Annotated in this window: 98 protein-coding genes, 3 pseudogenes and 1 riboswitch (2 of these 102 running past the window's edge); of the genes and pseudogenes, 51 read left to right on the forward strand and 50 right to left on the reverse strand. The window is 71.7% G+C overall.

Annotated elements, in window-relative coordinates:
- Together FB467_RS07445 and FB467_RS07450 are read right to left on the reverse strand one after the other, a co-directional pair.
- Nucleotides 1-459 carry the beginning of a cell wall-binding repeat-containing protein gene (locus tag FB467_RS07445; protein WP_141784535.1) on the reverse strand. It extends 1,953 nt beyond the left edge of the window, so 459 of the gene's 2,412 nt are visible here — the first part of the coding sequence; its start codon is at nt 457-459; the stop codon falls past the left edge of the window.
- A 176-nt stretch (nt 460-635) separates the two neighbouring features.
- Nucleotides 636-1,571, reverse strand: a complete 936-nt coding sequence (locus FB467_RS07450) for a LysR family transcriptional regulator (RefSeq protein ID WP_141784536.1) — start codon at nt 1,569-1,571, stop codon at nt 636-638.
- Nucleotides 1,572-1,673: 102 nt separating this feature from the next.
- On the opposite strand from FB467_RS07450, the gene FB467_RS07455 reads away from it, so the two are divergent.
- The 5 genes from FB467_RS07455 (at nt 1,674) to FB467_RS07475 (ending at nt 6,516) form a co-directional block, all read left to right on the forward strand.
- A complete protein-coding gene (locus FB467_RS07455; RefSeq protein ID WP_141784537.1) occupies nt 1,674-2,399 on the forward strand; it encodes an AIM24 family protein in 726 nt (241 codons plus the stop codon).
- Nucleotides 2,400-2,510: 111 nt separating this feature from the next.
- Complete coding sequence (locus tag FB467_RS07460; protein ID WP_141784538.1) at nt 2,511-3,608, forward strand: aminotransferase class V-fold PLP-dependent enzyme; 1,098 nt, start codon at nt 2,511-2,513, stop codon at nt 3,606-3,608.
- A gap of 91 nt (nt 3,609-3,699) precedes the next feature.
- Nucleotides 3,700-5,040 (forward strand): patatin-like phospholipase family protein, encoded by a 1,341-nt coding sequence (locus tag FB467_RS07465; protein WP_141784539.1) that lies wholly within the window; start codon nt 3,700-3,702, stop codon nt 5,038-5,040.
- Nucleotides 5,041-5,079: 39 nt separating this feature from the next.
- Nucleotides 5,080-5,940: a Sir2 family NAD-dependent protein deacetylase gene (locus tag FB467_RS07470; RefSeq protein ID WP_228393336.1), complete on the forward strand. Its 861-nt coding sequence runs from the start codon at nt 5,080-5,082 to the stop codon at nt 5,938-5,940.
- Nucleotides 5,941-6,045: 105 nt separating this feature from the next.
- Complete coding sequence (locus tag FB467_RS07475) at nt 6,046-6,516, forward strand: hypothetical protein (protein ID WP_141784541.1); 471 nt, start codon at nt 6,046-6,048, stop codon at nt 6,514-6,516.
- Between the two features lie 157 nt (nt 6,517-6,673).
- Here the strand turns inward: FB467_RS07475 and lexA are convergent, their stop codons facing one another.
- A complete protein-coding gene (lexA, locus tag FB467_RS07480; protein ID WP_141784542.1) occupies nt 6,674-7,423 on the reverse strand; it encodes a transcriptional repressor LexA in 750 nt (249 codons plus the stop codon).
- A 232-nt stretch (nt 7,424-7,655) separates the two neighbouring features.
- Between lexA and FB467_RS07485 the strand changes: the two genes are divergently transcribed.
- Entirely contained in the window at nt 7,656-8,171 is a 516-nt protein-coding gene (locus FB467_RS07485) for a LysM peptidoglycan-binding domain-containing protein (protein ID WP_141784543.1), read from the forward strand.
- Between the two features lie 155 nt (nt 8,172-8,326).
- Here FB467_RS07485 and FB467_RS07490 read toward each other — a convergent pair whose 3' ends face one another.
- The 7 genes from FB467_RS07490 to FB467_RS07520 all read right to left on the reverse strand — a co-directional run bounded on the left by FB467_RS07490 (nt 8,327) and on the right by FB467_RS07520 (nt 18,316).
- Nucleotides 8,327-8,857: a hypothetical protein gene (locus FB467_RS07490; RefSeq protein ID WP_141784544.1), complete on the reverse strand. Its 531-nt coding sequence runs from the start codon at nt 8,855-8,857 to the stop codon at nt 8,327-8,329.
- 106 nt (nt 8,858-8,963) lie between these two features.
- Entirely contained in the window at nt 8,964-11,399 is a 2,436-nt protein-coding gene (locus tag FB467_RS07495) for a glycoside hydrolase family 65 protein (protein ID WP_141784545.1), read from the reverse strand.
- Nucleotides 11,396-12,160 (reverse strand): HAD family hydrolase, encoded by a 765-nt coding sequence (locus tag FB467_RS07500; RefSeq protein ID WP_141784546.1) that lies wholly within the window; start codon nt 12,158-12,160, stop codon nt 11,396-11,398. Before FB467_RS07500 ends, FB467_RS07495 begins: the two co-directional genes overlap by 4 nt.
- 56 nt (nt 12,161-12,216) lie before the next feature.
- Nucleotides 12,217-13,881, reverse strand: coding sequence for a S1C family serine protease (locus FB467_RS07505; RefSeq protein WP_141784547.1), 1,665 nt, complete (start codon nt 13,879-13,881; stop codon nt 12,217-12,219).
- A 251-nt stretch (nt 13,882-14,132) separates the two neighbouring features.
- Nucleotides 14,133-15,827 carry a S1C family serine protease gene (locus tag FB467_RS07510; protein WP_141784548.1) on the reverse strand — a complete coding sequence of 565 codons (1,695 nt, stop codon included), beginning with the start codon at nt 15,825-15,827 and terminating at the stop codon, nt 14,133-14,135.
- Between the two features lie 140 nt (nt 15,828-15,967).
- Complete coding sequence (locus tag FB467_RS07515; RefSeq protein ID WP_141784549.1) at nt 15,968-16,849, reverse strand: universal stress protein; 882 nt, start codon at nt 16,847-16,849, stop codon at nt 15,968-15,970.
- A 3-nt stretch (nt 16,850-16,852) separates the two neighbouring features.
- Entirely contained in the window at nt 16,853-18,316 is a 1,464-nt protein-coding gene (locus tag FB467_RS07520) for an APC family permease (RefSeq protein WP_141784550.1), read from the reverse strand.
- Between the two features lie 126 nt (nt 18,317-18,442).
- On the opposite strand from FB467_RS07520, the gene FB467_RS07525 reads away from it, so the two are divergent.
- The 3 genes from FB467_RS07525 (at nt 18,443) to FB467_RS07535 (ending at nt 22,300) form a co-directional block, all read left to right on the forward strand.
- Nucleotides 18,443-20,563, forward strand: a complete 2,121-nt coding sequence (locus FB467_RS07525) for a RecQ family ATP-dependent DNA helicase (protein ID WP_141784551.1) — start codon at nt 18,443-18,445, stop codon at nt 20,561-20,563.
- A 425-nt stretch (nt 20,564-20,988) separates the two neighbouring features.
- Complete coding sequence (locus FB467_RS07530) at nt 20,989-21,840, forward strand: AraC family transcriptional regulator (protein WP_211350571.1); 852 nt, start codon at nt 20,989-20,991, stop codon at nt 21,838-21,840.
- A 4-nt stretch (nt 21,841-21,844) separates the two neighbouring features.
- A complete protein-coding gene (locus FB467_RS07535; RefSeq protein ID WP_141784553.1) occupies nt 21,845-22,300 on the forward strand; it encodes a VOC family protein in 456 nt (151 codons plus the stop codon).
- On the opposite strand, the gene FB467_RS07540 is transcribed toward FB467_RS07535, so the two are convergent.
- Nucleotides 22,267-23,928 (reverse strand): hypothetical protein, encoded by a 1,662-nt coding sequence (locus FB467_RS07540; RefSeq protein WP_141784554.1) that lies wholly within the window; start codon nt 23,926-23,928, stop codon nt 22,267-22,269. The two genes, FB467_RS07535 and FB467_RS07540, sit on opposite strands and share 34 nt — an antisense overlap.
- A 180-nt stretch (nt 23,929-24,108) precedes the next feature.
- On the opposite strand from FB467_RS07540, the gene FB467_RS07545 reads away from it, so the two are divergent.
- Nucleotides 24,109-24,486 (forward strand): hypothetical protein, encoded by a 378-nt coding sequence (locus tag FB467_RS07545; RefSeq protein ID WP_141784555.1) that lies wholly within the window; start codon nt 24,109-24,111, stop codon nt 24,484-24,486.
- Between the two features lie 18 nt (nt 24,487-24,504).
- Here FB467_RS07545 and FB467_RS07550 read toward each other — a convergent pair whose 3' ends face one another.
- Entirely contained in the window at nt 24,505-24,876 is a 372-nt protein-coding gene (locus tag FB467_RS07550) for an AtuA-related protein (protein ID WP_228393335.1), read from the reverse strand.
- Between the two features lie 11 nt (nt 24,877-24,887).
- Here FB467_RS07550 and FB467_RS07555 point away from each other — a divergent pair, with 11 nt between their 5' ends.
- Nucleotides 24,888-25,556, forward strand: a complete 669-nt coding sequence (locus tag FB467_RS07555) for a LysR substrate-binding domain-containing protein (RefSeq protein ID WP_141784556.1) — start codon at nt 24,888-24,890, stop codon at nt 25,554-25,556.
- A 10-nt stretch (nt 25,557-25,566) separates the two neighbouring features.
- Here FB467_RS07555 and FB467_RS07560 read toward each other — a convergent pair whose 3' ends face one another.
- The 5 genes from FB467_RS07560 to FB467_RS07580 are packed head-to-tail and all read right to left on the reverse strand — an operon-like array spanning nt 25,567 to nt 30,239.
- Nucleotides 25,567-26,016: an SRPBCC family protein gene (locus tag FB467_RS07560; protein ID WP_141784557.1), complete on the reverse strand. Its 450-nt coding sequence runs from the start codon at nt 26,014-26,016 to the stop codon at nt 25,567-25,569.
- Nucleotides 26,013-26,789, reverse strand: a complete 777-nt coding sequence (locus tag FB467_RS07565) for an SDR family NAD(P)-dependent oxidoreductase (RefSeq protein WP_141784558.1) — start codon at nt 26,787-26,789, stop codon at nt 26,013-26,015. The genes FB467_RS07560 and FB467_RS07565 overlap by 4 nt, the downstream gene beginning before the upstream one ends.
- Nucleotides 26,786-28,171 (reverse strand): SAM-dependent methyltransferase, encoded by a 1,386-nt coding sequence (locus tag FB467_RS07570; protein ID WP_141784559.1) that lies wholly within the window; start codon nt 28,169-28,171, stop codon nt 26,786-26,788. Before FB467_RS07570 ends, FB467_RS07565 begins: the two co-directional genes overlap by 4 nt.
- On the reverse strand, nt 28,168-28,932 hold the full coding sequence (locus FB467_RS07575) for a DUF1365 domain-containing protein (RefSeq protein WP_228393334.1): 765 nt from the start codon (nt 28,930-28,932) through the stop codon (nt 28,168-28,170). The genes FB467_RS07570 and FB467_RS07575 overlap by 4 nt, the downstream gene beginning before the upstream one ends.
- Nucleotides 28,929-30,239 (reverse strand): NAD(P)/FAD-dependent oxidoreductase, encoded by a 1,311-nt coding sequence (locus FB467_RS07580; protein WP_141784560.1) that lies wholly within the window; start codon nt 30,237-30,239, stop codon nt 28,929-28,931. Before FB467_RS07580 ends, FB467_RS07575 begins: the two co-directional genes overlap by 4 nt.
- A gap of 125 nt (nt 30,240-30,364) precedes the next feature.
- Between FB467_RS07580 and FB467_RS07585 the strand changes: the two genes are divergently transcribed.
- Entirely contained in the window at nt 30,365-31,303 is a 939-nt protein-coding gene (locus FB467_RS07585; RefSeq protein WP_141784561.1) for a MerR family transcriptional regulator, read from the forward strand.
- On the opposite strand, the gene FB467_RS07590 is transcribed toward FB467_RS07585, so the two are convergent.
- Nucleotides 31,287-32,051 (reverse strand): fasciclin domain-containing protein, encoded by a 765-nt coding sequence (locus FB467_RS07590; protein WP_425325827.1) that lies wholly within the window; start codon nt 32,049-32,051, stop codon nt 31,287-31,289. The two genes, FB467_RS07585 and FB467_RS07590, sit on opposite strands and share 17 nt — an antisense overlap.
- Nucleotides 32,051-33,304 (reverse strand): molybdopterin-dependent oxidoreductase, encoded by a 1,254-nt coding sequence (locus FB467_RS07595; RefSeq protein ID WP_228393337.1) that lies wholly within the window; start codon nt 33,302-33,304, stop codon nt 32,051-32,053. The genes FB467_RS07590 and FB467_RS07595 overlap by 1 nt, the downstream gene beginning before the upstream one ends.
- 339 nt (nt 33,305-33,643) lie before the next feature.
- Here FB467_RS07595 and FB467_RS07600 point away from each other — a divergent pair, with 339 nt between their 5' ends.
- A complete protein-coding gene (locus FB467_RS07600) occupies nt 33,644-34,159 on the forward strand; it encodes a hypothetical protein (protein WP_141784562.1) in 516 nt (171 codons plus the stop codon).
- A 31-nt stretch (nt 34,160-34,190) separates the two neighbouring features.
- On the opposite strand, the gene FB467_RS07605 is transcribed toward FB467_RS07600, so the two are convergent.
- From FB467_RS07605 to FB467_RS07645, 8 genes are all read right to left on the reverse strand, one after another.
- On the reverse strand, nt 34,191-35,657 hold the full coding sequence (locus FB467_RS07605) for an HNH endonuclease signature motif containing protein (protein ID WP_153390285.1): 1,467 nt from the start codon (nt 35,655-35,657) through the stop codon (nt 34,191-34,193).
- 412 nt (nt 35,658-36,069) lie between these two features.
- The gene (locus FB467_RS07615) at nt 36,070-37,095 is read right to left on the reverse strand and encodes an LLM class flavin-dependent oxidoreductase (protein WP_141784565.1); all 1,026 of its coding nucleotides are present in this window, start codon (nt 37,093-37,095) and stop codon (nt 36,070-36,072) included.
- Between the two features lie 48 nt (nt 37,096-37,143).
- Nucleotides 37,144-37,620 carry an OsmC family protein gene (locus FB467_RS07620; protein ID WP_141784566.1) on the reverse strand — a complete coding sequence of 159 codons (477 nt, stop codon included), beginning with the start codon at nt 37,618-37,620 and terminating at the stop codon, nt 37,144-37,146.
- Between the two features lie 58 nt (nt 37,621-37,678).
- Nucleotides 37,679-38,779: a hypothetical protein gene (locus FB467_RS07625; protein ID WP_141784567.1), complete on the reverse strand. Its 1,101-nt coding sequence runs from the start codon at nt 38,777-38,779 to the stop codon at nt 37,679-37,681.
- Nucleotides 38,772-39,008: a hypothetical protein gene (locus FB467_RS07630; RefSeq protein ID WP_141784568.1), complete on the reverse strand. Its 237-nt coding sequence runs from the start codon at nt 39,006-39,008 to the stop codon at nt 38,772-38,774. The genes FB467_RS07625 and FB467_RS07630 overlap by 8 nt, the downstream gene beginning before the upstream one ends.
- Before the next feature lie 70 nt (nt 39,009-39,078).
- Nucleotides 39,079-40,080: a hypothetical protein gene (locus FB467_RS07635; protein ID WP_141784569.1), complete on the reverse strand. Its 1,002-nt coding sequence runs from the start codon at nt 40,078-40,080 to the stop codon at nt 39,079-39,081.
- Nucleotides 40,081-40,143: 63 nt separating this feature from the next.
- Nucleotides 40,144-41,046, reverse strand: a complete 903-nt coding sequence (locus tag FB467_RS07640) for an alpha/beta hydrolase (RefSeq protein ID WP_141784570.1) — start codon at nt 41,044-41,046, stop codon at nt 40,144-40,146.
- Nucleotides 41,047-41,078: 32 nt separating this feature from the next.
- Complete coding sequence (locus tag FB467_RS07645) at nt 41,079-42,380, reverse strand: alpha-amylase family protein (RefSeq protein ID WP_170230623.1); 1,302 nt, start codon at nt 42,378-42,380, stop codon at nt 41,079-41,081.
- A gap of 247 nt (nt 42,381-42,627) precedes the next feature.
- Between FB467_RS07645 and FB467_RS07650 the strand changes: the two genes are divergently transcribed.
- Complete coding sequence (locus FB467_RS07650) at nt 42,628-44,022, forward strand: class I SAM-dependent methyltransferase (RefSeq protein WP_141784571.1); 1,395 nt, start codon at nt 42,628-42,630, stop codon at nt 44,020-44,022.
- A 21-nt stretch (nt 44,023-44,043) separates the two neighbouring features.
- On the opposite strand, the gene FB467_RS07655 is transcribed toward FB467_RS07650, so the two are convergent.
- From FB467_RS07655 to FB467_RS07665, 3 genes are all read right to left on the reverse strand, one after another.
- Entirely contained in the window at nt 44,044-45,003 is a 960-nt protein-coding gene (locus tag FB467_RS07655) for a DMT family transporter (protein WP_141784572.1), read from the reverse strand.
- 253 nt (nt 45,004-45,256) lie between these two features.
- The gene (locus FB467_RS07660) at nt 45,257-45,991 is read right to left on the reverse strand and encodes a hypothetical protein (protein WP_141784573.1); all 735 of its coding nucleotides are present in this window, start codon (nt 45,989-45,991) and stop codon (nt 45,257-45,259) included.
- A 155-nt stretch (nt 45,992-46,146) separates the two neighbouring features.
- A complete protein-coding gene (locus tag FB467_RS07665; protein ID WP_141784574.1) occupies nt 46,147-46,752 on the reverse strand; it encodes a hypothetical protein in 606 nt (201 codons plus the stop codon).
- A gap of 239 nt (nt 46,753-46,991) precedes the next feature.
- Nucleotides 46,992-47,122, forward strand: a riboswitch (FMN riboswitch).
- A gap of 141 nt (nt 47,123-47,263) precedes the next feature.
- On the opposite strand from FB467_RS07665, the gene ribD reads away from it, so the two are divergent.
- Genes ribD through ribH form a run of 4 tightly spaced genes read left to right on the forward strand, consistent with a single transcriptional unit; the run spans nt 47,264 to nt 50,705 of the window.
- Nucleotides 47,264-48,310 carry a bifunctional diaminohydroxyphosphoribosylaminopyrimidine deaminase/5-amino-6-(5-phosphoribosylamino)uracil reductase RibD gene (gene ribD, locus FB467_RS07670; protein WP_141784575.1) on the forward strand — a complete coding sequence of 349 codons (1,047 nt, stop codon included), beginning with the start codon at nt 47,264-47,266 and terminating at the stop codon, nt 48,308-48,310.
- Nucleotides 48,311-48,928, forward strand: coding sequence for a riboflavin synthase (locus tag FB467_RS07675; RefSeq protein WP_141784576.1), 618 nt, complete (start codon nt 48,311-48,313; stop codon nt 48,926-48,928).
- Nucleotides 48,925-50,241 (forward strand): 3,4-dihydroxy-2-butanone-4-phosphate synthase, encoded by a 1,317-nt coding sequence (gene ribB / locus FB467_RS07680; RefSeq protein ID WP_228393118.1) that lies wholly within the window; start codon nt 48,925-48,927, stop codon nt 50,239-50,241. Before FB467_RS07675 ends, ribB begins: the two co-directional genes overlap by 4 nt.
- Nucleotides 50,238-50,705, forward strand: coding sequence for a 6,7-dimethyl-8-ribityllumazine synthase (gene ribH, locus FB467_RS07685; protein WP_141784577.1), 468 nt, complete (start codon nt 50,238-50,240; stop codon nt 50,703-50,705). The genes ribB and ribH overlap by 4 nt, the downstream gene beginning before the upstream one ends.
- Nucleotides 50,706-50,726: 21 nt before the next feature.
- On the opposite strand, the gene FB467_RS07690 is transcribed toward ribH, so the two are convergent.
- Nucleotides 50,727-50,972, reverse strand: a complete 246-nt coding sequence (locus tag FB467_RS07690; RefSeq protein ID WP_141784578.1) for a hypothetical protein — start codon at nt 50,970-50,972, stop codon at nt 50,727-50,729.
- 20 nt (nt 50,973-50,992) lie between these two features.
- Nucleotides 50,993-51,679 (reverse strand): hypothetical protein, encoded by a 687-nt coding sequence (locus tag FB467_RS07695; RefSeq protein WP_141784579.1) that lies wholly within the window; start codon nt 51,677-51,679, stop codon nt 50,993-50,995.
- A 334-nt stretch (nt 51,680-52,013) separates the two neighbouring features.
- Here FB467_RS07695 and nrdR point away from each other — a divergent pair, with 334 nt between their 5' ends.
- The 3 genes from nrdR to FB467_RS18950 all read left to right on the forward strand — a co-directional run bounded on the left by nrdR (nt 52,014) and on the right by FB467_RS18950 (nt 57,034).
- Nucleotides 52,014-52,487: a transcriptional regulator NrdR gene (nrdR, locus tag FB467_RS07700; protein WP_141784580.1), complete on the forward strand. Its 474-nt coding sequence runs from the start codon at nt 52,014-52,016 to the stop codon at nt 52,485-52,487.
- A 120-nt stretch (nt 52,488-52,607) separates the two neighbouring features.
- On the forward strand, nt 52,608-55,499 hold the full coding sequence (locus FB467_RS07705; RefSeq protein ID WP_141784581.1) for a vitamin B12-dependent ribonucleotide reductase: 2,892 nt from the start codon (nt 52,608-52,610) through the stop codon (nt 55,497-55,499).
- 110 nt (nt 55,500-55,609) lie between these two features.
- Entirely contained in the window at nt 55,610-57,034 is a 1,425-nt protein-coding gene (locus tag FB467_RS18950) for an HNH endonuclease (RefSeq protein ID WP_228393117.1), read from the forward strand.
- A gap of 168 nt (nt 57,035-57,202) precedes the next feature.
- Here the strand turns inward: FB467_RS18950 and FB467_RS07715 are convergent, their stop codons facing one another.
- Nucleotides 57,203-57,622, reverse strand: coding sequence for a hypothetical protein (locus tag FB467_RS07715; protein ID WP_141784582.1), 420 nt, complete (start codon nt 57,620-57,622; stop codon nt 57,203-57,205).
- A 251-nt stretch (nt 57,623-57,873) separates the two neighbouring features.
- Here FB467_RS07715 and rraA point away from each other — a divergent pair, with 251 nt between their 5' ends.
- Nucleotides 57,874-58,392, forward strand: coding sequence for a ribonuclease E activity regulator RraA (rraA, locus tag FB467_RS07720; protein WP_228393115.1), 519 nt, complete (start codon nt 57,874-57,876; stop codon nt 58,390-58,392).
- Nucleotides 58,393-58,408: 16 nt separating this feature from the next.
- On the opposite strand, the gene FB467_RS07725 is transcribed toward rraA, so the two are convergent.
- Nucleotides 58,409-59,452, reverse strand: coding sequence for an alcohol dehydrogenase catalytic domain-containing protein (locus FB467_RS07725; RefSeq protein WP_141784583.1), 1,044 nt, complete (start codon nt 59,450-59,452; stop codon nt 58,409-58,411).
- A 53-nt stretch (nt 59,453-59,505) separates the two neighbouring features.
- On the opposite strand from FB467_RS07725, the gene FB467_RS07730 reads away from it, so the two are divergent.
- A complete protein-coding gene (locus tag FB467_RS07730; protein WP_141784584.1) occupies nt 59,506-60,291 on the forward strand; it encodes a hypothetical protein in 786 nt (261 codons plus the stop codon).
- A 359-nt stretch (nt 60,292-60,650) separates the two neighbouring features.
- The gene (locus FB467_RS07735; RefSeq protein ID WP_141784585.1) at nt 60,651-61,514 is read left to right on the forward strand and encodes a hypothetical protein; all 864 of its coding nucleotides are present in this window, start codon (nt 60,651-60,653) and stop codon (nt 61,512-61,514) included.
- A gap of 4 nt (nt 61,515-61,518) precedes the next feature.
- On the opposite strand, the gene FB467_RS07740 is transcribed toward FB467_RS07735, so the two are convergent.
- The 3 genes from FB467_RS07740 to FB467_RS07750 form a co-directional block, all read right to left on the reverse strand.
- Nucleotides 61,519-62,922, reverse strand: a complete 1,404-nt coding sequence (locus tag FB467_RS07740) for an amidase (RefSeq protein ID WP_141784586.1) — start codon at nt 62,920-62,922, stop codon at nt 61,519-61,521.
- 163 nt (nt 62,923-63,085) lie between these two features.
- Nucleotides 63,086-65,767: a M14 family zinc carboxypeptidase gene (locus FB467_RS07745; protein WP_141784587.1), complete on the reverse strand. Its 2,682-nt coding sequence runs from the start codon at nt 65,765-65,767 to the stop codon at nt 63,086-63,088.
- 223 nt (nt 65,768-65,990) lie between these two features.
- Nucleotides 65,991-67,937, reverse strand: a complete 1,947-nt coding sequence (locus FB467_RS07750) for a 3-oxoacyl-[acyl-carrier-protein] synthase III C-terminal domain-containing protein (protein WP_141784588.1) — start codon at nt 67,935-67,937, stop codon at nt 65,991-65,993.
- Between the two features lie 183 nt (nt 67,938-68,120).
- Here FB467_RS07750 and FB467_RS07755 point away from each other — a divergent pair, with 183 nt between their 5' ends.
- The 4 genes and pseudogenes from FB467_RS07755 to FB467_RS19530 all read left to right on the forward strand — a co-directional run.
- Nucleotides 68,121-69,749, forward strand: coding sequence for a nuclease-related domain-containing DEAD/DEAH box helicase (locus tag FB467_RS07755; RefSeq protein WP_141784589.1), 1,629 nt, complete (start codon nt 68,121-68,123; stop codon nt 69,747-69,749).
- 7 nt (nt 69,750-69,756) lie between these two features.
- Nucleotides 69,757-70,739: pseudogene (locus FB467_RS07765) on the forward strand (YihY/virulence factor BrkB family protein).
- Between the two features lie 318 nt (nt 70,740-71,057).
- Nucleotides 71,058-73,742 carry a M14 family zinc carboxypeptidase gene (locus tag FB467_RS07770; protein WP_170230626.1) on the forward strand — a complete coding sequence of 895 codons (2,685 nt, stop codon included), beginning with the start codon at nt 71,058-71,060 and terminating at the stop codon, nt 73,740-73,742.
- Between the two features lie 55 nt (nt 73,743-73,797).
- Nucleotides 73,798-75,015 (forward strand): annotated as a pseudogene (locus FB467_RS19530) (AfsR/SARP family transcriptional regulator); the annotation flags it as partial.
- Nucleotides 75,016-76,848: 1,833 nt separating this feature from the next.
- Here the strand turns inward: FB467_RS19530 and FB467_RS07780 are convergent.
- Both FB467_RS07780 and FB467_RS18465 read right to left on the reverse strand, forming a co-directional pair.
- Nucleotides 76,849-78,030, reverse strand: coding sequence for a S1 family peptidase (locus FB467_RS07780; protein WP_141784594.1), 1,182 nt, complete (start codon nt 78,028-78,030; stop codon nt 76,849-76,851).
- A gap of 183 nt (nt 78,031-78,213) precedes the next feature.
- A complete protein-coding gene (locus FB467_RS18465) occupies nt 78,214-78,369 on the reverse strand; it encodes a hypothetical protein (RefSeq protein WP_153390196.1) in 156 nt (51 codons plus the stop codon).
- Nucleotides 78,370-78,507: 138 nt separating this feature from the next.
- On the opposite strand from FB467_RS18465, the gene FB467_RS07785 reads away from it, so the two are divergent.
- A complete protein-coding gene (locus tag FB467_RS07785) occupies nt 78,508-79,038 on the forward strand; it encodes a hypothetical protein (protein WP_141784595.1) in 531 nt (176 codons plus the stop codon).
- 31 nt (nt 79,039-79,069) lie between these two features.
- Here the strand turns inward: FB467_RS07785 and FB467_RS07790 are convergent, their stop codons facing one another.
- Together FB467_RS07790 and FB467_RS07795 are read right to left on the reverse strand one after the other, a co-directional pair.
- A complete protein-coding gene (locus FB467_RS07790) occupies nt 79,070-79,924 on the reverse strand; it encodes a patatin-like phospholipase family protein (RefSeq protein ID WP_141784596.1) in 855 nt (284 codons plus the stop codon).
- A 24-nt stretch (nt 79,925-79,948) separates the two neighbouring features.
- The gene (locus FB467_RS07795; protein WP_141784597.1) at nt 79,949-82,474 is read right to left on the reverse strand and encodes a LuxR C-terminal-related transcriptional regulator; all 2,526 of its coding nucleotides are present in this window, start codon (nt 82,472-82,474) and stop codon (nt 79,949-79,951) included.
- Nucleotides 82,475-82,913: 439 nt separating this feature from the next.
- Here FB467_RS07795 and FB467_RS07800 point away from each other — a divergent pair, with 439 nt between their 5' ends.
- Complete coding sequence (locus tag FB467_RS07800; protein WP_211350572.1) at nt 82,914-84,047, forward strand: 2-keto-4-pentenoate hydratase; 1,134 nt, start codon at nt 82,914-82,916, stop codon at nt 84,045-84,047.
- Nucleotides 84,048-84,072: 25 nt separating this feature from the next.
- Here the strand turns inward: FB467_RS07800 and FB467_RS07805 are convergent, their stop codons facing one another.
- Both FB467_RS07805 and FB467_RS07810 read right to left on the reverse strand, forming a co-directional pair.
- Nucleotides 84,073-84,606: a pyridoxamine 5'-phosphate oxidase family protein gene (locus FB467_RS07805; RefSeq protein ID WP_141784598.1), complete on the reverse strand. Its 534-nt coding sequence runs from the start codon at nt 84,604-84,606 to the stop codon at nt 84,073-84,075.
- Nucleotides 84,603-85,985, reverse strand: a complete 1,383-nt coding sequence (locus FB467_RS07810) for a hypothetical protein (RefSeq protein ID WP_141784599.1) — start codon at nt 85,983-85,985, stop codon at nt 84,603-84,605. The genes FB467_RS07805 and FB467_RS07810 overlap by 4 nt, the downstream gene beginning before the upstream one ends.
- Nucleotides 85,986-86,098: 113 nt before the next feature.
- On the opposite strand from FB467_RS07810, the gene FB467_RS07815 reads away from it, so the two are divergent.
- The 8 genes from FB467_RS07815 to FB467_RS07850 all read left to right on the forward strand — a co-directional run bounded on the left by FB467_RS07815 (nt 86,099) and on the right by FB467_RS07850 (nt 95,215).
- Complete coding sequence (locus FB467_RS07815) at nt 86,099-86,992, forward strand: GNAT family N-acetyltransferase (RefSeq protein WP_141784600.1); 894 nt, start codon at nt 86,099-86,101, stop codon at nt 86,990-86,992.
- Nucleotides 86,989-88,110, forward strand: a complete 1,122-nt coding sequence (gene menC, locus FB467_RS07820) for an o-succinylbenzoate synthase (RefSeq protein WP_141784601.1) — start codon at nt 86,989-86,991, stop codon at nt 88,108-88,110. Before FB467_RS07815 ends, menC begins: the two co-directional genes overlap by 4 nt.
- A 13-nt stretch (nt 88,111-88,123) precedes the next feature.
- A complete protein-coding gene (locus tag FB467_RS07825) occupies nt 88,124-89,668 on the forward strand; it encodes a glycosyltransferase family 39 protein (RefSeq protein ID WP_141784602.1) in 1,545 nt (514 codons plus the stop codon).
- 461 nt (nt 89,669-90,129) lie between these two features.
- Nucleotides 90,130-91,125, forward strand: a complete 996-nt coding sequence (locus FB467_RS07830) for a methionine ABC transporter ATP-binding protein (protein ID WP_141784603.1) — start codon at nt 90,130-90,132, stop codon at nt 91,123-91,125.
- The gene (locus FB467_RS07835) at nt 91,122-91,781 is read left to right on the forward strand and encodes a methionine ABC transporter permease (RefSeq protein ID WP_141784604.1); all 660 of its coding nucleotides are present in this window, start codon (nt 91,122-91,124) and stop codon (nt 91,779-91,781) included. The genes FB467_RS07830 and FB467_RS07835 overlap by 4 nt, the downstream gene beginning before the upstream one ends.
- Nucleotides 91,782-91,822: 41 nt before the next feature.
- A complete protein-coding gene (locus FB467_RS07840) occupies nt 91,823-92,656 on the forward strand; it encodes a MetQ/NlpA family ABC transporter substrate-binding protein (protein WP_141784605.1) in 834 nt (277 codons plus the stop codon).
- Between the two features lie 120 nt (nt 92,657-92,776).
- Complete coding sequence (locus tag FB467_RS07845) at nt 92,777-93,598, forward strand: MetQ/NlpA family ABC transporter substrate-binding protein (protein ID WP_141784606.1); 822 nt, start codon at nt 92,777-92,779, stop codon at nt 93,596-93,598.
- A gap of 168 nt (nt 93,599-93,766) precedes the next feature.
- Entirely contained in the window at nt 93,767-95,215 is a 1,449-nt protein-coding gene (locus tag FB467_RS07850) for a hypothetical protein (RefSeq protein ID WP_141784607.1), read from the forward strand.
- 30 nt (nt 95,216-95,245) lie between these two features.
- Here FB467_RS07850 and FB467_RS07855 read toward each other — a convergent pair whose 3' ends face one another.
- Nucleotides 95,246-95,626 carry a DUF1304 domain-containing protein gene (locus tag FB467_RS07855; RefSeq protein ID WP_141784608.1) on the reverse strand — a complete coding sequence of 127 codons (381 nt, stop codon included), beginning with the start codon at nt 95,624-95,626 and terminating at the stop codon, nt 95,246-95,248.
- 82 nt (nt 95,627-95,708) lie between these two features.
- On the opposite strand from FB467_RS07855, the gene FB467_RS07860 reads away from it, so the two are divergent.
- Nucleotides 95,709-96,842: an AI-2E family transporter gene (locus FB467_RS07860; RefSeq protein ID WP_141784609.1), complete on the forward strand. Its 1,134-nt coding sequence runs from the start codon at nt 95,709-95,711 to the stop codon at nt 96,840-96,842.
- 120 nt (nt 96,843-96,962) lie between these two features.
- Here FB467_RS07860 and FB467_RS07865 read toward each other — a convergent pair whose 3' ends face one another.
- Nucleotides 96,963-98,258, reverse strand: coding sequence for a class I SAM-dependent methyltransferase (locus FB467_RS07865; protein WP_141784610.1), 1,296 nt, complete (start codon nt 98,256-98,258; stop codon nt 96,963-96,965).
- Nucleotides 98,259-98,338: 80 nt separating this feature from the next.
- On the opposite strand from FB467_RS07865, the gene FB467_RS07870 reads away from it, so the two are divergent.
- Nucleotides 98,339-99,352: a hypothetical protein gene (locus tag FB467_RS07870; RefSeq protein ID WP_141784611.1), complete on the forward strand. Its 1,014-nt coding sequence runs from the start codon at nt 98,339-98,341 to the stop codon at nt 99,350-99,352.
- Between the two features lie 13 nt (nt 99,353-99,365).
- Here FB467_RS07870 and FB467_RS07875 read toward each other — a convergent pair whose 3' ends face one another.
- On the reverse strand, nt 99,366-100,817 hold the full coding sequence (locus FB467_RS07875) for an FAD-binding oxidoreductase (protein WP_228393113.1): 1,452 nt from the start codon (nt 100,815-100,817) through the stop codon (nt 99,366-99,368).
- A 153-nt stretch (nt 100,818-100,970) separates the two neighbouring features.
- Here FB467_RS07875 and FB467_RS19295 point away from each other — a divergent pair.
- Both FB467_RS19295 and FB467_RS18960 read left to right on the forward strand, forming a co-directional pair.
- Nucleotides 100,971-101,294 (forward strand): annotated as a pseudogene (locus FB467_RS19295) (SAM-dependent methyltransferase); the annotation flags it as partial.
- Between the two features lie 77 nt (nt 101,295-101,371).
- A complete protein-coding gene (locus tag FB467_RS18960; RefSeq protein ID WP_244932787.1) occupies nt 101,372-101,716 on the forward strand; it encodes a hypothetical protein in 345 nt (114 codons plus the stop codon).
- On the opposite strand, the gene FB467_RS07885 is transcribed toward FB467_RS18960, so the two are convergent.
- On the reverse strand, nt 101,668-102,669 hold the full coding sequence (locus tag FB467_RS07885; protein WP_141784612.1) for a DMT family transporter: 1,002 nt from the start codon (nt 102,667-102,669) through the stop codon (nt 101,668-101,670). The two genes, FB467_RS18960 and FB467_RS07885, sit on opposite strands and share 49 nt — an antisense overlap.
- Nucleotides 102,670-102,750: 81 nt before the next feature.
- On the opposite strand from FB467_RS07885, the gene FB467_RS07890 reads away from it, so the two are divergent.
- Both FB467_RS07890 and FB467_RS07895 read left to right on the forward strand, forming a co-directional pair.
- A complete protein-coding gene (locus tag FB467_RS07890; RefSeq protein ID WP_141784613.1) occupies nt 102,751-103,638 on the forward strand; it encodes a LysR family transcriptional regulator in 888 nt (295 codons plus the stop codon).
- A gap of 95 nt (nt 103,639-103,733) precedes the next feature.
- Nucleotides 103,734-104,327: a biotin transporter BioY gene (locus FB467_RS07895; RefSeq protein ID WP_228393111.1), complete on the forward strand. Its 594-nt coding sequence runs from the start codon at nt 103,734-103,736 to the stop codon at nt 104,325-104,327.
- On the opposite strand, the gene FB467_RS07900 is transcribed toward FB467_RS07895, so the two are convergent.
- Nucleotides 104,275-105,135 carry an IclR family transcriptional regulator gene (locus FB467_RS07900; protein ID WP_170230630.1) on the reverse strand — a complete coding sequence of 287 codons (861 nt, stop codon included), beginning with the start codon at nt 105,133-105,135 and terminating at the stop codon, nt 104,275-104,277. The two genes, FB467_RS07895 and FB467_RS07900, sit on opposite strands and share 53 nt — an antisense overlap.
- A 48-nt stretch (nt 105,136-105,183) precedes the next feature.
- On the opposite strand from FB467_RS07900, the gene FB467_RS07905 reads away from it, so the two are divergent.
- Nucleotides 105,184-106,434, forward strand: coding sequence for an MFS transporter (locus tag FB467_RS07905; RefSeq protein WP_141784615.1), 1,251 nt, complete (start codon nt 105,184-105,186; stop codon nt 106,432-106,434).
- Nucleotides 106,435-106,455: 21 nt separating this feature from the next.
- Here the strand turns inward: FB467_RS07905 and FB467_RS07910 are convergent, their stop codons facing one another.
- The gene (locus FB467_RS07910; protein WP_141784616.1) at nt 106,456-107,553 is read right to left on the reverse strand and encodes a mandelate racemase/muconate lactonizing enzyme family protein; all 1,098 of its coding nucleotides are present in this window, start codon (nt 107,551-107,553) and stop codon (nt 106,456-106,458) included.
- A 25-nt stretch (nt 107,554-107,578) separates the two neighbouring features.
- Nucleotides 107,579-108,397: an IclR family transcriptional regulator gene (locus tag FB467_RS07915; RefSeq protein ID WP_141784617.1), complete on the reverse strand. Its 819-nt coding sequence runs from the start codon at nt 108,395-108,397 to the stop codon at nt 107,579-107,581.
- A gap of 127 nt (nt 108,398-108,524) precedes the next feature.
- Between FB467_RS07915 and FB467_RS07920 the strand changes: the two genes are divergently transcribed.
- The 6 genes in view from FB467_RS07920 to FB467_RS07945 are tightly spaced (at most 21 nt apart) and all read left to right on the forward strand, a layout consistent with a single transcriptional unit that may run on beyond the window.
- Complete coding sequence (locus FB467_RS07920; protein WP_228393109.1) at nt 108,525-109,796, forward strand: CaiB/BaiF CoA transferase family protein; 1,272 nt, start codon at nt 108,525-108,527, stop codon at nt 109,794-109,796.
- A gap of 3 nt (nt 109,797-109,799) precedes the next feature.
- Nucleotides 109,800-110,639 (forward strand): enoyl-CoA hydratase-related protein, encoded by an 840-nt coding sequence (locus FB467_RS07925; protein ID WP_141784619.1) that lies wholly within the window; start codon nt 109,800-109,802, stop codon nt 110,637-110,639.
- On the forward strand, nt 110,632-111,171 hold the full coding sequence (locus FB467_RS07930) for a PaaI family thioesterase (RefSeq protein WP_141784620.1): 540 nt from the start codon (nt 110,632-110,634) through the stop codon (nt 111,169-111,171). The genes FB467_RS07925 and FB467_RS07930 overlap by 8 nt, the downstream gene beginning before the upstream one ends.
- 2 nt (nt 111,172-111,173) lie before the next feature.
- Nucleotides 111,174-112,154 carry a Bug family tripartite tricarboxylate transporter substrate binding protein gene (locus FB467_RS07935; protein ID WP_141784621.1) on the forward strand — a complete coding sequence of 327 codons (981 nt, stop codon included), beginning with the start codon at nt 111,174-111,176 and terminating at the stop codon, nt 112,152-112,154.
- The gene (locus FB467_RS07940) at nt 112,151-112,708 is read left to right on the forward strand and encodes a tripartite tricarboxylate transporter TctB family protein (RefSeq protein ID WP_141784622.1); all 558 of its coding nucleotides are present in this window, start codon (nt 112,151-112,153) and stop codon (nt 112,706-112,708) included. The genes FB467_RS07935 and FB467_RS07940 overlap by 4 nt, the downstream gene beginning before the upstream one ends.
- Before the next feature lie 21 nt (nt 112,709-112,729).
- On the forward strand, nt 112,730-114,054 hold the 5' portion of the coding sequence (locus FB467_RS07945) for a tripartite tricarboxylate transporter permease (protein WP_141784623.1). It continues 340 nt past the right edge of the window; 1,325 of the gene's 1,665 nt are visible here — the first part of the coding sequence; it begins with the start codon at nt 112,730-112,732; its stop codon lies off the right edge, out of view.

A 114,054-nucleotide genomic window follows, 5' to 3' on the forward strand; every position in this document is an offset into this window, starting at 1 on the left:
CGGCTCCTGCTGCACGACCTCGAACTCGGGGTAGATCTTGTCCACGCCAGCGTCCGCGGCCATCGACTCGACCAGGTCCAGGTCGGCCGAGTTCACCTTGATCGCGTTGGTGATGTAGAAGGACTTGTAGTCCACACCGGCCTCGTCCAACTGGGCGCGCAGGTCGGCCTGGCTCTCGTCGGCGGCCGCACGCAGCGCGTCGTTGACCGCCTTGCCGCGGTCGGACCAGTTGAGGCCCTCGAACTGCGACAGGTCGGGACGGTTGCTGAAGTGAACCCAGACGTTGGCCTCACCGTTCTTGTCGAGGTCTGCTCGGACCTCGTCGGTGATGTGCGCCTGCGCGTCGTCGCTGAAATCCGGAGCCGCACCGGCGGTGACGGCCGGAGCCATCCCTGCCAGGAGCCCGAACGCCGCGACGGCCACCAGGCCGCGACGGGTCCTGCTGCTTGCTTGTGACACGTTTCCCCATTTCATCTTGCGCAACGGGCGGTCCCTCTCCTGGCACCCCCCGACGGCGGGTAACTAGATAGCCCGTCCGCGGACACGAACTTAACAGGTAGGTCCGCCGTTGGTCGAACTGGTGGGGTGCACGGTCGCCCGAGGATGCCTGTCTTCACGGGCTGTTCACCGATTCGTCACTCCGGAGTGACCTGCAGGTCCGCCTCGAGTTCGCGGGCGCTGGCACAGAGCGCGTCCAGGGTCGCCTTGACGGCCGGAACCCGCTGCAGGTCGGGGGTGGTGACCATTTGGACGGCCCTGCTGGAGTGCGGGCGGACCGGGCGGGTCACCACGTTGGGGTGGGACACCGAGGTGAGGATGAGCTGGGGGACCAGCGCGACCCCGAGGCCCGCGGCCACCAGGCCCAGGACCGCCACGTAGTCCTCGGTCTCGTAGGACACCTCGGGCGTGAAGCCGGCGCTCTCGCTCAACGACAGCAGATGACCCCGGCAGCGGGGACAGCCGGCGATCCAGGACTCCCCGGCCAGGTCGGCCAGGTCGACCACGTCCTGGTCGGCGAGGCGGTGGTCGGCCGGCAGCGCGGCCAGGACCGGGTCGTCGAGGACGTCGAGCACGACCAGTCCCTGCAGGTCGTCTTCGCCGCGACCCACGTCGGTGCCGTCGTAGGTGAAGGCCACCGCGAGGTCGCAGGTGCCGTCGCGAAGCGCGGCCAAGGACTCCGGCGGCTCGCCCTCGGAAAACTGCACGACGATGCCGGGGTGTGCTGCCTTGACCCGGGCGAGCGCCCGTGGGACCAGGGTGGCGGAGGAGGAGGGGAAGGCCATCAGGCGGACCCGTCCCGCCTGCAGTCCGGCGATGGCCGAGACCTCGGCCTGGGCGTTGTCCAGGGCGGCCAGTACGTTGACCGCGTGCCGGGCGAGCACCTCGCCGGCCTCGGTCAGCCGCACCGAACGGCCGTTGCGCTCGACGAGTGCCGTACCGCTGCGCTTCTCCAGGCGCCGCACCATCTGGGAGATCGCGGGCTGGGTGTAGCCCAGGGAGTGCGCGGCCGCCGTGAAACTCCCCTTCTCGGCGATCGCTCGCATGACACGAAGACCTGCTGCGTCGAACATCCGCAGACCATAACGCAAGATAATGAAAAATGGGAGGGCGTGGTCAGGTTGTCATCGGCCATGACCGGTGACGGATGACGGTTGTTTCGGCATACTTCCGGCATGACCATCTACGGATCACTGTTCCAGCAGTTCGAGGAGAACCAGTCCGCGGACCCGTTCGTCCTACAGAACAAGAAGATGCTCAAGGTGTCCATGGCCTACGGCCAGGTCTGGGCCAAGGCCGGCTCGATGGTCGCCTACCAGGGGGATGTCCGGTTCGAGAACAAGGGCTCGGGAGGGCTCAACCGGATCGTGAAGTCCGCGGTCACCGGTGAGGGCGTCCGGCTGATGAGTTGCAACGGGCAGGGGGAGATGTTCCTCGCCGACGCGGCCGCCGACATCCAGATCCTCTACCTGGACAACGACCTGGTCTCGGTGAACGGCAACAGCGTGCTGGCCTTCTCGGGCTCGATCAACTGGGACATCCGCCGGGTGCAGGCCAAGGGCGGGATGATGGCCGGCGGGCTCTACAACGTCGAGCTCAGCGGGACCGGGTACGTGGCCGTGACCACCGACGGGGAGCCGGTCGCGCTCGACGTGGCGAGCGCGCCGACGTTCGCCGACGCACAGGCGGTCGTGCTGTGGACCTCGGGGGTGCGGATGGACGTCAAGATCGACACCGGCGGGTTCAAGTCGTTGGTGCGCGGCGGCTCGGGGGAGACCATCCAGATGGCCTTCGGGGGGCAGGGGCACGTCCTGGTCCAGCCGTCCGAGGGGGTCGTGACCGGTGGGCACCAGCAGGGTTCCTCGTCCGGATCCGGCCTGGGTGACCTGTTCGGCAACTGATCGCCGTGGGGACGGATGACGCGTCGTTGACCTGCGATCATTAGGCTGAGTTACCAATCTTCAATCACATACGTCATTGTGTGATGACTCGATCTCGGCGACAGTGGGGGTATGCCGTCCGTCACCGCCGCACCGCAGCTCACCGATGCCCGTCCCGGGGAGGTGGCCGACCAGGCCGCCCGTTCCTGGGACCGGGTGCCCGGCTACCTGAACGCCGCCACCCTGGGCCTTCCCCCGTGCGCTGTGGTCACGGCCATGCAGGAGGCGGTGGCCGAGTGGGCGGCCGGGACGGCCTGTCCGACCAGGTACGACGCCTCCGTGAACGCCGCCCGCGAGAGCTACGCCCGACTGGTCGGGGTGTCCCCCGACCGGGTGGCCACCGGGGCGCAGACCTCCGTCTTCGCCGGGATGGTGGCGGCCTCGCTGTCCGACGGGGCCGAGGTCGTGGCGATCCAGGACGACTTCACCTCCGTCCTCTTTCCGTTCCTGGTCCAGCAGCAGGCCGACCGGGGCGTCACCGTGCGGCTCGTGCCGCGCGAGGGGCTGGCCGACGCGGTGGCCGAGACCACCGACCTGGTCGTGTTCAGCCTGGCGCAGAGTGCCTGCGGCCGGTTGGTGGACGTCGCGGCGGTGACCGAGGCCGCCCGACGGCACGGCGCGCGCACGTTCTGCGACACCACCCAGGCCGCGGGGTGGATGCCGGTCGAGGCGGACCTGTTCGACCTCACCGTCTGCTCGGCATACAAGTGGCTGTGCCAGCCCCGCGGGACGGCCTACCTGACGATCCGGCCCGAGCTGACCGAGTCCCTCCGGCCGGTCAGCGCCGGCTGGTATGCGGGCGAGTCGATCTGGGACTCGACCTACGGTCCCGGGATGCAGCTGGCCGGCGACGCCCGCCGGTTCGACGTCTCGCCCGCCTGGCTCAGCTGGGTGGGTGCCCAGGCCGCCGGGGAGGTCTTTGCGCAGTTGTCCATGGAGGCGGTGCGCGCCCACGTCGGGGGCCTGGCCGACCAGGTCCGCGAGACGTTGGGGCAGGAGCCGTGCGGACGGCCGGTGCTGGCGCTGCCGGACCCGGACGGGGCGCTGGCCGGGCGGCTCACCGGGGCGGGCGCGACCGTGGCCTCCCGGGGTGGCGGGGTCCGGATCGCCTTCCACCTGTGGAACACCCAGGAGGACGTGGACCTCGTGCTCCGGACGCTCGCCGGCTGACGGGGGCCATCCCGGACTGGTCGCCACCACGTCACCCGTCGGTGCGCGTGGCGTTCACCGGGACGTCACGCGTCGGGGGTTGTCTGGCAGCGTGCTCCAGTTCCACGCCCCGACCGGTGACCCGGTCGCCGCGCAGCTCCACGCGGCGCGGGCCACCGCGCACCACGGGCCGGCCGCCACCGGCCCCCGGCACGGCACCGCGCTCTGCCTGTCCGGGGGAGGGTTCCGGGCCTCGCTCTTCCACCTCGGCGCGGTCCGCCGACTCGACGAGCTGGGGGTGCTCGGCCGGTTGCGCACGGTCAGTGCCGTCTCGGGAGGCGCCATCGTCGCCAACCTGCTCACCGACCCACGGCTGGAGTGGCCCGACCCGCTCGGCCCCTCGGGTCGGGTCGGCGGCCTGGAGGAGTTCGTCGTCGATCCGCTGCGCCGGCTGACATCGCGCAACGTGCGCACCCCGGCGCTGCTGGCCAGGCTCCGTCCCCGGAGGGGCGGCACGGCCGCCACGACCCAGGCGGTGGCCGCCGAGCTCCTGGGTGCCGTGCCCTGGTGGGACCGGGACCTGCGCGATGTCCGGCGGGCGGGGCCGGCCGTGCTCACCAGTGCGACCGAGGTCGGCTACGGCGTGACGTGGTCGTTCGCGGACGCCCGCAGCAGCGCGCCACACGGTCGGGTCGGTGACCACCGGCTGGGGTATGCCGCGCCGCCGCCTGGCCTGCGGGTCGTGGACGCCGTGACCGCCTCGCTCGCCTACCCGCCGATCTTCGAGCCGCTCGTCCTCGACGGGGCGGCGCTCGGACTGGTGGGTGGTGTCCCCGACCCGGACGAGGAGCCGCTCGTCCACGAGCTGATCGGGACGCGGATCGAGCTGGTCGACGGGGGAGTGGTGGACAACCTGGCCCTCGAGCAGGTCTGGGCCGACCACGAGGCGGTCCTGGTCAGCGACGGGGGAGCGGTGTCCCGCGGCCGGGGCCCGGGGTCGGTCCTCGGCCGGTGGTGGCACCTGATGTCGATCGCCTCCTCGGGTGGGCACACCACCCGGCTCCGGTGGTTGCGCGCGTGCTTCTCGCAGGGGCTGCTCCACGGGGCGACCTGGTCGCTGGAGTCCCCCAACGCGGTGGCCACTGCCGTCCCGGAGCACCGTCCTACCGGGGACGCCCGCCACTACCCGCCGGGGACGGTCGCCGTGATCAACCGGGTGCGGACGGACCTGGATGCCTTCGATCCGGCCGAGCAGATGGTCCTGGAGCGGCACGGATACCTGGTCTGCGACGACTCGATGCGCCGCTACGCACCCCACCTGGTCTCCCGCCCCGCGCCGGTGCGGCCGCCCCACGAGTCCGTCGAGGACCCGGCCTGGGCGGCCGAGTTGCTGGCCGGGTCCGACCGGATCACGCCGTGGGGGCGTTCGACGCCCGAGCCCAGCGCCGGGTGAGTTCCGCCAGGACCCCGCGCCACGGCATACCGTGTGCCTGTGGACCCCTCGCAGACGCTGCCCGGCCGGACCCCGGTGGACGAGGTCGCCTATGCGCGGTTGCGCGAGGTCGTGTCGGGCGGCGGTGTCGTGGTGTTGGCCGGCGCCGGGATGTCGACGGCCTCCGGGATCCCCGACTACCGCGGTCCGGACGGCCAGCGCCGGGTGCAGCCCATGCAGCATGACGAGTTCCTCGCCTCCCCGGAGAACCGGCGCCGGTACTGGGCCCGCAGCTACGCCGGCTGGCGCCGCTTCCAGGCAGCCAGCCCGAACGAGTCCCACCGTGCCGTCGCGCAGCTCGAACGGCTCGGTCTCGTCTCCGGCGTGATCACCCAGAACGTGGACGGGCTGCACCACGAGGCCGGCTCCCGCCGGGTCCTGGAGCTGCACGGCAACCTGGCCCGGGTCTGCTGCCTGAACTGCGGGGAGGTGTACTCCCGGGAGGTGGTCCACGACTGGCTGACCGAGGCGAACCCCGGGTTCCGCGTCGAGACCCAGGAGGTGCGACCGGACGGCGACGTCGTGATCCCGGAGGACGACATCGCCCGGTTCCATCTCGCCCGCTGCGTCGTGTGCGGTTCGGACCAACTCAAGCCCGACGTCGTGTTCTTCGGCGGGTCGGTGGCCAAGCCGTTGGTGGAGCAGGCGTTCGCGATGGTCGACCACGCGCGCTCCCTGCTGGTGCTGGGGTCCTCCCTCCGGGTGATGAGCGGCTACCGGTTCGTCCGGCGGGCGGCGCGTCTGGGGATCCCGGTGACGGTCGTGACCCGGGGTGACACCCGGGCGCAGGAGGAGGTCAGCCTGCGCGTCGACGCGCTGCTCGGCGACGTCCTGCCCAGGCTCGTCGCGGACCTCGCCTGAGCCGCGGTCGGTGACTTCCGGGACTACCGCGGGCGCCCAGGGAGGGCTACGTTCGGGGGAGGGACCCGGGACGTCCCCGGGACCCCGTTCGCCCGGAGGTGTGCGATGAGCATGACCAAGGACCAGGTGTCGGTGTTGGCCGGTCGCCCCGTCTTCGACCTCGACGGTCGTGCGGCCGGTGAGTTGCTCGAGGCCTTCCTCGACACGCGAGACGACCACCCGGCGTGGGGGTTGATCCAGCACGGCGAGGTGCTGCGGGTCGTGCCGCTCTACGGGGCGGTGCCGCACGAGGACGGGATCCGGGTGCCCTACTCCGGCGAGGCGATCGACTACGGGCCCACGCTGACCGAGACACCGGAGGGGGTGCACGCGACGCCCGACGAGTGGTTCAGCTACTACGGGCTCCGGGGCACCGTCGGGCCCGACCCCGAGATGGACGTCCCGCTCGAGCAGGAGCACCTCGCGCGCAACCTCTCCGGATACTCGCCCGACGTGCCCGCCGCCCATGCCGCCTCGTATGCCGGGGGGCACCATCCCGGGGCGCAACACCTGCGCAGCGCTGGCATGCGGGCCTGACCGCCGGCGCAGCCTGTTGTCAGGCACGGCATGCAGGGCCGGCACGGCCTGCACGTGACGGTGCCGCCCGCCGAAGGGGTGGAGGGTCGGCGGGCGGCACCGGTATGTGCCGCACGGGGGCGCCGCCGCCTGGGGGACGGCGCCGTGCGGAGCGGGATCAGATGCGGCGCAGCACCGCCGTGACCTTGCCGAGGATCACGGCGTGGTCGCCGTCGATCGGGTCGTAGGCCTCGTTGTGCGGCATCAACCACACCTTGCCGTCCTTGCGATTCAGCGTCTTGACGGTCGCCTCGTCGTCGAGCAGCGCCGCGACGATGTCGCCGTTGTCGGCGCTCTGCTGCCGCTGCACGACGACCCAGTCCCCGTTGCAGATCGCGGCGTCGATCATCGAGTCGCCGACCACGTTGAGCAGGAACAGTTCGCCATCACCCACCAGCTGCTTGGGCAGCGGGAAGACGTCCTCCACGGCTTCCTCGGCCAGGATCGGACCGCCGGCGGCGATCCGGCCGACCAGCGGCACGTAGCTCGCCTCGGGCCGCGCGTCCCCGATGCCGGTCTCGTCGCCGACGTCCGTGACGGGGTGCTCCCCCGTGCCCGAGGGGGCCGCGCCGGCGCCGACGGGGCGACGGTATCCGGTGGCCTGGCCGTCGGCGCCCGGGACGACGATCTCGATCGCGCGCGGGCGGTTGGGGTCGCGGCGCAGGTAGCCCTTGCGCTCCAGCATCTTCAGCTGGTGCGCGACGGAGGAGGGGGACGTGAGGCCGACGACGTCGCCGATCTCCCGCAGGCTGGGTGGGTAGCCCCGGGTGTCGACCGACTCGCGGATCATGTCCAGTACCTTGCGCTGTCGCGCGGTCAGCGCGGGACGCTCCTCGTCCCGCTCCGGGAACTCGTGGATCTTGCCCATCGTCTTCTCCTACCCCTCGGGCCCTGAAACGGCTGGTCAGCCGCTCTGTCGGTGGCGTCTGGTGTGCTTCCCGACATGAACAAGCGTACGAGCATTCGACCCGTCGGGCAAACATCTGTTCGACGCGGCGTGTCGACATTTCTCGTACGACTGTGCTACACATGAGACAGACGTTCTATCGCACGCATGTACGCGTCGAGCAGGACGACCGACGACAGAGCTGGAGGACACCATGAGCGCAGCACCCGTACTGCACGACCTGGCCGAGGCCCCGGAGCGCAGGGCCCCCCGGGGCGGCCGCGGACACCTGCGGCTGGTCCACGAGGGGGAGTTGGCGCAGGGGCATGCGCCGGTCGCGCCGCTCTCGGAGCGCGATCCGAAGGTCAGCCGTCCGCGGCTGCGCGTGCTCGCCGCCCCCGAGGTTCCGGCGGCTGCGGTCCGCGTAGCCCCTGCCCGCGTGGCCCCGGCCCGCGGGCGGATCACCCGTCGCGGTCGGCTGGTCCTGACCGGCACGGTGACGCTCCTGCTGGCGGTGACCGTGGCCGCGGTCATCGGATCGGTGCTCCCGGCGGGGGCCTCCTCGGTCGAGACCGTCGTGGTCCAGCCCGGGCAGACCCTGTCCGAGATCGCCGCGACACAGCTGCCCGACCTCTCGGTGAACTCCGCGATCGTGCAGATCCAGTTGGCCAACGACATGAACAGCCTGCAGGTGCAGGCCGGCCAGGTCCTGGAGATCCCGGGCAACTGAGCCCGTCCCTCCTGGGGAACCGACTGATCCGGGCCGTCCCGGACAGCGGAGCCCGGCCGAGAGCGAGGCTCGCGCGGACCGGCACAGTCAGGGCCCCGGAGGGGCGCTCGCACGCGATCGCGTGGGAGCCGGCGTCGGCTCGGCCAGCGCCGTGATCAGCCGGTCGGCTGGCCGGGCTCCGTGCCCTCGTCGGGTTCGTCGTCGGACTCCATGACCGCATCCCACAGGGCGGCCATCTGGTCGACTGGCAGGTAGAACCCACTGATGTTGGAGTCGAACATCAGGCCCTCAATGTCCGCCGAACTGTAGGCGGCGGCAGATTCGACGACCTGACGCGGCGGCAGGGCGATCGCCGCGAGGTCCTCGCCCTCGGCAATCATCTGCTGCTGGACCGCGAAGTGGCGTGCCCGGTGGCTGTCGGTAAAAGCCAGCAGCACCAGTTGCCCGTCGACCTCGGCCGCGGCGGGGGACTCCATCCCCTCCTCACCGACCGCGATGAACCACCAGTTCGGCAGGTTCATCGTGACGCTCCACAGGGCCGCCATGCCGGTGCGGTCCTCGGGTCCTTCGATCTGCTCGACCAGTCGGTCGATCTCCGACTCCCCGGGGGTCGGTTCACCGGTCTCCGGGAGCAGCGGATCCTGACCGGTCAGGTCCTCGGGCTGCAGTTCCTGGGGGTCGTTCATGGGTCCACCTCACCACAAGACCGTGGGCAGCGCCGCATCCGGCGGGGGGCCGACAGGCCCTGAAGGGGCCTTCGCCGGCCTGGTCACGAAGGCTTTTCCGGCGTCGTCAGGAGGTCTTCGTCGGCGTCGTCAGGAGGGGGCCCTGGCCGTCGAGGGGCACGGAAACCTGTTCGGAACCCACGGTGTGGTGTTCGCCGCGCACGGAGACCTCGACGGTCTCGCCGTCCTCGACCCGGAGGACGATCTCGTCCTGCCGCACGGTGATCCGCAGGCGCGACCCGAGCCAGGCCATCGTCCAGGAGAGCTCGGGCCACTCCGCGGGCAGCCGGGGGTCGAAGCCGAGCTGCCCGTGGCTGTCCCGCATCCCGCCGAACCCGCCCACCAGGGCGCTCCACACGCCACCGGTCGAGGCCACGTGCACGCCGTCGGTGGTGTTGCCGTGCCGGTCGTTGAGGTCGACGAACAGCCCTGCGTAGAAGTAGCGCAACGCCAGGTCGGCATAGCCGACCTCGGCCGCCATGATGGACTGCACCACCGCGGACAGCGTGGAGTCCCCGGTGGTGATCGGGTCGTAGTACTCGAAGTTGGCCCGCTTCTCCTCCGGGGTGAAATGGTGCCCGGACAGGTACATGGCCAGCACGACGTCGGCCTGCTTGAGCACCTGGAAGCGGTAGATCACCAGCGGGTGGTAGTGCAGCAGGAGGGGGCGCTTGTCGGCGGGAGTGGTCTCCAGGTCCCAGACCTCGCGCTCGAGGAAGTGCGAGTCCTGGGGGTGGACGCCCACCTCGGCGTCGTACGGGATGTGCATGCCCCGGGCAGCGGCCGCCCACTCCTCCACCTCCCCGGGGTCCAGGCTGAGCCGGGCGACCGCACGGGCGTGGCCCTCGGGGTCGACCTCGGCCAGTTCGGTGATCGCCGACACGGCCGTCTCGAGGTTGTGCCGGGCCATCACGTTGGTGAACAGGTTGTTGTTGACGACCGTGGTGTACTCGTCCGGTCCGGTCACCCCGTGGATGTGGAACGCCTTGGTCCCGTTGCCCTGCCAGAAGCCGAGGTCGGCCCACATCCGGGCGGTCTCGACCAGGATGTCCAGCCCCTCATTCAGCAGGTAGCCGCGGTCGCCGGTGGCCCGGACGTACTTGTCGAGGGCGAAGGCGATGTCGGCGTCGATGTGATACTGCGCGGTGCCCGCCGCGAAGTAGGCGGAGGCCTCCAAACCGTTGATCGTGCGCCACGGGAACAGCGCGCCCTCCTGGGCGAGCTCGTGGGCGCGGTTGCGCGCCGCGCCCAGCATCCGGTGCCGGAACTGGAGGGCGTTGCGCGCTGCCTGCGGCGTGGTGTAGGTCAGGAAGGGCAGCACGTAGATCTCGGTGTCCCAGAAGTAGTGGCCGCCGTAGCCGGACCCGGAGACCCCCTTGGCCGGCACGCCGACGTTGTCCGCGCGGGCCGAGGCCTGGGCGAGCTGGAACAGGTTCCACCGGATCGCCTGTTGCAGGGCCGGCTGCCCGGTCAGCTGCACGTCGGACCGTTCCCAGAAGGCATCCAGCCAGGCCCGCTGGTCGGCCAGCAGCGCCTCCGGGCCCGCGGGGACGACCCGGTCCAGGGTCCGCCAGCAGCGGTCGGCGAGTTCGCGTACCGGCACCCCCTTGGAGGTGTGGACCGCGACCGTCTTGGTCAGCGTGATGGGTTGGCCCTGCCGACCGGCGAGGGAGTAGACGTGCTTGGCGAGGTCCTCCTCGGCGGTGATCTCCTCGCTGTACTCGCACTCGGTCTCCAGGTGGTGCTCGGCGGCCACCGCGATGGTCATCCGGGACCCGTGGCACCGGTAGCCCAGCAGCATCCGGTCGTCCCGGACCTCGCTGGCCTGCGGGTCGAGCACGCGGCGGGAGAACTGTTCGGCCTTGCGCGGGTCCAGCCCCTCGCCCATGGCTGCCGAGCTGACGTGGTACTCGTCCGACCCGTCCTGCCGGTTCAGCAGCTGGGAGGAGATCACGACCGGGGCGTCCCCGTCCAGCAGCTCCACCTCCAGCTGCAGCTGGGCGACGTGCCGCTCGGTGAAGCTGACCATCCGGGACGACCTGATCCGGACCCGGATGCCCGCGCTGGTCGCCCAGATCACCTCGCGGCGCAGCGTCCCGTCGCGGAAGTCCAGCGTGCGGGAGTAGCCGTCCAGGTCCGCGTCGGAGAGCAGCAGCGGCTCGTCGCCGATGTAGAGCTTGATCGTCTTCGGGTCCGGCACGTTGACGATGGTCTGGCCGACCCGGGCCAGGCCGAAGGCGTCCTCGGCGTGCTCGATCCGCCAGGTCTCGTGGAAGCCGTTGACGTAGGTGCCGTGGGTGTGGGTGTCGCGGCCCTCCTCGGGGTTGCCGCGCATGCCGAGGTAGCCGTTGCCGACGGCGAACAGCGTCTCGGTCTGTCCCAGGTCGGTGGTGTCGTATGCGGTCTCCGTCAGTGCCCACTTATCGACCGGGAAGCGGGTCCGGTCCAGCGGGTCGACGGGGGCCGGAGGCAGGTGGGGGGAGGGGTACTTCAGGTGCGTCATCCGGCACCGCCCTCGCCGCCGAGTTCGTCCGGATCCACCGGGTCGCTGGCCACGATGAGCTCGGCCAGGTCCGCGACGACGAGCTCGGCCCCGGCCTCGCGGAGGGCCCTCGACCCCGCCCCCCGGTCCACGCCGACCACCAGACCGAAGTCACCGGCGGCCCCGGCCCGGACCCCGCTCAGCGCGTCCTCCAGGACGACGCACAGGGAGGTCGGCACCCCCAGCTGGCCGGCGGCGTAGGTGAAGGTGTCCGGCGCCGGCTTGCCGGGCAGCCCGTGCTCGGTGGCCACGAGCCCGTCGACCACCACGGTGAACCGGTCGGCCAGCCCGGCCGTCCGCAGTACGTCGCCAGCGTTGCGCGAGGAGCTGACCACGGCCACCTGGACCCCGCACTCGGCGAGGTGGTCCAGCAGGAGGACGGAGCCGGCATACGGCTCGATCCCCTCGGTGTGGAGCACCTCGTTGAACAGGGCGTTCTTGCGGTTGCCGAGCCCGCAGACGGTGAGTTCGTCGGGGCTGTCCGACGGATCCCCGTGGGGCAACTCGATCCCCCGGGAGGCCAGGAAGGTGGCCACCCCCTCGTACCGCGGCTTGCCGTCGACGTGGGCGAAGTAGTCCTCGTCGGTGTACGGCTCCTGGCCACCGCGGTCGGCCAGGAAGTCGGTGAACATCCGGCTCCAGGCCCGCATGTGGACCTCGGCCGTGGGGGTCAGCACCCCATCGAGGTCGAACAGGGCTGCGTCGTAGTCGTCCCACTGCACCCGCCCAGCGTAGGGGACGGCGGGGGTGCCGGGGCACCCCGTGGTCGGTCGGGACGCTAGAAGATGCTGAAGCTGGCGAACGCGCGGTCCAGCGCCTCCAGGTCCTGCTCGGTCGCCACGTAGGTCACCATCACCGCCGTGTAGGTCTGGTCGTGGTCGGAGGCGAGCAGCGTCACGACGAGACCGTCGGTGTCCTGGCAGTCGCTCCAGATCTGGTAGAGGCCCCGGTACATCGCATCGGAGAACTCCTCGGTGACCTGCTCGGCGCACACGTCCTCGTACGTGTAGTGGCTCAGGATGTCCCGCTCATGACCCTGGTAGGGCCGCAGGTAGAAGACGAGCCCGGGGTGGGTCCAACCGGCGCGGAAGGCCGCCATGTCGTCGGAGGCCCCGATGAAGGGCCACCCCTCCGGGGAGTTGTCCGAGGAGGTCTCGCGGTCGTTCCAGCGGACCGGGACATCGACCTGGATCGACCCAGTGTCGTCCACGACAGTCTCGTAGACGCCCTCCTCGTCCGGGGGGGCCGGGGTGTCCTCGCCCCCGCCGCCGGCGACCTCGTCCCCGACCTCCTCCGCCAGGGACAGGATCGGCTCCAGCTCGAGGTCGCCGTTGATCTCCCCGCGCAGCACCTGGGCGGTGTCCCAGCGCAGCACCTCCACGCTCAGCGTGTTGTGGCCGCTGGTCCGCACGACGTCGCAGTACTCGGCGTAGGTGCCCTGCTGGGCCATCGGCATCCCGTTCAGGGTGAGCACGATGTCCCCCGGCAGGAGGCCGGCCCGGGCGGCGGGAGAGCCGGCCTTCACCCCGGCCACCCAGATGCCGCTGATCGCCAGCTGGTCGTCGAAGACCGGCCAGCCGTTGATGCCCAGCGACTCGACGTCCCCGTCCCCCAGGGACTCGACCATCGGCTGGGCGAGGTCGGCGGCGATCGCCCAGAACTGGTTCGAGGCACCCTCGCGCAGCGCCCCTCCGGCGAAGTTCACCGCCACGACCTCGCCGTCCACCGAGATGAGGGGGCCGCCGGAGTTGCCCGGCTGGATCGTGGCGTCGTGCTCGATCGTGTGCGCGATCGAGGAGGACCCGGTGATGTCGCCGTTGGCCTTGGCCTTGGAAACGATCCCCTTGGTCAGCGTGTACTCCGGGTCGCCGAGCGGGAAGCCCGCGGCGTAGACGTCCAGCCCCGGCACCACCTCGTCGTCCGACCACCGCAGGTAGGGCACGGCACCGTCGACGTCGACCCTGATCAGGGCCAGGTCGCTGCACTCCGAGGCGCCGAGCACCGTGGCGTTGTAGCTGGTGCTGGTGTCCCCGCCGATGTAGACCTCGAGGGTGCCCGCCCCGGTCACGACGTGGTTGTTGGTGACCGCCAGCCCGTCCTCGCTGATCAGGAACCCGCTGCCGGACCCGGCCGTGGTGGTCAGCCCGACCTCGGGGTCGCGCAGGGTGCCGGAGGCGATGATCTGGATGACCGCCGGCTGCGCCTCGTCGAAGCGGGCGATCCCGCCCCCGTCGTCCGGTCCCTCGGTGCGGTCGGCGTCGTCCCCGTCGGGCCCGGCGGTGGAGTCGGTCCCGTCCCCGATGGTCTGCACCTGCGTCCCCCCACCCGATCCGAGCTGCGGCGTGGCGGTCTCGGGTGCGCCTCCCGCGCAGGCCCCGAGCGCCAGGGCGATCGGCAGGGTGAGGGCGGGGGCGAGGCGCCTGGTGCGGTTCACGGTGCTCATCTCCTGTGGCGGTACCGGCCGGTGCCCAGTGACCCCGGCGTCCTGACTGCGGGTGTGACGCAGCCCACGTCACGGTCGTTCCCGCACATTCTGTCTTCCGGTCGGGGACCCGGCCCAGCGTCCCGACCGATCCCGAACACCGCGCCCGCGTGGCGCCGACCGCCGGGCAGCCGTATGCCGACCGCCAGACAGGGGTATGCCGTGTGCCCGACTCGGGCACACGGCATACGCACCGGCGGTGGGAGGGTGGGTCAGCCGACCGTGTTGAAGGTCCGCAGCGCCTGGTCCAGCGCATCGACGTCGGCGTCCGTCACCAACTGGGCCATCAGCGCCGCCGCTCCGGAGCCGTCCACGTGGTTGGCCGTCAGCGAGACCAGCATGGCGTCGCCGCCCCCGCAGGCGCTGTAGATCCGGTAGGACCCCATGAACACGCCGTCGTCGTAGGGGGCGGACTCCTCCAGGGTGCAGTACTGCTCGTAGCCGAACTCGTCCAGGAAGCCCTCGATGTCCTCGATCGGGTCGGTCATGGTGAACACCAGCCCTGGCTCGTCCCAGCGCTGCTGGAACCGGTCGAGGTCGGCGGCCGCGGCGATGAACGGCCAGGACATGCCGTCCTCGTCGGTCTGCGGGAGGGTGTTGTGGTCCGCCCACGCGGTCGGGACGTTGACGGTGATCTGGTTGAAGTCGTCCACCACCGGCTCGTAGCTGTAGGTGACCTCGCCGTCGTCGCCGGAATCCGCGAGGTCGTCGCCGATCTGGTCGGCGAAGGAGATCACCGGGGTGAGTGCGACCTGGTCCTCGATCGGGTTGTTCAACTCCCCGCGGAGCACCTCCTGGCTGTCCCAGCGGAGCACCTCGATCGCCATCGGGCTGCCGTCGCCGGCCGTCCGGAGCACGTCGCAGTAGTCCCGCATGGTGCCGTCGGTGCCCATCGGCAGGCCGTTCAGGGTGGTGATGATGTCGCCGGGCAGGACCTGGGACTTGGCGGCGGTGGAGCCCGGCTTGACGCCGGAGACCCAGATCCCGCTGATCCCCAGGGCCTCGTCGAACACGGGGGCACCGTTGATGCCCAGGGACTCGAAGTCGCCCTCGCGCATCTTCTCCACGACCGGGGCGGCCAGGTCGTGGGCGATGCCGAAGTGCTGGTGGTCGGTGGTCTCCCGCGCCCGGCCACCGGCGTAGTGGACGCCGGCCACCTGGCCGTCGACGGTGAGCAACGGGCCGCCCGAGTTGCCCGGGTGGGTCTTCGCGTCGTGCTCGATGGTGTGGTCGATGGAGGACAGGCCGGTCAGGTCGCCGCCCGCCTTGGCCTTGGCCACGATGCCGCGGGTCAGGGTGTACTCCGGGTCGCCGAGCGGGAAGCCGGCGGCGTAGATCTCCAGCCCGGTGGCGATGGGCTCGTCGGACCACTCCAGGTAGGGCAGCGGCGCGGACTCGCTGATGTCGATCAGGGCCAGGTCGTTGCACTCGGAGGCGCCGACGACGCGGGCGTTGTAGCTACGGGTGGTGTCCCCGCCGATGTAGACCTCGAGGGTCGCGGCGCCGGTGACCACGTGGTTGTTGGTGACGGCCAGACCGTCGGGGCTGATCACGAAACCGCTGCCGGAGCCGGCGGTGGTCCGCATCCCGACCTCGGGGTCGCGCAACGAGCCCTGCGCCACGATCTGGATCACGGCCGGCTGCGCCTGGTCGAAGCTGCTGATCGCTCCGCCGGAGCCCGCGTCCGCCACGTCCTCCACGTCGGCCGGCTCGGCCGTCACCACGGCATTGTCGGCCGCCGCCACCGTCGGCGTGTCGGCGGTCGGGGTCGAGACGGAGGGGGCGTCACCGCCGGCGCAGCCGGCGGCGAGCAGGGCCACCGGGAGGGCCAGGGAAAGCGTGGTCAGCGGACGACGGTGGGAAGCGGGGGTGAGCAACGAGGCACGGGGCTCGGCGGTGGGGCGCATGGGGTCGACTCCTGTCGGGGAAGGCCGCGCGGGGAGCGCGGTGGGGATCCATCGACCGGTGATGAGTGCGCGGGCGTCCTCCTGATACGCCGGAGCCCTGGAGTCGTGACAGGTCGTGCTGAGACGGAGCGGAAAAGCGGTCAGGGGACGACGATGACCGGCGTGGGGGACTGCCGCACGATCTTGGTCGCGGCGTGCCCCAGGAAGAGTCGGGTCACCGGGCTGCTCACCGAGGAACCGACCACCAGGACCTCGTCGGCGATCCAGTCGACCCGGCGGAAGGCCGAGGTCCAGTCGCGCCCCGCCGCTACGAGTTGCTCCACCGTCTCCGGGTCGACCCCCGTCAGCCCCTCGACCGCGTGTGCCTGGGCGGCACCCACCTGCTCGACCCAGCGGTCGGCCACCATCTCCTCGGCGCCGCTGACCCCGGCGGTGTGCATCGACCTGCCCTGGACGGCGAAAGTCACCACCCGCATCGGCACGCCCATGTCGCTGCACAGGTGGGCCGTCTGCCGGAGCACTCGGCGGGAGGCGTCGTCCCCGCGGAACGCGCAGGTCACCCGGCTGACCCGGCTGTCGGGGTCGGCCCGGTACCCGCGGGTCCCGACGGCGACGGGGACCTCGGCGGTGTGCAGCAACCAGTCCGCGGTGGTGCTGACCACGACCTGGCCCCACGGGCCGTTGTTGCCCGAGCCGAGGGCGATCAGCGAGGCCTTCGCCTCCCGGGCCCGGCTCCACAGGGTGGAGGGGACCGACCGGCCGGTGACCCAGGTGGCCTCCGTGTCCAGGTCGGGGCAGTGCTGGGCCAGCAACTGTTCCGCCTCGGCGACAGCAGCCTCTCCCCGCTCCCGCGACCAGCTGGCGAACTCCTTGTCCGCGCCCCCGGGCAGCGGAGTCGGCCAGGGCGCCGGCACCACGCTGACCACGAGCAGGTCGTCGCCCCGGGAGCGGGCGAGGGTCGCACCCAGTTCGATCGCGGAGGAGTCGTCCTTGTGGGGGGCGAAGCCGACCAGGATCGTCATCGGTCAGTCCTCCACCGTCTCGAGGGGCGCCGCGTCGCTGTCCGGATCCAGCCGGGAGTGGTGCCGGCCCCACAGCAGGTAGAACGCGAGCACGAGCACCAGCCAGATCAGGAAGACCGACCAGGTGATCAGCGAGAGGTTGGTCAGCATGTAGACGCAGACCACCACGGTCAGGATCGGCACCACCGGGTAGCCGGGCACCTTGAACGGACGCTCCAGGTCAGGCTCCCTGCGGCGCAGGACGATCACCGAGATCGCGACGACCGAGAAGGCGGTCAGCGTGCCGATGGAGACCGTGTCCCAGAGGTAGCCGGCGGGGACGAAACCGGCGATGAGGGCCACGACGGTGCCGGCCACGATCGTGTTGAAGGTGGGCGTCATGGTCCGCGGGTTCACGTGCGCGAACTTCTCCGGGAGCATCCGGTCCCGGCCCATCGCGAACAGGATGCGGGTCTGGCCGTAGAGGGTGACCAGGGTGACCGAGAAGATGGAGATCACCGCGCCGGCCGCCAGGATCGTGCCCGGAATGGAGGACCCGGTGATGTTGGTCAGGATCACCGAGAGCCCGGCACTCTGCTGCTCGGGATCCTCGAAGCGCTCCACCTCCTGCGCCCCGACCCCGGCCAGGGCCACCAGCAGATAGACCGCGACGACGACGAAGAGGGCGCCGATGATGGCCCGGGGGAGCGCCTTCTGCGGGTCCCGCACCTCCTCGCCGGCGGTCGAGACCGCATCCAACCCGATGAAGGAGAAGAAGATCGTAGCGGCCGCCGCGCCGATGCCGGCGAAGCCCGCGTCCCAGAAGCCCGCGAAGTGGTCCGACTTGAACGCGGTCAACCCGATCACGACGAACAGCATCAGCACGCCGATCTTGACGACCACCATGATGGCGTTGACCCGCGCCGACTCGCTCGCCCCGCGGATCAGCAGCAACGTGCACAGGAAGACGAGGACGACGGCCGGCAGGTTGATCAGGCCGGAGGGGTCGCCCTCGAACGGGACGGGTGAGTAGGACAGCGAGTCCGGCAGGCTGACCCCGATGGTGTTGTCCAGCAGGTTGTTGAAGTACCCGCTCCAGCCGACCGCCACCGCCCCGGCCGCCACGCCATACTCCAAGATCACACAGGCCGCGATCACCATGGCCATGAGCTCGCCAAGCGTGTGGTAGGTGTACGAATAGGTCGAGCCGCTCACCGGGATCGTGCTCGCCATCTCGGCGTAGCAGATCGCGGACAGGCCGGCCGCGAGACCGGCGACCAGGAACGAGATCACCACCGCCGGGCCGGCATCCGGCACGGCCTCCTGCAGGACGAAGAAGATCCCGGTGCCGACGGTCGCGCCGACGCCGAACATCATCAGCGAGAAGGTGCCGAAACTGGGCTCCAGGTGTTCGTCCGCCGATCCCGTGCGGGCAGCGCCGATCGGCTTGCGTCGAGTGAACTGCGTGCCGAGACTCATTCTGGACATGGTGGTCCTTCCCGGCCCCCCGAGGGACCCGCGTGCAGCGAACCTCCGCAACATAGACCGTCCCACCGCCGAGCGCTAGACCCCTGGCGACGCGTTCTGGCGGCCGTTGACCGTACCCTGACGGCGATGACCACCGACACAGCGATGACGGACCGGGCGCGGCAGGCGCTGCGCGCACTGGTAGGACGGACCGACGCGGACTTCCGCGAAGGCCAGCTCGAGGCAGTGCAGGCACTGGTCGAACGGCGCGAGCGGGTCCTGGTGGTGCAACGCACCGGGTGGGGCAAGTCGGCCGTGTACTTCGTGGCCACCGCGATGCGGCGCGCCGAGGGTGCCGGGCCGACGGTGATCGTCTCCCCGTTGCTGGCCCTGATGCGCGACCAGATCGAGGCCGCCTCTCGGGCCGGGATCCACGCGGTCTCGATGAACTCGGCCAACGCCGAGGAGTGGGGCAGGGTCCGGGAGGACCTCGCCGCGGACCGGGTGGACGTGCTGCTGGTCAGCCCGGAGCGGCTGAACAACCCCCGGTTCCGGGAGGAGCAGCTGCCGGAACTGGCCGCGCGCTGCGGCCTGCTGGTGGTCGACGAGGCGCACTGCATCAGCGACTGGGGGCACGACTTCCGCCCCGACTACCGGCGGATCCGCACCCTGCTGGCGGGGTTGCCCGCCGACACCCCGGTGCTGGCGACGACCGCGACCGCGAACGAGCGGGTCGTGCACGACGTGGTGGAGCAGCTGTCGGTCGGCGCGGACGGGTCGGCCCGGTCGGTGACCACGATCAGGGGACCGTTGGCACGTGCCTCGTTGCGTCTGGGCGTGCTCACCCTGGAGACACCGGAGCGCCGCATCGCCTGGCTCGCGGCCTACCTCGGGTCGCTGCCGGGTAGCGGCATCGTGTACGCCCTCACGGTGTCGGCGGCGGAGGACCTGGCGGCCACCCTGCAACGGGCCGGTCACGAGGTCCGGGCCTACACCGGCCGCACCGACCCGGCCGACCGGTTGGAGCTGGAGCGGGCGCTGCGGGACAACGAGGTGAAGGCGCTGGTGGCCACGAGCGCGCTCGGAATGGGCTTCGACAAACCCGACCTGGGCTTCGTCGTGCACCTCGGGGCACCGTCCTCCCCGGTGGCCTACTACCAGCAGGTGGGACGCGCCGGTCGCGCCACCGAGCGTGCCGACGTGCTGCTGCTGCCCGGTGTGGAGGACCGCAACATCTGGGCCTACTTCGCCTCCGCCTCGATGCCCCGTCAGGAGCAGGCCGACGCGGTGCTGACCGCGCTCGCGGGAGCCCCGAAACCGATGTCGACCGCCGCCCTGGAGACCCAGGTCGACGTGCGCCGCACCCGGCTGGAGCTGCTGCTGAAGGTGCTCGACGTCGAGGGAGCCGTGCAGCGGGTGTCCGGCGGCTGGACCGGCACCGGTGAGCCGTGGACCTATGACGCGGAGCGCTACGACCGGGTCGCCGAGGCGCGGGAGCGGGAGCAGCAGCTCATGCTCGACTACCTGGCGACGGCCGACTGCCGGATGGCCTTCCTGCAGTCGACGCTCGACGACGCGACGGCCGCACCGTGCGGCCGGTGCGACAACTGCACCGAGCCGTGGTTCCCGACCGAGATCCCCCGCGAGGCCGTGGACCTGGCGCTCGGGCAGATCTCCCGGGTGGGTGTGGACCTCGACGCTCGCGCCCAGTGGCCGACCGGGATGGATCGTCTCGGCGTCCCGGTGAAGGGCCGTATCCCGGCGGGCGAGGGGCTCACGACCGGCCGGGTGCTCGCCCGCCTGTCGGACCTGGGGTGGGGCCAACGGATCCGGTCCCTGCTGGCCGAGGACCAGCCGGTGCCGGACCAGGTCGTCACCGGCGTCGTGCAGGTGCTCGCCGAGTGGGACTGGGTGACCCGGCCCGTCGCCGTGGTCGGTATGCCGTCCCGCACCCACCCCCAGCTGGTCACCTCGCTCGCCGAGCGGATCAGCGAGTTGGGTCGCCTGCCGTTGCTCGGATCCCTCGACCTGGTGCACGGCGGACCGACCGGCGAAGCGGGGGGCAACTCGGCCTTCCGGCTGGCCGGTGTGTGGGACCGCTTCGCGGTCGGCCCCGAACTGGCGCAGGCCCTGGCCACCACCCGCGGCCCGGTGCTGCTGGTCGACGACCTGGTGGACTCCCGCTGGACGATGACCGTCGCTGGCCGCGCCCTGCGCCTCGCCGGTGCCGACGAGGTCCTCCCCTTCGCCCTCGCCCAGGCCGGCTGACTTCCACTCCCACTCCCACTCCCACTCCCACCCGCACCCCACCCCACCCTCCCTTTGCGACCGGACGCCTGACCTGGCGGTCTCCACCCGCGACCGGACGTCCGACCTGGCGGCGGATCCACCCCACAGGACGCGTGACCTGGCGGCTCAACCGTGCTTGGACGGGCGTGCGGGACGCCCCAGGGCCTGAGATCGACGCTCGCCCACGGCGGGTTCGCCCGTTGATGCGCTCGGTCAGTGGATGGGGCCGTCAGGTCACGCGTTCGGTGGGGGGTGGAGGCAGCCAGATCAGACATTCGGTGGGGGGTGGAGGCCGCCAGACGACGCGCTCGGTCGAGGAAGGGGGCGGGGTCGAGGAAGGGGGGATAGTACCGCCGGCTGAGATGTACGTGGCGCCGGGGGGAGTCGCGGCGGATACTGGCACGGTGGACACCGTAGCGACGTCGGAGTTCCGCGCCACGAGGCTGGCGGTGCCGGGCGTCGCGACGACGGTTGGCTACCGGTCCACCGGGCTGCCGCAGGGCACCCACTTGGGGCTGCCCTCGCCATACCTGACCTTCATCTTCTCCCTCGAGGGGCCGGTCGAGACCACGTTCGACCCGGACCGGGGTGCGGACGACCGGCAGGCCACGACGATCCTGCTCAGCGGGCTGCACACCAGCCCGGCGTTCGTGGTCCAGCCGGAGCGTCAGTCCGGCATCCAGCTGGCGATCAACCCGCTGGCCTCGCGTGCGCTCTTCGGGGTACCGGCGGGGGAACTGCCGCTCGTCGGGGAGGGGGAGGACGTGCTGGGGTCGGCGGCGGAGCGGCTGCGGCAGCGGCTGATGCAGGAGCTCCCCTGGGAACAGGGTTTCGCCGAGGTGGGTCGCTACCTGCGGCGCCGGCTGGAGGACTCCCGCACGCCGCCTCCCCGCGCCGAACTCGTGGCCGGCTGGACCTGGATCGCCCGGCACCGGGGGAGCGGGTCCATGGAGGGCCTGTCCCGTCACGTCCACCTCGGTCCGCGACAACTGAGCACGCTGTTCGACCGGGAGTTCGGCGTCTCGCCGAAGCGGCTGAGCCGGCTGATGCGGTTCCACAACGCCAAGCGCCGGGTCGTGGCGACCACCCACGGCTCGGGCGAGTCGGTGGCCGACATCGCCGCCGACTGCGGGTATGCCGACCACTCCCACCTGGTCCGGGAGTTCCGGGAGTTCACTTCGCTGAGCCCCACCGGGTGGCTGGAGCACGAACGCCGAAACGTCCAAGCCGAGACGTACCCCTACCCCGAAGACTGAGGGCATGGACACCACATCAGACTCCACGACCCCCGAGCCCCAGGCAGTCGCAGGCGGCGCGCCCCCGCCGCCCACGGTCTGGCCGACGCTGCGCTACCGGGACGCACCGGCGATGATCACGTTCCTGACCGACGTCCTCGGCTTCACCCGCACAGCGGTGTATGCCGACGGTGACGTCGTCGAGCACGCCCAGCTCGGGTGGCCGGAGGGCGGCGGCGTGATGCTCGGGTCGGTGCGTGACGGCTCCGACTGGGAGCAACCGCCGGGCGGGGCCGGCTGCTATGTGGTCACCCGCCACGTGGACGAGATCTTCCGGCGGGCGCGGGCCGCGGGTGCGGACATCCGGATGGAGCTGCAGGAGGAGGACTACGGCAACCGGAGCTTCGTGGTGGCGGATCCGGAGGGCAACCTCTGGAGCTTCGGCCACTACGCGGGGGAGCCGGACAACTCCGGTTCCTGAGTGTCCGTCCCCGCCGGACCACGACCGTCCCCGGCCTTCTCCTCCCCGGCCTTATCCGCTCGGTCCTTCCTCGCTCCGTCCTTGTCGACACCGGCCGGGGTGCGCGTCCGGGACCTCGCCCTCTTCCTCGCGTCAGGGGCCAGCGACCTCTCCAGCTCCCCGGCGGAGGGGACCCATCCGGAGGCCGCCAGGTCTAGGGCTTCACGCAGGATCGTGGCGGCTGAGGCTGGGGCATCGTCGTCGGGGAAGGAGAAGTACAGGCTGTGGGCGAAGCCTGGGACCAGCCGGTTGCGCCATGGGCGCGCCTCGATGCCCCGCGGTCCGTTCCCGGTCACCATGACGTCCTTGATGCCGGTGCCGTAGAGGGGGGCCAGCGGGCCGCCGAACCAGTCGCCGAAGAAGCCGAGCCGGGCGGGGTAGTAGAGATTGGTCCACCGGACGACGGCGAACGGCGCACCCTCGTGCAGCACGCGGCGGCTGCCCCTGGCCCAGGTAAAGAAGCGACGGGTCCCGTGGATCCGGTTGCCTTCCTCGAGTTCGTTCTGCGGGGGACAGGTGGGCTGCTCCCCGCGCAGCACCCGTTCCCGGAAGGCGAGCTTGCCCTTGGCCCTGATCAGCCGGTCGGCGAAGTACATCGGAGACCCGGCGGTGATCAGGTCGGTGATCCGCCAGGGGTTGCCCTGCTCGCGCAGCCCGATCCAGGCCGCACGCTGGGCGTCACGGAACGCCTCCAGTGCCCCGTCCTCCAGGACCGGGAGCACGCCGGGCCGGTAACCCTGGTCAGGTAGAGCCGAGGCGGCCTCCTCGAGGTCTGCCAGGCCACGGAACTGCTCCGGGGCGCGGGCCCCCGCGTTCTTGGCGTTGCCCTGGGCCCAGAGGTAGCTGATCGCGTCGTAGGCGAGGTAGCTGCCGAGGCTGTGCGCGACGACGATGATCCGGTCGTATCGGGGGCCGTCCCGCAGTCGTGCATCGTGCAGTCGCTGCAGCAACTCGACCAGGCCCTGTCGGATCTCCCGGCGCACGGCATACGACCGGGGCGAGGTGTCCAGGTAGCGGACCACGTCCACGAAGCTCGTGGTCAGCCACCCCGGGAGCACCTTGCCGACGACGAACGTCACGACGGCGGCGATGGCGCCACCGGAGAGGACCGTCCCGAGCAGACGGGTCACCAGGTCGCCCTCCCCGCCTCCGGCCAGCACCGAGGACCAGGGCCCCCACACCAGCGCCCACAGGGAGGCCAGGGCCGCGGCCCACAGCAGCAGCCACGCCCAGACCAGCCCGTACGGCACGCGGGTGATCGGGAGGACGAGGATCCGGCGGACGGTGTCCGTCAGGTCGGCCAGCCGGTTGCCCTGCATCAGGTGCGACCAGTGGTACTCGAAGAACTCGGTGTGGGCGTTCACCTCCACCTCCCCGTCGCGGCCGGTGACGGAGCGGGCGGGTGCCAGGAACCGGCGGGACTCGTACGACCCGGTCACCGACTCGGGGCGGGAGTAGTAGGTCCGGGTGCTCCCGGTCCCGGGAGCCGGGTCCAGCGCGTTGTCGATGAAGCCGATGACGGTGCTCAGGGGGCGTTGCTCGCCCATGCCGTGGATGACGACGACGGCCTGTCGGATGTATTCGCTCACCGTGCCTCCTCGTGCCGGGCCGACCTGGGCCGACCGGGGTGAGACCGCACCGTATGGAGCGCGTCGGCCCGGTCGCTGATACGGGACCCGGCCGGGGACCCTCGACAGCCGGCGTGCAGCGCAGGATCATGGAGGGACCGGTCGCGCACCGGTGCCCGACCGGAGCACCAGGAGGCGGTGATGGTCGCGGTCCTCAGTTACCTGGCCCTGTGCCTGCTCCCGGCTGCCGTGACGGCCGTCCTCATCCGTCTGGTCAGTTGGTTCGTGGGTCACGAGCGACCTGCCGCGACCACCGCGCCGGATCCGGTGCCGACCGCGCGCAGCCTGGAGGCACTGGTGGCCACGTTGCGCCGGCTGGAGACCGACTACGCGGCCGTGGAGGCCTCCCGTCTCCCGGCGCGCGCGCACCGGCTGCAGGCGATCAGCCTGGCCTACGACGACACCCTCAGGGAGTGCTGTCTGGCGCTGGAGATCCCGCCGCCGGAGAACCCGCCGCTGCCTCCGGTCGAGCGGATGCGGACCGAGGCGGAGCTCTCGCTGCGTGGCCTGACCTGGTGAGAGGGGCCACGCCGGACGTCACAGCCGCACGGTGGCCAGGTGGTAGCTCATCGTCTTGCCGTGCCCGTCGAGCACCGGGGACCCGGTGACCCCGCCACCCAGCACCCCGGGCAGGGTGAACACCATGGCGTGCAGCTGCGGCAGCACGTTCCGGGACACCGGCCCGGTCAGCAGGGGTGCGTAGGCAGCGGTCACGACCTCCTCGGTCAGCCGCTCGACCAGCGTCCGGTGGGCCGGCCCGCCCCGGGCGATGACGGCCAGGATCAGCGTGTCGCCCTTGTCACCGGCACGCTGCGCACCACCCGGCGGGTCGCGCTGACCGCCGACGGCGCCGCCGTCGTGGCCGTGGCCCGTTCCGTGGTCGCGGACGTCGAGGCCGGCCTCGCCCACGTCGAGGGCTACTGTCCGGGACCCGGGGGTCGCTGCGGATCGCCACGCTCCCGTCGCTGGCGGCCACCCTCCTGCCGCCCTTCGTGCTCGCGCTGCGCTCGGCGCACCCCGGGGTGAGCATCACCGTCGAGGACCGCCTGAGCGAGGGGGTGCTGACCAGCCTCGGCAGCGGTGCCGTGGACCTGGCGGTGACCGCGCTGGGCCCGGACCGGCCGCGCCAGGCGCAGGTGCTGCCGCTGGCCAGGGACGACTTCTTCCTGGCGGTGCCGCAGGGGCACGACCTGGCCGACCGGGAGGAGGTGACCTGGGCCGACCTGGACGATCGGGCGCTGGTCGGCTTCTCCGGCTCCTCCAGCATCCGGCGCCTGGTGGACGAGGCGCTGGCCGCGCACGGCGTCGAACCGTCCGGGACGATCGAGGCGCAGAACGTCGGGTCGGTGGCGGGGCTGGTTTCCGGGGGCCTGGGGGTCGCCGCGGTCCCCGGTTTCGTGCTGCCGCCCCTGGAGTTCGCCCGGTTGCACTACGTGCCGCTGGTGCCGACGGTGAGCCGGCGCATCGTGCTGCTCCGCGATGCCCGCCGGCCGCTCACCCCCGCCGTGCGGACCTGGGTCGACATGGTGACCGGTCCCGGTGCGCCCCGCCCCGTGATGCGCGGCGTCACGTGGGTGGCCACCGGCTGAGCGGCGCCGGTCAGGTGCGCAGGCCGTCCAGGGTCCGGCGCAGCTGCTCGACGGTCTTGTCCGCGAGCCTCCTGAACGCCAGGTGCATCAGCGGGTACGCCAGCCGGGACCAGCCGCGCAGCTCCACCGTGGCGTGGTAGTCGACCACGGAGCCGGTCGTGTCCTCGCCGGCGGCGGGTGCGACCCGGATGTCGTCGACCGTCCGGGCGCCGGCGTTGCGCCCCTCGAAGACCACGCCGTCCGTGCGCAGCTCGACGAGGGTGTACTCCACCGTGGTCTCCCGGCCCAGCACCCTGGACACGTTGCGCCACCTCGATCCCACCCGGACCGGCCCGTCGTCCAGCCGGGTGCACGAGCGGGTGCCCGGATCCCACTCCTCGGCGTGGCCGAAGTCCTGCAGGTAGCCGACGACCGCCTCCGGGGTCGCGGTCACGGTGGTGCTGCGGGTGACCCTGATCATGCGTGCTCCTTGGTAGTGGTCGTCGTCTTCGAGGTGCCCGAGGGCGCCGCCAACCGGGCCCACAGCCCGACCGGCACGAGGCGGGCGGCCTTCATCAGCACCGCCATCCGCAGCGGGAAGACGATCTCGGACCGGTCCTTGGCCATCCCGTCCGCGATCGCGCGGGCGGCCTGCCCGGCGGTGATGATGAACGGCATCGGGAAGGTGTTTGCGCTCGTCATCGGGGTATCCACGAAGCCGGGGCAGACGGTCTGCACCCGGACGCCGGTGCCGTGCAGCCCGGCGCGCAGTGACTCCAGCAGGTTGATCTGGGCGGCCTTGCAGGCGCCGTAGGCCTCCGCGCCGGGCAGCCCCCGGTAGCCGGCCACCGAGGCGACCCCGACGATGCTGCCGTGCCCGCGCTCGCGCATCCCGGGCAGCACCTCGGCGATGCAGGTCGCCATCCCGAGCACGTTGGTGTCCAGGTGCTTGGTGAAGGAGTCGAGGTCCAGCTCGCCGGGGCGTCCCTGCTCCCACAGCCCGGAGCAGACCACCACGGCGTCCGGTGGTCCGACGGCTGCCTCGACCAGACCGGCGGCCTCGCGCACCGCGGCACGGTCGGTCACGTCGACCGGCACGACGGTCATCGTCCCCCCGGCCACGCGGGCCAGCTTCGCCCCGTCCCTCGCGGACACCGCGACCCTGGCGCTCCGGGCCTGCAGTTCACGGGCCAGCGCGGCCCCGATCCCCGAGGACGCCCCGACCACCCAGACGGTCGATCCGAGCAGCCTCATCGCGCGCCTCCCGCGTCCGCCGCCGGGGACCCGGCGCCGGCGTCCAACCCGAACTGCCACACGTCCAGGTGGCCGGCGCGGAAGCCGGCCTCGGAGTAGGCCAGGTAGTACTCCCACACCCGCTGGAACTGCGCGTCGAAGCCCAGGGCGCCGACCCGTTCCGCCCCGGCCCGGAACCGGCTGCGCCACTCCCGCAGGGTGCGGGCGTAGTCGTCGCCCATCCTGCGCCGGCCGTCGATCCGGAGCCCGGCGCGTGCGGCCGCTTCCTCGATCGCCTCGACCGAGGGGATGAGCCCGCCGGGGAAGATGTACTTGTGGATCCAGGTGTAGGCGTGCCGTGAGTCCAGCATCACCTCGTGCGGCATGGTGATCGCCTGGAGCCCGAACCGGCCGCCCGGGACCAGCGCCGCGCGGACCGCGGCGAAGTAGGCGTCCCAGTAGTCGTAGCCGACCGCCTCGATCATCTCGACCGACACGACCGCGTCGTAGCGCTCCCGGATGTCGCGGTAGTCCCGGACCTCGACGGTCACGCGGTCACCCAGCCCCGCCGCCGCGACCCGCTCCTGCGCGAGCCGGGCCTGCTCGGCAGACAGCGTGATGCTGTGCACCCGCGCGCCGCGCCCGGCGGCCTGGATGGCCAGCTGCCCCCACCCGGTGCCGATCTCCAGCACGCGGCTGCCCGCCCGGACGCCCGCGAGGTCCAGCACGCCGTCCACCTTGTGCCGTTGCGCGGCGGCGAGCAGGTCCTCGCCCGGCTGCGCCTCCGCACCCTCGAACCGGGCGCCGGAGTAGGACATGGTCTCGTCCAGGAAGGTCGCGAACAGGTCGTTGGACAGGTCGTAGTGCCGCGCGATGTTGGACCGCGCGCCCTCCGGGTCACCGCCCTCGTCCGCGGGGTGGCTCGGCTCCAGGACGCGCCGGAACCGCTTGAGCCAGCCGGGCACGAGGGTGGTCAGCCGCTCTGCGAGCGGGGTGAGCACGTCGGCCAGGTCGCTGCCCGGTGCGGGCGCCCACTCCCCGGCCTGGAAGCCCTCGCCGACACCGATGCTCAGGTCCGCGCCGATCCGGTCGAAGAACCGCTCGGTCGAGATCTCCAGCCGGGGCGCCCCCGCGCCGGGGGAGCCCAGCACCGTCCCGTCCGGCAGCACCAGCTGCAGGTCGAGGTCGCGGACGGCGCGGCCGACCAGGGCCCGGGCCACCCGCCCGCGCACCGGCGCCCGCCGGGTCCGCTGGACATCGGCCCACGGGCCGTCGGCCCGCTGGTCAGTGCCCTGCTTATCGGTTCGGTGGTGGGTCGGGGTGACGCTCGGGGCCGTGGCGGTCCCGGTCGGCGCGGGGCCGCCGAGGTCCCGCGTCGTGGGGCGGGCGGTGTCCTGGGTCATGCGGGTCTCCTGGTGGACGGGGTCGGGATGCTCGTATGCGGTGAGCTGGGTCGAGGGAACACGGGGAGTCGGCGCAGCCACAGCCAGCTGCCGTGCAGCCGGATCCGGGCGCTGGTCTGGTGCATCACCAGCGGGGTGCGCAGCAGTGCCCTGGCCAGCTCGCGCCGGGTGGCCGGCCGGGGCCGACCGGTGAACGAGGCCGCCAGCACCGGGGCACCGTCCTGGTGGAGCACCACGGAGACGGACACCCGGTCCGGGGAGAGGTGCAGGCGCACGGCATACCGCCCGTCGACGGACAGGAACGGGGAGACGTAGAACTCCTTGGGCACCGAGGCCCGGCCGCTCCGGTCGGGCTCGAGCAGCTGGGCGTGCCGCTGCCCGTAGGTGTTGTGCACCTCCAGCACCGACCACCGCACCGTCCCGTCGGGGGCCACGCACCAGTGCACCGACAGCGGGTTGAACTCGTGCCCCAGCGTGCGCGCGCCGGCGAGCATCAGCACCCGGTCCTCCGGGCCGGGTGCCGTGGCCCGACCCGTGGCGACCGCGAAGTCGACCACCTTGTCCCGGATCGGGCGGGGGTCCTCGGGGTCGAAGTGCCCCCGGGTGGGGAAGGCGGCGACCAGGCGGGGGGACGGAACCTCGGCCAGGTCGACCAGCCACAGGTATCCGGTCATCCCGACGTCGTGGCGGACCGGGGAGAGCCTGCGGTGGGCGACCCGACCGCGCACGACGGCCGGGAGGGCCGGGGGTACGGCCCTCACCAGGTCGCCCCGAGCCGCTCCGCGGCCTGCACGCCGGAGCGGCACCCGTCCTCGTGGAATCCCCAACCCAGGTGCGCCCCGGCGAACGCCAGGCGCGGTCCTCCCGCACCGCGCAGTACCCCTGCCGCGGCGACCGCGACGTGGGTGAACACGGGGTGCCGGTAGGTCATCTCCGCGACCACGGCACGTCCCGGCACGGTGTCCCCCGGGTTGAGGGTGACCACGAAGTCGTCGGGGGAGTCCAGCCCGTGCAGCCGGTTCATCCAGTAGCTGACAAGGACCGGACGGTCCCCGCCGGCGCAGTCCTCGAGCCGGTAGTTCCAGGAGGCCCGGGCCTGGCGGCGGTCGGGCAGCACGGCCGGGTGCCGGTGCAGCACCGTGCGGTTGGTGGAGTACCCGATGGCCGACAGGGCCGACTTCTCCTCGGCGCTCGCGTCGGCCAGCAGGGCCAGGGCGTCGTCGGCGTGGGTCGCGACCACCACCCGGTCGAAGGTGGCGGTGGTCCCGTCGCCGGTGCGCACGTCCACCCCGTCGTCGTGCCGCTCGACGGCGAGGACGGGGGCACCGCTGCGCGCGACCGGCACCCGGGCGACGAGCGCGTCGACGTAGCTGGCCGACCCGCCGACCACCGTCCGCCAGGTGGGGGAGCCGGTGACCGACAGCATCCCGTGGTGGTCCAGGAAGGCGAACAGGTGCCGGGCCGGATAGTCGCGGGCGTCCTGCCCGTTGGCGGACCAGACGCAGGCGACCAGCGGGACCGCGAAGTGCTGCACGAAGTAGCGGCTGAACCCGCCGGCCCGCAGGAACTGGCCCCAGGTGAGGGAGCCCTGACCGCGGGCGGCGTCGCCGGCGTCGTCCGCGGCCACGTCGTCCTCGCCCGCCCCGAGCAGCCGCCGGGCCAGCCGGTGGAAGCGCGGCACCTCGGTGAGCAGCCGCACGAACCGCGGGTCCGCGGCCCGCCGGGGCTGGGCGAGGATGCCGCGCGGTCCCCGGCCCCCGGCATACGACAGACCGCACCCGCCGCAGGTGACCGACATGCTCATCTCGGTCTCCCGGGTCCGGACCCCGAGCTCGCCGAACAACCGCAGCAGGTGCGGGTAGGTGCGCTCGTTGTGCACGATGAAGCCGCTGTCGATCCGCTGCGACCGGCCGGCCGAGTCGGTCACCGCGTGGGTGTGCGCGTGCCCGCCGAACCGGTCATCGCCCTCGAGGAGGGTCACCCGGTGGCTGCCCGACAGGACGTGTGCTGCGGTCAGCCCGGACACGCCGCTGCCGATGACGGCCGCGGTCGGTCGCCCGTCAACCATGCTGCCCACCTCTGATCTGTCTAGGGTTTGTCCTGGTCTCACTCGTGCGTGACGTTGGCCCAACGTAGCGGGTATGTCCAATGTTTGTCTAATGTATGTCGAGGGATGGCTAGGATGTCCGCACCATGTACACGATCAAGCGCGCCGCCGAGCAGACCGGGGTCCCGGTCGCGACGCTGCGCGCCTGGGAGCGGCGCTACGGCGTCGTCTCGCCGGCCCGCACGGAGAGCGGCTACCGGGTGTACGACGAGGAGGCACTGCGCCGGCTGACCCGGATGCGCGACCTGGTCGCCCAGGGGTGGGCGCCCAAGCAGGCCGCCGAGCAGGTGCTGGGCGACGCCTCCGCGCCGGGGGGCGAGCGGGGCCCTGCTGACCCCGGTGACGCCGGTGAGGTGCCGGCCGATGCCGCGGCCCGGTTCGTGGACGCGGCGGCGCGGCTCGACGGGGTGGCGATCGCGGCGGTGCTCGACGAGGTGATGGCCCACGCCAGCTTCGAGGCATTCGCCGACGGGTGGTTGATGCCGGCGCTGACCGAGCTGGGGGAGGCCTGGAGCCGTGGCACGGTCTCGGTCAGCGGCGAGCACCTCGCGGCCCACGCGGTCCTGCGCAGGCTCGCCGCCGCCTACGAAGCGGCGGGACGACCCTCCGCCGGTCACCCGGTCCTGATCGGGCTGCCCGCCGGTGCGCACCACGAGCTGGGTGCCCTGGCGTTCGCGACGGCCGCCCGGCGGCAGGGGGTCGACGTGCTCTACACCGGACCGGACCTGCCCGCCGACGGCTGGGTCGACGGGGTACGCCGGCACGGTGCCGTGGCCGCGGTCGTGGCGGTGCCGATGGGGGTGGACGTCCCCGCAGCACAGGAAGCCGTCGACGCGCTCCGCGCCGCCGACCCCGACCTGCTGGTCGCGGTCGGCGGCGCGCACCACGGTGTGCTGCGGGGTGCCCTCGGGCTGGGGCACACGATCACCGGCGGTGCGGCCCGGCTGGTCGCCGAGCTCACCGACCGGGACCGTGCTGCCGGGGGCCGTGCCGGTCACCGGACCGGTCTCACATCTCCGGCATGAGGACGGCGTCGATCAGGTAGACCGTGGCGTTCTCGGTCTCGACGCCCCCGCAGATCACGGTGGCGTCGTTGACCGTCAGCGAGTCGCCCTCGCCAGCCACCTCGACGGTGCCGCCCTGCACGGTCGTCTGCTCGCCGACGACCTCCTCGGGAGACAGTTGGCCGGGCACCACGTGATAGGTGAGCACCGTGGTCAGCAGGTCGGCGTCGGTGGAGAGCGCGTCGAGGGTCTCCTGGTCGACCGCCGCGAACGCGTCGTCGACCGGGGCGAACACGGTGAATTCGTCCCCGTTGAGGGTGTCGACCAGGTCGACGTCCGGGTTCAGCTCGCCGGACACCGCGGCGACCAGCGTGGTGAGCAGCGGATTGTTGCTCGCCGCGACCGCCACCGGGTCCTGGGCCATGCCCTCGACCGACCCGGCGCCGTCCGGCACCGCTTCCGCGTAGGCGGCGCAGCCGGGCCCGACGAGGTTGCCGCCGGCCGCCATGTCCTCGGTCGTCTCCTCGGCCATGTCGTCCTCACCGGCCATGCCCTCCTCGGTGGCCATGTCGTCCTCGGCCGTGCCGTCGTCGGCGGCGTTGCCCTCGGACTGCTCGTTGCCGGGCATGTCGTCCATGCCGGCGTCGCCGTCGTCCCCGTCGCCGCCGCAGGCAGAGAGGGCCAGGGCCGAGGCAGCGACGAGGGCCAGCAGGGACTTCTTGGTACGCAGGGTGCGCATGGTGGTTCCTTCCGTGGTGGGTGTCGGCATCAGGTGACGGTGACCGTCACGTTGTGCCATCCGGTCGACCCGTCGGGCGCTACTGGGGCCCGCTGGGACGTCTGTGTGTCGCCGGTCCGGTCCGTCGCGCGGACCTCCAGGCGGTGGGTGCCGGGGGCGGCCTCCCACTCCCAGCGCCAGGGGCGCCAGGTATGGGTGGAGTCCTCCTCGGCCAATTCGGCGTCCTGCCATTCGCCGTCGCCGACGCGGACCTCGACCCGCTCGATCCCCCGGGGCTGTGCCCAGGCGACGCCCGCGACGACGGCGCGGCCGGCGCCCAGTTGGGCGAACGGGCCGGGCACGTCGATCCGGGAGGACAGCTTGATCGGGGCCTGCTCGGCATACCCACGGTCGGTCCAGTAGGGGGTGAAGTCGGCAAACCGGGTGACCTCCAGGTCGACCAGCCACTTGGTGGCGGAGACGTAGCCGTACAGGCCGGGCGTGACCATCCGGACCGGGAAGCCGTGCTCCAGGGGGAGCGGCTCACCGTTCATCCCGATGGCCAGCAGGGCCCCGCGGTCGTCGGTCAGCGCCGAGAGCGGGGTGCCGGCGGTGAAGTCGTCGGCGCTGGTGGACTTCACGGCGTCGGCGCCGGCCTGCACGCCGGCCTCCTCGAGCAGGTCGCGCATCGGTATGCCGAGCCAGGTCGCGTTGTCCACGAGGTCGCCGCCGACCGGGTTGGACACGCAGGTCAGGGTGATCCGGCGCTCGACGAGCCTGCGCTCGAGCAAGTCGGCGAAGCTGAGCTCCAGCGGGGTGTCGACCAATCCGTGGATCCGCAGCAGGTAGCCCTCGAGCGGCACGTCGGGCACGGTGAGGGCCGTGTCGACCCGGTAGAAGTCGGCGTTGCTGCTCAGGTACGGCGTCAGACCGGGGACCTCGAAGGTCACCCCGGTCGGCACCGGTGGCGCAGCCTCGGCCGGGGAGGGAAGGGTCAGGGTGTCCCGTGCCCCCGAGGCCGCGGGGCCGGCGCCGAGTCGGGCCCCTGCGCCCCCGACGGCGCCGACCGCCGCGACCGTTCCTGCGGCCCGGAGGAAGGCGCGCCGGTCGAAGCCGGGCGGCACCTCCCTGCCAGCCATGTCGTCGGTGAGCAGCACCCGGGTCCGGCCCGGTGCGCGCTCCGCCCAGGTCTGCGGGACGGGAGGCGAGGCGGTCCTGGCGTCGGTGGGGTGGGCGCTCGTGGGGCGGAGGGTCCGCAGCATCCACCACAGACCCCCGACCCCGACCACGGCCATCGCCACCACGGGGAGCAACCGCAGCGCTGTGCTCGCCCCGGCGGCCCGGTCGGTGAGGACCGGGCGGTGACGCCGGGGAGCGGGGCGCTGACACCCTCCCCGGCCAGGACCCCCGCCGCAGCCGCGACCAGGCCGGCCGCGGCCCCGCGGCGGCGGGCGCCGTGCGGACCGTGGGCCAGCGGTGGGCCGGTGGCGGGGTCGGAGGTGGTCACACCGGGTCTTCGGCGCCGGCGGGTCGGCGGATGGGTGCGGTCCTCCGGTCAGTGGTGCTGGCCAATATCCATCGCCCGGACCCCGGGGCCGCGTCGCGTCACCTTCCTTCGCGGGCACGCACGTAGCGTGGGGGGCGTGACCAGGGACTCGGCGGCTCGTGCCCGGTGGCGGCGTCGCTACCTGAGCCTCGGGTGGGGCGAGTGGACGGCGGCCGCGGTCTTCGCCGTCGTCGCAGCCACCGTCGTCGTGCCCCGGCTGGACGCCCGCGCGGCGCTGGCGCTCTGGTGGGCTCTCGCGCCGCTGCTCCTGGTGCTGGTCCAGGCGGGGGCCTACTGGCTGCTGGCGCGCAGTTGGGTGGGACGCGGAGCGATGCCGCCACGGGTGGCGGGGGCATTCCGGGTATGCCGGGTGCTGGGGCCTCCGGTGCTCCTGCTGGGGGCCGTAGGCGTCCTGGCGAACCACCCCGCGGGAGTCGCGGAGGCGCTCCTGGTGTGGGCGGTCTGGGTGTTCGGCATGGTCGAGTACCTCAACTACTACGTCGTCCGGCTCGCCTACCCCGTGGCCCACTGGGCCCGTGAGGTCACCCGGTGGCGCCGTCCGCGACTGGTGCTCGACCTTCAAGCGGCCCGGGGCACCGACGCCCGCCCGTGACGCAGCAGGGCCCCGGCACCTGGGCGTGCGGTCAGGCTGTCTCGGGTGCCGCCCCGAGGTCCCGGGGTGGCTTGTACCGGGTGTTGCGTCTCCACACCGCGCCCCTGCCGGTATCGCCGGGTCCCGTGGTCCCCAGCGGTTTGCGGAACTCGGGGATGCCGTCACGCGGGTTGAAGCGGATCACCCAGAGGCCCTGGTGGAGCTGGTGGTGGTGGAACGGACAGAGCATCACGCCCTGGTCGAGGTCGGTCGGGCCCCCGGCGGCCCAGGCGTCGCCCGCGTGGTGGACCTCGCACCAGGCCGGCGGTCGGTCGCATCCGGGGGTGGCACATCCCTGGTCCCGTTGGGCGTAGGCGACTCGTTGGTGCCAGTCGAACAGTCGCTTCGTCGTGCCGTGGTCCAGGGGCAGGCTCGTGCCGTTGAAGACCTGCGGGAGGAGCTTGTGGGTGCAGGCCAGCCGGCGGATCTCCCCGGCGGAGAGGCGGACCCCGGTGCTCGTACTGCCGCACCCGGTTCCCGAAGCCAGCTTCTCCCAGGACAGGGAGACTGCGATCACCGCAGCTGAGCCGCCGGCGTGGGCGAACCCGTCGGTGGGCACGTGCTCGATCAGCGCGCAGAAGGCCTGCCCGAGCTTCTGCGGATACGTCCGTTCATCCGGCACCGGACCCGGCTCGCCCGCGCCGCACTGGGCCCGGGTGCGGATGTGGTCCCTGCGCGGAGCAGCGGATGCCTCGAGCATGGTCTTGAGCATCTCGCCCTGCAGGGTCGGAATCGTGAATCCGCCCCGATAGGTCCCGTTGCCGCTGTCGCGCAGCCAGAACTCGGTCCTGGCGCGGGCGCGGGCCTCCCGCGCCTTCACGATCGCCTCCTCGTCGGCGTCGGCCTGCTCGACGGTGCTCCGGAACACCTCACTGATCCGATCACCCCGCCGGCGCAGGTCGCGCAGGCTCATCGTGGGTGCTTCGGCCAACAGGGTGTTCTCGGCCATCTCGCGGTCCTGCGGCGTGACATCGTCCGGGAGGCGGCTGAGTATCCCGGCGATCACGTCGGCCTGGGCCTGGCTGATCGCCCCGGTGGCAAATCCTTCCTCGGTGGCGACGGCCTTCGCCCTCGACAGGTTGTTGCCGAGCCGGACCAGATCGTCGCCGGTACGCCGGTCTCCGCCGAAGTCGGCGCCGAGCATGGATCCCGTCGAGGTCGCCCCGTCCTTGGCGGCGGTCCCCGCCGCGTCCAGGACCCGGGCGGCGGTCATCCGGTGCGCCGACAGTTGCTCACAGACCCGGCTCAGTCGGCCGTACAGGGCCCGGATCTCGGGCTCGGCCAGGCCCTCCCAGGCTGAGCGGTCCGTCGCATGGATCGCTGCCTCCACGGTGTCGACCATGGCCTCGAGCGGGTGGGAGGCCGGCGCCGGTGCGGTGCCGGCGGTGCCAGGGCCCACGTCGAGGGCGTGAGCGTCCGCGGCCGATTCCTCCTCCGACCCGACTGGCTGGACCGCCACCACACACCCCCTTGCCGCGTCCCGACTCCGCCGACCGGTGTCGCCGGAGCCCCCTCCCGAACTGTGCCCCCACCGTAATCGGCCCCATCGAGACGTGTCCGCACCGCGGTCGGAGCCTGTGGACGGTGACGTGCTGTGGATGACGGTGACCCCGCCCGCCCGGCGCGCGGCGGGGGACCTGGCCGCCTGCAGGCCCGCTCCCGAACGGTGACCCGTTGAAGAGTTGTGGCGACTATTGCAGCGAGCGACGCGGGCGGAGCGCGGCGCTGCAGGCGTAAGGCCAGCCTAACCTAACTCGAACGTGGAGGCCATGGTGCCTCGTGTGATCCGCGACTCGGCAGTCGGGCCCGTGTCCACTTCGGCCGATCCGGCTGGTGGCCCGAGGGTCTGTCACCTGCTGGTGACCCCGAGGTCAGGCGGACGACTCCGGGAGACCCCACGCGTCGGCGAGCAGCCGGAAGGACCGGCGGCGCAGCTCCGGGTCGTAGGTGTAGGTCGTGATGATCAACTCGTCCAGGTCGTGTTCGGCCACGATGGCCTCCAACCGGTCCACCACCTCCTCCGGCGTGCCGACCGCGCGGAAGGAGTGCAGCCCGGACGTGAGCTCGAGGACCCCCTGCGGCAGGACGGAGCCGAGGTCCTCGACCGGCGGGTCGAGCGGCGCGGGCTGACCGGTGCGGATCCGTGCGGCCATCAGTCGGGCCGTGCTGAAGAGGAACTCCGCCTCCTCGGTGGTGGGGGCGACCAGGACGTTGACGCCGGCCATCACGGTCGGGCGGTCCACCTGGGCGGTGTCGGCGTCGGCCTGGAACCGCTCCCGGTAGAGCGCGATCGCCTCGGTCATCTGCTGCGGCGCGAAGTGGCTGGCGAAGGAGAACGGCAGCCCGAGCAGGGCGGCCACCTGGGCGCCGCCGGTGGAGGAGCCCAACATCCACAACGGCACCTTGGTGCCCTCGCCGGGCAGCGCCCGCACCTTGCGCTCACCGTCGGGGTCGCCCAGGTAGCCCACCAGGTCCAGCACGTCCCGCGCGAACGTGTCCAGCTGCCCGGACCCGCGTTGCAGCGCCGCGGCCGTCATCGGGTCGGTGCCCGGCGCCCGTCCGAGGCCGAGGTCGAACCGGTCGCCGTAGAGCGTGGCGAGGGTGCCGTAGTACTCCGCCACCATCAGCGGGGAGTGGTTGGGCAGCATCACCCCGCCCGAGCCGAGCCGGATCCGCCCGGTGTGCTCGGCGATGTGCCCGAGGAGCAGTGAGGTCGCCGACGCCATGAACGCCTCGCTGCCGTGGTGTTCGGCCACCCACAACCGGTGGTACCCCAGCCGGTCCACCTCCTGCGCCAGCTTCGTCGACTCGGCCAGGGCGTCGGCCGGGGACATGCCCCGGGACCGCGGGGCCAGCTCGAGGACGGACAGGGGTATGCGGTGGGCAGGGTTCGGCATACCTGCGTCAACAATCCTGTGGCCCGGGTGTTCCCACCCGGTGCCGTCTCACTCGGTGGACGGTTCCGGGTCGGCGATCTCGACGACCGGCTCGACGGTGATGGCGCTGTTCAACGAGTTGGCGATGAAGCACTCCTCGTGGGCGCGCTGGGTGAGCTCCGCGATCCGGCTGGTGTCGCTGCCCGCTGCCAGGACGATCCGGGGGCGCAGGGTGATCGTGCTGATCCGCATCCCGGTCCGGGCCATCGGCATCCGTCCGAGCGCGTCGTCGGTGTAGGCCACGACGTCCAGCCGCTCGCGGGCGGCGACGGCGAGGAAGGACAGCATCTGGCAGCTGCTCGCGGCGAGGACGACGAGCTGCTCGGGGTTGAGCCGGTCGGCCACCCCGCGGAAGTGCGGGTCGGCGGTCAGCTCCAATTCGAGGCCCGGCCCCGCCGTGCCGGTGTGGTTGCGGGTGTAGTGGCGCAGCCCCTCGGCGGTGGAGCCGCTCCAGGTCACGGTCGTCGGGAAGGTGTGTTCGAGCATGGGGACAGTCTGCTCCCGGCGCGGGCAGCACCCCCCCCGGTGCCGTCACCACGAGGGGTCAGGGTGCCGGGAGCTCGACCACCTCGTCGGGCGTCACCGTGCCCTCACCGGCCGCGACAGTGACCTGCACGGGGTCCGGACAGGCCTGGCTCGGGACGACCATCACCGTGACGCCCCCGGTGCCCGAGGCGAGGGCGATCACCGGGATCCCGGCGTCCTCCGCCGCGGCCTCGGCGCAGCCCGCGCCGAGCCGCTGCGCCCAGACCTCCCCCTCGCCCGTCAGCCGCAGGTGCGCGGCGACCGGAGCCGGGTCGAGGGCCTTCTCGGCCGGTGTCACCGGTGGGTTCGCGGCCCAGACGAACCCGACGAGACACAGGGCGGAGACCAGGGTCAGCCCGAGCACGATCTTGGTCACCCGCTGGGCCCGCCTGGCGATCTGCAGGTGGCCGTCCAGCTGGGACACCTGCCGGAGCCCGAGACGGTAGCGGGCGTAGACCTCCGACCGGACCGAGAGGGTGGCCTCGGCGGCCTCCTTGGTCTTGGCCAACGGGGTCGAGTCCGGGTCGGCGGCCGCCGCGAGCCGGGCGGTGATCGCGTCGTCCCGGGCCTGGTAGTACTCGGTGCTCGTCTCGGCGACCTTAGCGAGCAGGTCGGCCAGGCTTCCGGTGCCGCGGTGGTAGGAGGAGTCCTCGTCCACCGACCGGACGACCTCGTGGCCCCGACCCTCCTGCACGATCTTCCTCAGCCGTGCCAGGTCGCTGCCTCGGCCTGGCATCTGCACGTGTGCCAGCAGTCCGACCGCCACCACGACGGAGAGCAGGACCACGGTGAAGGTGCCGCCCGCCAGGAAGATCCGGATCCGGTCCTCGGGCCAGGACAGCTCGCGGATGTCGGAGAGCTGGGTGCCCGCGAGCAACAGGGCCGCGATCGCCGCCAGGGCACCGATCAGCCACTTGATGGAGTTGAGGTACTGGTTGTTGGCCTCGGCGAACGGGTTGCCCGGGTCGCTGCTGGCGGCGCCCGCCTTCTCCCCGGCGGAAGAGGCCTTGGTCGCGGTGGAGCCGGGTGTGGGTCCGGCGGTGCCGTCAGCCGCGGCGTCGGGACCGCCCCGCAGGGCCGCGAGGGCGGCCCGCGCGGCCGCCCGGATCCGTCTAGTCATCCAGGTCTGCGATCGTGACCCGGACCGACGTCACGTGCGGGGAGACCACGTCCACGATCTCGGTCCGGGACAGTTCGCTGGACCGGCTCTCGATCGTGAGCCGGGCGTTCCCGGGCAGGCTGTCGGCCCACGTGCTGAGCTCCACCTTGGTGACGTCGGTGCTCAGCCGGACGTAACGGATCGGGTTGCCCTCGGGGTCATCCTCGCTGGTCACGATCCTGATCGCCATCCGCGCCTCCGTCCGTTGGGCACAGGATTCACCCAACGGTTCGCGGGTGTCAATGGACCGGAGGGCGGGGTCAGTCGGTCCTCAACCAGCCGCACTGTCGCTCGAAGGCGCTGGTGTCCTGCCCGGGCAGGATGAACTGGATGATCGTCCACCCGGGATGGGCCGGGTCGGTGCGCATCCCCTCCTCGGGCATGGACAGCCGGTAGGTCTCGTCCAGGTCGATCAGGGCCATCGCGGCGTCGTCGGGATAGGCCCGGATGCTGCCGTCCGGCAGGCCGGTGTCCTCCGGCGGGGCCGGCTCGGCACCTATGGCTCCGCAGTAGAGCAGCGCCGACAGGTGTGGCTCGATCTCGAAGGCGTAGCCGTCGACGATCTTCACGGTCCGGGTGGCCTCGGCGCTGGGCTGTTCCGCGCACGCCTCGGAGTTTACGGTGCGGTCCAGGTAGTCGACGGTGATGACGCCGTTCTCCGGCACGATCGCGGTGGTGACGTTGCCGCAGCGGGCGTCGTCGGTGATGGCGGGCAGCACCTGGCGCGGTCCCGCTGTCTCCTCCTCCCACAGCAGGACATAGGTGTAGTCCGCCCACCCGTTGCCCTGCTCGGCGAAGATGCGCACCAGCGCGTCCTCGGCGCCGTCGCCGTCGACGTCGGCGAAGTCGGGGTCCTCCTGCAGCGTGTAGCGGGTCGGGAAGCCGTCGGTGTCGATGGTGGCGGTGCCCTGCTCAAGCGTGACCTCCTGACCGGTCCAGGTGTCGGTGAACGTCAGGCCGGCGAAGTCGGCGTCCCGGATGCTGCCGGTCGGTGCCGCCGAGGGGGAGTCCTCCGCCGGTGGGGCGGTGAAGGTCGCAGCGTCGTCCGCCGGGGCGCTGGTGGGCCCGGTGTCGTCCCCGGGGGTGTCGGTCGTGGGCGTCTCGTCGTCCGCCGGTGGTGCCTCCGTCGCGGTGGGAGACGCGTCGTCGGCGGTGGCGGAGGGCGCCTCCTGGACGACCGGCCCATCACCGCCGCAGCCGGCGAGCGCCAGCGCGCCGCCCACGGCGCACACGGTCCACGGTCGTCCTCCCCGGATCCTCATGCCCGGCAGACTATCCCCCGCCCCGCTCGCACCGCTGGCCGTCTGGCGGCGGGGGGACCCGGTTTAGCGCAGGTGCTGGCGCAGGTGGGCGACGGCCCTGTCCAGGTGCGGCCCGATGGGGGTGCCGATGAAGCAGTGGTCGGCCCCCGGGGTGATCTCCAGGGTGCTGTCGACGCCGGCACCCAGCAGGGCGGCGTGCAGCCGTTCGCTGTGCTCCACCCCGACGACCCCGTCGCTGGCGCCGTGCATGAGCAGGGTCGGCGGGACCGCGCCGTGCACGTGCTCGGCCGGTGCCATGGCGCGCAGCACGTCCGGATCGCCCTGGAAGGCCGCCGCGCCGAGGAAGGGTGCGCCGCCGTCGTCTGCCGCGAACTCCTCCAGCCGGTCCGGCCCGTAGAACAGGACCGCGGCCCGGGTATCCACGGGACCGGAGCCGACGCCGAGGTCGCCGACCAGGTGCGGATCGGCATACGGACGGCTGCCGGCGAAGGCCAGGAGCGCGGCGAGCTGCGCACCGGCCGACTCGCCCCAGACCCCGACCCGGCCGGGGTCCACGCCCAGATCCGGGGCATAACGGCGCAGGTAGCGCAGCGCGGCGAAGCAGTCGTGGACCGGGGCCGGGAAGGGCTCCTCGGCGAGCAACCGGTAGTCGACCGTGGCGACCGCCATGCCGGCCCCGACCACCGTGTCGAAGAGGGTCTGCTGCCCCCACTGCAACGGCACGTAGCGCCGGTCACCCTCGACCCAGCCGCCGCCGTGGATCCACACCACGAGCGGCACCGGACCCGACGCGCCGGTCGGCACGTGCAGGTCGAGCGTCAGCGGACGGAAGCCGTGGACGAAGGCATAGGTCAGGCCGGTCCAGGACCGGGCGCCCCGCACCCCGGTGGTGCTGATCGGCGGGTAGTGCGTCGGCGGCGGGAACGGCCCGTCCGGGACGGGCGGGCGCAGTTCACGGATGTCCATGGGGCCACGATGTCAGGCCCGCCGCGGCGGGCCTACGGCACCTGCCAGAGCACCTCGGCGCCGTCCCGGACGGTGGCCGACGGCGCCGTGGCGTCGAGCTCCACGTCGAGCCGGTGCTGCCCGTCGCGGGCGTGCACGCGGTAGACGATGCGGGCGTTGGTCAGGTCCAGGGTCTCGGTGCGCGCGGTGGTGAGCCAGGGGTGGCGCCGGCGCAGGCCGATCAGCTCGCGGTGGGCGCGGTGCACGGCCGCGCCGAGGGTGGACAGGTCATCCGGCCGCTCGGGGAAGGCGGGCCGGACCTGGTCGTCGCCGCCGACCCGCTCCTCCTTGATCCCCGTGTAGCCCTGGTCGTCGCCGTAGTAGACCGACGGGATGCCGCCCACGGTCAGCAGCACGGCCACGGCGAGCGGTACCCGCTCGGGACCGACCCTGCTGGCCAGCCGGGTGACGTCGTGGTTGCCGACGAAGGTCTGCGGGGTGAAGGTGTCCAGGAACCCGTTGTGCCTGGTCAGCGCTGCGTCCAACTCGAAGAAGTTGGCATCGACCAGGCTCGACCAGATCGCCTTCCACAACTCGTACTGGGTGACCGAGTCCACGCCGGAGGAGGTGACGAATGCGGGGTAGTCGCCCTGGATCACCTCGCCGACGAACCAGGCCTCGGGGTGCGTCTCCCGGACCTGCGGGAGGACCCGGGCCCAGAAGGACGGGTCGACCGCGTAGGCCGCGTCCAGCCGCCACCCGTCCGCCCCGCGGTCGAGCCAGTGCCGTATGACGCCGGTGACCTCCTCGGCCGTGCGCCGGCTCCGGTGGTCCAGCTCGACCAGGCCGCCGTGACCCTCGAAGACGGCCGGTCGCGGACCGTCGGCGCCGTCCCACTCGATCGCGAAGAGGTCGGCGTCGGGGGAGTCCGGACCCTCCGCGAGCACCCGGGTGAGGGTCGGGTGATCGCGGCCGACGTGGTTGAAGACCCCGTCCAGGACCAGCCGCAGTCCCCGCTCGCGGCAGGCGGCGACCAGGTCGTCGAAGTCGGCGTCGCCGCCGAGGCGCGGGTCGATCCGCCGGTAGTCCAGGGTGTCGTAGCCGTGGCTCGCGGAGGCGAAGACCGGCCCGAGCAGCAGGCCGTTCAGCCCGAGGTCCACGGCGTAGTCGAGCCAGGGGAGCAGGCGGCGCAGCCGCGGCGCCCGCTCCGGTGCGTCACCGGGGTGCTCGGGGCGGATCGGTGCACCGGTGAAACCGAGGGGGTAGACGTGCCACCAGATCGCGTGCTCGACCCAGCCCACGGCACCTCCGTCCCCGTGCCGACCGTATGCCGGCGCGTCGTTGGCCGTCAGCATAGGGCGCCACCTCCCGTGGCAGGGGGCGTCAGGTCCGGGGCAGGCCCAGCTCACGGTCGAGCCGGGCTACCTGGGCGCGCACCATCGGCAGGACGGGGGAGCCGGCCGGCAGCAACCGGACCTCCACCGATCCCGTGGTCACGCCGCGCCGGTATGCCGACCCACGCGTTCGGCATACCGGCGCCTGCCGCGTGCGCGCAGCCAGCGTGGGTAACCTGACGCCCACCACAACGGTGAGGAGCGGGGCATGGACGGGAACGACGTCGTCGCGGGGGTCGACGGCCCCGCCGAGGGGCAGGGTCAGCATCCGTGGGAGCAGGCGCTGGTGCGACAGGGCTGGGAGCTCGTCGAGGTGATGGAGCGGCTGGGCCCCGCCCGGACGGGCACGGTGTTCGCGCCCCGGTGGGAACGGTCGACCGAGCGGGGCGCGTCGGCATACACGCCGTTGCCGCCGACCGAGGGGCTGTCGGCCTTCCAGCGGGCGATGTACGAGTCGCCGGGCAACCTGACCCGGTTCGCGTGGACCTGCGCCCTGGTGCGCCCGGGGGAGCGGGTGATGGAGATCGGCATCGGCCGCGGGTTCCTGGCCACCATGCTGCTGCGCGACGCGGGGATCGGGGGCTACCGGGGGATCGAGCTGGAGGCGGGCAACGTCCGGGCGGCCAACGCCATGTTCGCCGCGAACGGTTTCGCCGACCGGGCCACCGCCGAGCAGGGCGACCTCTACCAGCTCACCCGTGAGGTGGTCGCCGACCACGGCACCGACCTGCTGGTTTGCTGCGAGGTGCTGGAGCACGTCCCCGACCCCGAGGCCGGGCTGAAGGCGCTGGCCGACGCGCTGCCGGAGGGCACCGACCTGCTGGTCTCGGTCCCGCTGCGAGGCCGGTTGGAGACCATCTGGGGACACGTCGCGATGTTCGGCGCCGCCCGGGTGCGCGACATGCTGGCCGCCGCGGGCCTGACGGTCCACCACGTCGAGCCGCTCGCCAACACGTGGGTCTTCGTGCTGGCCAGCCGCGACCCGCGGGGCAGCGGTCGCTCGGCGCTGGCCGCGGCCGCGGTGCCGGACCTGGTCGCCGACCTGGAGGCCCCGCCCGAGTGGCCGATGCGCGTGGACAACGTGGACGTGGAGCCGGTGGAGTCGCGCTGGAACCGGCGGCTGACCTCCCACCGGGTGCGGCCGGCCGACCCGGAGCGCAACGAGCGGGGGGCCTACCTGGAGGCCACGGCCGAGGCCGACCCCGCGCTGGCCGCGAACCTGGGCCGGCTGGGGCGGGGACCGCTGCGCAGGGTCCCGGCGCTGCGCGGGGCGAAGGGGCACTACGCGGGTATGCAGTTCCGCTGCACCGGTGTCCGCGGGGTCCGGTTCGAGCTCGACCCGCTCGACATCGACGGGGTGGTCGCGTTCTATGCCGACTTCTACGCCGGCGGCACGCGGGTGGCCCGCTGGAAGTGGGACATGACGAAGCGCCCGAAGAGCAAGCACCCGACGTTCATGCTGGAGGAGCGGCGCAGCGGCACCTACTTCCGGAAGGCGCAGGTCGGTGATGTCAGCACCGCCGACGCGTTCGAGCTGCACGCTCAGGTCGAGCAGGGGGCGACCGTCCGCTTCGGCGTGCGGCGGCTGGGCTGGCTGCGCTGAGCGGTGGTCGTCGCGGTCCTGTTACCGCTGGTGCGGGGCCGGGTGCTCGTTGGGCACCCGCGGGCGTGCGTCCAGGACCGAGCTGAGCAGCAGTGCGCCGCCGAGCACGAGCGGGAGGCTTAACGGCTCACCGAGCAGTAGCACGGCCAGCACCGTGGCCGTGAGCGGCTCGAGCAGTGCGACCACGGTCGCGGTGGCGGCGCCTGCGTGCGGCAGGCCGCGGAAGTAGACCGTGTAGGCAAGTGCGGTCGGCACGACGGCGAGCAGGGTGAGCAGCCCGAGCCCCTTGACCGTCGGGGCGAAGGTCATCGGGCTGAACGGCACCGTGACGACGGCGAGCATCACTCCGCCGGCGAGGAACCCGTAGCCGGTCACCATCGGGGCGTCGGTGCCCACATGGCGCCGGGCCCCGAGCATGGTGAAGATGGCGAACGCCGCCCCGGCCGCCAGGGCCAGCGCGGTGCCGGCCAGCAGGTCCGGCCCGCGGTCCCCGCCACCTGGGCCGAGGACGAGGACCGCCAGGCCGGTGATGCCGAGCACCACGGGTCGTAGCTGGCGCACCGTGGGGAGCCGGTGCTGCCGCACCGACTGGGTCAGGATGACGACCATGGGGGCCGAGCCGATCGCGATCAGCGTGGCGATGCTCACCGACGCCAGTTGCACCCCGGCGAAGTAGCAGCCCTGAAAGAGCGCCGCGAGCAGGCCGGTCAGCAGGATCCGGGTGACAGCGGGACGCCCCCGGGGCACCCGGCGTCGCTGCGCCAGGAGGACGAGGACCAGCAGCAGGCCACCGAGTCCGATCCGGTAGGTGGCGACCGCTGGTCCGCCCAGGCCGGTGGCGTCGGCGAGGGCGGCGCCGGTGACACCACCGGTGCCCCAGAGGAGGCCGGCGATGACGAGGAGACCGAACCCGGAGGTCGTGGGTTGCGGAGTGAGGTCGCGTGCTGTGCGTGCTGAAGGTGAGGATGGACGGAAGGTCATGGGGGATGCTCCGACGGTGCGAGGTGGCTGGGACCGCGAGGAGCAGAGACCGACAGCGCTGTGACGCTCGACGTCAGGTCACCACGCCCGCCGTGGGGCGTGGACCGGTCGGGCTCTGCTCAGGAGCGGACCGGCGGGGTGATGATGCGCGTGCGGTGCATGACGGTGATGCTACCCAACCGCGGTCTGGGCGCGGCGACCTCCCGCCCTATCCCGACCGGTGCTGCAGGGGACCCGGGACTCCGGCGAAGGGTCAGTCGCCCCGCAGCCGGTTGCGACTGGTCAGGACCTCCAACGGCTGGGCCGGGCCCGAGATCTCGATCGTCGCGGGGATCGTGGACCAGCCGCCACCGTCCACACTGACCTCACCCCCGTACGTCACGGTGATGCTCGGACCGACCTCGCCCGAGGAGGCGTACTCGTGCGTGATGTCGCCGTCGGGATAGGTGCCGCCCATCGATGCCGTCGGTCCCTCGCTCGTCCCGTCACCGAAGGAGTAGGTGGCGTCCTGGAAGACGGGACGGATGCGCACCTCGTGCCCCACGATCGTGGTCGTGTCGACCTCACCCGGCTCGAACCCCTCCTCCGGCCACTCGAGCGCGAAGTAGACCGGGAGGTTGACCAGCGCCCGGTTGTCCTCCGGCTGGAGCGACGCGGTCGGGAGCGCGAAGGCCGTGCGGTGGAACTGCTCGATGATCATCGCCTCGGTCAGCTCGACCTCGGCGCCGGACCGCGGCGGGACATGACTCGTGTAGCAGGTGTGGCTGAAGTGTTGCCAGGGCGTCAACGGGCCGCCGTCGTCGGCCTCCCGGCGGTAGAGCAGTGACAGGGGGCCCTCGCTCTGTGGCTGCACGTCCCGGCAGTACTGCTCCGCGCTGACGCACCGGACCAGTTCGGGGTTCTCGGGGGTGTTGCCGACGCAGCTCACGACCGCTGCGTACTCGTACCAGAGCTCGGGGTTGGGGCCAGGATTCTCCTCCGGGTACACCTGGGAGAGTGACGTGGTTTCGGCGAGCGTTAAGCCAACATAGACACCGTCGCCCTCGCCGATGCACTTCTCGAGATCTTCTATCGGACAGTTTGGTTCCCAAGGTGACCCTGCGATCGGAAGCAGGATCGAGATCGCCACGATTTGGAGGAATCTCATGGTGCGACCTGGATCTTATCGACGAGCCAGGCATCGCCCTCCTGCACGACAACGAACATCACGTTCAGGGAAGTTGGATCGGCCGAGTCGCGCACAACGCCGTCATCGTTGTCCAACACTCTTGCGCCCAATTGGTTGAGACGGCCCGAGACCTGGACGTTGTCCGCCAGTCGCAGTACGTCCACATCTGAGAGTTCCGCGATCGCCCCTTCGGTGTGGTGGTTATTCAACACCAGTTCATCGATCCCGTTCTCGAAGTTACGGCAGGTTTCGCAGTCTGCGGTTGAGAGGGCTTCTAAGACCCCAGACTGCGGATGCTCGCTCAATTCGTTCAGGGTGGAGACGTATTCGTACACGGCGTCCGTGGCGCCGGACTCTATGTCTCCCGTCTCAGTGGTCTCCTCTGCATCGTCGGGTGCCGAGGTCGTGGGGTCATCGTCGGCCGGCGCATCGGTCGTCTGCTCGGTGTCGTCTGCGGGCGGGACGGCGGTAACAGTCGTCAACGAATCTTCCGGCGTCGGCATCGGGGCCGGCTCGTCATTCCCACTGCAGCCGGCCACGGCAAGCACGCCGATCAGGACGAACGGCACTGTTCGTTTCACGGGACCCTCCCGGATCTCAGTTCGGACCGCAGTGCCCCCGCGGTCCCGGGTCCTGCCAGTGTGGTCGCCCATCGGCCCGGATGGGAGTTTTCCACAGGTAAAGATTCCGTAAGAGATCTCCGACCGGTGATCACGGACGGTCCCCGGGACCGCTCCTGACACCGTCCGCCGCGGCCGTCCGTGGGGGCCACCGGGAGGGGCCGGGCTTCCGGTTCCCGGCACGACGGGGCATACTGGCCGCACGCGCTCCGGGGTCGGTGTAATTCCGAACCGGCGGTGATAGTCCGCGACCCGTCCGCAGCCAGCGGCCGGTTGACCTGGTGGAACTCCAGGACCGACGGTGAAAGTCCGGATGGTAGGCAGCGCGTGACCTGCACCGCAGGTCCAGGCACGGTCCGGGAGACCGTGGCCGACGTCGGACTCCGACGTTGGTCCACGCGCACCCCGAGGCCGGTCGCCCATCCTCCCGGAGCTCGAGCCAGTGGCCGAGCGAGAGGGAGTGAACCTTCCGATGACCAGCACGGTGGACCGTGAGCCGATGCGCCGCGCGCTGCGCGCTGCGCTGCGCGGCCCCGCCGCCGACCCCAACCCGCGGGTGGGTGCGGTCGTGCTGGACGCCGCCGGCGAGGTCGTCGGGGAGGGCCACCACGCCGGAGCGGGCACCCCGCACGCCGAGGTCGTCGCGCTGGCGCAGGCGGGGGAGCGGGCCAGGGGCGGGACGGCATACGTCACCCTCGAGCCCTGCTCGCACACCGGGCGCACCCCGCCGTGCACCCGCGCCCTGCTCGACGCCGGAGTGGCAGCGGTCGTGTATGCCGTGTCCGACCCCAGTGCGGAGGCCGGCGGCGGGGCGCAGGTGCTGCGCGGGCACGGGGTGCGGGTGAGCGAGGGAGCAGCGGCCGTCGGTGCCGAACTCGCGCAGGAGGCGGAGCAGCTGGTGGCCGCCTTCAGCTTCGCGGTGCGGCACGGCCGCCCCCGGGTGGTCTGGAAGATGGCCACCACGCTCGACGGGCGGATCGCCGCGGCCGACGGCAGCAGCGCCTGGATCACCTCCCCGGAAGCCCGCGCGGACGCGCAGCAGCTGCGTGCGGCGTCCGGCGCGGTCATGGTCGGGACCGGGACCGCGCTCGCCGACGACCCGTCGCTGACCGCCCGGCACGACGACGGCACCCTCCGGGAGCGCCAGCCGCTACGCGTCGTCGTGGGGCACCGCGACCTGCCCCAGGGCGCCCGCCTGCTGGACGGCCAGGCCGAGACGCTGCGCCTGCCCACCCACGACCCCGCGGAGGCGCTCTCCGCCCTGCACGCGCGCCAGGTCCGCCAGGTGCTGCTCGAGGGGGGCGCCACGCTCGCGGCCGCCTGCTGGCGCGCCGGGCTGATCGACGAGGTGGTCAGCTACCTCGCGCCGGCGCTGCTGGGGGCGGGACCGGCCGCCGTGGGGGACCTGGGGATCACGACCATCGACGGGATCGCGCGCCTGGAGGTCACCGACCTGCGCCGCGTCGGCCCCGACATCCGATTCACCGCCCGCCCTGTCGGCACCCAGAAGGAGATCTAGATGTTCACCGGAATCGTGGAAGAGCTCGGCGAGCTCGTCGCCCGCACCGAGCTGGGGGACTCGGCCGTGCTCCGGATCCGCGGCCCCCTGGTCACCGCGGGCGCCGGGCACGGCGACTCGATCGCCGTCAACGGCGTCTGCCTGACCGTGACCGAGGTGGGTGACGGCGAGTTCAGCACCGACGTGATGGCCGAGACGCTGGCGCACACCGCCCTCGGCGACCTCGACCCCGGGGCACCGGTGAACCTGGAGCGGGCGCTGCGCTCGGACGGGAGGTTCGGCGGGCACGTCGTCCAGGGGCACGTCGACACCACCACGACGCTGCTGGCCCGGGAACCGGGCGAGCGGTGGGAGGTGGTCACACTTGCCCTCCCGCCGGAGATCGCCCGCTACGTGGTGCACAAGGGCTCGGTCACCCTGGACGGGGTCTCGCTCACCGTCTCGGCGGTGACCGACGACACCTTCCAGGTCTCCCTCATCCCGACCACCCTGGCCGTGACCACCTTGGGCCGCCGTGCCGTGGGGGAGCGGCTGAACGTGGAGGTGGACGTGTTGGCCAAGTATGTCGAGCGGTTGCTGGGCGACCGCGTGGGGCAGCCGGTGGGGGTGACCTCGTGAACGCCTTCCAGCCGGTCCCGACGGAGCAGGACTCCGTGGACGCCGCGGTCGGGGCGGCGCTGGAGTCGCTGCGGCAGGGCCGGCCGGTGCTCGTGCTCGACGACGCCGACCGGGAGAACGAGGGCGACGTCATCCTGGCTGCCGAGACGCTCAGCACCGAGTGGTTGGGCTGGACCGTGCGGCACAGCTCCGGCTACGTCTGCGCCCCGATGCCGGCCGAGTGGGCCGACCGCCTCGAGCTCCCGCTCATGGTGACGCAGAACGCGGACCCGCTGCGGACGGCATACACGATCACGGTGGACGCGGCCGACGGGGTGACCACGGGGATCAGCGCCACCGACCGCGCGCGGACCATCCGGCTGCTCGGCGACCCGACGACCGGGCCGCAGGACCTGATCCGGCCCGGCCACGTGGTGCCGCTGCGGGCCAGGGCGGGTGGGGTGCTGGAGCGTCCCGGCCACACCGAGGCCGCGGTCGACCTGTGCACCGCCGCCGGCCTCACCCCTGTCGGCGCGATCGCCGAGCTCGTCGACGACGCGGGCGAGCCGCTGCGGGGCCCGGCCGTGCACGCCCTCGCGGAGGCCCACGACCTGCCGGTGATCACCATCGCCGAGCTGATCGCCTGGCGCCGCCGGCACCAGCGGGTGCGGCGGGCGGCGACGACACAGCTGCCGACCGCGCACGGACTGTTCACCGTGCACGGCTACCGGGACACCACGACCGGGGCCGAGCATGTCGCCCTCGTCTCCCCGCGCGGCGCGGGTGAGGTCGCGCCGCTCGTCCGGGTGCACTCCGAGTGCCTCACCGGGGACACCTTCGGCTCGCGGCGCTGCGACTGCGGCCCCCAGTTGGACGACGCCCTGCGGCGGGTGGCCGACGAGGGTGGGGTCGTGGTCTACCTGCGCGGACACGAGGGCCGGGGGATCGGCCTGGTCGACAAGCTGCGCGCGTATGCCGTGCAGGACACCGGCGTGGACACCGTCGACGCCCAGACCGCGCTCGGCCTGCCGGTCGACGCGCGGGAGTACGGCGCGGCGGCCGCGATCCTCACCGACCTCGGGATCGGGACGCTGCGGCTGATCACGCACAACCCGGACAAGGTGGCGGCGCTGCAGGCCGCCGGCCTCACGGTGGCCGACGTGCTCGCCTCGCACACGCCGCCCGTCCCCGAGGCCGCGGGATACCTGCACGCCAAGCGGACCCGGCTGGGGCACGTCTCGATCCCCGGCGCCGTGGACACCCGGAGCGACCACGACCACGACGACCATGAACACGCGGTCCCGGTGGCCGCACTGACCAGGAGGACCGGATGAGCGGGCACGGCGCACCGACGGTGAACGTCGACGGCAGCGGGATGAGGGTGGCGGTCGTCGCCGCCTCCTGGCACCAGGAGGTGATGGGCGGCCTGCTGGCGGGGGCGGAGCGCGCGCTCGCCGAGGCCGGGGTCGACCGGGTGGACGTGGTGCGGGTGCCGGGCAGCTTCGAGCTGCCGGTCGCCTGCGCGCGCCTGGCCAAACAGCGGTATGACGCACTGGTCGCCCTGGGCGTGGTGATCCGCGGTGGCACGCCGCACTTCGACTACGTCTGCCAGGCGGCGACCTGGGGGCTGACCCAGGTCGCGGTGACCACCGGTGTGCCCGTCGGCTTCGGCGTGCTCACCTGCGACGACGAGCAGCAGGCGCTGGACCGTGCCGGGCTCCCTGGGTCGGTCGAGGACAAGGGGCACGAAGCGGCGACGGCCGCGATCGCCACGGCGGCGGCCCTGGGCGGGGCCTGACCCGGGGGTCTCGGTGAATCGCTAGAACTGCAGGCCGGCGCAGCTGCGCTGCTCGAGACCGAGCTCCGCGAACGCCGGACCGGGGTGGTCGCCCCGGCCGATCTCGAAGGCCTCGGCGATCGCAGCCTGGTCACCGGACTCCGCGGCCGCTGCCCGGTCGCCGGAGATCCCGACCCGTTCGCGCGCGGCCTCCAGGGTGGCGGTCCACGCTCCAGGGTCGCTGGCGCTCGCGGCGTCGACCGACTCGAGGTCGTCCACGGTCTGCACCCATTCGTCGTGGAGGCGGTTCAGCGCGTCCGTCGTTTCGGCGGGGAGGTCGTCTGGCGGGCCGTCCTGGAAGGTCGCCATGACCACGTCGAGGCCACGTCGGCGTCCTGGCTGTATCCGGCCGCGTGCCGCCGGTTCGCGATGTCGGTGCAGGTCGTGGTGACGTCACGGACGAAGTCCTCGGACCCGGGTTCGACGACGGCCGGTGCGTAGACCCAGTGGCAGTCGGTCCGCCCCAGGCCGAGCGCGGCCAGCGCGTCCTCCACGTCATCGGAGGGTGCCGGCCTGGGCTCGAACCGGTCCTTGACCTCGTCCCAGGCCTCCTCGAGGAGTTGCTGGCGGGCCTGGAGCGCCTCGGCCTCGGCATCGCTGCCGGCCACGACGGTTTGCCAGTGGGCGTCCTCGTCCGGGTCGTCGGGGGAGAACTCGCTAAGCGCCTCCCGGATGGACCCGAGCCGGTCCACCTCCTCCTGGAGACCGGCGGACCAATCGCTGATCTGCTCGGGTGTGGGCTCCTCGTCCCCGAGGGCGGCCGCGAGGACCTCGACACCGTCCTGCCCGGGCTCCAGGAGCAGGTGGTCGTTCACGACCTCCGTGCAGTGGCTGGCGGCGCGGGCCCGGAAATCCTCGGGTCCGCCCTCTGCCTCCCGGCTGCACGCGGCCAGGGGCACCAGGACGAGGAGAAGGCGTGCGATACGCCGGGTCACACCCACGGATCCAACCCGCGACGGTCGGGAAAGTCCAGTTCTGCCGGTCTCCGGTGGGTGCGCAGGGGCGACCGTTCCGGGGGACACGCCGGTCCCGGAACGGGGGTCGGCGGCGCGTCATGTGGGCTGACCTGCGACGTTCACAACCCGGCAGAAACCTGACCTCCAGGGTGTTGCATCTAGTGACGGGTCGTGCCTAGGATCGCTATATCTAGTAGTTACACAGATGTGGTTCGTCCACATGTTGTGCACAGCTGAACCACCGTTGCCCACACGTTCTCCACAGGACGTCCCCAACTTCGTCCCCACCCGACCCGTCACGCAAGGAGGAGTCGTGCACTGTCCGTTCTGCCGGCATACCGACTCCCGCGTCGTGGACAGCCGGGTGCAGGAGGAGGGTACGGTCATCCGCCGGCGGCGTCAGTGCCCCGAGTGCGGGCGGCGGTTCGGCACCGTGGAGACGGCCACCCTGGCCGTCACCAAGCGGTCCGGAGCGACGGAACCGTTCAGTCGGGAGAAGGTGCTGGCCGGCGTCCGCAAGGCGTGCCAGGGCCGACCGGTGACCGAGGACCAGTTGCAGGTGCTGGCACAGCAGGTGGAGGAGTCCATCCGCGCGATGGGGCAGGCCGAGATCGACGCCCACGAGGTGGGACTGGCGGTGCTGGACCCGTTGCGCTGCCTCGACGAAGTCGCCTACCTGCGCTTCGCCAGCGTCTACCAGGCGTTCGACTCCCTGGAGGACTTCGAGGCGGCCATCACGCTGCTGCGGACCGAGCGGGACGCGGCGCCAGCAGGGGGCATGCCGTAGCGCGGCCCTGACGGATCACCGCAGGTCAGCGGTGGTCTGTCAGACGGTTGTGCGAGGCTGCCAGCAGGATTTGAAGATGCAGACACCAGTTCACGAAGTACGAGTCACAAGGAGTAGCTCATGACGGAGACGGCCGGGGCACGATCCCGTTCGCGGCGGGGCGGCAAGGGTCTGAAGATCGAGCGCATCTACACCACGCCCGGTGTTCACCCCTACGACGAGGTCACCTGGGAGAAGCGTGACGTCGTCCAGCAGAACTGGAAGACCGGCGAGACGATCTTCGAGCAACGCGGCGTGGAGTTCCCCGACTTCTGGTCGGCGAACGCCTCCACCATCGTGACCACCAAGTACTTCCGCGGGGCCGTCGGCACCGACGCCCGGGAGACCGGCCTCAAGCAGCTGATCGACCGGGTCGTGCTGACCTACACGGCGGCCGGCAAGGAGCACGGCTACTTCGCCACCGACGAGGACGCCGAGGTCTTCGAGCACGAGCTCACGTATGCCCTGGTGCACCAGATCTTCAGCTTCAACTCCCCGGTGTGGTTCAACGTCGGCACCAAGAGCCCGCAGCAGGTCTCCGCGTGCTTCATCCTGTCGGTCGACGACTCGATGGACTCGATCCTGAACTGGTACAAGGAAGAGGGCTTCATCTTCAAGGGCGGCTCGGGCGCCGGGCTGAACCTGTCCCGTATCCGCTCCTCCAAGGAGCTGCTCTCCTCCGGCGGCACCGCCTCCGGCCCGGTCTCCTTCATGCGTGGCGCCGACGCGTCCGCGGGGACCATCAAGTCCGGTGGCGCCACCCGCCGCGCGGCCAAGATGGTCGTCCTCGACGTGGACCACCCGGACATCGAGGAGTTCATCGAGACCAAGGCGCGCGAGGAGGACAAGATCCGCGCCCTGCGCGACGCCGGCTTCGACATGGACCTGGGCGGCGCAGACATCGTGTCGGTGCAGTACCAGAACGCCAACAACTCGGTCCGGGTCACCGACGAGTTCATGAAGGCCGTCGAGGACGGCAGCGACTTCGGCCTGCGGTCCCGGATGGACGGCTCGGTCATCGACACCGTCGACGCCCGCGAGCTGTTCCAGAAGATGGCGGTCGCCGCCTGGGAGTGCGCCGACCCCGGCATCCAGTACGACGACACCATCAACGACTGGCACACCAACCCCGAGACCGGCCGGATCACCGCGTCCAACCCGTGCTCGGAGTACATGTCGCTGGACAACTCCTCGTGCAACCTGGCCAGCCTGAACCTGCTGAAGTTCCTGCGCGACGACAACACCTTCGACGTTGAGAAGTACCAGGCCGTCGCCGAGCTGGTCATCACCGCGATGGACATCTCGATCTGCTTCGCCGACTTCCCGACCGAGCCGATCGGTGAGACCACGCGCAACTACCGTCAGCTGGGCATCGGCTACGCCAACCTGGGCGCGCTGCTCATGGCGACCGGTCGCGGCTACGACACCGAGGGTGGCCGCTCGCTCGCCGCGACGCTGACCTCGCTGCTCACCGGCGCCGCCTACAAGCGTTCCGCCGAGCTGGCCGCCGTGGTCGGGCCGTACGCCGGCTACGCCCGCAACGCCGACGCCCACAAGCGGGTCATGCGCAAGCACCAGGCCGCCAACGACGAGATCCGCACCCTGCACGGGATGGACGCCGACGTCCACAAGGCCGCCACCAAGGCGTGGGACGCCGTGGTGAAGGTGGGGGAGAAGAACGGCTACCGCAACGCCCAGGCGTCGGTGCTGGCCCCGACCGGGACCATCGGCTTCATGATGGACTGCGACACCACCGGCATCGAGCCGGACTTCTCGCTGGTCAAGTTCAAGAAGCTGGTCGGCGGCGGCTCCATGCAGATCGTCAACCAGACGATCCCGCGGGCGCTGAAGATCCTCGGCTACACCGAGGAGACCATCGAGGCGATCGTGGAGTTCATCGCCGACAAGGGCCACGTCATCGATGCGCCGGGCCTGAAGCCGGAGCACTACGAGGTCTTCGACTGCGCGATGGGCGCCCGGGCGATCAAGCCGATGGGCCACGTGCGGATGATGGCCGCCACCCAGCCGTTCCTGTCCGGTGCCATCTCCAAGACGGTCAACCTGCCGGAGAGCGCCACGGTCGAGGAGATCGCTGACGTCTACATGCAGGGCTGGAAGCTCGGCCTCAAGGCGCTGGCCGTCTACCGGGACAACTGCAAGGTCGGTCAGCCGCTCTCGGACGGCAAGAAGGACGAGAAGAAGGACGACGAGTCCATCGAGTCCGAGGCCAAGGTCGAGAAGGTCATCGAGTACCGTCCGGTGCGCAAGCGGCTGCCGAAGCGGCGCACCTCGCAGACCACGTCCTTCGCCGTGGGCGGCGCCGAGGGCTACCTGACCGCCGGCACCTACGACGACGGCGACCTGGGCGAGATCTTCCTCAAGTTCGGCAAGCAGGGCTCGACCCTGGCCGGCGTGATGGACGCCTTCTCGATCGCGGTCTCGATCGGCCTGCAGTACGGCGTGCCGCTGGAGACCTTCGTGGAGAAGTTCACCAACCTGCGGTTCGAGCCGGCTGGCCTGACCGACGACCCGGACGTGCGGATGGCGCAGTCGATCATGGACTACGTGTTCCGCCGGCTGGCGCTGGACTACATGGACTTCGACACCCGCAGCTTCATGGGCATCCACACGGCTGAGGAGCGGGCCCGCGAGCTGGAGACCGGGTCCTACCTCGCCGACGAGTCCGGCGACGAGAAGGAGTCCCTCGAGGACGAGCTGGAGTCCTACAGCCAGTCCCCGGCCCCGGCCAGCAAGCGCCAGGAGAAGGTCGAGGAGATCGCCGACCAGTCTGGTGCGGGCGCCGCCTCGGCCCGGGTCACCGAGCCGACCGTGCACTCCTCCGCAGAGCTGCTCGAGCAGTTCCAGGGCAAGTCCGCCGACGCCCCGATCTGCATGACCTGCGGCACCAAGATGCGCCCTGCCGGGTCCTGCTACGTGTGCGAAGGCTGCGGGAGCACCAGCGGCTGCAGCTGACCTAGCAGTTCAGCGAAGGGCCCTACCGCTCTGCCGGTGGGGCCCTTCGCTGACTCGCGGTGCATACCTAGAAGCAGGCGACGTCACGTCGCGATGACTAAGCTCCGGTCATGGCGGATGAGTCATGGACCTTCGAGCCAGGTGACCTCACCACCCGCTCGGAGGTCAAGGACCTGTATGGCGGATCGATCTTCGGCGGCATCGAGCCCTCTCGAAGTACCGCGAACGTCATGGTGTATTCCGACCCAAGCCAAGGCGAACAGCACGGTTACAACTATGACGGTTGGGATCGGTCGGAGAGGGAGGTCTTTCACTACACCGGGGAAGGTCAGGTAGGTGACCAGGACCCCGGGGCGGCAGGTAACGGAGCGATCCTCAGACACGATAGCGAAGGGCGGGCCTTGCGCCTGTTCGAAGTGGCTAGCCGAAAACGATCTGGCGGCAAGCTCCAGCGCTACGTCGGTGAGTTCTACATCGACCCAGACGACCCATGGCGTTTTGAGGATGCGCCTGACCGGAACGGGGAGATCCGGAAGGTAGTGGTCTTCCGCCTCCTGGCCGTAGAACCGGCCGTCAGTCGAGAAGTCAGTTCCGCTCCGATCGTTGCTGAGGGCTCCCGCGGTCGTGAGTCGGCTGCGCCCAAACTCTCAATCTCCGAGAACCTGGATCGTCGCAAAATCGTCATGGAGTGGCTCAGCGCTCGAAGCCACGACGGCAGTGAACCCTTGAGTCTCGAGTCGCTGCAGGACTTCGAGATGGGTGGAGTCTCAGTGCGTCTCGTCGGCGGCCCTGGCGAGGTGTGGTCCCCGCCAGGATTTGGCGGTCCCCTTTCCATCCGGAATACGCAGGGTGCCGTCCGTGAGCTATCCCAACGCGACGGCCTGCTGCGGTGGATACCGTCTGCATCCTCTCGAGGGGGGCCGGCCTTGCGCCAAGCCATGAAGGCGAGGTTGCCCCTGATCTTGTTCCAGGACGTGGGTGGCGGGTTATTCCTACCGATCTTTCCGGTCTACGTCGCGGCAGAGCAGGACGGAGTCTTCCTGTTCGCGCTAGACGAGTTGTACGGACTCGTTCCGACGGAGCCCGAATCGCCGGCTGAGGAAGTGCTTCGCCGTTACGCACGCGCGGAGGTGAAGCGTCGCCTGCACCAACCCGTGTTTCGGGCGATGGTTCTTCGGGCATACCGAAATCGATGCTCTGTCTGTGCGCTGGCGCACGTGGAACTCCTCGATGCAGCGCACATCGTGGGTGACTCTGAGGATCAGGGAATCGCGGCCGTCAGGAATGGTTTGGCGCTGTGCAAACTGCACCATGCCGCATTCGACTCCCACATCATGGGGATCACGCCCTCGTTGCACGTTGAGGTTGCCTACCGGATCTTGGACGAGGTCGATGGGCCTACCCTCAAGCATTCGCTGCAGGGGAGGCATGGTCAGCGGCTGATGATCCTGCCGGATCTGAGGACGGAATATCCGGATCCAGAGTTGCTTGAGCAGCACTACGAATTGTTTCAAAGGACTGGCGGTTCCGCATAGCCCACAGTCATGTCGGCAGACCTGGCCACGCTGGATCCGACCATGACAGCCCGCAATGACTGACCGAAGCACGGAGGCTCAGGATGACTCTGTGGCACCGCGGACGTGATGCGTGTGCGAGTCTGGTCTCGCCACGCCCGCGCCACCCTCGTACAGCGCAGTCGTTCCCTACATCCCCCCCTCGACCTTCGTGACCTCCACTCCGCCGTCGACGGGTTTTTGCGTCGTTGTTGTTGTCGGGGACGAGGCGCCGGCGAGGTATCCGGCGATAGTTCCCAGGAGCGCGAAAGCGGCGGAGAGTGACTCGGCCGCAACGTTGGAGAATGCAAGAAGAACCGCGAGGATAGCGACCGTTGTCAGGCCGTACAGGCGAGCAAATGTCGCGTACGACGCCGCACCTGTGAGTCCGTGGGCTTGCTTGAGGCGAGCAAGGATATAGACCACTGCGAAGACTGCCAGGACGACCCCAGCGAAAAGGAGCAACTGGGCCACGGAGATGGAGCCTGCGGTGAGCGCGTCCGTGGCTCCACCTGGGGTTTCGCCCGATGGCGCGGTGGTGGGACTCTCTGTGTCCTGCGTCAGCACCATGGTTGCCTCCACGGTCGAACGGCACAAGCGTGACCAGAACTAAAGTAGGGCCGCAGAATGCTCTCTGACAAGAGGTATTCAGCAATGGAATTTGACAACATTTAAGCAACGCTATTCAACTGCTTTAGGTAGTTCTCGAGGGTTTCTCTGGTTGTTGCACCGGTTCTGGGTGAGCGACTCGGTGGGCCATGGCGGCCGGTAGCCGGCAGCCCGCCTCGGGAGTAGCACCGAGGTCACGAGAGGATCGGATCATGAACGAGATGTCCACGACCTCCGCCGACCGATCCCCGGCCACGGCCGATCTGATGGATGTGCATGAAGCTGTGCTCGACAGCGTCGACCTGCCGATCCGGCTCTACGGGGGCAGGCGCCGGTTCAGTGGCAGCGTGGTGACGCTGCGGGCCTTCGAGGACAACTCCGGCTTGAAACGCCTGGTCGCCGAGCCGGGGGAGGGCAGGGTCATCGTCGTGGACGGCAGCGGCTCGACGCGTGTCGCCATGCTGGGGGACATGGTGGCGGCGACGGCTGCGTCCAATGGTTGGGCGGGGGTCGTGGTGCACGGCGCGGTGCGGGATGTCGACGCACTGGCGCAGGTGGACCTGGGGATCGCTGCGCTCGGGTCCAACCCGCGGCGCTCGAAGAAGGAGTCGGAAGGCGAGCGAGACGTGCCGGTGGCTTTCGGCGGTGCGCTGTTCACGCCCGGGTCGTGGGTCGCGGTGGACGCGGACGGGATCGTGGTGAGCCGGAGCGGCCCCTTGGCCGCGGGCTGACAACCGCGGGGAGCCGTCAGGGCTCGATGATCGTGACCCCGGGTCCGGCCGGGGTGTCCATCGCGGCGAGGGCGGCAGGTGCCTCCTCGAGACCGATGGCGCGACCGAGCAGCCGTTCGGGAGCGAGCCGGCCCTCGGCGATGTCGGCGAGCATCCGCGGGTAGTCCCGGGCGGGCATGCCGTGGCTGCCCAGGATCTGGAGCTCACGGCCGATCACGGTGTGCATCGGGACGGTGGCCCGGTCGGCGACGACGGCGGGCGGGAGCAGCCCGATCTGGACGTGCCGGCCGCGGATCGTCAGGCTTTGCGCTGCCGCGCGGGCGGTCGCGACGCTACCGAGCGCGTCGACCGCCACGTCGGCTCCGCCGCCGGTCATCTCCCGCACGGTGTCGACCAGGTCCTCCCGCGTGGCGTCGAGCACGTTGCCGGCCCCGAGGTCGGCGGCCAGCTGGAGGGCGGCCGGGTTGACGTCGACGGCGATGACCTCGGCGTCCAGCAACCGGGCGACCATCACGGCGGCGAGGCCGACGCCTCCGCAGCCGAAGACGACGACGGTCTCCCCGGGGCGCACCCGGCCGACGTCGACGATGCCGCGGTATGCCGTGGCGAACCGGCAGCCGAGCCCCGCGGCGACGGCGAAGCCCACCTCGTCCGGCAGCGGCACCACGTTGAAGTCGGCGAACGGGAGCGCGACGTACTCCGCGAACGATCCCGGCCCGCTGAAGCCGGGCTGCCACTGGTGGGGGCAGACGTGCGAGGCGCCGGACCGGCATACGGCGCAGTCGCCGCACCCGCAGACGAACGGCACGGTGACCCGCTGACCGACGGACAGCCGCTCGACGCCTCTGCCGACGGCGTGCACCACGCCGGCCAGCTCGTGGCCGGGAGTGTGCGGCAACGCGGTGATGTCCGGGTCGTGGCCCTGCCAGCCGTGCCAGTCCGAGCGGCACAGGCCGGTCGCCCCGACCTGGACCACGACGCCGCCCGCCGGTGCCTGTGGGACCGGCACGTCCGCGAGGTACGGCATCTCACCGAAGGCGTCGAACCGGACCGTGCGCATGGGGCCATCCTGTCAGGACGGTCCGTAACGCCCGCCGCCTAGGCTCTATAGCCATGAACGACATCGACTACACGCCGCTGACGACGGAGCCGGACGCCCGCGACGTCGCCCGGTGGCGCGAGTCCGTGCGTCGGCACGACGAGGCGATCGGGCACCACGGACCCGCCTCCGGTGACGGGGGAGGCGGCAACGCGGCACCCGCCTGGGTGGGCGTGGCCTTCATCTGGTGGACGATCGTCGCGCTGATCTGCACCGTCGCCGGCTGGTGGATCCTGCTGTCCGAGGGCGCCGCATCCGGGCTGATCTTCGGCCTCGGGGCGCCCGTGCTGTGGCTCCTGTCGGGCTGGCTCCTCGCCCGGTCGCGGGTGCAGCCGGCCGTCGAGGGGTGGACGGAGCCGTACCAGCTGATGGCCTTCGCCCGGGCCAACGGGTTGGAGTCGGTGCCGGTGACCGGGCCCTCCGAGCTGCGGGGGCGGATCTTCGGGCGGGGGCTTGCCGGCAACCGGGTCCGGCACGACCTGGTGGCCTGGACCCAGGACGGCCGCCAGGCCGAGGTGGCCACCGAGTCCTGGCACTCCGGCAACCCGCCCGGAGGTGGCCGGCCGGAGGATGCGGGGAGTTGCCGCTACCTGGCGGTGCAGGTCGGCGACGTGCCGGAGGACTCGGTCGTCACCGAGGAGGTGCAGCGGCTGCTGGATGACCCCGCGGAGCCGCGTGAGGCGGAGGTGGTCGACGGCTGGTTCCTGGCCTACGACTTCGGCGACCCCGACCCGTTGGACGTGGGGGACTGGCAGCGCAGCTTCGCGCTGGCCAGGGCGGTGTCCGCGACCCTGAATTAAGGCCGTGGGGAGGGCTGACTCTCACGTTCGGGCGAGCGCTTGCCCGAACGGGAAGGCAAGCGTGCTCGTTGCGTGTTGCCTTGGGGCTATGGCGGACCCGGCTGGATGGGGAGACTGGACCGATCTCGCAGTCCAGCCCATACGGTCGACTCGGTCCGAAAGGCGCGCAACAGATGACCCAGGCATCTGCATACTCCTCAAGCCATCCGGACCGTGGCGTCCGCCCCCGACCTACCGGGCGGGACCGTAGAAGTGCGCCCCGGTCTCCGGCAATCGACAAACTTCTGGCGCTACAGGCTGGCGCGGGGAACCGGGCGGTGTTTGGCGCTTTGAGTCAAGGGAGCAAAGCGCCGGACCCAGTGGTGCAGCGCCAATACATCCTGGCAGCCGATCGCGAGGAGGCCCAGACGGCGCTGCGAGCCACGTACGAGATGATCACTATCGCCCAGCTTGGTGGTGGGGACATCGTGCTGGCGGACCAGTTCTGGCGGGACCATCTGCACGAGTACACACTTAGCGGCCTGCTGGGCGAACTGCTCGCCCCGCTCAACGACACAGAGCGGAAGGAGAGCAAGGTCGGGGTGAGCGTCATCGTGGAGCAGTCAGACCAGCGGGTAACGGGGATCCGGATCAAGATTCATGTGGTGGATCCACAGCGGCAGTTTCGGCCGGGGGCGGCAACCTTCGTGCTCAACAAGGTGTTCCAGGTCGACGAGGGGGGCGCTCTGACGTCCAAGGTCGAGACCATCGTCGCTCCCGGGCGCTCCCGCCCCTACTTCCGTGACCAACTGCTCCCGATCCTCGATCGGTTGGGGATCACGAAAATCTCGCTGACCGCTTCCCAGATCATGGGCTACGACGCGCCAGGAGGTGTCTCCGTCTGGGCCCGCTACGGATTCATCCCGGATGCCGATCAGTGGGGAAGGATGCGTGACAGCGGACAGCAGAGGTTGGCCGCCCTCCCGCAGGATGCGGGCATCCGCGAACACATCCCTGCGCTCCAGCAGATCTACCAGGACGAGGACCCGAAGGCGCTGCGGCCGCTTGCTCTACTGGCCATGCAGAGTGTCGAGGTGGCCGAACACGTCACCGCCGTGCTGCTGGTCGATCAAAACTGGATCGGCACAATCGACCTGGGTGATCCGGAAGCCCGCCGGTGGATTACGACCTACGTCAGGGGAAATACCGAGGCCTTCCTGGCAGCCATGGGGGTGAACCAATGAACGGTCACCCGATCGGCCAGTCGGGCACGGCGGAGGCCGGGCGGTGCGCCTCGTACCAGGCTGCGGCGCGCAGCACGCCGGGGTCGTCGAACCGTCGACCGGAGATCTGCACGCCGATGGTGCGGCCGTCGGTGGTGAAGCCGCAGTTGACCGTCGCGGCTGGCTGCCCGGACATGTTGTAGGGCACGGTGAAGCCGATGTGCTGCATGCCGCGCCCGTTGTCGGGGTAGGGCATCGGCTGCTCCGCCGGGAAGGCCGACACCGGCGCGACGGGGGAGAGCACGATGTCGTAGGGGAGGGTCGCCTCCACGGTGACCGCCTGCATCCGCATGATCTGCTGGTAGCAGTCCAGCACCCGGACGCCGCTCGCCCCGGCGCCGCCGGCGACCCACTCGGCGATGTAGGGCAGCACCCGGGACTGCTGCTCGGGGGTGAGCGCGTCGTAGTCGTTCAGCGAGCGGACCCGCCAGAACAGGTCGACGGAGTCGAGCAGGTCTGGGGTCATGAACGGGGCCACCTCGGCGACCTCGGCCCCCGCGGCGGCGAACACGTCGGCGACGCCCTGCACCGCGGCCAGGATCTCCGGATCCACCTCGCCGCCGCATCCGGCGTCCAGGTGCAGACCCACGCGCAGCCCACGCGGGTCCAGGTCGGTCAGCGTCCAGTCGATGGAGTGCGGCGGCAGGCTCGTCCAGTCGCGGTCGTCGGGCCGGCTCAGGACCTCCATGAACAGCGCCAGGTCGCCGACGGTGCGCGCCATCGGTCCGGCGGCCCGGCCCAGGTAGGGCGCGTCGAGCGGGATGCGGCCGTTGGACGGTTTGAGGGTGGCCAGGCCCAGCCAGGTGCCGGGCAGCCGGATCGACCCACCGATGTCGGTCCCGACGTGCAGCGGCCCGTAGCCGGCGGCCGCGGCGGCACCGGCCCCCGCGCTGGACCCGCCGGTGGTCAGGTCCGGGTTCCACGGGCTGCGGGTGGTGCCGTGCAGGCTGGAGACGCCGGAGGAGAGCATGCCCCAGTCCGGCATCACGGTGGAGCCGAGGACCACGCCGCCGGTCTCCAGGACCCGTGCGGTGATCGGGGCGTCCCGCTCGGGGACGACCGGCTCCACGCCGGCGGTGCCGGCCGGCATCGGGACGCCGGCGCGGGCGACGTTCTCCTTCAGGGTCAGCGGTATGCCGTCGGCCGGCCCGAGCGGTTCCCCGTCCCGCCAGCGGCGCTCGCTCTCCTTCGCCTGGGCACGCGAGCCCTCGGGGTCGTGCCGCCAGAACGCGTTGAGCACCGGCTCCCGCCGCGCGATCACGTCCTGGACCGCCTCGTGCACCTCGACCGGGGAGAGCGAGCCCTCGGCATACCGGGCGCGCAGTTCCACCGCGGACAGTCCAGCAATTCCGGCGTCGGTCACGGCCATTCCTTCCCTGGGAGCGCCGCCCGGGTCGCGACGGGGCGTCGGCCGGCGGGCGCGAGGTCAGCGTATCCCCGGGCCCCGGAGGCCCGGCCGCGGGTCTCCGGCCCCACGGCAACGGCGAGCCCCCGACCGGTCGGTCGGGGAATCGCCTTCTGTTGCGCCCGGGTCAGCGGAACCGCAGGGCCAGCTCGTCCGCGGTGAGCGGGGTGCCGGCGCCGTTGTAGATGGCGTTGGTGACCAGCGTCCAGGTGGCCCGCGGCCAGGTCCGGAAGGTGATGTGACCGCCGGCGATGGTGGCCTGGCCGTCACCGACCTCGAAGGTGGCCACGTTGCTGGCGCCCGCGATGGCGGACGTGCCGTGGGCGTAGCCGCTGACCAGCAGGTCCTCGGACTCCGGGTAGGAGGCCGCCACCTGCGCCTCGCCACCCACCGCGAAGGCCGGGTCGTTGCCGTACCAGACCGGCCACGCCTCGGGCATGCCCCACGCGGCCGGCGCCGTCGGGTCGAAGGTCTGCTCCAGCAGGGCACCCGGCGCGGACATCACGTCGCGGTCCCTCGGGGTGATGTTGTCCGCCGGCAGGGACAACGCGTCGACGGCCGTGGTCGAGGCGCTGCCGAGGGCGACCAGGTTGCCGCCGCCCTCGACGAACTCGGCCAGCTTGGCCGGGCCATCGGGGACGCCCCGGGCCCAGTGGAACTCCTCGGGGTAGTTCGCCGGGTTAAGGCCGTCGGTGATCCGGGAGGTCGAGATCCCCGGCGCCAGCACGATGGTGTCGTACTTCGCGGCGAGGTCCTCGTAGTCGTCGGCGCTCACCACGGCGTAGTCGGTCCCGTACTGCTCCAGCATCCACATCAGCCAGCCGCCCGGCATATTGTTGGCGCCGCGGACCAGGCCGACCCGCGTGGTCTCCTCAAGCTCGACCGCGGGCACGCGCGGGGCCTTGCGCACCGCATACACCGGCAGACCCAGGTCGGCGCTCGCCTGCTCCAGCGCCTCCCGTGCGCCGTCGGCTCTGGCCGGGACGATCAGGGCACCGGGCGGCAGCACGGTGCCGGAGCGGACGTCCACCTCCTCGGCGGCGCGGTAGACCGGCACGTCGGTCTGCTCCAGCGCGGTGATCACCCGGCCCAGCCCGTAGGAGGTCGGGCCGACCACGTAGGCACCGGTGCGGCCCGGGTCCTTCGGGAACGGCTGGGCAGCCGGGGTCACCTCGTCCACGACGACGCTGGACACCTGCACCGGCTCGTTAACGGCGTCGACGTCCACGCCCATCAGCAGACCGAGGTTATCCGTGGTCTCGCTGTAGGGCATGATCAGCGGGCAGTCGTTGCACTTGCGTGCCTCGTCCGGGTACTCGTCGATCCGCAGCAACTGGTCCACCCACCGGCCCATCGGCTGGTCCGTGCGCAGGATCCAGGACCCCTCCTCGTATGCCGTGCCGCCGGCGGTGAAGTCCTCGGTCGCCTGCTCGATGACGACCGCGCCGAGGTCGAAGATGCTGAGCAGCTCGTAGGTCGCGAACGGGTCCCGCTGCTCGGCCGGGATGACGTAGGCGCTGGCCCCGCCGTCCCAGGTCTCGCTGTTGGCGTTGACCTGGTACATGTTGCGGTAGAGCCACTCCTGCGGGTTGCCCGCCACCGTCTCCAGGCCGGAGTAGACGGCCGTCTCGGCATACTCCACGATCTGCATGGGGCGCCAGGTGGTCTCGTCGTAGGGCAGCGGGGAGCGCAGCGTCGCCGCGGACGGTTCCAGGATGTTCTCGGAGGTGTAGGTGAACCAGAGGTCCCGGGCGGAGGCGATCTCGGTCAGCCACGTGGTGGTGCCCTGGAAGGTGCTGTAGCCCATCACGTCGGCGTTCCACATGATGCCGTAGGCGTCGTCGGTCTTGGCGCCCTTCTTGCCGGCGGCGATCAGGTCGCGGTTGGCCTCCTGGCCGATGCTGTTCGCCGAGGAGACGGTGATCGGGTCCAGGACCGGGGACATCGGCTCGTCCCACGGCGGGCTCCAGATGCGGGGGCTGTTGGCCCCGGCCTGGTGCATGTAGTGCTGCACGACCGGGCGGTACTTCTGCTCCAGCGCCAGCCGGATCCGGGACTCCTCCTGGGTGAACATGAACCAGTCGCGGTTGTTGTCGTGGCCGACGTACTTCTGATAGAGGTCGGGGAAGACCCGGGCGTAGTCGGTGCCCTCGGTGTCCATGAAGTAGTCGACCACCCGGTTGTGCCCGTCCGGGTTCTGCGAGGGGACCACCACGATCACCATGGCGTCCAGCACCTTCTCGGTGAAGTCGGACTGCTCGGTCGCGAACCGGTGGACCACGTTCATCAGCGCCGGGGTGTTGCCGACCTCGGTGGAGTGGATGCCCGCCTCGATGTAGTAGACCGGCACGCTGTCGGCGGCCAGGGTGCGGGCGTACTCGTCGCGGGGCACCCCGGCGGCGTCCGCCTCGACCTGCAGCTGTGCCGGGTCGGCGAGGCGGGCGTTGATGTCCAGGATCTCCTCCAACCGGTCCAGGTTGGCCGCTGACCCGATCTGCACGATCGGGAATTCCTCGCCCTCCGTCGTCTCCCCGACGACCTCATAGTTCACCAGCGGGGAACTGTCGGCGATCTGGCTCAGGTAGGCCTTCACCTCGTGGAATCTGGGGAGTTTTGCCTCCTCGCCCAACGGGTATCCGAAGAATTCCTCGGGCGTGGGCACGGACTGGGTCGGGGCGGTGAATGCCGAGCCGCCCTGGGTCGTGGGGGTGGGGGTCAGGGTCGCGGTCGCTCCGGTTGTGCCGGAGAGCAACCCGACGATGGAGGCGGCGGCGACGAAGGCGGTCAGGCCCGTCTTTCTCAGTGACACGGAAATGTCCTCTCTAGCCCGGCTATGAATGGTCCCCGTTCAGTGAGAATGAACATTTTCAGTGCGGTGAGGGCGCGTCAATCGAAATGGGCAAAAGAGAGACGATTGGTGGGATTGCTAGAGCATGCGACGCCATTGGTCCACCGGTCTTGGGAAAGTCCGGTAATGCCATTGGGACCGTGTGTACGTTACCGCCCGGTGTGCTTTTGCCGGGACCTGGCGATTACGAGAAGGCCTGCGAGATGTCCTCGACGGTGGACTCGATGGCCGCACGTTCCTGCTCCGGCGCTTCGGGCTCCTCCTGCCGCGGTGCCATGACCGCGGGGTCGACCGTCATCACCGCGTAGCCGGCCACGGCACCCGCGCCGAAGCCGGGGGCGAAGATCCTGGTCGGCCCCGTGATCACGCCCTCGCTGACCGCGTCGTAGATGGCCAGCGGGATGCTGGCGGAGGAGGTGTTGCCCATCCGCTCGATGTTGAAGTAGAGCCGGTCGGCGGACAGTCCGGACTGGGCGGCGAGCTCGATGACCATGGTCTTGTTGGCCTGGTGCGGCACGATCAGGTCGATGCTGTCCAGCAGCGAGACGGCCTTGCCGTCGGGGTCTGGGAGCGCGCCGATCTCCTCCAACATTTGGGCCAGGTAGCGCCCGGCGAGGGTCTTCACCTCCGGTCCGTAGACGGTGATGTTGTTGTCGAAGTCCGGGTTGGGCCAGATGATCGAGTTCACCTGGCTCTCCGGCCCGCTGGCGTAGGTCTTGAGGAACTCGATGTCCGGGGCCTCGCCGGGCTCCGCCACGCCGACCAGCAGGGCGGCCGCGCCGTCGCCGAAGATCATCCGGGACGGTCGGACGTTGCCGATCTTGTCCGAGAACTTCTCGACGCAGACCACCAGGACGGGGCGCTCCACCTCCTGGATCAGCCGCACCGCCTCGGCCAGCCCGTAGGGCATCCCGGCGCAGGCGGCGATGAGGTCGAAGGAGGCGTGCGACTGGTAGATCCCCAGGGCGCCCGACAGGTAGGTCGCGATCGAGGGGATCAGCCGGTTGCTGGTGCAGGTGCACACCACGACCGCGCCGACCTCCTCCGGCCCGACCCCGGCGTGCGCCAGGGCCGACCGGGCGGCCCGCAGGGCGATCTCCTCGATGTCCAGCGAGGTGTAGAGCCGCTGCTCGATCCCGGTCTTGCTGCTGATCTCCGCGGCGCTCATCGGCGACCAGTTGTAGCCGGAGTTGCGGATCAGGTCCTCGTTGCTGCACACCTGGTCGCCCGGCTCGACGGACAGGGCCAGGATGCGCGGCTGCACCGCGAGGTCGCGGACCGCGATGGGACGGTAGGGGCGGGTCGGCTGCCGGGCCTCGACCGGGGGGTGCGACGGCCGGTACGGGCCGGGCGCGCCCGTCCTGACCCGGGTGAGGAACTGCTGCACCTGGCGGTCGCGGGGGTGGAAGAGGACCACGTAGTCGTCGTCGCGCAGGTCACCGACCCGGGCGAGCTCGCTCCGGGTGCGGTCCCACGGGTACTGGTTGTGCAGCACCATCGCCCACCGGTGCAGCGCCTCCAGCTCCGGGACGTCCTCGCTGGCGTCCAGGATGTCCTCGAACCGGTAGACCGGGTAGTCCGGGTCGTAGCCGGTGAGGCGGAGCGTCTGGTGGTCCGGGTCGGCGAGCAGCTCGGCCACGGTGGGCTTGACCGGCGACAGGTCGGTGGCGTGGAAGGTGCGGTGCGAGAAGACGTCGAAGATCACCTCGAAGATGCGGTCCTCAAGGTCCTGGTCCCACGTGGCGGGCAGCTGCTGGTAGACCTCGCGCACCGCCTCGGCCTTGCGTGGCCCGTCCTCCCAGGGGGTGAGGGTCGGCATGTAGAGGTCGTCCCGGTTGCGCGGGACGTCCCCCCAGCGGCACGGCCGCTTGTCGAACATGGTGATGGCGTACCGGTTGGACCAGAAGAGGTTCATCGCGACGTCGCGCATCAGCTCGTAACGGTGGGTGTAGCGCCCCTGCTCGATGCGCGCGAGGATCTCGGTCCCGCTGGGCGACTTCGTCTCGAAGTCCCTGCGGATCACCGCCTCCAGTTGCTCCACGTCGGCGAGGGCCGCGAAGTCGAGTTCCGGGGCGAAGTTGGACGGGAACACCATCCGACCCTGGCTGTTCAGCTGGAAGGGCTGAGTCATGGCACACACTCCGTCGTGTGGGGGACCGTTGCCCCAGAGCCTAGGGGCTGCGCGCGGTTTAGTCTCGCCGTCTCCCGCAGCCGCTCCGGGTCCAGTAGGGTCGCGGCAGCGACGAGCGAGGGAGGACCCGTGGGTGCCCGGTTGGTTCCGGTCGAGCCGAGTTTCACGACCGAGTCCGAACGCATGGTGTGGGAGAGGCTGCGCATCCAACTGGGCGACGACGCCACGCTGCTGGCCAACCTCCGGCTGACCGACGAGGAGAAGGACCACGAGCTGGACCTGGTGGTGCTGCTGCCGGGCGCGGGCATCGTAGTGGTCGAGGTCAAGGGTGGCTCGGTCTCGGTCGACGGGACCGGGGCCTGGCGGCAGGGGAGCGGCCCGGGACGGACGCGCCGGATCTGGCCGGTCGACCAGGCGATGGCCGGCAAGCACGCACTGCGCAAGTATGTCGAGGCCGACCCGCGCTGGCGGGACTCCTCGCGCACCCGGGTGCGGTGGGCGCACGGGGTCGTGACGGCATACAGCCGCATCGCCGACGACTTCGCCACCCCCGAGTGCCCCCGCTGGATGGTGCACGACGCGGACGACCTGGGCCGGCTGGCCGAACGGCTGCGGGACAGCGCGCTGCGCCAGGAGTCGGGGTTCCGGGTGCCGGACGAGGACGACCTCGACCTGGTCGTGGAGATCCTGCGCGGGCGCCACCTGCCCGCCCCGAGCGTCGTCGCGGAGGCCGACGAGCGGGAGGACCGGGCCGACCGGCTCACCCAGGAGCAGGCGCTGCTGCTCAAGGTGACCCGGCTGCTGCGCAGGGTGGAGATCCGCGGGGGTGCGGGCAGCGGCAAAACGGTCTTGGCCCTCACCCAGGCCAAGGAACTGACCCGGGGTGCCTACAAGCAGCCGACACAGCGGGTGGCGCTGCTGTGCTACTCGATGGGGTTGGCGGCCTTCCTCACCCGGGAGGTGGCCGCCGTGAAGCGACAGCACCAGCCCGCGTTCGTCGGGACCTTCCACGAGCTGGGCCGACGGTGGGGCGCGCCCGACGGGGACCGCACCGACAGCGACTTCTGGGAGAACCGGCTGCCGACCCTGATGGCCGAGCTGGCCCAGGGACTGTCGGACCGGGAGAAGTTCGACGCGATCGTGGTGGACGAGGCGCAGGACTTCGCGCAGTCGTGGTGGACCCCGCTGCTCGCCGCGCTGCGCGACCCGGACGAGGGCGGGCTCTACGTCTACTCCGACGAGAACCAGCGGATCTTCCCGCGGTTCGGCCGCCCACCGATCGAGCTGGTGCCGTTGGTGCTGGACCACAACCTGCGCAACACCACCCAGATCGGGCAGGCGTTCGCCCCGCTCACCCCGATGCGGATGCGCCTGCTGGGCGGCGACGGGCCGGAGGTCACCTTCGTGCCGTGCGCCGCCGAGGATGCGCTGGACACCGCGGACGACCAGGTCGACCTGCTGCTCGAGGAGGGGTGGGAGCCGGGGCACGTGGCGCTGCTGACCACCGGCTCGCGGCACCCCATGCAGGTGGATCAGACGGAGCGCCGCGGCTACGACGGCTACTGGGAGACCTTCTGGGACGCCGAGGAGGTGTTCTACGGCACCGTCCTGGGGTGCAAGGGGCTGGAGCGCCGGGCGGTCGTGCTCTGCGTCAACCAGGAGGATGTCCGGGACCGGTCCCGGGAGCGGCTGTATGTCGGGTTGTCCCGCGCGACGGACCGTCTCGTGGTCGTGGGTGACCCCGGGGTGGTGCGGGAGATGGGCGGCGACGAGGTCGCGCGGAACCTGGGCGTGCCGACCGGGAAGCCCTAGCGCGCCCATGTGGCTGGCGAAACGGCTGGACCGGGCTCAACGTCGGCACCCGGGACTCGGCGTCCCCACCGCCGTCGTGTTCAAGTACGCCGACGACCAGGGCCCCTACCTCGCGGCGCTGATCACCTACTACGGGTTCCTGGCGCTGTTCCCGCTGCTGCTCCTGCTGACCTCGGTGCTGGGCTTCCTGCTCGCCGGCGAGCCGGAGCTGACCCAGCAGATCCTGGACACCGCGATCAGCCAGTTCCCCGTCCTCGGCTCCCAGCTGGGCACGCCGGAGGGGATCCAGGGCAGCGGCTTCGCCGTGGTGGTCGGCGCGCTCGTGGCACTGTGGGTGCGGTGCGGGCCTGCCAGGCGACGCTGCACATGATGGACGTCTGCTGGGCGGTGCCCCGCAGCGAGCGCCCAGACCCGCTGCGCGCGCCGGTCCGCAGCCTGCCGCTGCTGGGCTTCGCCGGGCTGATGCTCCTCGGCAGCACCCTGGTGTCGGTGCTGGCCGGCAACGCGGACGCCTACGGGCTGCAGGTCGAGGCGTTCCTGCGGCTGCTCGCGACCGTCCTCGCGTTCCTGGTGGCACTGGCCGTCTTCCTGCTCGCGATGCGGATCACGCCCACCTACTCGCTGGGCTGGCGGGAGGCGCTCCCCGGCGCCCTGGTCGCGGCGCTCTGGTGGCAGCTCCTGCAGTGGTTCGGCACGGCATACGTCACCCGCGTCGCGCAGAGCAACGACGCCTACGGTGTCTTCGGGGTGGTGCTCGGCCTGGTCGGGTTCCTCTACCTGGCCGCGGTGATCGTGGTGCTGTCCGTCGAGCTCAACGTGGTGCTGACCAAACGGCTGTACCCGCGGGCGCTGCTCGCACCGTTCAGCGACGAGGAGTCGCTGACCGACGCGGACGAGCAGGCGATCACCGACGCCGCCCAGGCGACCGCGACCAAGGACTACGAGGAGGTCGAGGTGACTTTCGAGGAGCAGGACGACCGCGAGGGGTGAGCGGGTCCCGGCTCGGGCCGGGACCGGCCCGCCGGGCATGAACGCGGGCAACGGGAGGTATGAACGGCACCGGGCGTTGGTCTGCGTTGCCGGTCCACAGTAAATTCCCAGCCTGCGCTATTGACCCTCTGACCTGCGGTTTCTATGGTGCCAACAGGTGACGGGGCGGTCGGGGTCGAAGGATCGCACCGCGCGTTTGACCCGTCCCGCACTGCCCACGGATCGTCCGATCCGTGCTGCCCCCTGACCGTCCTGGCCCGGGGGCTTCTGCGTCTCCAGGAAGGTTCGACGATGAATCCCCACTACAGGCGGAGACCGGTGCTCGCCGGTCTCCTCGCCACCGCCCTGGCCGGTGCCGGACTGGTCGCACCCCTCACGTCCGGACCACAGGCGGGGGCCCAGGCCGGGTTGCCGGTCGCCGCAGCCGGTGAGCTCGGGCCGGGCGCGGACGTCCCGACACCGGAGGAGTACTTCGGGTTCGCGATGGGCACCGAGGGTCGCCTCGCGGCCTACCCCGACGTGCTCGACTACTTCCGCCTCATCGCCGACGCCTCGGACCGGGTCGACTACGAGACCATCGGCGAGACCACGATGGGCAACGAGTACGCCACCGTGCTGATCAGCTCGCCGGAGAACCTCGAGCGGATCGACCGGCTGGTCGAGATCAACCAGCAGCTGTCCGACCCGCGCAGCACCACCCCGGAGGAGGCGCGGGAGTTGGCGGACGAGGGTGTGCCGTTCTACCACCTGGAGGCCACGATCCACTCCAGCGAGGTCGGCAACGGGCAGGCGATCAACGACATCGTGCACCGGCTCGCGACCGAGAACTCCGAATTCACCGAGAACGTCCTGAACAACTCGGTGATCGTCCTGGTCCCGTCGCAGAACCCGGACGGGCAACACCTGGTGGTGGACCACTTCAACGAGACGGCCGGCACCGACCTGGCCCGCACCTTCCCCGACCTCTACCACAAGTACACCGGGCACGACGACAACCGCGACTGGATCATGTTCACCCAGGTCGAGGCGCAGTACCGGCTGGAGCTGATCAAGAAGTACCGGCCGGCGATCGTGCACATCATGCACCAGCAGGGCAACAGCGGGGAGCGCATCTTCGTCCCGCCCTACGGCGGCATCAACAACGACAACGTGCCGACCAACATGACGACCGCGGTCAACGCGATCGGCCAGCACGCGGCCCGCGCCATGTCGGCCGAGGGCAAGACCGGCGTCGGCACCGGCGACTACCCGATCTTCTGGGCGCTGGAGCAGCCGGTCGGCTTCTACCCGTTCACGGGGACCGGCGTCTTCCTGACCGAGATCGCCAGCGTGGTCGACTACGCCTACCCCCAGGTGTCCCAGGACGGGTCGAACCTGGGGCCGCAGGACCCGATGATGACCCTGCTCGAGCCCTACGACAGCGACGTCTGGACCCTGGCGGACATCGTGGCGTATGCCGAGACGGCCACCTACGCGGGGATGGAGTACACGGCCTCGCACGGCACGCAGCTGCTCTACGACAACCTCTTCTCGGTGCCGCACGAGTACCTGAACGAGGGGGTGCCGTCCGGCACCTACGCGTTCGTGGTGGACGCGGACCAGCGGGACCCGTACGCGACCTTCGAGATGCTCCAGCGCCTGGAGTGGACCCAGGTCGAGATCGAGCGGGCGACCGCGGACTTCGAGGCCGGAGGCAAGACCTACGGTGAGGGCTCCTACGTGATCCGGATGGCGCAGCCCCGCGGCAACTGGGCGCACCAGGTGCTCGGGGTCGACGAGTACCCCGAGCTGCGGGACTGCGCGGACTGCCCGATCCTGCTGCCGTATGCCGAGACCACCACGACCATGCCGCTGCTGCTCGGGGTGGACGTCGACGAGGTGATGGAGCCGTTCGAGGCCAGCCTGGAGCCGGTCGAGTCGGTCGAACTGCCCGAGGTGAGCATGCCCGAGGCCCCCGGCCGGCACGGCGCCTACCTGGTGGACCCGGCGTCCTACGGGACGGTGCAGATCGTCACGGCGCTGCAGGACAACAACATCCGCACCTTCCGGGCCGCTGAGGAGTTCCGCGAGGCCAGGACGACCTACCCCGCCGGCACCTACGTCGTCCCGGCGACGCCGCAGGCGCGCAGCGTCCTCGCCACCGCGTCCGCGAAGGTCGGGCTGGAGGTCGAGGCGGTCCAGCGGGCCCCGCGCGTGGAGGGCGTGCAACTCAAGCCCAAGACCCAGGTCGGGCTCTTCCGCGGCGCCAACAACATGCCCGGTGGCTGGGACATGTGGCTGTTCGACGAGTACGGCGTGGACTACGACGTCGTCTCCGCCCAGGACTTCGAGTACGACTCGCTGACCGAGCTCTACGACACGATCGTGCTCTCCAAGGGGATCTCGACCGAGGACATCGTGGAGGGCCTGGACCCGGCGAGGTACGACGAGGACTACGCGTGGGCATACGGCGTCGGCGAGGAGGGCCTGCAGAAGCTGCGCGAGTTCGTCGAGGACGGCGGGACGCTGTTGGCGATCGGTGACTCGGTGCCGACCGTCCAGGATCTGCTGGACCTGCCGATCGAGCAGGTGCTGCCCAGGGACCGGGACGAGTTCCTGGCCGGCGGCAGCATGCTGAACCAGGAGTTCGACGTGACCAACCCGGTCGCGTGGGGCATGCCCGAGTCCTGGCCGGTGTGGTTCTACGACACCGGGGCCTACCAGGTCACCGGCGACGGGGCCGAGGTGGCCGGCAACTACCCGGCGGAGGGTGAGCTGCTGGCCAGCGGCTACCTGCGCGGGGAGGAGCACCTGCAGGGTGCCGCCAACGTCGTCTCCTTCGACGTCGGCGAGGGCACGGTGGTGACCTACGGCAGCGAGATCACCTTCCGGTCGCTGCCCCGGTCGACCTTCAACCTGCTGTTCAACGCCGTCTACCACGGCCCGTCGGCGGAAGTCGACGGCCCGACGTTGTCGCGGATGGAGGAGCAGTTCGCCCCTGACGGGACGTTGCTGCAGGACTGAACGCAGGCGCAGGCGGTGGGGGCGGTGACCGGACCCGGTCGCCGCCCCCACCACCATGTCGCGGCGACCCTTACGCGAGTGTGGCGCCGGGTCCTACGCTGTGCCCGTGGTCGGCGTGCGCCTGCTGGGGCCGGTAGTCGTGGAGGCGGACACGACTGTGCCGCTGGGCGGCGCCAAGCAGCGCGGCCTGTTCGCCCTGCTGGCCGGCAGCGTCCCCCCGCGCCGGACCGACGACCAGCTGATCCAGGGGCTGTGGGGCGAGGAGCCACCGGCCAGCGCCCGCAACGCCGTCCAGGTCTACGTGACCGGTCTGCGGCGCGCCCTCCAACCGCTCGGCCTCGGGATCGCCCGCTCTGGTGACGGCTACGCCCTGACGGGTTCGGCATACGAGGTCGACGTCGTGCGGTTCGAGACCGTCGTGGCGCAGGGACGCGCGGCGCTGCGGGGCGGCGACGCGGGCCGCGCCGCGGACCTGCTCGAGCAGGCACTCCGGCTCTGGGGAGGGACACCGTTCGACGGCGTCGGTGACCTGCCGGCCTTCGAGCAGTGGCGGGACGCACTGGTCGCGGTGCGGCAGTCCGCGCGGGCGGACCTGGCCACCGCCCTGCTGCGCACCGGACGCTACGACGAGGCGATCGCCACGGCCCAGGCCCTGGTGGCTGACCACCCTTACGACGAGCGGGGGTGGGTGGTGGCCGCGACGGCGCAGTACTGGGCAGGACGCCAGGCCGCCGCCCTGGAGACCTGCACGAGGGCCCGGGACCTGCTTGCCGACGAGCTGGGGGTCGACCCCGGCCCCGAGCTGGCCCAGCTGCCCACCCAGATCCTGCGCCAGGAGCTCCGCGACCCCACCGAGGGGCGGGCCGCGCCGGACGGCGGCGCGGATGACGAGGCGGCCGAACCAGTGCCCTCGTTGCCCCCGTTGCCACCTGCGCCGGACCCGTTCGTGGGGCGCCAGGACGCGGTGCAGGAGGTCCTCGACCTGGTGGCGGCGGGGCGTCGGGTGATCACACTGGTGGGGATGGGCGGGATCGGCAAGACGACCCTCTCGCTGGCGGTGGCGCACCGGCTGGACGAGGCGGACCGGGCTGTGCTGTTCTGTGAGCTCGAGGCCGAGACGGATGCCGCCTCCGCGCTGGACCGGGTCTGCCGGGATCTGGGCGTGGACCCGGAGGACGACGCGGCCGCGGCGATCGGTAGTGGGCCGGCGGACGTGATCGTGCTCGACAACGCCGAGCAGGTCGACGGGCTCGGGGCCGCCCTCGGCGACCTGGTCCGGCGGTATGCCGCGCCGCAGTTCGTCCTGACCAGCCGCACCCACGTGGGTGCCCGGGGCGAGCAGACGGTCCCGGTGTCCCCGCTCATGGTCGGTGCGGGAGAGGGCGAGGCGTCACCGGCGACCGAGCTCTTCTGGGCGGCGGCCGCACGGGTCCGTCCCGATGTCGACCGGGGCGGTGACGACGCGGACGTGCGGCAGTTGTGTGAACTGCTGGGCGGCATCCCGTTGGCGATCGAGCTGGTGGCCGGGCGGATGCGGACGCAGACTCCGGCACACCTGCTGCGCCGTGTCGTGGAACACCGCACCTCCCTCCTGGACACCCGCTCGACCGGTCACCTGCCGGCACGCCAGGCGACGCTGCGCGTGGTCATCGACGCAGCGGTCGGGAGCCTGTCCGGGCCCGCACGACAGCTGCTGCGGCTGGCAGCCGGGGTCGACGGGTGGGTCCGGCAGGAGACCCTCGAGCAGGTCGCGGACCCGGTGCTCGCGGACGACTTCCTCGCCGCGCTGGACGAGCTGTCCTCGCACGGCCTGGCGGCGGTGGACCGCGCGGGCCGGGTGCGGCTGCCCCCGCCGGTCCGTGAGTTCGTGCGGGAGGACGGGGGCGCCCCGGTCGAGCCGCTCCTGCCCGTGGTCGTCGACCTGGCCGAGGAGTTTGGTGCCCGGCTCTACGGACCGGAGGCCAGCGAGGCGCTCGCCAACCTGACCGGCGATGCCGACGTCCTCGGCACCGTGCTCAACCGGGCCGTCGAGGACGGGGCACCAGCCGAGACGGTCGCGGCCGCGGCGCGGCTGCTCATCGCGCTGCGCCGCTACTGGCTGCTGGCCTCACGGATCCCCGAGGCCAGGCGGTGGTCCGGGGTGCTCCGTGACCGGGCCGCGCTGAGGGAGCTGGACCGAGCCCGGCTCGCGATCCTGGACGGCAACCTGGCCCAGTGGGTCGATGACCACCGGGCCCGCGACCTGCTCGAGTCCGGACTGGCCGACGCGACCAGGTTGGGCGCGCCCAGTGATCGGCTGCTCGTCTCCGGGTGGTGCTCCCTCGCCGCGCACACGGCCACCTACGGGGAGGTCGACACCGCGGAGCGGGCCGTCGCGCAGGCGGCCGCGACGGCTGCCGAGTCGGGCGACCCGCTGCTCGTCGGGCTGGTCCAGGACCTCGAGGGTTTCGTCGCCAACCAGCTCGGTGACCTGGAGACGGCCCTCAACGCCAGTCTGCGGGGACTGGAGACGGCCCGGGCCGCCGGCGACGAGTACGACATCGTCACCCTCCTGACGGCTGCCGCCGAGGTGCTCTCCGAGCTCGGCCGGGACGCCGAGGCGGTGCGCTTCGCCGACGAGGCGTTCGAGCGCACCACGCGGTTGGAGCTCGGTCCCCAGTGGGTGGTCGGTCTGGTGATCCGCGCCGCGGTGCAGGTGGCCGCGGGCCAGGTGGCGGCGGCCCGGGGCAGCGTGCTCGAGGGGTTGCGCAGCGCCCGGCGCCAGCACCCGGCCCCGAAGACCTTCGCCGACGGTTTGCGCACCATGGCCGCCGTCGAGGCGGCATCGGGCCGGGACGAGGAGGCGGCGCGGTTGACCGGCGCCGCCCTGGCGATCATGGCCGACCTGCAGCTGGACAACGACGGCACCTCCCGGGTCGACCTGGTCGCGGCCGCCGCGCGGGACCGGATGGGAGAGGAGGCGTGGCGGGCGGTGGGGGCCATCGGCGCCGCGGACCCGATGGGCGTGCTCGACCGGCTGCTGGCCGAACCCACCTGAACGACCACCGTGCGGGCGGCCTGTCGAGGGCCACCCGCACGGCGGTCGTGTCGCTGGTCTCACGGCGGCTCAGGCGGCCGACCTGGACCGGGCGAGGTAGCGTCCGCCCAGCCCGCCACCGAGCAGGAGCAGCAGCCCGGCCAGGCCGATCGAGGCCCAGGCGACCGCGGGCAGACCGGCCTCGTCCGCCGCCGCGGGCGGGGCGGCCGGACCGTCGGAGAGGCTCACCGGGGTGGCCGTGTCGGCAGCGCCGCCGTCCGCCGCCGCGCCGGGGAGGCTGCCCTGGTCGGTAGCCACGTGTCCGGTTCCTTCCTGCGGCACTGTCACCGCGACCTCGGCAGCAGTGGCGGTCTCCTCGCTCGGTGCGGCGGCCTCGGCCACGTCCACGCCGTTGCGGGTGAGGAAGTCGCGCAGCGTCTCGGTGTCGGTGACGAAGTTGAACGGCTGGCTCTCGCCGTGGATGCCGAAGGAGTTGACGCCGATCACCGCGCCGGACTCGTCCAGCGTCGGGCCACCCGACATGCCACCGGTGACCGCGGCGTCGATCTCGGTGTTCGGCACGCCCTTGGTGGTGTACTGCCGGGAGCTGACGGTGCCGAACTTGTAGGAGGGGAGCTGGCGCCGGTAGTCCGATACGTCCGAGACGCTGCCGGCGAAACCGATGGAGGTGACCGGGTCGCCGACCACGGGGGTGTCCTCGCTGATCGGCAGTGCGGGGCTGTCGGCCAGGTCGGCCACCCGCAGGAGCGCGTTGTCGCCCTTGGCGAAGCCCTGGGAGTCCACGATCTGGGCGATCATCGAGTCGGACCCGCTGAAGATGCCGTCGGCGATGCCGGTGGGTTGTCCGACGTATGCCGTGGGCTCGCCGATCCCCACCGCCCAGTCCAGGGTGGCCAGGTCCAGGTGGCTGAGGTCGTAACCCTCCTGCTGGAGGTCGCCGGCCACCTGGCCGACCGCGGCCCGCTCGGTGGTGGCATCGGCCTCGACGCAGTGGCTGGCGGTGACGATCTCGCCATCGTCGCTGACGAAGAACCCGGTGCACAGGGCCAGCACGTCCGTGCTGTAGAGCGTCGACGTGCCGTCCTCCCACGGGACCTCGACGGTCGCGGGGAACTCGACGTCGACCCAGACGATCGAGGCGTTCGCGTCGGAGCGGGCCCCGGTCTCGGACGCCGAGGCGGCAGCCGGGACGACGAGGGCTCCGGCGAGGAGCGCGGTGGTGGTCAGGGCCTGGAGCTGGGTGGTGCGCATGTCATCCTCCTGGGATCTGGTCCGTCCGACCTCTCCGGCGGGCGGTGGTGCTGGCTCCACCGTCGCGGCGGGCGCTTAACCGCCGCTTAAGGCCGAGTTGGGGCTGTCGTGGCAGCACGGGGACGCAGCGACGCCGGGACCACGGGGGTCCCGGCGTCGCCGGTCTGGTTCGGGCCCTGCGGGTCACGGGCTCCTGCGGCCGGCGACGACCTCGCCGTAGGTCTGGCCGTCCGCCTGGTCGGCGAGGTCGGTCGTGACACCGAAGAGGGCGGTCAGGGACAGGGTGAGCGCGGCGGTGAGGAGGGCGATGGTGCCGCGGGTGCTGGTCGTGGTGGTCATGGCGGGCTCCTGGGTCTCGGGGAACTGTGGGTGCTGCTCCGTTGACTCCCATGCTGCGCAGCGGCGCTTAAGGCCCGCTTAAGCGCCGCCGAGGACGGTGCTACGTGTCGGACACCCACCACATCGGAAGGCAGTGCCATGAACACCACACCCATCTCCAGGATCCACCGCAGCGGGGCCCGTGCCCTGGCGGTCCTGCTGCTCGCCGTCGGCGTGTGCCTGCCGCTGGGCGGGCAGCCGGCCTCGGCATACGGCAACAGCGGGTGGGGCAACCCCGGGGGCGCCATCCCCGTGGCTGCCGCCTACAACGGTCTCTACGGGCTCGTCGTGCCCGGCGTCTACGTCGGTCGATCACCCGGCAGCCGGGACACCCAGTTCGTGACCGCGCGGATGCACGTGAACGAGTGGCGTCCGGCCGAGCAGCGCTGGGTCCGGATCAGGACCGGATCCCAGTCGATCAGCATGCTCCCCGGTCAGGCGTTCGGAATCGTCCCCGCCGTGACCGTCCCCGTCGACTACCGCCGCTACTACAACGTCGAGGTCGAGGTGATCTGGGAGAACGGGTACGGCGGGACCTTCGGCAGCAACACGATCCACCTCGTGCACGCCGGCGACTACCGGTGCGGCTACAGCGCGTGCACCGTCGGTCAGGGATGGATCTACTTCTGACCGGCGGCCGGTGGGCCGGGTCGGCGCCGGCTCACCCGAACAGCTCGCGCAGTTCCTCCGCCCGGGCCAGGGCGGCCTCCTCGCCGGCCGAGATGGCCGACTTGGCCCGGTGGAAGTCGGCGATCTCCACGCCGTCGATGTGCGGGTCCAGCACCAGGTCCGGCTTGTAGAAGGAGAGCCGGGCCATGGTCAGCTGGGCCTGCATGATGTCGGCCGCCCGCAACAGCTCCCGCAGGGCGCCCAGGCGGTACTTGCGCCGCGGGGCACCGGCGTCCTGCTCCGGGTGGTCCAGCTCGGCCAGCGGGGTGGCGTTGACCGCCAGGACGCGGTCGGCACCCAGCAGGAGCGCGCCGTCGACCGGGATCTGGTTGAGCAGCCCGCCGTCGACCAGCCGGGCCCGGCCGATCGCCACCGGCTCGATCGCGCCGGGGTAGGCGGTCGTGGCGCGCAGCGCCTGGATCAGGTCGCCCTGCTGGCTGTAGTGGATCCGACCGTCGGTGATGTCGGTCGCGGTGAGCACCAGCCGGAGGTCCAGCTCCTCGAAGGTGGCCGGGAGCAGGTCCTGCAGCCACCGCTGGAAGCTCTCGGTGTTGATCACCCGCCCGGACAGCGGGTTCCAGTCGATCAGCTTGCGCCACCGCAGGTCGGTGGCGATCACCGCCATCTGCTCCGCCGTGTATCCGGCCGCGATGAAGGCGCCGATCAGGCCGCCCATGCTCGTGCCAGACACCACGCCGGGTCGGATCCCGAGGTCCTCCAGCACCCGCACGACGCCGATGTGGCACAACCCGCGGGCGCCGCCGCCACCCAGCGCCAGCCCCACCACCGGCTCCGGGCGCGGGGTGGCCTCGGGCGTGCGGGAACCCCGTCTCGTCGTCTCGGCCATGCGGTCAGTCTCGCACTGGGATTGCTACCGGCGTGCCGTCGGTGGGGGTGTCGGGGGTGCGGTGTCACCGGCGCCCTCGTGCTGGGCGGCACGCAGCTGCCAGGCGACCGCCTGGGCGCGGCCACGGACCTCCAGCTTGCGGTAGATGTTCGACGTGTGGTGCATCACGGTCTTGGGGCTGATGCCGAGCGCCGCCGAGATCTCCTTGTTCGTGCCTCCCGCGGTCAGCAGCGCGAGCACCTCCTGCTCGCGGGAGGTGAGCAGGGACGAGGTGCGCGGGGTGGGCCGGCGGGCCGGGGCCCCGTCGACCGGCTGCTCCGCAGGGGCCGGGGGTTCGTGGCCGGTCGAGGACCGGGCCACGGTGGCGGCATACGCCAGGGCTTCCTCGGCGGCCGACCGGTGGGTCAGGCTCGCGCCGGCCAGGAAGGCCGCGTCGAAGGTGGCTCCGCCGCGCTCGCGGCAGACCTCGAGCGCCTGCTCGTAGGCGCGCTGCGTCCACGGCGGGACGCTGGGGCGCAGCACCGGAAGGTGCACGGCGAGCATGCCGTGGAAGCGGGCCTCCTGCTCGGTCTCCCTCCGCAGCGCGGCGATCCGGGCCAGGCAGACGATCGGGATGCCGCACCAGCCCCAGGCCTCCGCGGACCGACCCATCCGGATCACCTCGGCGGCCAGGTCGGCGGCCGCGGGCAGGTCGCCCGCCCCGATCGCGTCGAGCGCGGCCAGCGGTTGGATCCAGGCCTGGGCGTGCCGGTTGCCGGTCCGGCGGGCCAGCGAGAGCAACTCCTCGTATGCCGGCAGGTCGGGCACCAGGTCGGCGCCACCGGGGAGCGAGCGCAGGAAGCCGCAGGCCACGAGGAAGACCGAGGGGTCGTCCAGCCGCTGGGCCAGCCGATAGGCCGAGACACCCCACCGGTGCGCCTCGTCCAGGTCCGCGCCCTGGTGGGCGAGCATGCCGCTCCACACCTCGAACCGGGCCAGGGTGACCTCCCAGCCCAGGGTGCGGGCCAGCTCGCGTCCTTCGGCGCACAGCGGTGCGACCGCCTCACGGTCCTCGGCGAACCGGGCGGCGCGCAGCGTCAGGCCCAGCACCCGCAGCAACGTCTCTGGGCCCGTGGCGCGGGCCAGGTCCACGGCCCCGAGCAGGTCGGTCAGGGTGTGCTGCACCGCGTCCGCGGTCTCGGCGGTCTCCGCCAGGAGCAGCCCGTGCCAGCCGGCCAGGAGGGCGCGCAGCCCGGCCGGGATCGCGGGGAAGCCGGGCAGCTCCCGGACCCGGGCCAGCAGGTGGGTGTGGCCGGGCGGGGCTCCCCGGCTGAACCAGTAGGGCGCCAGGCCGAGGGCCAGCCGGACGGCTGACGGTGCGTCCTCGCGGTCCAGCGCCCGGTGCAGCGCCAGGCGCAGGTCGGGTCCGACCGGGCGCAGGTGGTCGGTCGATCTGAGGAACTGGCTGCCGGTGCGTGCCCCGCTCAACGGGAGGGTGAATCCCAGGGCCCACCGGATGTGTGCCGAGTGCAGCTCCTCGATCTCCTCCGGCGCCACCTGCTTCAGTTGCTCCACGGCGTGCTCGCGGACCAGGGGGTGCAGGGAGAACCGGGTCGCCCCGTCCGTGTGGTCCGCCTGCACCAGGTGCATGTCGACCAGGGCGGACAGTCCCTCGACGACGTTGCTGACCCCGGTGACCTGGGTCACCGCGTCCACCGGGACCGGGCTGCGGAAGGCGGTCAGCCGGTGCAACAGGGTGCGCTGTTGCGGGCTGAGCAGGGACTCGGTCCAGGCGATGGCGTCGAACAGGTCGTGGTCGGGGGCCCCGCCGGGGACCCGGCCGAGCACGCTCTTGTGCGGGTGGTCGCGCAGCAGGTGGAGCAGGCTGGTGGGGGAGAACGCCGCGGAGCGGGCGGCGGCGAGCTCGATGGCCAACGGCAGCCCGCCGACGAGCGCGCAGATCTCGGCCACGGCAGTGAGGGCGCCGTCCCCGGTGCCGATGGAGATGCCGGTGGCGTCGGCCACGTCGAGGAACATCTGGACCGCGGGCTGGGCGGCCAGGTCCTCGACCGCCGTCCCGGTGCCCGCGGCGGGGTGCGGAGCGGTGAACGGGGCGACCCGGAAGACCGTCTCCCGCGGGATGTACAGGGGGGCTCGGGCGGTGACCACGACCCGCAGGTCGGGCCGGGCCCTGGTCAGCGTGCGCAGGGTGTCCCCGGTCTCGGGGGCCCGGTGGGCGTCGTCGACCAGCAGGATCGTCTCGACCGGGGGTGGGTCTGTGCCGGTGCCCCTGCCGGCACGCGCGGAGGGAGCGGGTGGGGTCGCGCCGGGGATGCCCACGGCCGCGCGGATCCGCCGCTCCAGCAGGCCGGCCTCGTAGACCTGGTCCGTCTCCACCACGACCACCCGCGAGGGGCCCTCGCGGCGCTGCGTGACCAGCTCCCTGGCCAGGCGGGACTTGCCCACCCCGGGGAGTCCGGTGAGCGTCAGCACCCGGCGTCCGGGGAGGTCGAGCAGTCGGTTCAGATCGGCGAGTGCCTGGGAGCGCCCACGGAGGGGGAGATCCGGCATGTCACTAGTGTCCCAGAGAAAGTCACAAGAATAGGGCAACTGCCCGATGTGCGGCAGTGGTGGACGTGATGGACTGTGCATCGCCTCGCAGCGAGGGTGCCAGTCAGCACTGGCAGGTCGTCGGCGGTGGCGGTCGGCGCCGGGTCATGGCCTTCGGCCATACATGGGAACCGGGGAGACTGCCGTCCGCCACTGCCGACGAAGACCGCGCGGGCGCCCCCGGGAGTCCCTGACCGGAATTCGGCGTGGGCCTGGCTCGGACGACGGTCACCTTCTGCTCCTCTCCGGGGGATGGCCACGGATCCGGTGGTGCCCCTCCAGTGTCCTCCCGCCCGCCCGGTCTTGACCAGAGCGACCGAACGCTCCCTCCCAGGTATCGGTCGGGAACGGCTCTGCAGGGTGATGCCCACGGGTGCAGCCGGTTCCTACGGTCGGGCCCATGACCAGACCCGCGACCAGGTGGCCCAGGATGCTCGTGCTGGTGGGCGCGCTGGCCCTGTTCGCCGTGAACCTGTCGGTGCTCACCCTCGTGTATGGCGTGTTCGCGCCGGTGGCGTTCGCGGTCGCCGCGGCCCAGGCCGGGGCCCTCCTGCTGTCCGTCGACCGGCCGCGCGAGGCCACCGGGTGGGCGGTGTCGGCGGGGTTCGCCACCGCCCTGCTCACTGTCGGGGACGCGCCGCTGCCCTGGCCGGTGCCCGCCGTCGGAGTGGTCACGCAGGTGGTGCTCGTCGTGGTCATCGGCGGGCTTCGTAGAGTGGGGGCACCCGTCGGAAGAGGAGCCCACACGATGCTGGACGAGCAGGCGACGAAGCAGGCCTTCAAGACGCTGTGGGCCGCCCACGAGGGCGGCTACACGGTCGACGGCATCCCGGAGGAGGTGCGCCCCCGCACCCGCGCCGAGGGGTATGCCGTGCAGGCCCACTTCGCCGGGGAGACCGCCGCGGTGGCCGGGTGGAAGATCGCGGCCACCTCCCAGGCCGGCCAGGACCACCTGCAGGTCGACGGGCCGCTGGCCGGACGGGTCCTGTCCGAGCGGCTGCTGGAGCCGGGGCAGCCGGTGCCGCTGGACGGCAACTTCATGAACCTGGCCGAGCTCGAGTACGCCTTCCGGATGGTGACCGACCTCCCGCCGCGGGACACGGCATACAGCGAGCAGGAGGTGCTCGACGCGGCCGGGGAGCTGCTGCTGTCCTGGGAGATCCCGAGCACCCGCTTCGACGCGGTCGAGACGGTGGGGGAGGCCCAGCTCATCGCGGACAACGCGTGCGGTTTCCACCTCGTGGTGCAGCCGGCGGCCGACCAGGACTGGAAGGGTGTCGACCTGGCCGCGGAGACCCCGAGCGCCACGCACAGCTCCGGCCTGGTGCATGACGGTGCCGGCCACCGGGTGCTCGGGGGCCCGGTCCCGGCCCTGACCTGGCTGGTGAACGAGCTGTCCGGTCACGGCATCACCCTGGAGGCCGGGCAGCTGGTCACGACCGGCACCTGCGCCGTCCCGATGCCGATCGCGCCCGGCGACTCGGTCACCGGCGACTACGGACGGTTCGGCTCGCTGACGGTGACCTTCTGCTGAGCGGGTGATCGCCGCGCCGGCACCGTCAGGCGAAGTCGTGCGTGGTCTGCCCGTGCGGGTCCTTGGTGAAGGCGATGACCTTCTCCGGTGGCACCCGGAAGACCAGCGCGAGCGGCTCGGTCTCGTCCTCCTCGATCCCCTCCCGGCCGCCGCCGACGAAGCCGCCCTCGTCGTGCACCTCGAACCGCCAGTCCTCGCCGTACTTGGCCAGGTAGGCGGCCGACACCTCGGCCAGCTCGTACTGGTCGGTGACCTGCGCCGCGCTGCCCTCCAGGACGACGTCGGTGCCGGACGACCAGGTGTTGCTGCCGGTGGTGACCGAGACCCCGGGGTCGTCGAGCAGGTTGCGGCACTTCTGCTCCTCCTGGCCGGTGCAGAAGTAGAAGGAACGGTCGTGCCACACGCCGATCAGCGGCGTGACGTGCGGCCGGCCGTCACGGCGGACGGTGCTCAACCAGTAGAGCTCCGCGGTCGCGAACAGCTGCTGCGTCCGCGCCCAGGGAAGGGGTGCGGTGGCGTCCCCGTAGCGGGCGTCCAGGTGCGTGGTGGGCTCGCTCATCCGACCATCGTGCCGTGCGTCCGCCCGGGAGACCAGCCCCCGGCGTCGGCCGCTGCGGGGGCGTCGTTCCAGGCCTTCCTGATGGCCGCGACGTCGGGGTCGGTGAACATCGTGGAGACGTGGTCCTCGGTGAGGGTGCGGGCCACCGTCAGCTCGACCCGCTGCAGGCTGTCCGGGGCGTGCACGGTCACCGCCGTCCCGTCGAGGAGGACGGGCTTGAGGCTGGCGATGCCCTCGGGGAAGGCTCCGGTGAGGGTGACGTGCATCGCCGCCGGCTGTCCGGGGACCGGCTCGAGCAGCCGCGCGTCCTGCACCGTGTCCAGGGCGACCAGGCCGGCGAACATGTCCAGGTGCGCGTCCCCGACGGAGGTGCTGTAGGAACTCCCCTCGACCGGCGAGGTCTCCCCGGCGTCGACGACCCGCAGCCGCAGGCTCCCGCCCTCGGGGAAGTCCGGGTGGTCGAGGACGGCGTCGTAGATCGGGCGCAGGGCGCCCGGGTCCTGGGTGGTGACCTCGAGGGTGCCCCGGGCGGCGCTCGCGGTGTCGACCCCGGGCATCTCCCGCAGGCTCTGCACGACCGGGAGCAGCGCCTCGTTGGCGGCGGCCTCGTCGGCATCCAGGCTGCCCCGGAGGACCTGCACCTCCAGGTCCGGTCCGGCCGCCTGCCCGGCGACGGTCCTCGCCTCCGTGAGGTCGGCGTCCTCCCCGACGTTGACCGCCAGGACGTCCCCCTCGAGGCGGAACCCGGCGACCGGGTGCAACTGCGCCACGGCCTCGAGGGTGTCGTCGAGGGTGTCGGGCAGGCCCGTCCACCGGGTCGTCACCGTCCCCCACGGGTCGCTCACCTCGGCCGTCAGCACGAGGTCGTGGTCGGCCGCCAGCACGCTGCCCACCCGCTCGGTGTCCGCCACCAGGTCGGTGAGCGAGCCGCGGTACACCGGCTCGGTCGAGGTCCGCCACGGGGCGCAGGCCCATTCGCCGTCGAGGACCAGGCCCTCGGCATACAGCGCGGTCCGCAGCTCCCGCTTCGCCTCCCGCTGGGGGTCGTCCAGACAGATGCCGAGCCCACCGGCCTGGACCCCCATCGGGGTGTAGGCGGCGCCGGTGTGCGGGCGCCACTCCTCGACCTCGGTGAGCAGGGCGTCCAGCACCTCCGGCGGGGTGTCGTCGGCGAGCACCAGGGTGCCGCTCACCTTGCCGGTGAACGGGAGCTCGTCGGTGGCGTTGGTGATCGTGTCGATGACGTGTTCGGGGTGGGTGGAGGTGAAGTGCTCGGTGAACTCCTCCGCGGCGTCGGCTCCCTGGCTCAACGCCCCGCAGCCGGAGGTGACCAGGACGGCGGCGACCACCGCCAGGGCGGTGCTGACTCGGACGCTCATGGTGAAGACCTCCGGTGCGGGGGACAGGGCTGCCGGTGAGACGCAGCGTAGGACAGGCCCGTTCCGTAGGCTGGCCCCGTGACCGTGCAGCCCGCCGGCACGAGGAGGAGCGCATGACGGAACCGGACGTGGACGCCCTGGGTGCTGCTGCGCGGGCGCAGGCGAGGGATGCGGCCGAGGCGTTGGGGCTGGCGGTGTCGCCCGCCCACGACGTCGGGGACGCCCGTGAGCTCCTGGCCACGTTCAACCGGATCTGGGACGTCGCCCACGAGTCGGACGTGATGGACCTGGGCAGCGTCGTGGCGCTGACCCACTCGGGCAACTACGTGGGCCTGGCCCACCTGGCCGGTCGGCTGATCGGTGGGGGTGTCGGCTTCTGCGGGCCACCGGGTGCGGGCTTCCACTCCCACGTGGTGGGCGTCGATCCCGCCGCCGGGGGCAAGGGTGTGGGCCGGGCCATCAAGCTGGACCAGCGGGCCTGGTGCCTGGAGCGCGGCATCACCGCGATGCGCTGGACCTACGACCCGCTCGTGTCCCGCAACGCCGCCTTCAACATCCGCAAGCTCGGGGCGGTGCCGGAGTCCTACCACGAGGACTTCTACGGGCCGATGAACGACGCCATCAACTCCGGGCAGCCCTCGGACCGGATGGTGCTGCGCTGGGACCTCACCCGGGACCTGCCCGCCGGGACCGGCGACCGGGCGCCGCTCCCGGGGGAGCCGGCTGACGGCATACCTGCAGTCGTCGCGGTCGCCAGCGGTGACGGCGAGCCCGGAGACTTCACCGCGCCCCCCGCGGACCACACCGGCGAGGTACTGATCGGGGTGCCGCCGGACATCGAGGGACTGCGCCGCCGGGACCGCGACCTGGCCGCCCGGTGGCGGATGGTGACCCGCGAGGCCTTCGGCGCCCTGATCGGTCACGGCTGGCAGGTCACGGACTTCCGGCCCGGCCACTACGTCCTGCGCCGGGACGGAACCCCCATGAGTCGGGAAGGAACCCCATGAGACTTCGTCGGCTGACCCTGCACACCGTGCGGCTGCCCCTGGTGAGCCCGTTCACCACCTCGTTCGCGACCGAGACCGAGAAGGAGACCTACCTGGTCGAGGCGGTGCTGGACACCCCCGCGGGGGAGTTCACCGGGTGGGGTGAGTGCGTGGCGATGGCCGAGCCGCTCTACTCCTCGGAGTTCCTGACCGGGGCCGTCGAGGTCACCCGCCGCTGGCTCGCGCCCACCCTGTTCGCGGTGGAGGACCTCACGGCCGAGACGGTCGGCCACCACCTACGGCCCGTCGTCGGGCACCCGATGGCCAAGGCGGCTGTGGAGATGGCGGTGCTCGACGCGCAGCTGCGCTCGCAGGACCGCTCGTTCGGCTCCTACCTGGGCGTGGTGCGGGCCAGCGTGCCCTCCGGGGTGTCGGTGGGCATCCAGGACGACGAGGCGACCCTGCTCCGGGTGGTCGCCGACTACCTGGAGCAGGGGTATGCCCGGATCAAACTCAAGATCAGGCCCGGGACCGACCTGGGCCCGGTCGCCGCGGTGCGGCGCGAGTTCGGTCCCGACCTGCCGTTCCAGGTGGACGCCAACTCCGCCTACACGCTGGCCGACGCGGGGCACCTGCGGCGGCTCGACGAGTTCGGCCTGATCCTGATCGAGCAGCCGCTGGGGGAGTCCGACCTCCGGCAGCACGCGGAGCTTGCCAGGGTGCTGGACACCCCGGTCTGCCTGGACGAGTCGATCGACTCGGCGGAGGCCGCCGCGGACGCCATCTCGATGGGGGCCGCCTCGATCATCAACATCAAGCCCGGCCGGGTCGGGGGATACCTGGAGGCACGCCGGATCCACGACCTGGCGCGGGCGCACGGGATCGCGGTGTGGTGCGGCGGGATGCTCGAGACGGGCGTCGGCCGCGCGGCGAACGCCGCACTGGCCGCGCTGCCCGGGTTCAACCTCGTCGGCGACATCTCCGGGTCGAACCGGTTCTACGAGGAGGACCTCACCGAGGAGATCGTGATGCACGACGGGGTGGTCGACGTGCCGACCGGCCCGGGGTTCGGGGTGACCGTCGACCCGGCGAAGCTCGCCCGGTTCACCGAGTCGGTCGAGGAGCTCCGCGCGCCCTGACGCGGGTCACGTCATGGGGTCGCAGGCAGAGGGGAGGGGCACCGCGGGAGTTCCCCGCGGGGTCTGGCTGACGGCCGTCCTGGTCGTGGCCGGCCTCGTGGTGGTCGCCGGTCGCTACGGCTTCCACCGCGACGAGCTCTACTTCATCGAGGGCGGTCGGCACCCGGGGTGGGCCCAGCCGGACAACCCGATGCTCATCCCGCTCCTGGCCGCGTCCTGGCACGACCTGGTCGGTGGTCACCTGTGGGCGTTCCGCGTGCTCCCGGCCGTGGCGACCGGGGTCACGGTGGTGCTGGCGGCCCTGACCTGCCGACAGCTCGGGGGAGCGCCACGCGCGCAGGTCGTGGCCGCCGCCGGGACGGCGCTCACCGGGGTGATCCTGGGCACCGGCCACCTGTTCTCGATCACCACCTTCGACGTGATGATGACCGCACTCGTGGTCCTGCTGCTGGTCCGGGCGGTCGGGGCGGTGCCCCAGCGGATCGGACCCTGGCTCTGGACCGGACTGGCGGCCGGGGTGGCGCTGGAGGTCAAGGTGCTGCCGGGATTGGTCCTGCTCAGCTGCCTGGTCGGCATGCTGCTCGCCGGGCCGCGTCGCCCGCTGCGCGGGCCCGGACCCTGGCTCGCCGGGGCGCTCGCCCTGGTGCTGGCCGCGCCGAACCTGCTCTGGCAGGCGGCGCACGGCTGGCCGATGCTGGAGGTGGCCGCCAACATCGCCGCCGGGGGTTCGGCGTCCTCGGCCGACCGCTGGCTCGTGGCGCCGATGCACCTGCTCATGGCCGGACCCGTGGCGGGGTTCCTCATCGTGGTGGGCGTCGTGGCCCTCCTCGGCACGGCGCGCCTGCGTGCGTGGCGCTGGCTCGGGATCGCCTACCTCGTCCTGCTGCTCATCGTCGTCGTGACGGGAGGCAAGCCCTACTATGTCGCCGGCCTGTTCCCGGCGCTCGTGGCGGTCGGTGCGATGCAGCTGCCCGCCTGGGTCGAGCGCCTGCTGGACCGGCCCGCACGGGCCGTGGCGGTCGCCCTGGTCGTCTCCGTCCCCACCGCCTGCTTCGCGTTGCCGTTGGCGCCGGTGGGGTCGCCGGTGTTCCGGATCGCCCAGGCCGTGAACCCGGACGGCGCGGAGACGGTGGGCTGGCCCGGCTACGTCGGGCTGGTCACCGACGTCGCCGCGCAGGTCCCCGAGGACGAGCGGCCCCACACGGTCGTCCTGACCCGCAACTACGGCGAGGCGGGGGCGCTGGACCGCGCCCGACGGCTGGCGCCCGGAGGGACCGGCGGCGACGGTGCGCCCGGCTGGCTTCCCCCGGTCTACTCCGGTCACAACGCCTATGGCAGCTGGGGCCCGCCGCCGGAGGATGCCCGCACCGTGATCGTGGTGGGCCGGCTCGACCCCGACGAGGAGGCGCGCTGGTTCGCCGGCACGTGCCAGCAGGTCACCACGGTGCGGAGCCCGGCGGGAGTGGACAACGAGGAGGACGGTGCACCGATCCGCCGGTGCCAGCTGGGTGACCAGGGGTGGGTCGCGATCTGGGACGAGGTCGCCCGGTTCGGCTGAGTCCATGGTCCGGCAGCCGTCTCGCCGAGTATTCATCGGTTAGATCGGTGTTGGATGAAGAATCTGCAGATTAGTGGGCCTTGACGTCGGATGTGGCGTGGATCATGCAGTCGAAAACTTGGAAGTTCAACCGTCTCCCGTCTATCATCGATGGCAGGAACGCATCCAGAGCGGTTCAGGGACCTGGCCCTCAGACCGCAGCAACCCCGGCTCGCCGGAAGGTGCTCCCGCCAGGAGCGATGGAGGAAAGCGCATGTTCGGTCACCGTGAGGTCGGGACCTTCGACGGCTGTCAGGGCCGCCGAATGTGTCTGACGCCGCGTCGACGCTGAACCTGCACCACCCCGTTCCCCCCGCCCCACGCCCCACCGGGGCCACCGCCCAACGCTGCGCGGGCAGCCGGCACCTCCGTGATCCGTGCTGCACCCCACGCCCCCCGCACGCCAGACCCCGAGGACACCTGTGATCACCGTCAGCCACGTCTCCAAGACGTTCCCCGCCACGCGCCGGAACGAGGCCGTGCACGCCGTCGACGACGTCAGCCTCCATGTCGAGCGGGGCCAGGTGATGGGCATCGTCGGCCCGTCCGGGTCCGGCAAGTCCACCCTGGCCCGCTGCCTCAACCTGCTGGAGCGCCCCGACCAGGGATCGGTCGTCATCGACAACCAGGAACTCACCACGCTGGAGGGTGCTCAGCTCAACCGGGCCCGGCGCCGGATCGGGATGATCTTCCAACAGTTCAACCTGCTCGACTCGCGCACCGCCCTCGGCAACGTCGAGCTCCCGCTGGAGCTCGCCGGGACCGGCCGGGCGGAGCGGCGGGCCCGGGCCACCGCCCTGCTGGAGCGGGTGGGCCTGGGCGACAAGCTCCACCACCACCCCGCCCAGCTGTCCGGTGGGCAGCGGCAGCGGGTGGCCATCGCCCGGGCACTGGCCCCCTCGCCATCCGTCCTGCTCTGCGACGAGGCCACGAGCGCGCTGGACTCGGTCTCCACCGATTCGGTGCTGGCGCTCATCCGCGAGCTGACCGAGGAGCTCGGTCTCACGACCGTCCTGATCACCCACGAGATGGACGTGGTGAAGAAGGTCTGCGACGCGGTGATCCTGCTCGAGGGCGGACGGGTCGTCGACCGGGGCCTGATCTCCGAGGTGCTGAGCCGACCGGACTCGCCGCTGGCCACCCGGTTGCTGCCGCCGCTGTCCCCGGTCGACGACCCGGACCTGGTCGACCTCACCGTCGGCGGCCCGGGCAGCGACGCCATCGTCGCCGACCTGGTGCGCGAGTTCGGGGTCGGGGTGGCCGTCGTCGGCGGTTCGGTCGAGGACCTCGGAGGCGTCCGGTTCGGTCGCCTCCGGCTCCGGCTGGACGGCGATCCCGCCCTCGTGGCCGCCGCCCGGGCCTGGGTGGCGGAGGAACGGACCCGAGAAGACCTGACCACCGAAGGAGTCGCCCGATGACCAACTGGGACCGGATCGCGCCCGCCCTCGTCGACGCGACCTGGGAGACCGTCTACATGGTCGGCGTCTCGATGGGGCTCTCCCTGCTCCTCGGCATACCGCTCGGGGTGCTGCTGGTGATCACCGCCCCCGACGGCCTCGACCCCCGCCGCACGCTGAACAGCGTGCTCGGCACGATCGTGAACATCGGCCGCTCGGTGCCGTTCATCGTGTTGCTCGTGCTCGTCGCCCCCATCACCCGGGCCGCGACGGGGACCACCATCGGGTCGACCGCCACCATCGTGCCGCTCACGATCGCCGCCGTGCCGTTCATCGCCCGGCTCGTCGAGGCGGCCCTGCGCGAGGTGGCGCCCGGCAAGGTCGAGGCCGCCCGGGCCATGGGCGCCCGGCGCCGTGACGTCGTCCGGACGGTGCTCCTGCCCGAGGCCCGCCCGGGCGTGGTCGCCGCGGCGACCGTCACCCTGGTGGCGCTCATCTCCTACTCGGCGATGGCCGGCGCCATCGGCGGCGGGGGACTGGGTGACTTCGCCATCCGCTACGGCTACCAGCGGTTCAACACCGAGGTCACGCTCGCCTGCGTCGCGGTCCTGCTGCTCATGGTGCAGCTGATCCAGGTGTTCGGGGACAGCCTGGCCCGCCGGCTCTCCCACCGCTGACCACCCACCACGCCCGCTCGACCGACGAAACGAGAACTGTCATGCGCCTCACCCCCACCGGAACCACCGCCCTGGCCCTCGCCGCCGCGTTGACCCTGTCCGCCTGCGGCGGCACGGCCGACGCCGAGGACGGGACCGCCTCCGGGTCCGACGGACCACTGCGGGTGGCTGCCACCCCGGTCCCGCACGCCGAGATCCTGCAGTTCGTCGCCGACGAGCTCGCGCCGGACGCCGGCCTGGACCTGGAGGTCGTCGAGTTCACCGACTACGTGCAGCCGAACGTGGCGCTGGACGACGGGTCGGTCGACGCGAACTACTACCAGCACTCGGTCTACCTGGCCGACCAGGAGGCCACCGCGGGCTACGACTTCACCGAGCTGCTGGGGGTCAACTTCCAGCCGCAGGGCCTCTACTCCTCGAGCATCACCGACCTCGGGCAGCTGCCCGAGGGGTCGACCGTGGCCATCCCGAACGACCCGGTGAACGGCGCCCGGGGGTTGCTGCTCCTGCAGCAGGAGGGCCTGCTCACCCTGGCCGACGACGCCGGTGACGTGCCGACCAGCCTGGACATCACCGACAACCCGCTGGACCTGGAGTTCAGCGAGGTCGAGGCCGCCCAGCTGCCGCGCAGCCTGGAGGACGTCGAGCTGGCCGCCATCCCGGGCAACTACGCCATCGAGGCCGACCTGAACCCCGCCGAGGACGCCCTCTCGGTGGAGTCCGCCGAGGGCAGCCCCTACGTCATCCAGCTGGTCACCCGCACCGGCAACGAGGACGACGAGCGGTTGCAGCTGCTCCAGGAGCTGCTGTCCTCCGATGAGACCCGCCAGTTCATCGAGGAGACCTACCAGGGCGCCGTCGTCCCCGCCTTCTGACCCATCCCGCGCCTTCTGACCGATCCCGCGAGCCGCGGGACCACCCGCCGACCGCACCCCTACCGCACCACCCGGCTCACGGCATACCGGAGCCGACCGACCCCAAGGAGAACCCGCACCATGCGCACCCCCCTCGCCCTGACCACCCTCGCCGCCGCCGTGCTGCTGGCCGGCTGCGGCGCCGACTCGGAGGCCTCGGACGGCGCCGCGGTCGCCGACGGCAAGGTGACCGTCGGGGCCTCGACCGTGCCCCACGCCGAGATCCTGCAGTTCGTGCAGGACGAGCTCGCCGCCGACGCCGGCCTCGAGCTGGAGATCGTGGAGTTCACCGACTACGTCCAGCCGAACGTGGCGCTGGACGACGGCTCGCTCGACGCCAACTACTTCCAGCACGAGCCGTACCTGGTCGAGCAGGAGGCCGACGCCGGCTACGACTTCGAGATCGTCACCCCCGTGCACCTGGAGCCGCTGGCGCTCTACTCGGACTCGCTGAACAGCCTCGAGGAACTCCCCGACGGGGCCCAGGTCGCCATCCCCAACGACCCCACCAACGGGGCGCGGGCGCTGGAGCTGCTGGCCGGTGAGGGGCTGATCACCCTGGCCGACACCGGGGAGTCCTCGGCCACCGTGCTCGACATCGACGAGAACCCGAAGAACCTGGAGTTCACCGAGGTCGAGGCCGCCCAGCTGCCGCGCAGCCTGGCCGACGTCGACGCCGCGGTGATCAACGGGAACTACGCGGTCGAGTCCGGCCTGTCCCCGGCCGAGGACTCCATCGCGGTCGAGTCCGCGGACGACAACCCCTACGCCAACCTGCTGGTCACCGTCGCCGGGCACGAGGACGACGAGGACCTGCAGAAGCTCGCCGAGCTGCTCACCTCGCAGGAGGTGGCCTCGTTCATCGAGGACACCTACGACGGCGCCGTCATCGCCGCCTTCTGACGGGAGGCCTTCGGACCACCCCCGTGGGACCCCACCCGGGGGAGGGGCCGCGCCGACCCGGTAGAGGCGCGGCCCCTCTCCAGTAGCCACGATGGCGGACTGCGACATAATCCCTCAAGACAGGAATCAACGATCCTGCATTGTGGGATCTCACAGTGGGGTGAGGCGATGGGGCGACGCACCGGGCTGCAGAAGGACGGTGAGGTCTGGGCGGTCTTCCGCGCCGAACTGACCCGGTGGCTGCGGGTCCGCGGGGAGAGCCGGGCGGCCCTGGCGGACTACCTCAACGCGGTGCTCGCGCCGCCGGTGGGCAAGGCGTTCACCGAGGACAAGATCAGCGCCTGGGGCCGCACGACCACGCCGTCCCTGACCGTGCTGGGTCCGGTCGGCCGGTTCCTGCGGATGAACGACGAGGGGGACGAGGAGTACGACCCCACCTACCTGCTGCGCCGGATGGGGATGCTCGAGGACCTGCCCGACCAGTCCCAGGCGGTCGAGCTCGCCTACCGCATCCAGAAGCTGATGACCCGGTTGGAACGGCTGACCGACCGGGAGCGCGGCCGGGGCCGCAGCGAGGGGACCACCCAGGTCGTCCGGGCCGCCCTGGCCCGGGGCATCGGCGCGGCGGTGCACCCCGCGGTGGAGGGGCCCGGGATGGAGCAGGGAGACGAGGACTACCTGATGCACGTGGGGGACCGGATCGACCTGCGCCGGGTGAGCGTGCGCACCGGCGAGCTCGAGGAGCTGACCCGCGAGGAGGTCTGGGCGCACGGGCAGGAACTGCGTGAGGCGCTGCGCTCCGCCGGGGCGGTGCAGACCCGGTCGGTGAACCCCAACGTGCGGCGCTGGTTCAACGTGGTCCCGGGCAACCAGCTCTCGCAGTGGACCATCGCCCACGTCGGTGCGCCCAGCCGCGCGCTGACCCCGCACCAGCACCCCGGGATCGCGGCGGTCGCGGTGAGTGCGCTCACCCCCGACTCGTGGGCCAGCAACGTGGCCTTCCTGGCCGGTCTGGCCCTCGGCTACGGGCACACGTCCGTCTGGAACATCGCCCGGGAGATCTCCGGGGACCCCGTCCCGCCCATCGCGGTGCGCAACATGGTCCACGACCAGTTCCTCAGCGCCCAGACCCCGCGGCGCAGGGTGTGGTCCTTCGTCTCACCGGAGCCGCCGGCGCTGGGCCGGCACCGGTACTTCCCGTTCCGGGACGTCTCGGGTGCGCTCGAGCGCAGCGTCTGGCACTTCCGGCTGGTCGAGGACGACGAGGTGCTCCGGTTCCAGGCCCAGCGCCGACCGGGCCGGCTGAGCGACCTCCAGCGGGCCCGGGAGGAGTTCCGGGCCCGGTGCGCGGCCGAGCAGGACCGGTCCGCCGGTCACCGGGTCGTGGAGCTGCCGATCACCCGGCCGCCCGGGTCGGACGAGGGGCGGGGGCCGATGTGGACCCAGACCTTCGAGTGCGTGCGCGCCATCCTGGTGCACCTGCAGGAACACGCGGGACCGTTGGACCTCCGGGCCGTCCACCTGGCCGCGCTGGACCAGGAACCGACGATCGCACCCAGCCTGTTGCGCTGGCTCGCCGACCACGGGACCCCCGGGGTGGCGCGCCCTCCGGACTGACGGTCGGCACGGCATACGGGCGGGTCCGGGTCAGACGAACAGGAACAGCAGGAACCCGAGGAGGGGCAGCGTGCCCTGGGTCGCCGCGGCCCGCGCATACCGGACGCCCGTGGTGAGCAGCACCGTCGCGGCCAGCGCCATCGATCCGGTGGCGAACAGCACCAGGGTGCGGCCCGCGGTCTCGTGACCGGTCAGGAAGAGGAGCAGGCCCAGGGCCGCCCCGACCCCCAGGAACAGGTTGTAGAACCCCTGGTTGTAGGCCATCGACGCGGTCGTCTCGGCATCCTGCTGGGACCGCAGACCGAACCTGCGCCAGATCTGCGGCCGGCGCCACCACAGGCTCTCCATCACGAAGATGTAGCCGTGCAGGAGGGCGGCCAGGGCCACGAGGACGGCGGCGACGACGGTCATCTGCGGAGCATAGGCCCGCCGGTCCCGATCCTCCCACCGCTCCCGGCAGGCTCCGGGTGCCGCCGCCCGTCATGATGAGGGGGTGAGCAGTCCTCCCGCACAGACCACCCCGGACCCGACCCCGTCTCTCGGCCCTGGCCTCCTGCCCACCGGCGCGGCCTTCCTGGCGGTCGCCGCCGTGCTGGTGCTGGCCTTCGACGGGTTGCGTCAGGTGTCCGCGTTCGCCGCGCCGATCTTCCTCGCGCTGACACTGGTGCTGACGGTCGACCCGCTCCGGCGGTGGGCGGTGGGCCGGGGTGTGCCGCGGTGGGTGGCCACGGTGGGGATGCTGCTGCTGATGTATGCCGTGCTGCTGGCGGTGATCCTGGGGATCGGCATCGCGCTGACCCAGCTGGTGACCGTGCTGCCGCAGTACCAGGACGAGTTCGGCGACCTCTACGGCCAGGCGGTCGACCTGCTCGCGCGGTTCGGGATCGAGCTGGGCAACCTGCAGGATGTGCTGCGCGGGGTGGAGCCGGTGAGTGCGCTGCCCTTCCTCGGCCAGGTCCTCGGCGGGGTGGGGTCGGTGAGCACGGCGATCCTGTTCCTGGCCCTCGGCGTGGCCTTCCTGACCCTGGACCTGGGCGACGCCGGGCGCCGGCTGGCGTTCATCGGGCAGCGCCGCCCGGAGCTCGCCGAGGCGCTGCGCGGGTTCGCCGACCGGATCGGGCGCTACTGGGCGGTGAGCACCGTCTTCGGGCTGGCGCAGGCGGCGCTGGACGTCGTGCTGCTCTACGTCCTCGGCGTCCCGCTGCCGTTCGTGTGGGGGGTGCTGGCCTTCCTGACCGCCTACATCCCGAACATCGGGTTCGTCATCGGGCTGGTCCCGGCGGCGCTCCTCGGCCTGTTGTCCGGCGGCGTCGGGACGATGATCGGGGTGGTCGTGGGCTACATGCTGATCAGCTTCGTCACCCAGACCCTGATCATGCCGAAGTTCGCCGGGGACGCGGTCGGGCTGAACGTCACGACCACCTTCGTGTCACTCATCTTCTGGTCCGCGGTGATCGGACCGCTCGGCGCGCTGCTGGCGATCCCGCTGACCCTGTTCGCCAAGGCCGTGCTGATCGACTCCGACCCCCGTGCCCAGTGGCTGGGATCCTTCCTGGCGTCGAGCGACCTGATCGAGGACCCCACGGGTCGGCAGGCCCGCCGGGAGGCGAGCGCGGCGCGGAGCTGACCCACGGCATACGGGCTGTGCGCCTGCTTCACCCCGGAACCTGGCGCTTCGTCCCGGGAAGGTTCTGCTACGAAGTACAGGATTCTCGGGTAACCCGATAATCCTGTAGCGGGGCACCGACTACTCGCGGGGCTGGGCCTGCTCCTCCCAGGCGGGGCGGAGGGGGAAGCCGGAGGCGCCCTCGGCGCTGGTGCGGGAGGCGAGGACCTGGTGCAGCTGGATGTGGTTGCGCTCGAAGTTGAGCCGGGAGCCGGCCAGGTAGAGGCCCCAGAGGCGGGCGGTGCCCAGGCCGGCCTCGGCGACGGAGGCGTCCCAGTGGGCCGAGAGGTTCTCGCACCAGGCGCCGGTGGTGCGGGCGTAGTGCTCGCGCAGGTTCTCGTGGTGGCGCACCTCCAGGCCCTCGTCCTCCATCACCTGGACGATGGTGGCGGAGCCGGCCAGCTCCCCGTCGGGGAAGACGAAGCGGTTGATGAAGCCCTTGGACACCCCGGGCTTGCGGTTGGTGGGGCGGGTGATGCAGTGGTTCAGCAGCCGCCCGCCGTCGCGCAGGTGCTCGCGCAGGAAGGCGAAGTAGGCCGGGTAGTTGCCCACCCCGATGTGCTCGGTGAGGCCGATCGAGGAGATCGCGTCGAAGCCGCGCTCGGTGACGTCGCGGTAGTCGCTGTGTCGGATCTCGGCACGGTCGGCCAGGCCCTCGGCCGCGACCCGGGCGCTGCCCCAGTCGGCCTGCTCCTTGGACAGGGTGACGCCCAGGGCGGTGACGCCGTAGTGCCGGACCGCGTGGCGCACCATGCCACCCCAGCCGCAGCCGACGTCGAGCAGCCGCATGCCCTGCTCCAGCCCGAGCTTGCGGCACACCAGGTCGTACTTGTAGGACTGCGCCTGCTCGAGGGTGGCGTCCTCCGTGGGGTAGACCGCGCAGGTGTAGGTCATCGACGGGCCGAGCAGCAGCTCGTAGAAGGCGTTGGAGACGTCGTAGTGGTGGTGGATGGCCTCGGCGTCGCGGGCCCTGCCGTGCCGGAGCCCGTGGGTCAGCCGCCGGAACGGGGACGGCGTCTCCTCGGCAGGCAGCTCCGGCAGGTGCAGCCCGGCGCTGCGGGCCAGGGCGAGCAGGTCCGGAACCTCCCGGAGGGTCGGCCGGGTCGCCGACCGGCTGCCCAACAGGAGCTTGAGCTCGGGGTAGGGGTAGCCCTCATCCATCCCGTCGATGCTGAGTTGGTCGGTCAGGTATGCCCGGGTGAGCCCGACCTCGCCGGGAGCCGAGAGCAGGTAGTTCAGCGCCCGCGGGCTCTTCAGCCGGAGCACCCGCGCGTCGGGGGAGCGGTCGCCGCCGCTCGATCCGTCGTATGCCTCGACCCGCAGCCCGGGGACGGTGCCCAGGAAGCGGTCGAAGGCCTCACCGACCGTCATGGCCATCGCAGATGCACCTCCACCCCCCATCTTGCACCCCCGCCCGTGCCGGGGTGAATCGCCCTAGCGCACCGTAGGATCCGGGGGTGGCCCCGCTCGACTTCTCCCCGCTCGAACGCGAGTTGACCCGCGAGGAGGGGCAGCGGTTCCGTCGTGAGGCGTCCGAGGGGGTCTACGGCGAGCGGGCCCGGGCCGAGGAGGACTCCCAGCGCGCCGGGTGCTCGTGTGCGGCCGCCGGACTCGGCCTGTTCCTGGTCGGCCTCGCCCTGGTGGGCCTGGTGGTCGTGGTGGCCCAGGGGGAGGCGGACGCGGGGTGGTTCTCGCTCTTCCTCATCGTCCCGGGTCTGGGGCTGCTCGTGGCCGCCCGGTTCCTCGGCGGGGGTCAGGACACCGGCCCCTGGGCGCGGCGGAAGCAGCTGGTGGATTTCGCCCGCGTCAACGGTCTGGGCCTGGCGCTCTTCGCGCCGCCGGCTGACCGCGAGGGGATGGTCTTCCACCAGGGACCGGAGGCCCGCGGCCGGAGGGACGTGGTGACCTGGGAGCGGGACGGTCAGGTGGTCGAGATCGGCACCGTGGAGGGGACCGGGGGACAGGGACTGGTCGACGGCTGCGGCTACCTCGAGATGGACCTGGGAGGGCCGGTGCCGCACCTGGTGCTGGACACCGCGGCACGTCCGGCGCTCTCCCTGATGCCCCAGCAGTGGGAGGCGGAAACCCAGATCATCGAGCGCACGGGGGAGCGGCCGTTCCGGATCTACGGACCGCCCGGCGCCGAGGCCGCGGCGGCCCGGGTCTTCACCCCCGAGCTGATCGACCTGCTGAGCGACCCCGGGAGTCCCCGCTGCGCCGAGACCCGGGGCTCGACGTTGCTGGTCTACCAGTTCGTCCGCCACGACGTGCTGTCCGCCGATCAGTGGCGCCGGCACGCGCAGATCGTGGACACGGTGCTCCGCAACGAGATCCCGCCACCAGCAGCCGTGGTCGGCGCGACCATGACGCCGCGGCGGTGGGGACGGTCCCCGTGGTGGAACTGGCTGCTGGTCCTCGTCCTGGCCGCGGGCGTGCTGGCGCTGACGGTGTCCCTGCTGCTCGCATCGTGAGGCCCGACAGGAGTCAGTGCGCGCCGACGGCCTTGTCGTAGAGGGTGGGGAAGCGACCGTCGGGGTCGTAGCGCTGCTTGACCGGCCGGTAGGCCGCGCCGCCGTAGAGCGCGTCGAAGGTCTCCTCGTCGTAGAACGCCTCGGAGTAGAGCCCCTTGTGGCCGTCCAGCTCGGTGACCTTGGCCTCGATCGCCCGGTTCACGTCGCCGTGCTCGCGGCCCGGCAGGATCGGCACGGCCGACCAGAAGCCCACGTTGACGTAGGGCTCCCCGGGACGCATCGGGTACAGCGGCCAGGGCGAGCCGCCGTCCGCGCCGCCCCCGCCCGGCTCGCGGAGTTGCACCGGGCACAGCCAGACCGGCTCGATCGGCACCTCCGCCAGGAACCACTCCAGGAACTCCGTGGTGCGGGCCAGCGGGATCTCCACGTCCTGGATCACCCGCTCCTGCGCCGGGCGGCCCCGGCGCCGGTCGATCGCGGCCATCACCCCGTGCTGCTGCTCGAAGGCCACGATCTTCCAGTAGACGTCGCTGCGCAGGTACTTCTTGGGCCACAGCCGCCGGACCCGCGGCCGCTGCGCGCCGAACGCGCGCGAGCACCAGAACCAGTCGGTGTCCCACCGCCACAGGTAGTCGGCTACGGTGAGCACGTCCCGCCGCCGGTGCTGGATCGAGCGGTAGTAGATCTGCTGCCCGGTGTAGTCGTTCGGCCCGGGTTGCCCCTCGACCCGGTCGGCCCACCGGCCGAGCGTCAGGTAGGACTCGGTGCCCGAGAAGACCACGCCGTCCAGGAAGTCCACGGCCTGCCCGTCCCACTGCCGGGTCGCCATCACCTCCCCGATCGCGGCGGTCACCTCGGCCAGGTGGGTGAACCGCACGTGCCGCAGCTCGACATACGGCCGGACCGGCTCGAGCTCGATGACCAGCCCCACGGCATACCCGAGGGAGCCGTAGGAGTTGGGGAAGGCCCGGAACAGGTCGGCGTGCGGCCCGGCCGGCGTGGCGGTGACCACCTCGCCGCTGCCGGTGAGGATCTGCAGCTCACGCACCGACTCGTGCGGCAGGCCGTTGCGGAAGGAGGTGGACTCGATACCCAGGCCGGTGACCGCGCCACCGAGCGTGATGGTCTTGAGCTGCGGGACGACGAGCGGCATGTAGCCGTGGGGGAGGAGCTCGTCGACGAGCTGTTCGTATGTCGTCATGCCGGCGACGCGTGCCGTGGCCGTGCCGGTGTGGTCGGGCGGGTCGAGGGAGATGACGCCGGTGAAGGCCGAGACGTCCAGCCGGTGGGTAGCCTCGGTGCGCGGCCGGAACAGGTTGGACGTGGCCTTGGCCAGGCGCACCGGCTGGTCCGCCGGCAGCCGGGCGTAGTCCTGGGTCAGGGCCCTGACGGCGGCCTCGTGCTCGCTCGTGCGGGGGCCCGGCATCTGCGGGGTCACCATCCCGGAACCACCTCCGGTCCCCATCCTGCCCTCCTGCACCGGCCGGGCCAAGGGATCAGGCAGCCACCATCCGGCGAGTCGGGGTGGAACCGGACGCCGCCCGACGCGCGCGGTTAAACCCGTGGCGGGTCCGTGCCGTCGCCGTCTACCGTCACGGACCTGAGGAGAGGAGTCCGCGTGGACCTGCCCCGCATCTTCGGCATCCGGGAGTCCAGCCACCGGATCCTGGACCCGTTCACCCCCGCGAAGCTGGCCGCGCTCGGGGAGGCCCTGCACCTCTCGCCGGGCAGCCGCGTGCTGGACCTGGCCTGCGGGAAGGGGGAGTTGCTCTGCACCTGGGCGCGGGACCACGACATCGTCGGGACCGGGGTGGACATCAGCACCGACTTCGTCGCCGCAGCACGGGAGCGTGCCGCGGACCTTGGGGTGAATGGGCAGGTGGCCTTCGTGCACGGCGACGCGGCGGGCTACGTCGCGCCGGAGCCGGTGGACGTGGCCGCGTGCTGCGGTGCCACCTGGATCGGAGGTGGCGTGCCGGGCACCCTCGAACTCTTGGCCGCAGCCTGCGCCCCGGGGGTGTGGCGCTGGTGGGCGAGCCCTACTGGCGGCGGGAGCCGGAGGACGAGGCGACCTTGGCGGGGTGTCACGCCACGTCGGTCGAGGACTTCCGGACCCTGCCGGGGCTCGTCGGCCTGTTCGGTGAACTCGGGTGGGACCTGGTCGAGATGGTGTTGGCCGACCAGGACAGCTGGGACCGCTACGTCGCCGCCCAGTGGTGGAACCTGCGTGCCTGGCTGGACGCCAACCCCGGCGACGAACTGGCTGCTGAGGTGCGCGACGAACTGGACCGGGCTCCCCTACAGCACGTGACCTATCAGCGGGAGTTCCTCGGCTGGGGGGCCTTCGCGCTGATCCGTCGCTGACCAGCCCGCCCCGCCGGGCCGCGCCGCCCGCCACGCAGCCGGCTGACCGCGACCCCGACCAGGCACAGCGACCCGCCGACCATGCCGTGGACGGTGGGTACCTCGGCCAGCAGGGCCCAGGACAGGAGCACGGCGATCGCCGGGACCAGGTAGCTGCTCAGGCTCAGCCGTGCCGCGTCGACCCGGCGCAGCGCGTAGGCCCAGAGGCTGAACGCCACGGCCGTGGAGAAGACCCCCATGTAGACCGCGGCCAGGACCGCCCCCGTGGGCGCCGCGGCGACCTCGACGACGGTCGAGGGGACGTAGAACACCAGGGCGACGGAGCCGAGCGCGGTGCCCCACCAGGTCGCGGACAGGGGGTCGATGGTGCGCAGCGCGCCCTTCTGCAGGAGCACGCCGGCGGCGTAGAGGGTCGCGGCGAGCAGGCCGAGCAGCACCCCGGTCAGGTCGCGCTGCGTGTCCTCCGCGCCCAGCGCGATGATCCCCACGCCGGAGAAGGCGACGACCAGCCCGGCGACCAGGGGCACGGTGAAGCCGGCGCGCTGCACGAAGCCGACCCAGAGCGTCACCAGGATGGGCGCCACGTTGACCAGCATGGCCGCGGTGCCGGCGTCCAGGTGGTGCTCGGCGGCGTTGAGCACCACCGAGTAGAGGGCCATCCACAGCGCGGCATAGCTGCCGACCAGCAGCCACCCCCGGCCCCGCGGCACCGCCAGACCGCGACGGAGCACGAACGGGGCCAGCACCGCGGTCGCGACGACGACGCGGATGAGGGCGAGCGGTCCGGGGGAGAGGTGCGGGCCGACATACCGGATGGCGACGAAGGAAGATGCCCAGAAGGTCATCGTCACCAGCACCGCCAGGACCGCCAGGAGACCGGCGCGGGAGCCCGACGACGCGCCGGGCCGGGTGTCGGCGGCAGGTGGTGGCTGCGGGAGGGCAGTGCTGGCCATGGGTCAAGCCTGCGGGGCAGAACGCGTAAGCACAAGCGAATCTTTCTTCACGAAACTTAAGCGTTACTGTAGTATCGGGGGATGCTCGACGTCCACCGGCTCCGGGTGCTGCGTTCCGTCGTCTCGACCGGCTCGGTCCAGGGGGCGGCCGCACTGCTGGGCTACACCCCGTCCGCCGTCAGCCAGCACCTGGCGACGCTGTCCCGCGAGACGGGGCTGACCCTCGTGGAACGGGCCGGGCGGGGGATCGAGCCGACCGCCGCCGGGCGCAGTCTCGCCTCGGCCAGCGACGACGTGCTCGGTGCGCTCGCCGGGGTGCAGGACGTGGTGGACAACCTGCGGGCGGGACGCAGCGGCACCCTGGTGCTGCGCTACTTCGCCTCGGTCGGCGCCGCCTGGATGCCCCGGGTCGTGGCCGCCCTGGACGGGGAGTTCCCCGACCTGCGGCTGGTGCTGCAGCACGCCGAGCTGGCCCCGACGCCCCACGCGGCGGCGCCGGACCTGGAGCTCTCGGTCGCCCGCCTCCACCCGGCGCCGCCGGTGGGCTACCGGTCCCACGACCTGCTCGAGGACCCCTACCTGGTCGTGGTGCCCGCGGGGCACCGGTTCGCCCGGCGGGAGCGGGTCGAGATGGCCGAGCTGGAGGACGAGCCCTGGGTCGACAACGACATCCCGGGCGCGCCGTGCCGCTCGTTGGCCATCGACGCCGCGGCCGCCTGCGGCTTCCACCCGAGGTTTACGGTCGACACCCACGACTTCGCCACGGCCCTGGCCTTCGTGGCCCACGACCTCGGGATCACCGTGATGCCCGAGCTCGCCTGCCGGGTGCTGCCGGCGGGGGTCGTGCCGGTGCCGCTGGTGGACCCGACCCCGGTCCGGACGATCCGGGTGCTGGTGCGCGACGGCGTGGCCGCGACCCCGCCCGCGCGGCGGACCGTGGAGCTGCTCCGGGAGCTGGCCGGCCGCTGACCGGCAACCGCTGGCCAGCACCTGACCGGCGCCGCGGGACGCGAAGGGCTCCCCGGGGTGGAGCACTCGCACCCCGGTGCGGTTCACTGTGTGCCGTGACCGCACCCACCGCCGCGCTGCGTGACAGCGCCGTCCGCGACTCCGCCCGCGTGGCCGTCTTCGCCGCCCTGATCGTCGCCCTGGCGATCGTGCCGGGCCTCTACCTGCTCGGGGGCTCGGTGCCGGTGACGCTGCAGACCCTCGGGGTCGCGCTGGCCGCCGCTATCCTCGGGCCGTGGCGCGGGGCGGCGGCCGTGCTCGTCTACCTCGCGCTGATCGCGATCGGGCTGCCCGTGGCCAGCGGGCTGAAGGGGGGCCTCGGACTCTTCGCCGGGCCCACCGGTGGCTTCCTGGTCGGGTTCGTGCCGATGGCGATCGTGGTCGGCCTGCTCGCCCGCTGGGCGCTGCGACGCGTGCACGGGGCCCGGCTGCCGCTGGCCCTCTTCGGGGCCGCCGCGGTCGGCATCCCGGTGCTGTATGCCGTGGGGGTGCCCTGGTTCGCCCAGGTCGCCGGGATGTCGGTGGGCCAGGCGATGAGCACGGTGATGTGGGCCTTCATCCCCGGGGACCTGGTGAAGGCCGCCGTCGCGGGGGCGGTCACCGCGGCCGTGGTGCGGGCGCTGCCCGACGTGGTCGGCCACCGGGGCTGACGCTCCCGGAGCTGGCCGTCCGGCGTCGGGGCGTCGCCGCCCCCGCGCCGTCCGTGTCGCGCAGCTGCTCCTCGATCCACCCGGCGGTCCCGGTGACCTCGGCGATAAACCGGGGCACCGAGTCGGCGGTGAACCGCTGCTCCGGTCCCGTCACGTTGATCGCGCCCAGCACCCGGCCGTGGCGGTCCCGGACGGGGGCGGCCACGGAGGAGACGTTCGGCGCGCGGGCGCCCTCGGTCGTGGCATACCCCTGGGCGCGCACCCCGGCCAGCCTCCGGAGCACCTCGTCGCGCCCCTCCGGCGCAAGGTCGGCGTGGGAGTCCAGGTAGGAGGCCTGCTCCTGCTCGCTCAGGTTCGCCAGGATGGCCAGCGAGGGTGACCCGACCAGCAGTGAGACCGGCTCGCCCAGGTCGCGGTAGGTCCGGTGCAACTCGTGTTGGGACTCGACCTGGCGGATCGGGACGCGCGTCCAGCCCTCCCGGATGTGCAGCGCCGCCGTCTCGCCCGTGGCGTCCCGCAACCGGACCAGGGCCACGCCACCGGCCGAGCCGAACCTGCCCCACTGGTGGGTGTAGGACTCGGCCAGCGCGACCGTGCGACCCCCGAGCGCGAAGCGCCCCCCGGGCAGTTCCCGGACCAGCCCCGAGGCAGCCAGCGTCACCAGGTAGCGCCAGGCCGTGGTGCGGTTCAGGCCGAGTCGGCTCGCAACCTGGGCGGGGGTCTGCACGGGTTCGGCGGCCTCGAAGGCGACCAGGACATCGAGGGCGCGCTTGACCGATTGCAGGACCGGTGGTGGAGTGCTGTTCACAAGTTGAGTGGTCCTGTTCGCATAGTGAACACCGTAGGGAGTGGTCGTATGGGCGTCAAGGGGCCGGCCGGGCAGTCGCGCGAGCCCATGTTCCCGATGCGGACAGTGGTGCTGGGCACCTTCACCCCCTCGTTGCTCTTCGGCATCGCGATCGGCGTGATCATCCCGCTCCTGCCGCTCAGCGCGGTCCGGCTCGGCGGGGACCTGGCGGTCGCCGGGCTGGTGGCCTCCCTGATGCCGTTGGGCAAGGTGCTCACCGACATCCCGGCCGGGGCGCTGGCCGCCCGGTTTGGTGACCAGCTGGCGATGCTCGTGGCGGCGCTGGTCGGGGTGGTCGCCTTCGGCGCGATGGCCCTGGCGCCGCACCTGTTCGTGCTCGGTGCGGGTGCCCTGGTCCTGGGGGCCTCCACCGCGGTGTTCAACCTCGCGCGGCACGCCTACCTGACCGAGATCACGCCGCCGGACCGGCGTGCCCGGGTGCTGTCCACGCTGGGCGGGATGCACCGGATCGGCTACTTCATCGGGCCGTTCCTCGGCGCGGCGGTGGTCTTCGGGACCTCGATCCGACCCGCCTACTGGCTCGCGGCCGGATGCTCCGGGCTGGCGGCCGTCGTGCTCGTGGCTGTCCGGGAACCCGCCCGCCGGGCTCCGGCGGACGGCCCCGCACCCGAGCGCAGCTCGATCCCGCAGTTGCTGGTCCGCTACCGCCGGCTCTTCCTCACCCTGGGGGTGACGACCTTCCTGGTCGGCTCGGTCCGTGGGGCCCGCCAGACCGTGCTGCCCCTGTGGGGCGAGCACCTCGGCCTGGACCCCGAGGTCATCTCCATCATCTTCGGGCTGTCCGGCGCCCTGGACATGCTGCTGTTCTACCCGGCGGGCAAGGTGATGGACAGCTTCGGGCGGTTGTGGATCGGGATCCCCTCGATGCTGCTGATGGCGCTGGCGATGGCGGTGCTGCCGCTGGCGGGATCCGTGCCCGCGCTGGCCGTCGTGGCCGCCGTCCTCGGGGTGGGCAACGGCATCGGCTCCGGCATCATCATGACGATCGGGGCCGACGTCGCGCCGCCCGGCGAGCGCTCGGCCTTCCTCGGGGTATGGCGGCTCTTCCAGGACTGCGGCGACGCCGCGGGGCCGATGGTCATCTCCGCAGGGGCGGCGTTGGGTTCGCTCGCCGGGGGGATCTGGGTCACCAGTGCCCTGGGCGGCGCGGCCGCCGCTGCCCTGGGGCGCTGGGTGCCCCGCTATTCCGAGCACGCGAACCGGACCACCCGGAGGCGGGCCGGCATCCCGGTCGGCTGATCCCCCCCCCGCGGGATCCGCTCAACCGGACAGTGCGGTGTCCTCCAGGTAGTCCGGGTCCACCGTCATGCCCAGGCCCGGCCCGTCCGGCAGCCGGAGGCTGCCACCGGAGGGTTGGGGCGCGTCGGGGAAGATCCGGTCGCCGATGTCCTGCAGCCCGGGGTGGATCTCCACCGTCGCACCGTTGCGCAGACCACCGATCAGGTGCATGTTGACCTGCGACCAGCCGCCGGCGCTCGCCAGCGGCAGGTGGTGCGCCGAGGCCAGGTCGGCGACCCTGCGGCCCTCGGTGAAGCCGGAGGTGTAGACCGCGTTGGCCTGCAGGATGTCCACGGCGCCGGCGTCGACGAACTGGCGCAACCGGTGCACGTCCGCCTCCATCTGACCGGTGGCGATCGGGACCGGGATCCGGCGGCGCAGGTCGGCCAGCAGCCGCGGGTCGTTGTCGGTGAGCGGCTCCTCGAACCAGGCGAGGTCGGCGCCGTCGACGGCACGGGCCAGGCGGTACGCCTCGAGCGGGGTGAACTCGCAGTTCGCGTCGATGGCCAGCGCGATGTCCGGGCCGATCGCCTCGCGGACCGCCAGGATCCGTTCGGCGTCCTCGCGCCAACCACCCGGCCGTCCCCCGACGACCATCTTCAGGCAGTCCGTGCCGGCCGCGACCTGCTGGCGAGCGGCCTCGACGAGCTCGTCCACGGCATACCGGGAGGCGCCGAAGGTCACGTAGGCGGGCACCTCCGTCCGGTGCCCACCCAGCAGCGCGTGGACCGGACGGTCGACGCCCCTGCCGTACGCGTCCCACAGTGCCACGTCCAGGGCGGCGAGCGCGCTGGCGATCACCCCGGTGAACCGGCGCTGGTTGAGCCGCCGGGCGACGAGGTCGTGGATCGCCTCGACCCGGCGCACGTCCTGCCCCCGGAGCAGCGGGAAGAGCTCGTCCACCAGCACCGCGCGGATCGCGGTGGGCAACAGCTGACCGGTGACCCCGAAGCCGGTGATCCCACCGTCGGTGACGATCTGGCAGGAGACGAACCGGCGGTTTCCGGCCGGCTCGGCCAGCAGCGGGAGCCGGACGGGTGCCCGGTGCACCCGGGCGGTCAGGGCGTGCAGTCGGAACATCGGGCCTCCTGTGCGTGGTGTCGGGTCAGCCGGCGGGGGGAGTGGCGCGCTCGACCGCGGCGCGGAGCGACTCCTCCGAGGCGCCCAGCTCGCGCGAGACCGCGAAGGCGACGGCCCGGATGCGCTCGCCGAACTCGGCCTTGCGCGTCTCGGTCACCCGGAGCGCGGGGACGGACAGGCCGATCGCGCCCAGGATGGTGCCGCCGAAGTCCAGGACCGGGGCGGCGAAGGAGCGGATGCCCGGGGTGCGTTCGGCGTCGGAGTAGGCCCACCCCCGCTCCCGGATGAGGGCCAGGTCGACGCGGAGCCGGTCGGGGTCGGTGATGGTCCGGTCGGTCGCCGGGGCGATCGGCTCGGTCAGCACCCGCTCCTGCTCCGCGACGGGAAGGTAGGCCAACATCGCCTTCCCGGGGGCGCCGTGCGCGATCGGGATCGGGATGCCGAACTCGGTGTAGGTCCGTCGCAGTTCCTGCCGGCTCTCGACCTGGTCGACGACGGCGCGCCGCCCTCCGGGGAGGTGCTCGTGGATCCCGACCGTCTCGTTCACCTCGTCCCGCAGCTGCTTGGCCAGCGGGAGGGCCGCGGTGCGCCAGGTGCTGGCCAGCGCGCCCCCGTGCGCGAGACGCACCACGAGCGGCCCGAGGGCGTAGCGCCGGTCCGTGGTCTGCCGGACGAGCTCGTTGTCGGCCATCGAGCCCAGCAGCCGGTGGACCGTGCTGGTGGACAGGCCGGTCCGTCCGGCCAGCTCGGTGATGCCGAGCTCGGGGTGGGTCGCATCGAAGCAGCGCAGGATGCTCACCGCCCGATCGATCGACTGCACCCGGGGGCGTGGTGGCTCCGTCATCGCTGCGTCCTCCTCGTCGAGTCGCGTCCGGGAAAAGGCTCTTGACCCGTCCTCAGCAGCCACCTAGTGTATGGCTCCAGTTATCCCAATATGTGAGATTGCATCCCACAATACAGGAAAGGCGGCGATGATGCTCCCTCTCGACGGATTCCGCGTCCTCGACCTCACGAGATTCCTCTCCGGCCCCTACTGCACCCTCGTGCTGGCCGAGCTGGGCGCCGATGTCATCAAGGTGGAGCAGCCGCACACCGGCGACGACTCGCGCCGGCTGGCTCCCAAGGTGAACGGCGAGAGCTACCCCTCGGCGATGCCGAACCGGAGCAAGCGCAGCGTCTCCCTCGACCTGAAGACCGAGGAGGGCCTGGCCGGGTTCCGCGAGCTGGTCAAGACCGCCGACGTGGTCATCGAGAACTTCCGGCCGGGCGTGGCGACCAAGCTCGGCATCGACTACGAGCAGGTCAAGGCGCTGCGCGAGGACATCATCTACTGCTCCATCTCCGGCTTCGGGCAGACCGGCCCCTACCGGCACCGCCCGGGCTTCGACATCATGGCGCAGGGGCTCAGCGGGCTGATGCGGATGACCGGTGACGGCCAGCGCCCCGCCAAGGTCGGGATCGCGATCAACGACATCGCCGCCGGCGCCACCGCCGCATACTCCATCCTCGGGGCGCACATCCACCGGATGCGCACCGGTGAGGGCCAGTCGATGGACATCTCCCTGGTGGAGGCCGGGCTGGCCTGGACCGTGTGGGAGTCCGGCGCCTACTTCGGCTCCGGCGAGGTCCCGCAGGCGACCGGCACCCGGCACCGCCGCTCCACCCCCTACCAGGCGTTCCGCACCTCCGACGGATTCGTCACGATCGGGGCCGCGAACGACCGCCTCTGGGAGCGGCTGGCCACCACCGCGCTCGAGCGGCCGGAGTGGCTGGAGGACCCGCGCTTCGCCACCCTGCCGGACCGGATGGCCAACATCGAGGAGCTCGAGGCCGAGATCGAGGCGATCACCGTCACCCGCACCACCGACGAGTGGATCGAGGCGGTCGACCGCGCCGGCGTCCCCTGCGGCCCCGTGCTCACCTACGACGACGCCCTCGCAGACCCGCAGATCGTGGACCGCGGGGTGGTCACCGAGGTCGAGCACCCGATCATCGGCCCGATGAAGACGATCGGACCCCCGACGAAGTTCTCCAACCTGCCCGAGTACGGGGTCCGCGGCCCCGCCCCCTGGCTCGGCCAGCACACCACCGAGCTGCTGCGCGAGGTCGGCGTGGACGAGGAGGCCATCGAGGCGATGTATGCCTCGGGCGCCGCCTTCGACGCCCACCCCGACCTGCAGCAGGACCGACCCGAGGACCGGGGCGCCGTCGCGCAGCCGGCCTCCGCGACGAGAGGGAACTGACCGATGACCGAGCACGCCACCGCGACCCAGGCTGCCGAGCCGGCCGACCGCACCGAGGACCTCCTGGTCACCCAGGAGGGCGGGGTCGCCACGCTGACCCTGAACCGGGAGCGCAGCCGCAACGCGATCAACATCGGAATGTACCGGGCCCTCCCGGACCTGCTGCGGACGCTGGACGCCGACCCGGACGTGAAGGTCGTCATCATCCGTGGGGCCGGCGACAAGTCGTTCGCCTCCGGCGCGGACATCAAGGAGTTCGAGCAGGAGCGCAGCGACGCCACGAAGGCCAAGAACTACAACGAGAAGGTCGCCGCGGCCGAGCACGCCATCGAGGAGATGAGCAAGCCCACGATTGCGATGATCCACGGCTTCTGCATCGGCGGCGGGGCCGGCCTCGCGCTGTCCTGCGACATCAGGTTCGCCGACACCAACGCCAAGTTCGCGATCACCCCGGCCAAGCTCGGGCTGGTCTACAGCCTGGAGTCCACCAAGCGCGTGGTCGACCTGGCGGGACCCTCCCGGGCCAAGTGGATCCTCATGTCGGGGCTGCAGATCCAGGCCCAGCGGGCCCTGGAGCTCGGGCTGTTCGACGAGCTGTTGGCGCCGGAGGAGCTGGAGACCTACACCTACGAGTTCGCCGCCACCGTGGCCAGCCGCGCCCAGTTCAGCGTCCGGGCGGGCAAGGTCATGGTCGGCAAGGTGACCACCGGCCAGGTGGCCGACGACCAGGCCACCCTGGACCTGCGCAACTCCTCCTTCGACACGGTCGACTTCGCCGAGGGGGTGCGGTCCTTCATGGAGAAGCGTCCGCCGGTCTTCACCTGGACCGGGGCCGATGGCTGAGCTGGCCCGTTCCGAGGGTGCCGCCGAGCCGGCCTTCGCCGGCGCGGTCCGCGCCGCCAGCGACGCGGCCGCCTCGGATGCCCAGGAGTTCGGCGACTTCTTCCTGTCCCGGTTCCTGGGCCTGCAGATCGGCTACGACGAGGCGGCCCGTTCCTGCACCGTCGTCCTGCCCTACGCCACGCACCTGACCAACCCGCAGGGCAGCGTCCACGGCGGCATCATCACCACCGCCATGGACATCTCGATGGGGCACCTGTCCCGGCACTTCCTGAGCGCCGCGATGACCATCGAGATGCAACTCCGGTTCTTCCGCCCGCTGACCACGACGGGGACGTGCACCGCCACGTTCCTGCGGGAGGGCCGCCGGATCGTCCACATCGAGTCCCGGATGACCGACCCGGATGGGCGGGAGATCGCCCACGGGGTTGGTTCCTGGCACCGGCTCGATGCATCCACCAACCACCCCGCCCACCCGGTCCACGACGGAGCGACTGGGCACCAGACCGGCAAGGAAGCCGGTAGGAGGAAGTAACCATGCGCACACGATTGATTGCTGGAGTGGGAACCATCGCCCTCGCCGTCTCGCTGTCGGCCTGCGGTGACGACGGAGGCAGCAGTGACGGCGGTGACTACCCGTCCGAGGACCTGGACTGGACGATCGCCTTCGGCCCCGGCGGCGGCAACGACATCATGGCCCGCACGATGGTCGACATCATCGACCAGTACGACCTCTACCCGGGCAACATCCGACTGGAGAACCGGGAGGGCGGCAGCGGCGCGACCGGCTGGGGCTACCTGCTGAACCAGAAGGGCAGCGGCTACGGGATCTCGACCACCTCCGGCTCCTTCATCACCACCCCGCTGCAGGCCGACACCGGCTGGACCTACGAGGACTTCACCCCCGTCGGGTTGTTCGCCACGGACGACGCCCTGTTCATCGTGCCCGGGGACAGCGAGTACGAGACCTGGGAGGACTGGGTGGACTACGCGACCGGCCAGGACAGCGTCGTGGTCGGCGGCATCGGCACGGTGAACGTCGACTTCATCCTGCACGAGCTGCTCGCCGACCAGGCCGGCTACGAGATCGAGTACGTGCCGTTCAACGAGGAGGGCCAGTTGCAGACCGCCCTGCTGTCCGGGTCGCTGGACGCCACGGTCTCCAACACCGGCTCCATCCTGGGTCAGGTCGAGGCCGGCGAGGTCAGGCCCCTGATGTTCACCGGTCCCGAGCGGCTGGACGTGCTGGCCGACGTCCCCACCGGGGAGGAGCTCGGCTACCCCGACCTGCCCGCGATGCCGCGCGGCATGATCCTGCCGCCCGACGCGCCCGCCGAGGCGCAGGAGTTCTGGGTCAACACCATGAAGGAGGTCGTGGAGACCCCGGAGTGGCAGGAGTACATCGACTCCAACTACCTGGCCGAGAACATCCTGTGGGAGGACGACTTCTACGCCTTCCTGGGTGACACGGTGGCCGACTTCGAGACCATCCTGACCGATGCCGGGGTGCTGGAGTGAGTAGCGCACTCCGGACCCGAGATCCTCACGAGACGGGAGACGCCGAGGTGTCCGGCACCGCCGGCGGGCGTCCGTTCCCGGTCAAGCTCGTCTTCTTCGTCGCGCTCCTGCTGATCATGCTGGGGTACACCCAGATGGCCTTCGACCTGGAGTGGACGACCAAAGCGGGGCGGATCGGGCCGGGCTTCTTCCCCCGGATCATCGGGGTGCTCGGCACGCTGCTCACCCTGCTGGCCGTCTACCAGGCCTGGAAGGACCCGGAGGACGAGGCCGAGGGCTTCGAGGAGGAGGACCAGGGGGAGGCCGACCTCGGCCGCCACCCGATGGTGCTCCTCGGGGTCGTGCTCGCCTCGATCGTCTTCCTGGTCACCTTCAACACCCTCGGCGCGATCGTGTCCGGCGCCATCTTCTGCTTCCTGGTGCTGGCCTACCTGAACCGGGGAAAGTGGGTGGCGAACGTCATCCTGGCGGTCGCCGTGCCGCTCGCGATGTACCTGCTGTTCCAGACCGCGCTCAACGCCGGACTCCCCTCCGGGATCCTGCCCCGCTTCTAGCGGCACCCGGGAAAGGTACTCATGGACGTCTTCAACAACCTCGCGGGCGGGATCGCCACGATCCTGACCCTGCAGAACCTGTTCCTGCTGGCAGCCGGCGTCACGGTCGGCATGATCGTCGGGGTGATGCCCGGTCTGGGCCCGTCCGCCGGGCTGGCGATCCTGCTCCCGCTGACCTTCGGGCTCGACCCGGCCGGGGCCATCGTGATGCTCGCGGCGGTCTACTACGGGTCGATGTATGGCGGCACGATCACCTCGGTGCTGATCAACACCCCTGGTGAGTCGGCCACGGTGGCCAGTACCTTCGACGGCTATCCGCTCGCCAAGAAGGGGCGCGCCGGTCCCGCCCTGGTGATGGCCGCGGTGGCCTCGTTCATCGCCGGCACGGTCGGTGCCATCCTGATCAGCTTCTTCGCACCGGCCACGGCCTCGGTCGCCCGGACCTTCGGGCCGCCCGAACTGTTCCTCGTCGTGGTCGCCGGTCTGCTCACGCTGATCGTCATCATCGGTAAGAACAAGATGCTCGGGGTGCTCTCGGCCCTGCTCGGCTTCGGCATCGCCACCGTCGGGATCGACCCGGGCGGCGGCCAGCAGCGCTACACCTTCGGGTCCACCGAGCTGATCAACGGGATCGACTTCGTGCCGGTCGCGATCGGCCTGTTCGGCGTCGGCGAGATCCTGCATACGCTCTGGCGTGGCGGGCACCTGGAGAAGATGGGCTACGCCAAGGTCTCGGTGCGCGACCGTGCCTTCTGGCCGACCAAGCAGGACTTCAAGGAGTCCAACGGCTCGATGTGGCGCGGCTCCTTCCTCGGCTTCCTGGTCGGGACCGCTCCCGGCGCCGGGGCCACCGTGGCGTCGCTGATGAGCTACAACCTGGAGAAGTCGGTCTCCAAGACGCCGGAGAAGTTCGGCAAGGGCGCGATGCCGGGCCTGACCGGTCCCGAGGCCGCGAACAACGGTGCATCGGCCGGTGCCATGGTGCCGCTGCTCACCCTGGGCATCCCAGGGTCCGGCGCGACCGCGGTGCTGCTCGCCGGCTTCCTGATGTGGGGCCTGCAGCCCGGCCCGCTGCTGATGGAGCAGAACCCCGACTTCGCCTGGGGCCTGATCGCCAGCATGTACCTCGGCAACGTGATGCTGCTGCTGATCAACATCTTCATGATCCCCAGCTTCGCCAGCATCGCCCGGGTGCCGTTCCGGCTGTTGGCCCCGGTGATCATCGTGCTGTGCGTACTGGGCACCTACACCGTCAACGGCAGCATCATCGAGGTCGGCATCATGTTGGCCTGTGGTGTGCTGGGCTTCTTCATGCGGCGCTTCGGGATGTCCCCGGCCGCGCTGGT

Origin of the sequence: Ornithinicoccus hortensis, assembly GCF_006716185.1 — a bacterium.
Lineage (GTDB): Bacteria > Actinomycetota > Actinomycetes > Actinomycetales > Dermatophilaceae > Ornithinicoccus > Ornithinicoccus hortensis.

Excerpts from the sequence above, each read along its gene's own strand:
- FB467_RS07450 (WP_141784536.1), bottom strand. The coding sequence starts at position 1,571 with ATGTTCGACGCAGCAGGTCTTCGTGTCATGCGAGCGATCGCCGAGAAG.
- FB467_RS07455 (WP_141784537.1), top strand. The coding sequence starts at position 1,674 with ATGACCATCTACGGATCACTGTTCCAGCAGTTCGAGGAGAACCAGTCC.
- FB467_RS07460 (WP_141784538.1), top strand. The coding sequence starts at position 2,511 with ATGCCGTCCGTCACCGCCGCACCGCAGCTCACCGATGCCCGTCCCGGG.
- FB467_RS07475 (WP_141784541.1), top strand. The coding sequence starts at position 6,046 with ATGAGCATGACCAAGGACCAGGTGTCGGTGTTGGCCGGTCGCCCCGTC.
- lexA (WP_141784542.1), bottom strand. The coding sequence starts at position 7,423 with ATGGGCAAGATCCACGAGTTCCCGGAGCGGGACGAGGAGCGTCCCGCG.
- FB467_RS07485 (WP_141784543.1), top strand. The coding sequence starts at position 7,656 with ATGAGCGCAGCACCCGTACTGCACGACCTGGCCGAGGCCCCGGAGCGC.
- FB467_RS07490 (WP_141784544.1), bottom strand. The coding sequence starts at position 8,857 with ATGAACGACCCCCAGGAACTGCAGCCCGAGGACCTGACCGGTCAGGAT.
- FB467_RS07495 (WP_141784545.1), bottom strand. The coding sequence starts at position 11,399 with ATGACGCACCTGAAGTACCCCTCCCCCCACCTGCCTCCGGCCCCCGTC.
- FB467_RS07505 (WP_141784547.1), bottom strand. The coding sequence starts at position 13,881 with ATGAGCACCGTGAACCGCACCAGGCGCCTCGCCCCCGCCCTCACCCTG.
- FB467_RS07510 (WP_141784548.1), bottom strand. The coding sequence starts at position 15,827 with ATGCGCCCCACCGCCGAGCCCCGTGCCTCGTTGCTCACCCCCGCTTCC.
- FB467_RS07515 (WP_141784549.1), bottom strand. The coding sequence starts at position 16,849 with ATGACGATCCTGGTCGGCTTCGCCCCCCACAAGGACGACTCCTCCGCG.
- FB467_RS07520 (WP_141784550.1), bottom strand. The coding sequence starts at position 18,316 with ATGTCCAGAATGAGTCTCGGCACGCAGTTCACTCGACGCAAGCCGATC.
- FB467_RS07525 (WP_141784551.1), top strand. The coding sequence starts at position 18,443 with ATGACCACCGACACAGCGATGACGGACCGGGCGCGGCAGGCGCTGCGC.
- FB467_RS07535 (WP_141784553.1), top strand. The coding sequence starts at position 21,845 with ATGGACACCACATCAGACTCCACGACCCCCGAGCCCCAGGCAGTCGCA.
- FB467_RS07545 (WP_141784555.1), top strand. The coding sequence starts at position 24,109 with ATGGTCGCGGTCCTCAGTTACCTGGCCCTGTGCCTGCTCCCGGCTGCC.
- FB467_RS07560 (WP_141784557.1), bottom strand. The coding sequence starts at position 26,016 with ATGATCAGGGTCACCCGCAGCACCACCGTGACCGCGACCCCGGAGGCG.
- FB467_RS07565 (WP_141784558.1), bottom strand. The coding sequence starts at position 26,789 with ATGAGGCTGCTCGGATCGACCGTCTGGGTGGTCGGGGCGTCCTCGGGG.
- FB467_RS07570 (WP_141784559.1), bottom strand. The coding sequence starts at position 28,171 with ATGACCCAGGACACCGCCCGCCCCACGACGCGGGACCTCGGCGGCCCC.
- FB467_RS07580 (WP_141784560.1), bottom strand. The coding sequence starts at position 30,239 with ATGGTTGACGGGCGACCGACCGCGGCCGTCATCGGCAGCGGCGTGTCC.
- FB467_RS07585 (WP_141784561.1), top strand. The coding sequence starts at position 30,365 with ATGTACACGATCAAGCGCGCCGCCGAGCAGACCGGGGTCCCGGTCGCG.
- FB467_RS07590 (WP_425325827.1), bottom strand. The coding sequence starts at position 32,051 with ATGCCGACACCCACCACGGAAGGAACCACCATGCGCACCCTGCGTACC.
- FB467_RS07615 (WP_141784565.1), bottom strand. The coding sequence starts at position 37,095 with ATGCCGAACCCTGCCCACCGCATACCCCTGTCCGTCCTCGAGCTGGCC.
- FB467_RS07620 (WP_141784566.1), bottom strand. The coding sequence starts at position 37,620 with ATGCTCGAACACACCTTCCCGACGACCGTGACCTGGAGCGGCTCCACC.
- FB467_RS07625 (WP_141784567.1), bottom strand. The coding sequence starts at position 38,779 with ATGACTAGACGGATCCGGGCGGCCGCGCGGGCCGCCCTCGCGGCCCTG.
- FB467_RS07630 (WP_141784568.1), bottom strand. The coding sequence starts at position 39,008 with ATGGCGATCAGGATCGTGACCAGCGAGGATGACCCCGAGGGCAACCCG.
- FB467_RS07635 (WP_141784569.1), bottom strand. The coding sequence starts at position 40,080 with ATGAGGATCCGGGGAGGACGACCGTGGACCGTGTGCGCCGTGGGCGGC.
- FB467_RS07640 (WP_141784570.1), bottom strand. The coding sequence starts at position 41,046 with ATGGACATCCGTGAACTGCGCCCGCCCGTCCCGGACGGGCCGTTCCCG.
- FB467_RS07645 (WP_170230623.1), bottom strand. The coding sequence starts at position 42,380 with ATGCTGACGGCCAACGACGCGCCGGCATACGGTCGGCACGGGGACGGA.
- FB467_RS07650 (WP_141784571.1), top strand. The coding sequence starts at position 42,628 with ATGGACGGGAACGACGTCGTCGCGGGGGTCGACGGCCCCGCCGAGGGG.
- FB467_RS07655 (WP_141784572.1), bottom strand. The coding sequence starts at position 45,003 with ATGACCTTCCGTCCATCCTCACCTTCAGCACGCACAGCACGCGACCTC.
- ribD (WP_141784575.1), top strand. The coding sequence starts at position 47,264 with ATGACCAGCACGGTGGACCGTGAGCCGATGCGCCGCGCGCTGCGCGCT.
- FB467_RS07675 (WP_141784576.1), top strand. The coding sequence starts at position 48,311 with ATGTTCACCGGAATCGTGGAAGAGCTCGGCGAGCTCGTCGCCCGCACC.
- ribH (WP_141784577.1), top strand. The coding sequence starts at position 50,238 with ATGAGCGGGCACGGCGCACCGACGGTGAACGTCGACGGCAGCGGGATG.
- FB467_RS07705 (WP_141784581.1), top strand. The coding sequence starts at position 52,608 with ATGACGGAGACGGCCGGGGCACGATCCCGTTCGCGGCGGGGCGGCAAG.
- FB467_RS18950 (WP_228393117.1), top strand. The coding sequence starts at position 55,610 with ATGGCGGATGAGTCATGGACCTTCGAGCCAGGTGACCTCACCACCCGC.
- FB467_RS07715 (WP_141784582.1), bottom strand. The coding sequence starts at position 57,622 with ATGGTGCTGACGCAGGACACAGAGAGTCCCACCACCGCGCCATCGGGC.
- rraA (WP_228393115.1), top strand. The coding sequence starts at position 57,874 with ATGAACGAGATGTCCACGACCTCCGCCGACCGATCCCCGGCCACGGCC.
- FB467_RS07725 (WP_141784583.1), bottom strand. The coding sequence starts at position 59,452 with ATGCGCACGGTCCGGTTCGACGCCTTCGGTGAGATGCCGTACCTCGCG.
- FB467_RS07730 (WP_141784584.1), top strand. The coding sequence starts at position 59,506 with ATGAACGACATCGACTACACGCCGCTGACGACGGAGCCGGACGCCCGC.
- FB467_RS07740 (WP_141784586.1), bottom strand. The coding sequence starts at position 62,922 with ATGGCCGTGACCGACGCCGGAATTGCTGGACTGTCCGCGGTGGAACTG.
- FB467_RS07750 (WP_141784588.1), bottom strand. The coding sequence starts at position 67,937 with ATGACTCAGCCCTTCCAGCTGAACAGCCAGGGTCGGATGGTGTTCCCG.
- FB467_RS07755 (WP_141784589.1), top strand. The coding sequence starts at position 68,121 with ATGGTGTGGGAGAGGCTGCGCATCCAACTGGGCGACGACGCCACGCTG.
- FB467_RS07780 (WP_141784594.1), bottom strand. The coding sequence starts at position 78,030 with ATGCGCACCACCCAGCTCCAGGCCCTGACCACCACCGCGCTCCTCGCC.
- FB467_RS18465 (WP_153390196.1), bottom strand. The coding sequence starts at position 78,369 with ATGACCACCACGACCAGCACCCGCGGCACCATCGCCCTCCTCACCGCC.
- FB467_RS07785 (WP_141784595.1), top strand. The coding sequence starts at position 78,508 with ATGAACACCACACCCATCTCCAGGATCCACCGCAGCGGGGCCCGTGCC.
- FB467_RS07790 (WP_141784596.1), bottom strand. The coding sequence starts at position 79,924 with ATGGCCGAGACGACGAGACGGGGTTCCCGCACGCCCGAGGCCACCCCG.
- FB467_RS07795 (WP_141784597.1), bottom strand. The coding sequence starts at position 82,474 with ATGCCGGATCTCCCCCTCCGTGGGCGCTCCCAGGCACTCGCCGATCTG.
- FB467_RS07800 (WP_211350572.1), top strand. The coding sequence starts at position 82,914 with ATGACCAGACCCGCGACCAGGTGGCCCAGGATGCTCGTGCTGGTGGGC.
- FB467_RS07805 (WP_141784598.1), bottom strand. The coding sequence starts at position 84,606 with ATGAGCGAGCCCACCACGCACCTGGACGCCCGCTACGGGGACGCCACC.
- FB467_RS07810 (WP_141784599.1), bottom strand. The coding sequence starts at position 85,985 with ATGAGCGTCCGAGTCAGCACCGCCCTGGCGGTGGTCGCCGCCGTCCTG.
- FB467_RS07815 (WP_141784600.1), top strand. The coding sequence starts at position 86,099 with ATGACGGAACCGGACGTGGACGCCCTGGGTGCTGCTGCGCGGGCGCAG.
- menC (WP_141784601.1), top strand. The coding sequence starts at position 86,989 with ATGAGACTTCGTCGGCTGACCCTGCACACCGTGCGGCTGCCCCTGGTG.
- FB467_RS07825 (WP_141784602.1), top strand. The coding sequence starts at position 88,124 with ATGGGGTCGCAGGCAGAGGGGAGGGGCACCGCGGGAGTTCCCCGCGGG.
- FB467_RS07835 (WP_141784604.1), top strand. The coding sequence starts at position 91,122 with ATGACCAACTGGGACCGGATCGCGCCCGCCCTCGTCGACGCGACCTGG.
- FB467_RS07840 (WP_141784605.1), top strand. The coding sequence starts at position 91,823 with ATGCGCCTCACCCCCACCGGAACCACCGCCCTGGCCCTCGCCGCCGCG.
- FB467_RS07845 (WP_141784606.1), top strand. The coding sequence starts at position 92,777 with ATGCGCACCCCCCTCGCCCTGACCACCCTCGCCGCCGCCGTGCTGCTG.
- FB467_RS07850 (WP_141784607.1), top strand. The coding sequence starts at position 93,767 with ATGGGGCGACGCACCGGGCTGCAGAAGGACGGTGAGGTCTGGGCGGTC.
- FB467_RS07855 (WP_141784608.1), bottom strand. The coding sequence starts at position 95,626 with ATGACCGTCGTCGCCGCCGTCCTCGTGGCCCTGGCCGCCCTCCTGCAC.
- FB467_RS07865 (WP_141784610.1), bottom strand. The coding sequence starts at position 98,258 with ATGGCCATGACGGTCGGTGAGGCCTTCGACCGCTTCCTGGGCACCGTC.
- FB467_RS07875 (WP_228393113.1), bottom strand. The coding sequence starts at position 100,817 with ATGGGGACCGGAGGTGGTTCCGGGATGGTGACCCCGCAGATGCCGGGC.
- FB467_RS07885 (WP_141784612.1), bottom strand. The coding sequence starts at position 102,669 with ATGGCCAGCACTGCCCTCCCGCAGCCACCACCTGCCGCCGACACCCGG.
- FB467_RS07890 (WP_141784613.1), top strand. The coding sequence starts at position 102,751 with ATGCTCGACGTCCACCGGCTCCGGGTGCTGCGTTCCGTCGTCTCGACC.
- FB467_RS07905 (WP_141784615.1), top strand. The coding sequence starts at position 105,184 with ATGGGCGTCAAGGGGCCGGCCGGGCAGTCGCGCGAGCCCATGTTCCCG.
- FB467_RS07910 (WP_141784616.1), bottom strand. The coding sequence starts at position 107,553 with ATGTTCCGACTGCACGCCCTGACCGCCCGGGTGCACCGGGCACCCGTC.
- FB467_RS07915 (WP_141784617.1), bottom strand. The coding sequence starts at position 108,397 with ATGACGGAGCCACCACGCCCCCGGGTGCAGTCGATCGATCGGGCGGTG.
- FB467_RS07920 (WP_228393109.1), top strand. The coding sequence starts at position 108,525 with ATGATGCTCCCTCTCGACGGATTCCGCGTCCTCGACCTCACGAGATTC.
- FB467_RS07925 (WP_141784619.1), top strand. The coding sequence starts at position 109,800 with ATGACCGAGCACGCCACCGCGACCCAGGCTGCCGAGCCGGCCGACCGC.
- FB467_RS07930 (WP_141784620.1), top strand. The coding sequence starts at position 110,632 with ATGGCTGAGCTGGCCCGTTCCGAGGGTGCCGCCGAGCCGGCCTTCGCC.
- FB467_RS07935 (WP_141784621.1), top strand. The coding sequence starts at position 111,174 with ATGCGCACACGATTGATTGCTGGAGTGGGAACCATCGCCCTCGCCGTC.